Here is a 111796-nt window from a genome sequence, read left to right as displayed (position 1 = left end):
TGCAGATCTCGCTGCTGCCTCGGCCGTTTCCATTCTCGACTATCTCGGTGAAATCGACTGGTCGGAAGCTCCTCTCGTCAAGGAGTGGTATCAACGCCTGAAGTCGCGTCCATCCTTCCGGCCGTTGCTCACCGAGCGCGTGCGGGGCCTGACCCCGGTTTCGCACTACGCCGACCTGGATTTCTGACGAGGGCCTTCAATGGCCATGGAAAACAAGGACCAGAAACGCCGCGATACCCTCACCGCCTTCGTTCGGTCGGAGGCGAAGGCCTTGGGTTTCGACCTCTGTCGCATCACGCGACCCGACGCCATACCGGAAGCCAAGGAGCGGCTCGGCGAATTCATTGACGCCGGGCGGCATGGAACGATGGAGTGGATGGCGGAGACCCGCGACAGGCGCGGCGATCCACGCACGCTCTGGAGCGACGTCCGGTCGATCGTCGTCTTCGGCCTCAATTACGGACCGGATGAAGATCCGCGCGAGATTCTGACAAAACCGGACAAGGCTGCAATCTCGGTCTACGCGCGCAATCGCGACTATCACGACATCATCAAGGGGCGATTGAAGGAGATCGCAACACGCTTTGCGGCGCGCGCCGGGGCGGATGTGAAGGTCTTTGTCGACACGGCTCCGGTGATGGAAAAACCGCTCGCGGCAGCGGCCGGCCTCGGCTGGCAGGGCAAGCATACGAACCTCGTCAGCCGCGAGCACGGATCATGGCTTTTCCTCGGCTCGATGTTCACGACCGCGGATCTGAACATCGATGCGCCGGAGATTGACCACTGTGGCTCCTGCCGCGCCTGTCTCGATATCTGCCCGACGAAAGCCTTTCCCGGTCCCTACCAGATCGACGCACGGCGCTGCATCTCCTACCTGACCATCGAGCACAAAGGACCGATCGACCCGGCGTTGCGGTCCCTGATCGGCAACCGGATCTTTGGCTGCGACGACTGTCTCGCCGCCTGCCCATGGAACAAATTTGCCCATGAGGCCTCCGAGATGAAGCTGCAGGCCCGGGAGGACTTGAAGGAGCCATCGATCGAGTATCTGCTCGGCCTCGATGATGCCGCCTTTCGCACATTCTTCAGCGGCTCGCCCGTCAAGCGTATCGGCCGCGATCGGTTCATCCGCAATGTGCTCATTGCCGCCGGCAATTCGAACGATCGCCGATTTGTCGAGCAGTGTCGGAAACTGTCAGAGGATCCCTCCCCGGTCGTACGCGGCATGGCAATTTGGGCCTTGTCGCGCCTTCTCGAGGCTGGCGAATTTTCTGCCTTTGCGGCACAAAGGCCAGATGAGTCGGATAGCGATGTCCTGAGTGAATGGCGCCTAGCGGGAGCAGTTTGATGCAAGTGATGATTTTCGGCTGCGGCTATTCGGGCACGGCGATCGCCAAGGCTTTCATGGCGGACGGCGCGCGTGTCTCCGGTACGACGCGCTCGGAAGACAAGGCAGCTGCCCTGCGTGGCCAGGGCATCGACGCTTTCGTGTTTGACGGCGACGTGCTGGACGAGAAATTGAGCGAGGCGATGCGGGGCGCGACCCATCTCGTCCAATCCATTGCGCCGCGCGATAATGGTGATGCGCTGATCAGGCTCGCTGGCGACCGTCTGAAGGAGATGATGCCCAAGCTCCAGTGGATCGGCTATCTCTCGACGGTCGGCGTCTATGGCGATCACAAGGGAAATTGGGTCACCGAAGAAATGCCCTGCACGCCGGTTTCCGGCCGCTCGAAGGAGCGGCTGGAAGCAGAAGACGGCTGGATGGCCATCGGCGCCGCCATCAATGTTCCGGCGGCGGTTCTCCGCCTCTCCGGTATCTACGGGCCAGGCCGCAATGCCCTTTGCAATCTGGAACGCGGTACCGCACGGCGATTGATCAAGAAGGATCAGGTTTTCAACCGGATCCGGGTTGAGGATATCGGCGCGGCGACGCGGTTCCTCGCCGACCGTGGGCTCGGCGGCATATATAATGTGACCGACGATCTGCCCGGCCCGCCTCAGGACGTCATCGTCGAAGCAGCCCGGCTGCTGGGCGTCGAGCCGCCGCCGGAGCAGCCCTTCGAAACTGCCGAGCTCACCCCGATGGCGCGGTCCTTCTACGGCGAGAACAAGCGGGTCTCGAACGCCAAGCTGAAGGCGGCGGGCTTTACCTTCGCCTTCCCGACCTATCCCGCCTCGCTCGCGCAGCTGATGCAGAGCAACAGCTGGCGAGGATAGCGACGCCTCAAATCGAGACGCCGAGCGCCGGCTCGGCCTTTACCCGTGCGAGCGGCGGGAATGCGAGGGCTATTGCGGCTGCGCCGAGCCCGACCAGAGCGGATCCGATGAAGAGCCACGAGTAGTTGTCAAAGGTGTCGAAGATCCATCCGCCGATAAGAGGACCGAAGGCCATCCCGAGGCTGGAGAGCATCGTCGCCGCGCCGAACACCGTACCGATGATGCGCGGCCCGAAATATTCTCGCGCCAGAACAGCATAGAGCGGCATCACGCCGCCATAGGCGCTGCCGAAGATAATGGCGAGGGCGTAGAATTCGCCGAGCCTGCTGACGAAGAGGTAGGTCGCAAGCGCAATCGCCTGGACGAGCAAACCGGCGACGAGGACCGGCTTCACCCCGACCCTGTCGGCCAGCCCGCCATAGAGAAGCCGGCCGCCGAGCCCCGCAAGTCCCTCGACGCTATAGATGCTGACGGCGGCCATTGGCGCTATGCCGCAGATCGTCGCGTAACTGACCATGTGAAAGATCGGACCGGAATGCGCAGCGCAGCAGGCGAAGAACGTCAGCCCCAACACAATGAATTGTGGCGATCGGAACACCCGCGAGAGCGAAGGCTGTTCCCCGCTTGTTGCAGTGGCGGTCGCGCCGTCCCCTGCCTCTGCCGGCGGGCGCCGAACCAGCAAGGCTGCCGGAAGCAGCAGGACCCAGGCAGTGATGCCGATCAGCAGCATCGCGGTTCGCCAATCATAGGCAGAAATGAGCCAGCGTGCGAAAGGTGAGATCGTCATGGGCGCGACACCCATGCCGGCAGAGACAAGGGAGACGGCGAGGCTGCGGTTCTCCTCGAACCACCCGGTCGTCGTCGCGATCATTGGCGCGAAGAAGGTGCTGGCGGCAAGCCCGACCAAAATCCCGTAGGTCAGCTGAAACTGCAGAAGCGATTCCGCGCGGCTTGCCAACACAAGGGCCAGGCCAAGGCCGGCAGCACCGATCAGAACGACAACCCGCGCGCCGAAGCGATCGCTCGCAGTGCCCCACAGGAAACCGCCAATCCCCATAACAATGAAATTAAGTGTCATCGCGCTCGCAATGCCAGCGTGCGACCAGCCGGTCTCGGTCGCGATTGGCTCCTGGAAGATTGCCAGGGAGAACATCGCGCCGAGTGCAACGCAGGTCATCAACGCCCCGGCAGCAACAATGATCCAACGATAAGGTATGCTCATGATTTCGCAGCCTCCCTGCCCAATTTGAACGAGGCGCGCACCGCTTGCGCGCTTGCAAGCTAAAGACGTTTGAGTGTCACCGTTTTCGACACGCCCGGGGCGTTTTTATGCTATGCCGCAGCGACTTCCGTCGACTTGCATATCACGACTTGCCTGCGGGGCGAGAGCGGGCGGCAGACTTTTCGTCTTGCGATTGTATTTGTCGATCACAAATAGCGCGGTTTCAGGGTAGGAAATTTCTACTTCCTGCATTCGGCGCATATAATATAGCGCCTGATTATGGTTAACGGCCTCTGAATTTGCGCAAATGAGGCACTAATTATGGCAATCGCGCAAAATTATTTTCGTTAATTTTGTGATCTTTGGTTGCGTGGATCAGGCCTTGCAAAAAACGTTCTAATTTTACTTGATTTCATTATCTTTTTTCCCAATCATTCGATTTTCTGTGGCGCACATGCCGCGCATCTAGCCATCACGTATATTACACTTTGTAATATTCCGTGATAATTGGGGGCACTTTTTCGCCACACTTGGCCGGATTCAACCCTCCCACCGCCCACAAGGCGTGAGTTCAACAATTGAGGGGACAATCCGTTTTGAAGAAAATCTGCCGTTCTGTCATCGCCGCAGCAACAATTGCAGCTTGCTCTACTATCCTTCCCGTTGAAGGATTTGCTGCAAATGGTTGCGGTGGCGCTTCATGGTACGCACTTCGCTCCAAAACCGCCTCCGGGGAACGTATGAACCCGACCATCAATACTGCAGCACATCGTTCGCTGGCATTTGGCACGAAGCTGAAAGTTACCAACAGCAAAAACGGACGCAGCGTCGTCGTCCGCGTCAATGATCGTGGCCCATTCATTCGCGGCCGCGTCCTCGATCTCTCCCGCGCTGCCGCCCAGAACATTGGCATGGTCAGCAGTGGCACGGCAAAGGTCTGCTACGAAGTCATAGGCTAAGCGTTCGCCCGTACACGAACGGGTCGCTTGCTCTTGCCGCCAATCGCGTCTACGACGCGGTCTAGACTTGTGTACTATCCGCTGCGTCTGTCGCGCTTCCTGCGGATTGTTCACAAGCCCGGTATTTTGATCCAGGCGATAGGAGCTGTTTGAATGCGGTTGGGCGGTCGGCTCGAAGGGGCGATTTCGGTTCTTGCAGATATCGATGCCCGCAGACGGCCTGTCGCCGATGCATTGAAGGACTGGGGTCTTGCCCATCGGTTTGCCGGATCGGGCGATCGCGCCGCGATCGGCAATATCGTCTACGATGCCCTTCGCATGCGCCTCTCCCACGGCTGGCTGATGGACGATGACAGCGCATCCGCTATCGCCCACGCCGTGATGTTCCGGCAATGGGGTTTCACGCCAGAAAGCCTCGCCGCGGAACTCGCAGACGACAAGTTCGCACCAAGCCCGCTTTCGCAAGCTCAGCTTTCCGCTTTCAACAGCCGCCAGCTGGCCGACGCGCCCGCTCACATCCAGGGCGATATTCCCGAATGGGTCCAGCCCTCGTTTGAAAGCGCCTTTAACGATCACTGGATCGTCGAGGCGCAGGCCCTCGCCGGGCGTCCCACCCTCGATCTGCGCGCCAACATCCTGAAGGCGACCCGCGACAAGACAGTCAAGGCGCTCGAAAGAGCCGGCGCACAAGAGGCGGCGATCGCGCGTTACGGCATCCGGATTCCCGCCGGCGAAGGCGCCTCAAGGCTGCCAAACGTGACCGCCGAGCTTTCGTTCCAGAAAGGCTGGTTCGAAGTGCAGGACGAGGGGTCGCAGATCGTTGCCGATCTCGTGCTCCCAAAAGACGGAGAACAGGTTCTCGACTACTGTGCCGGTGGTGGCGGCAAGACGCTCGCCATGTCGGCGGCGATGCACAACAAGGGCCAGGTTCACGCCTATGATGCCGACCGCAAGCGGCTCGCGCCGATCATCGAACGGCTGAAGCGTGCCGGAACGCGCAATGTCCAGGTGCACGATGACGCCAAGGCTCTGAAGAGCCTGAGCGATCGCTGCGACAAGGTGCTCGTCGATGCGCCATGCACGGGAACCGGGACCTGGCGGCGGCGGCCCGACACCAAGTGGCGCCTGACCGCGAAGAACCTCGACGAGCGCACGACCCAGCAGCAGGACGCGCTCAAGCAGGCGAGCGACTTTGTCCGTCCGGGCGGAGAACTGATCTACGTGACCTGCTCGGTGCTGCCGCAGGAAAACGAGGAGCAGGTCCGGCGTTTCACCGCAGAAAACGGCGACTACGAGATTGTCAGCGCCCTGCCTGCGTGGGATGGACTGTTCGGAAAGGACAGCCCACGTCCTCGTTCGTCCGACGGGAAGACCATCACGCTGACACCCGCCTCCACCGATACGGACGGTTTCTTCTTCTGCCGCATGCAGAGGAAAGGCTGAGCCCTCGCTCAGCCGGCAGACTTCTGACAAAGCCGTCAACTCAATTGATTTTCTGGGGGCGAGATACCCATCGCCGTCATACCGGCCTCATGCCGGTATCCAGCGCGATCAAGTCCTTGATCGCGAAAAACTCTTCAGCCCCGCAGACGCGCGGCGGGCTGGATTCCGGTTCAAGGCCGGAATGACGGAGAAGCAGGGGGTGTCAAAACAACAACAGGTTCGTCAGACCGCGCGAATACACTTAAAGTCATTCCAAACTAGAGTGTTTGACACCAGTTTGCTTTTGGGCGAAGAGATTTTTCGTCGGACCTCAGACGGAAAGTCCGCACAGGAGAGGATCATGAAACTCAACAAGAATTTCCGCGCAGCCGTGGCGCTGGCGCTGGCCCCAGCCGCTCTGCTGGCCATTCCCGCTTACGCGGCCCCGGATGCTGCTGCAGTTGTAAAACACTACGCCGACGTTGCGCATGCCAAATACGAAGACTCGCTGACGACGGCCAAGGCCCTCGACGCGGCAATCGACGCCCTGCTCAAGGACCCGACCGACAAGACATTGAAGGCTGCCCGCGCCGCGTGGATCAAGGCACGCATCCCTTACCAGCAGACGGAAGTCTATCGCTTCGGCAACCCGATCGTCGACGACTGGGAAGGCAAGGTCAACGCCTGGCCCCTCGACGAAGGCCTGATCGATTACGTCGATGCGTCCTACGGCACCGAGAGCGACGAGAACGCGCTCTACGTCGCCAATGTCATCGCCAACAAGACGATCAAGATCGACGGCAAGGATGTCGACGCGTCCAAGCTGACTCTTGAATTCCTGTCCGGCGCGCTGGCCGAAGCCGGCGGCATCGAAGCCAACGTCGCAACGGGCTATCATGCCATCGAATTCCTGCTCTGGGGCCAGGACCTGAACGGCACCGGTCCCGGAGCTGGCAACCGCCCTGCCACGGACTACGACCTGAAGAATTGCACGCACGGCAATTGCGATCGCCGTGCCGAATATCTGAAGTCCGCCTCGACGCTGCTGGTCTCCGACCTTCAGGAAATGACCAACAACTGGGCTCCGGAGGGCGAAGCCACCAAGCATGTCGAAGCCGATCCGAAAGCCGGTCTCGTTGCCATTCTGACCGGAATGGGCTCCCTCTCCTACGGTGAACTGGCCGGCGAGCGCATGAAGCTCGGCCTGCTGCTGCACGATCCGGAAGAAGAGCATGATTGCTTCTCGGACAACACCTTCAACTCGCACCTCAACGACGCGATCGGCATCGCCGCTGCCTACACGGGCGACTACACCCGCGTCGACGGCACGAAGATGAAGGGACCGTCGCTGCACGATCTCGTCACAGCCAAGGACGAGAAGCTCGACAAGGAAATGCAGGCCAAACTCGACGCGACGCTCAAGGCAATGAATGTCATGGCGAAGCGCGGTCTGAACGTCGAGAAGTACGACCAGATGATCGGCGAAGGCAACAAGAAGGGCAACGCCGTCGTTCAGGCTGCCATCGACGGTCTCGTCGACCAGACCAAGACGGTGCAGCGCGTTATTGCCGCACTCGATCTCGGCACGGTGAAGCTTGAAGGTTCCGACAGCTTGGATAATCCTGGCGCGGTCTTCCAATAAGTGAAAAGGCGGGCCGCTTCGTTCGACGCAGCGGCCCGAACTCTCGAATGCCTCCCAGACCGGCTCGTCGTCTTCTCAGTTGCGCAGCATTTTGCGCCGCGATTGCCGGATTCTCCGTTGCGCTGGCATCCGGGTTCGATCTTCCGACGAAACGAAGCGACCTTTCCGACGCGGATATGAAGCGCGTCGCCGATGTCACGCGGCCGACCACGGATTTTTCCAAGGCCGAGCAATACGAAGCGATGCAGGCCGGCGGCGCCACCTCCATCGATCCGGTCACGCAGGATTCCTTTTCGCATATCTCGGCGACAATCCCCTTTGAAGAAGAACAGCCATTCCGGCTCGGAAATGCCCTTTTCAAGAAGCTCTGGGTCTCCGCCCCTTCCTCGACGCAGGCCTCAGATGGTCTGGGGCCGCTCTTCAATGCCCGCTCCTGCATGAGTTGCCACTTGAACGACGGCCGCGGCAAGCCGCCGGAAGGTGGCGTCAGTGCCACCTCGATGTTCCTGCGCCTGTCGCGCCCGGCGACAACGCCTGATGAGCAGCGGGCGATTGCCAGCGCCGAAGTCGTCAATTTCCCGGACCCAATCTACGGCCACCAGTTGCAGGATCTTGCGGTTCCAGGGCTTCCCTCAGAGGGCAAGATGGCTATCCGCTACACCGAGGAGCCTGTGACGCTCGGCGACGGCGAGACCATCTCGCTCCGCCGTCCGACATACGAAGTGACCGACCTCGGCTATGGGCCACTCGACCCAACAACGACGATCTCGCCGCGCGTTGCGCCGGCAATGATCGGGCTCGGGCTGATCGAGGCCATCCCTGAAGCGGACATCCTTGCCCACGCCGATCCGGACGATGCGGACGGCGACGGCATCCACGGCAAGGCGGCCATCATACGCGACCATCGCACCGGCAAAGTTGCGCTCGGGCGCTTCGGTTGGAAGGCACAGAATGCGAGCGTGCGCGACCAGAGCGCGGATGCCTTCTCCAATGACATTGGCATTTCGACGTCGGACCGACCCGACCCGCATGGCGATTGCACAGAAGCCGAAGCCAAGTGCGGAAAGATGCCGACCGGCGTGCAGAAGCGGCTTGGCAAGGAGGAGGCCCCCGGCCCGATCCTCGACCTCGTCACCTTCTATTCGGCCAACCTTGCCGTTCCTGCCCGCCGCAAGGCGAGCTTACCCGCGACCCTTCAGGGCAAGAAAATCTTCTACCAAAGCGGCTGCATTTCCTGCCACATGCCGAAGTTCGTCACGCGGCGCGACAGCGCCGACAAGGCTCAAGCCTTCCAGCTGATCTGGCCCTATTCCGACTTCCTGCTGCACGACATGGGCGAGGGTCTCGCGGACGGACAACAAGTCGGGAGCGCGAACGGACGTGAATGGCGCACGCCGCCGCTATGGGGTATAGGTCTGACCCAGACTGTCAGCGGGCACAGCTTTTTCCTCCACGACGGCCGCGCCAGAAATCTCACCGAAGCGATTCTCTGGCATGGCGGCGAGGCTGAAAAGGCGCGTGACGCTTTCGCATCCCTGCCCGGGGATGACCGGCAGGCACTGATTACATTCCTGGAGTCCCTTTGATGCGCCTTTGGCAACCTCTTGTCCTCTCCCTTTTTTTTGCTACTTCTGCCTTCGCCCAGACTCCTCCCGCACCGCAAGCCGGTCTGAACGAGGAGGCGGTCTCCGGAGTCATGCAGCGGGCGGTCGATGAGGTGATCCGCCCAGGCTATCGCAATGCCCAGCAATCGGCAGCACGCCTGACAACGGCGATGAAGGACCTCTGCGAGGACGCGACGCAGCAGAAGCTGGACAAGGCGCGGTCAGCACTCGACGACATGATCCGCTATTGGTCGGTCATTGAGATCGTTCAGACTGGACCAGTGATCCAGGACAATCTCTTCGAGCACATCCTGTTCTACCCCGATCGCAAGGGCGTCGCCCTGAAGCAGGTTCAGGCTCTGATCGCCAAAGCCGATCCCAAGGATACGACTGTCGATGCAATCGCCGGCAAGAGCGTCGCGTTGCAGGGGCTGACTGCGCTCGAATACGTGCTCCACGGCACCGGTTCGGAAGACCTGACGACGCAGAAGAACAGCTTCCGATGCCTCTACGGCGCTGCGATTGCCGGTAACATCCAGCGTGAGGCGGGCGAGGTCGTCGCGGCCTGGGAAAAGCCCGATGGCGTGCAGGGAAGCTGGAAGCATCCCGGCCCGCAAAGCGAAGACTTCATGGACAACAAGGAGGCCATAACCGCTTTGCTCGGCATCCTCGTTCATGGCGCGGAGACCGTTCGCGATCAACGGCTCGAGCAGTTCTACAAGGGCAAGGACGCCACGCCTCGTCCACGCATGGCGATCTACTGGCGCTCCGGGAACACCTGGAAGTCGATGACGGCCAACGTCGAGGGACTTCGCACACTCTGGCAAAAAGCCGGCATGGCCGAGCTCTTGCCAGCCGACCAGAAGCCGATCGCCGACACGATCGATGCCAATTTGAAGTCGCTGCTTGAGGCGTTGCAGAAGCTCAACCCCGATATCGAAGTTGCAACAAGCGACGCCGAGAGGGCAAAGCTTGATGCTCTTCTGGTCAGCACGCGCGAGCTGATCACCAAGATCAGCGACGACTATGGCGCGGCAATCGGCCTTTCAGCGGGCTTCTCCTTCTCGGACGGCGACTGAATCCATGTGGAATAGCTCCGCGATCGATCGGCGCAGTTTCGTCAAGGCGGCCGGGCTGACTTTCCTAGCTGCCCTACAGCCGCGAGCGCTCATGGCACTTGAGCGCGCGGACGCGATCTATGCGTCAGGGATGCGGACCGCGAACGGATCCTACGCCGTTGCGACGGTCACGGAGCGCGGCGAGATCGTCGATCAAGTCGCCCTTCCGGCACGCGCCCATGGCATGGCCTTCAGCAACGCGACGGGAAAAACCGTCGCCTTTGCGCGCCGCCCCGGCACCTATGCGATGATCTTCGATCCCCGCGGCAAAAACGAGCCGATCACCATTGCAGCCGCCGAGGGGCGCCACTTCTATGGCCATGGCGCCTTCTCGCCGGACGGCCGGATTCTCTATGCCAGCGAGAACGCCTTCGACGCCAACCGCGGCATGATCGGCCTCTACGATGCGACCGGGCGTTTTGAGCGCATAGGAGAGTTCGAGACCTACGGTGTCGGTCCGCATGACATGACCGTGTCCGACGACGGGCGCATGCTGATCGTTGCCAATGGCGGCATTGAAACGCATCCGGATTTCGGCCGCACCAAGCTCAACCTCTCCAATATGCAGCCTTCGCTGACGCTGATCGATGCGGCAACCGGAGCCCTGATCGAAAAGCACTTCCTCCCATCGCAGTGGGTGCAGCTCTCCACCCGACACGTCGATGTCGACGCGAGGGGCCGCATCTGGTTTGCCTGCCAGTATGAAGGGCACCGCAACGACCTGCCGCCGCTCGTCGGCTCCTTTGCCAAAGGCGAAGACCTGCGCTTCGTCGATCTGCCGGAGGAGACGACACGCCGGCTTGCCAACTATGTCGGCGCGATCGCAATCAATCGCGGTGAAGGGCTCGTCGGCGTCACGTCTCCCAAGGGCGGCGCGTCCGTGACGATCGATGCGAAGAGCGGACGCGTGCTTCGTGAAGAGATTGTGCCGGATGCGGCAGGGATTGCCGCAGCCAAGGCCGGCTTTGCCGTGTCATCCTATGAAGGCGGATTTTTGTCGACGCAGAGCGACGTTACCTGGGACCAGCATATCGTGCGCATTGCGGCCGTCTGAATTGTGCGCAAAAGATCGCTAGCGATCTGGCTGGAGAATCCAGCCGCCCTATTTCCGGCGAATGAGCAAAGCCCTGACCTACGTCGTCTTCGTCGCCATCGCGCTCGGCGGGGGGCTCGCCACCGGCGTCAACAATCTGCCGGAGGAATGGTATCAATCTCTCGCCAAGCCGCCGTTCAATCCACCTGATTGGATATTCGGGCCTGTCTGGCTCACCCTCTATGTGTTGATTGGTATTGCCGGGGCACGGACGTGGTTGCGCGGGCATTTGTCTGTCGGCATGCTTATCTGGGCCTGGCAGATGGTGCTGAACTTTCTATGGTCGCCGTTCTTCTTCGGCCTGCGAATGCTGTCGGCCTCGCTCGTCGTCATTGTGCTGTTGCTCGGACTGATCCTCGCCTTTGCCGCAAACCGCTGGAATTCGGATCGGACCGCCGCCCTGCTCTTCGTGCCCTATGCAGCCTGGGTTGGTTTCGCGACCTTGCTCAACGCCGCGATCGTCTATTTGAACTAGCGATCAGTGAGAAAATCGAGCACGCGCCGTTCGAGAACGGCTGCCGCCGCTGGATCGAAGGCGGCGAGCGACCGATCGGAAAAAAGATGCGCGTCCCCCGGATAGAGGAAAAGCCCGACATCCGCCGACTCGGCAACCAACGCCTTCGCCGCCTCGATATCACCGTCTCCAACGAAGAACGGGTCGGCGTCCATGGCATGGATCTCAGCCCGCAAGCCCTTCGGCCAGGCCGAGCCGAATTCCGAACGCGGCAAGCAGGCGTGAAGGAAGATCGCACCCCGCGCACCGGCACGCGTCTGAGCCAGATATTGTGCCGGGAGCACTCCCAGGGAAAACCCGACATAGACGAGATCGGCTGCAAGGCCATCCACGGCGCGGGCTCCACGCTGGATGATCTCGCCGAAGCCGGTCTCCTGGGCGTGCTGCACGCCCTGTTCCAGCGTGTCGAACGTCCGGCCGGCAACCAGGTCAGGCGTATGTACGACGTGCCCGGCGGCCCGCAGATCGCCAGCAAAAGCGATGACGCCTCGCGTCAATCCAAGCGCGTGGTGAAACAGCACAACCTCTGCCATGGCGAACCTCCCGGTTGTTTCGCGCGGGCGAGACGAGCAGCACCTCAGTCCGATCTGGCGACCCAGTCGTGCCAGTCGGCTTCGCTGCCGTGGAACACATTCAGGTCAATGCGGCCATCAACGCCGTGCGAGATGCCTGAGCCCGAATACTGCCAGAATACCCACCGGCGTCCGGGATAAACCTTCGACGGGTGGGCTGCAACCGAACGCAGCCAGAAGGGATAGTTCAGGAAGGCGCCCTTGAGGTTGTCGCGATAGAAGTCCGGCGCGGTGTAGATGATCGGCCGCTGGCCATAGTGCTGCTCGAGCTTGTCCATGAAGACCTGCATCTTCTCACGAACCTTCTCGGGCGAGACCCGCCGCTTGCAGCTCGACTCGCCGTTCCATTCGACGTCGATGACCGGTGGCAGAGCCCCGGCTTCGCGGGGAACGTTGCGGATGAACCAGTCCGCCTGTTCGCCCGCCGTGCGGCACCAATAGAAGAAGTGATAGGCGCCCCGCCTCATCCCAGCTTGCTTGGCGTCGCGCCAGTTCTTCCGGAACATCGGATCGAGATGGTCACCGCCGTCGGTCGCCTTGATGTAGACGAAATTCGCACCCTGCGTTCTCAGCTCGTCCCAGTCGATGTCACCCTGCCAGCGCGAAACGTCGACGCCATGGACGGCAAGCTTTCTGGGCGAGGAAGAGCCGAAATTGATCGGTTTGACGTCGCGGAAACGATGACTGTAGATCCGCGAACGTGTGCGCGGCGTCTCGTCAATTTCGGGCGCTGCGGGCGTCAGGACGGCTGGCACTGCCGTTGGCATCGGCCTTTCCGACGGCACGGGAGCGGTGGCCACTCCGGCCTGTTGTGTGAAGGCTTGCGGCTGAGGCACCGGGCCGGCCCAGGCCAATTCCTCCTGTTGCGGCGCGGCTGGCGTTGGCGCCTCGGCGACATCAGCTGAGAGAACAGGGCTCGCCGGCATGACGCTGGCCGGCACGGGCGCGCTTGGGCGTGCGACCGAGCTGGTCGTCTCCCGCGACGGGATTCCCGCGACGAGGCTGTCCGGTCCCAAACTGGACGTGCAGCCCGACAAGGCGAGACAAGCAAGGAAGAAAGCTGGCGCAGCCAATAGACGCATAAGAACCCGCACGCAAAACAATTGTCGACGACAGATTCGCTGCCGCCAGGGACCCATCGAAAAGCAATGGCTAACGGAGATTTACCAAAAAAGACTGAATCCAATCTTTACGCCCGGCACTTGCATGCGCGTCAGACAAGCGACCGCATGGCACGGGAGCACTCTGCCAACTGATTTCCGGGAAGCGCTTGTCTGATGCGGCGCAGCATGCCACTTTCGCGATCGCAAGAAAGGCGCGACGATGACCGACAACGACAGCGGCGATTTCCACGAGCGAATCCGCCAGAACTTTACCCGCCAGGCGGCGTTGCATACGCTCGGCGCCGAACTGACCCGCGTCGGGCGGGGGTTGGTGGAGATCGAACTGCCTTTCGACGTCAAGCTCACCCAGCAGCACGGAATTCTGCATGCCGGCGTGATCTCCGCTGCCCTCGATTCCGCTTGCGGCTTGGCGGCCTACAGCGTCATCGACGCCGAGGCATCCGTTCTGACGATCGAATTCAAGGTCAACCTGCTGTCGCCAGGCCGTGGCGATCGCTTCCTCTTCAGGGGCGAAATCACCAAGCCGGGATCGAACATCATCGTTGCGGACGGGCGCGGTTATGCGATCGGCGACGGACCGGCAAAGCTGATCGCTTCCATGACAAGCACCATGATGATCATCCGTGGCAGAGAGGGCATTTCGGGATGAAGTTTGAGCTGAAATCGGTCGCCGGCAAATCCATTCTCTTCGTGATGGCGGCGGAGGCCGAGTACGGTCCGTTCCTACGCTCCCGCTTCGAACCGCTGATGACGGGGGTCGGTCCCGTCGAGGCGGCAATCGTCCTCACCCGGGCGCTTTCGCAATTAGCGCAGGCCGATGAGTTGCCCGACCTCGTCGTTTCGCTCGGCTCGGCGGGCTCGGCAAAGCTCGAGCAGACCGAGGTCTATCAGGCCACCTCCGTATCCTATCGCGACATGGATGCATCGCCACTCGGTTTCGAGAAGGGGCGCACGCCGTTCCTCGATCTCCCTGCCACCATCGACCTGCCGCTTAGAATCCCAGGCATTCCGGAGGCAAGCCTGTCGACCGGCGGCAACGTCGTGTCCGGGCAGGCCTATGATGGTATCGCCGCCGATATGGTCGACATGGAGACCTTCGCAATCCTGCGCACCTGCCAGGCTTACGAACTGCCGCTGATCGGCCTGCGCGGGATTTCCGACGGTGTCGAAGAGTTGCAGCACATTTCCGGCTGGACAGAATACCTGCATGTCATCGACCGCAAGCTTTCCTATGCCGTCGACAGCCTGTTTACGGCTCTGGAAGACGGCGTATTCTGGTTCTAACCCCTGCGGGATAGGGACAATCAGCACAATAAAATCCTCGGCCGGGGGATTTCGCGCATTGCAAGACCGGGTGCTTTTCATTAAAGGCTCGCCATGACCCAGACAGCACATCCAGACAGCGTCCTCATCGTCGATTTCGGCAGCCAGGTAACCCAGCTGATCGCACGCCGCGTGCGCGAAACGGGTGTCTACTGCGAGATCGTTCCCTTCCAGTCCGCCGAAGAAGGCTTCAAGCGCCTGGAGCCGAAAGCCGTGATCCTGTCCGGCAGCCCGGCCTCGACGGTTGATGAAGGCTCGCCCCGCGCGCCCCAGATCATCTTCGACAGCGGCCTGCCCGTTTTCGGCATCTGCTACGGCCAGCAGACGATGTGCATGCAGCTCGGCGGCAAGGTCGAGAGCGGTCATCACCGCGAATTCGGTCGCGCCTTCCTCGAAGTCGACGAAGACAACCAACTGTTCGAAGGCCTCTGGTCGAAGGGCTCCCGCCATCAGGTCTGGATGAGCCATGGCGACCGCGTGACGGCGCTGCCTGAAGGCTTCAAGGTCGTCGCGACTTCGCCGAACGCGCCTTACGCCTTCATCGCCGACGAGAAGCGCAAATATTATGGCGTGCAGTTCCACCCGGAAGTCGTGCACACGCCCGATGGCGCCAAGCTGATCGGCAACTTCATTCACAACATCGCCGGCATCAAAGGTGACTGGTCGATGTCGGCCTATCGCCAGAAGGCGGTCGAAGCGATCCGCGAGCAGGTCGGCGACAAGCGCGTCCTCTGCGCCCTTTCGGGCGGCGTCGACAGCTCGGTCGCAGCACTACTGATCCACGAAGCGATCGGCGACAAGCTCACGTGCGTGCTCGTCGACCACGGACTGATGCGCAAGGACGAGGCGGCCAACGTCGTCGCCATGTTCCGCGAACACTACAATCTGCACCTCATCCACGTCGACGCATCCGACAAGTTCATCGGCGAGCTCGAGGGTGTTTCCGATCCAGAGACCAAGCGCAAGATCATCGGTCGCCTGTTCATCGAGACCTTCGAGGAAGAGGCCAAGAAGCTCGGCGGCGCCGACTTCCTCGGCCAGGGCACGCTCTATCCTGATGTGATCGAAAGCGTTTCCTTCACCGGCGGACCGTCGGTGACGATCAAGTCGCACCACAATGTCGGAGGCCTTCCCGAGCGCATGAACATGCAGCTCGTCGAGCCGCTGCGCGAACTCTTCAAGGACGAAGTGCGCGTGCTTGGCAAGGAGCTCGGCCTGCCCGACTCGTTCATCGGCCGCCACCCCTTCCCGGGTCCGGGTCTCGCGATCCGCTGCCCGGGTGGCATCACCCGCGAAAAGCTGGAGATTCTCCGCGAAGCCGACGCCATCTATCTCGACGAGATCCGCAAGGCCGGCCTCTACGACGCCATCTGGCAGGCCTTCGCCGTGCTGCTGCCTGTCCAGACCGTCGGCGTCATGGGCGACGGCCGCACTTACGAGTTCGTCTGCGCGCTCCGCGCCGTGACGTCCGTCGACGGCATGACTGCGGATTTCTATCACTACGACATGGAATTCCTCGGGCGCGCCGCAACCCGCATCATCAACGAGGTGCGCGGCATCAATCGTGTCGTGTATGATGTGACCTCGAAACCGCCCGGCACCATCGAGTGGGAATGATTTGAGAGTCGCCTCAATCGAGGCGACATCCATCAGAAATCAAGTGACTGCTGCACCGGCTTTGGCGGCGCCAGGCTAACGCCTTCGAGCTCCAACATCCTCTGCTTGGACGTTGAGCCGCCGGGCGCGGAGAAGCCTCCGATCTTGTTTCCGGCCGCTAGCACGCGATGGCAGGGGATGATCAAGGCGACCGGATTTTTCGCCATCGCCTGGCCGACGTCGCGGGCGGCCTCCGGCCCTACGCCGAGTTGTTTCGCGAGCGCACCGTAGGTGGTCGTGTGGCCCCAGCCGATCTGGCGGGCAGCATCGTAAACCTGCCTGAAGAAGGCATCCTGACCAGCGAGATCGACCTTCACGGTTGAGAAGTCCGTCGGCTCTCCGCTGAAATAGCGCTTCACTGCGGCAACAGCTTCGGCAACGGCAGCCGTCGGCTTCGCCGGCTCGGCGCCGGGAATGCGGCGAAGGAGCAATCGCTCGGTTGCCTCGGCACTCGACGTCGGCAGCTGAAACCGCGTAATGCCGACATCATTCCAGGCGATGCCGCAGAAGCCACCGCTCGTCTCGAAAATCAGATAGTGATGCATTGCCTGTTGCATGGGTCATTGCCTCCCTGCTGCTCTTCTCCGAAGATCGTGCCGTCGCGGCCCGAATTCAACCCGTTTCTTGCGTCGCAGAAACTTGCTCCGGTCGATCGCTCGCCCGTCTGTTCTTTTTTTGTTCTTGCCATTTCAAGATCAAATGTTAGCAGGCATCTTTCGATTTCGCTTCGCAGAAGACGCGCCAACAACCATCGCGCTTCGCCAGAGAGAGTCTTTTCTTTGCGATAATGCCGGATCCGCAATCGCTCGACGAATGCGTGTCGATCCAGCAGTGGCTACAGCGGGAACACCTTCCCCTCGCATCGCCGCGTCCGCCGGCGGCCGTGCATGTCTCGCTCTATTGTGTCGGCAAGAGCGCCCGCATTCCCGAAGGGGTCATCGCGGCGGCACGCCAGGCAGGAACGGCGATCGAGGCGTGTCAGTTCGAGCTCGTCTTCGACCATATCATCACCTTCCTGCTGCCGCAGGACAACGCGATCGTACTCGCCGGCAATGGCGGACGGGAACTGTGGCAACTGCATGTGCAGATCGCGATCGAGATGCACCGGTTGGGCGCAGACGCCAATCTGAACCCGAACTTTCAACCTCACACCACGCTCCTCTACGACAAGGACGTGGTGCCGCGGATCGCCCTGCGGAGGCCGGTCGTGCTGGCTGCGCGCGAATTCGTTCTGCTGCACAATCGCCGGGGTCAAGCAGACTACGAAGAGCTCGGGCGCTGGCCGCTTCATGCGCGCGGATAACACCTTGCCTCCAGCTATCGAACTCGCTTAAAGCTCCTGCGACAAGGCATCAAGCGGAGAACGACATGAACACGTCCGAGATCATTATTGCCGGTGACACGACGGGTATCGAGTGGCGTTTGCCGGTTCTTCATTTCAATGGCAGCGATCCCAAGGCCCCGAAGGTCTACATTCAGGCGGCTCTCCACGCCAACGAGCTGCCGGGCACGGCGTTGGTTCACTTCCTGTGTGAAAGACTGCGCCAGTCGGAAAACGCCGGTCAGATCAAGAGCGACTTCATCGTCGTCCCGCATGCCAATCCGATCGGGGCGGCCCAGTCGCATTTCGGCGAACTTCAGGGCCGCTTCGATCTTGGATCGCGCACCAATTTCAACAGGGAGTTTCCGCTGATCTCGGTGAAAGATCGCGACGGGTTGCTTGAGGACCTCGAGCGCCGTTCGGCCGTCGAGAAACTGAAGCGCCAGCTGCTGCATATGGCGCTCGGCTGCGATCTGGTGATCGATCTGCATTGCGATGATGAATCCCTGCAATATGCCTATATCGACGATGCATTCTGGCCGGAGGCGGCCGATCTGGCCTCTGCGATGGAGATGGAAGCCGTTCTTCTCTCCGATGGCGAGAGTTCCGCCTTCGAGGAGGCCGTCGGTTTTGCCTGGAAATACGAGATCCTAGAGAAACAATCGCGCCTGCCCGGCAAGCTGTCTGTCACCGTCGAGCTTCGCGGCCGGCGTGACGTCTATCCCGAGATGGCGAAGAAGGATGCCGAGGGATTGTGGAAATTCCTGGCAAGCCGCGGCGCAATCGATGCCCCGGTCTCGCTGCCCGCTTTCGATGGCCCCGCTGTCCCGCTCGACAATATCGAGGTGGTCCGCGCGCCGGAGGCCGGCACGGTTCTCTTCCAACGCAACATCGGCGAATGGGTTGGCGAAGGCGATGTGCTTGCCACGTTGATCACCCGCCCCGGCATGGCTGACGGCAGCATCGAGATTTGTGCACCACAGGCCGGCCTGATCGTGACGCGCAGCTCCGAACGGCTGGTTCGCCGGCGCGCCGACCTGATGAAGATTGCTTGCAAGACCGCCAGCAAGGCAACACGCAAGCCTGGAACGCTGGAGGACTAAGTGACCGTCACCATCTACGGCATCAAGAACTGCGACACCATGAAGAAGGCCCGAACCTGGCTGGAAGAGCATGACGTCGCCTACCAGTTCCATGACTACAAGGCTGTCGGGATCGATCGCGCGCATCTGCAGGCCTGGACGAAGGAAGCCGGGTGGGAAACGGTGCTCAACCGAACAGGCACGACCTTTCGGAAGCTGCCCGAGGCCGAGCGCGAAAATCTCGACGAGGGCAAGGCGATCTCGCTGATGCTGGAGCAGCCATCGATGATCAAGCGGCCGGTTGTCGAGGCAGACGGCAAGTTGCTCATCGGCTTCAAGCCCGAGATCTACGGCAGCTTCTTCAAGGCCTGATCGATGTCGAAAACCACACGCGCCACGCAGGTTCTGAGCCAAGCCGGAATTGCCTTCACGGTCCATACCTACGACTATGATCCGAATGCGGAGCGCGTTGGCCTGCAGGCGGCAGAAGCGCTTGGCGAGGAGCCCCATCGCGTGTTGAAGACGCTGATGGCGGAGGTCGACGGCAAAGCGGTCTGCGTCGTCGTGCCGTCGGATCGTGAAGTCAGCATGAAGAAGCTCGCAAGCGCCTTCGGCGGAAAGTCCGCCAACATGATGAAGCCCGCCGATGCCGAGCGCCTGACTGGCTACCACGTCGGCGGTATCAGCCCGTTCGGCCAGAAGAAGCTCGTCCCGACAGCAATCGAGGAAACAGCGCTGACGGAGGCGCAGGTCTACATCAACGGCGGGCAACGCGGCCTGCAGGTTCGGCTGGACCCGAAGGACGCGTTGAAGACGCTGAAGGCTGCCGCCGCGCCCCTCATTGCCTGATCTCAGCTGAAGCGTGACAGTAGCGAGGTCAGCGTCGCGACATCAACCTCGCTCAGCTTGGCGCCGAAGTTCTCCTCGATGGCTCTGGCATAGACCTTCCACATGCGCTTCTGCAACTCGCGTCCCTCCTCGGTAACGACCACCCACTGCCCGCGCCCGTCCTGATCGAAGCTCTGGCGCTGCACCAGCCCTGCCTTCTCGAGGCGGTCGATCAGTCGCGAAAGATTGTATTGGGCTAGCAACGTTCGTTCTTCGATCTCGAATGGCCGCAACTTGCCCTGCGGCGACCGCACCAGTTCCCAGAGCACGTCGTACCAGCCGAGCGCTGGGAGCCCGGCCTGCTTGAGATCCGCTTCGATCTGAGCGAGCAGTCGCTGCTGCGCGCGCATCAGCCCGATCCAGGCATCGATCACCGCATCGGAGGGCGTGGCTCTATTCGTCTTTTTACTCATACATGCATTTACATCTATCTTGAATCCTGGCGCAACAGCTATTACATGCAATTGCATCTACAATGGAGATTGCCACGATGGATCATTTGCCACCTCAAGTATCCGGTTCCGCTCTGCTGCTCGTCAGCCACCACCTTTGCCCCTACGTACAGCGCGCCGCGATCGCGCTTGCGGAAAAAGGAGTGCCGTTCGAGCGCGTGAATATCGACCTCGCGGACAAACCGCGCTGGTTCCTGGAGGTCTCGCCGCTCGGCAAGGTGCCTCTGCTTTGCATTCGCCTCAGCGACGGCAGTCAGGACGTGCTCTTTGAAAGCAGCGTAATCTGTGAATACCTGGAGGAGACGCAGGACGGCCGCCGCCTTCATCCATCCGACCCGCTGACACGCGCCCGCCACCGCGGCTGGATGGAGTTCGGCTCTTCGATCCTCTCCGATCTCTGGGTCTACGAAACGACGCAGGATCGCGCGCAGCTGGAGGCGAAGCGGCAGGTGCTCGCATCAAAGTTCGGCACCATCGAGGCGGAACTGAAGGATGGCCCCTACTTTGCGGGCGTGGACTTCAGCCTGGTCGATGCCGTGTTTGCGCCGATCTTTCGCTACTTCGACGTCTTCGACGCCATCGGCGGCAGCGGCATTTTTGCCGGCCTGCCCCGCGTCCAGGCCTGGCGGACAGCGCTGTCCGAGAGACCGAGCGTGAAGGCCGCCGTCGGACCTGACTATGCCGACCGGTTGATGGCCTTCCTGAAGCGCCACGACGCGGTGCTGTTGCAGCAGCCATCCGTTTCGGCGGCCTAATCCCGCGCGTGGGCCGATGGCGGCAAAGAGCTGCCATCGGTCGACAAGCGAGCTTCAATTTCGCCGTAAAGGGGTCTAAGTCTACCGGCCAATCCGTTTTGTTCGAGGAGTGACCGATCATGAATTTCATGCCGCAAAGCCAGACCTCCGTGGATCCCGTAAAGCTTGAGAAACTGGCGGAGGTGGCCGTCAAGGTCGGGCTGCAGCTGCAGACGGGCCAGGATCTCGTGATCACGGCCCCGGTCGTCGCCCTGCCCCTCGTGCGCCTGATTACCCAGCATGCCTATATGGCAGGTGCCGGGCTGGTGACAGCGTTCTATTCGGACGAGGATTCGACGCTGGCGCGCTACCGATATGGCAGTGATCAGAGCTTTGATCGCGCCTCCGACTGGCTCTACGACGGTATGGCCAAGGCCTATGCCAAAGGCACTGCACGCCTTGCGGTTTCTGGCGACAATCCGATGCTACTTTCGGAACAGGATCCGGCAAAGGTCGGCCGTGCCAACCGGGCGAACTCGGCGGCCTACAAGCCGGCGCTGGAAAAGATCTCGAATTTCGACATCAATTGGAACATCGTCTCCTACCCCAACCCGTCCTGGGCAGCGCTCGTCTTCCCTGACGATCCGGAAGCAATCGCCGTTGCCAAGCTCGCCAAGGCGATCTTCGCGGCGTCGCGCGTCGATGTCGAAGACCCGATTGCGGCCTGGGCCGAGCACAATGCCAATCTCGCCAAACGCTCGCACTGGCTGAATGGCGAGCGCTTCGGCTCGCTGCACTTCAGGGGACCTGGCACCGATCTGACGGTCGGTCTTGCCGACGGTCACGAGTGGCACGGCGGCTCGTCGACGGCCAAGAACGGCATTACCTGCAATCCGAACATTCCGACCGAGGAAGTCTTCACGACCCCGCATGCGTTGCGCGTCGAAGGCCATGTTTCGAGCACCAAGCCGCTGTCCCATCAGGGCACGCTGATCGACAACATCCGGGTTCGCTTCGAAGGCGGCCGGATCGTCGAAGCGAAGGCTTCGCGTGGCGAGGAAGTGCTGAACAAGGTGCTGGATACCGATGAGGGCGCGCGCCGCTTGGGCGAAGTGGCGCTGGTGCCGCATTCCTCGCCGATCTCGGCCAGCGGCATTCTCTTCTACAACACGCTGTTCGACGAGAACGCCTCGTGCCACATCGCGCTCGGCCAGTGCTATTCGAAGTGCTTCGTCAACGGCGCAAGCCTGACGCAGGAGCAGATCAAGGCGCAAGGCGGAAACTCGAGCCTGATCCACATCGACTGGATGATCGGCTCCGGCCAGGTCGATATCGACGGCATCAAGCCGGACGGCTCGCGGGTTCCGGTGATGCGTCAGGGCGAGTGGGCCTGACCGACATCGTGCGCTGACTGAGCCAGACGCTCGCGAGCACCATCGCGAAGCCGAAGAGCTGCGCGGGCGTCAGGCTTTGCCCGAGAGCCAGCCAACCGATAAAGGTGGCGGTGACCGGGCTCAGGAAGCCCAACGAGGCCGCAGCTGACGGTTCGATACGCGCGAGCCCCCGGAACCACAGCAAATAGGTGAACGCTGCGCCGATCAGGCCAAGATAGGCGATGCCCAGCACATTGGCCGCGGTCAGCACCGGCAGTGTGGGTTCGACGAAGAAGGCGACGGGCGCGAGCAGGATGCCGCCGGCCGTGAGCTGCCATGCGGTAAAGGCCAGATTCGAAACCGGCGGAACCCAACGTCGCGTCAGCACCGTGCCGAATGCCATCGAAACCGCCCCCGCAATGCCGGCGGCAACGCCGATCGGATCGAGCGCCGCATTGGGTGTGAGCACGAGAAGTGCCACACCTGTCATCCCGACCACGCCGGCCCCAACGGCAACGGCGTGGATCGGCCGGCCGAGGAAGATGCGCGACAGCAGGATGACGATGAGCGGCTGAATGGCTCCGACGGTCGCGGCAACACCGCCCGGCAGACGATAGGCCGACACGAACAGCATTGCCCAGAAGAACGAGAAATTCAGGCCGCCGAGCACGAAGGCGCGAAGCCACCAGATTCCCTGCGGCAGCTGCCGGACGATCGCAAGCAGCAGAAGCCCGGCCGGCAGAGCCCGCAGGAAGGCGACCGTCAGCGGATATCCGTGCGGAAGAAGGGATGTCGTGACGAAATAGGTGCTGCCCCAGATCGTCGGAGCCAACGCCGTGATCAGCACCTCGGAAAGCGGCGCTTGAGTTTTCTTCATCTCAAGAATCTCTACATCAAAATAAATACAATGTAGCGTCATTTATCTTGACGTCAAGATACGCGATGATAACAGTCTTCGCAGAAGAACGGGCTGACCGATGGATCGCGTCGACAAGATACTTGCGCAATGGAAAAACGAGCGCCCCGACCTCGATACCGAGGCGATGGGCATCATGGGGCGACTGAAGCGGCTGACGACGCACCTCGCCCGCGAGGTCGACCAGGTGTTGCAGCAGCAGGGGCTCTCCTCCTCGTCCTTCGATGTGCTGGCAACCCTCAGGCGTTCAGGCGCGCCATATCGGCTCTCCCCCGGCGATTTGCTCTCCATGACGATGGTCAGTTCCGGCACCATGACCAACCGGATCGACCAGTTGGAGAAAGTGGGCCTGGTCGAGCGCGTTCTCAATCCGGATGATCGGCGAAGTGTTCTCATCGCCCTGACCGAAGCCGGATTTGCCGCCGTGGAAAGTGCCGTCGGCCTCCACATCGCCAATCAGCAACGCTTGACGCAGGGTTTCAGCGCGGAGGAGAAGGCCCAGCTCGACGCCCTGCTGCGCAAGTTTCTGGCGACATTCGAGTAGCCGGGCCAGCGGCCCTCCTCGTGTGTGCCGTGGCATCGACGGACGGCAGCCTCCCTGTCTTTGGCCTCAGATGTGCAGGTCAACCCAGATGGCGGCATGATCCGACGCCGCGTGTTTCGGCTCGGTGAGTTCCGGATAGGTCTCCCAGCGTTTCGGCCGGCTTCCGGGCCAGGCGCCCTTGCGGAAGACACCGCCTCGCTCGACCTTGTCAAAAAGTGCTTCGGCGACAGGAACAGGTAGTCGATCTTGTTTCCGGCGTTGCCAAGACCGAAGGTCCCAGGAAAGCCGCCGTCATCGAACGCGGGATGCGTAAAGGCATCCTTCAACGTGCTCTCCTTCAACGGCGCCAGCGGGGCGCTATCCGGCGTGTCGTTGAGGTCGCCGATCAGTGCGATGTGGTCGAATCCTTCCGCGAGACGCTTCTCGTAGATCTCGCGCGCCCGCTGCGCTTGCGCGTGCCGGCGAGCATCGGAGGACTGAGCGCTGCCGAAACCCTTGCTCTTGAAATGATTGACCATGACAAGCAGCGTCGTTCCCCGGGCGTCGTCACGTAATATTCGGGGCAATCGCGCGAGAAGATCGGGTTGCTTGCCGCGTCCCTGTCATCGACGTGGCTGCGCATGATGTCGAGCGCTAAACCCTTTCGGGTCATCAGCCCGACATCGATGCCCCGCTCGTCATTTCCGTCGATCACCATGACCTGCGTGAAGGGGTTGCCGCCAACGGCCGGCAGCACCTGGGTGTTGAAAGCGGTGAGCACAGGCCGGCTCTCGACTTCAACGATGCCAAGAATATCGGCCTCGAGATCACTCATGACGCGCGCCGTGTTCTGCATGGCGATCTCGTTGATCGGCTCGTCACGCAATTCCAGCGATCCGACCCAGTCGATGCGACCGTTGGCGGAGATGACCACGCCGCCGGCTCTCGGCCGTTTCAGAAGACTGCCCCTGTTGCGCCGAAGAATGACGAAGGGACCCGTATCACTCTCCTCCATGCCGAGCTCGATGATCAGCGTGGCCATGCGCGCCTTGTCGGCTTCGCTGTAGGTCACCTGCCCCAGCAATTTCTCCAGTTCGGCAAAGCGGTCGAGAACAACCCGGCCGTCGGCCCAGGTTTCCAGGTTCATCGCCTTTGCGCGGTCGAACAGGTTTTCGACATTGAAGGATGCAAGTCTCATGTCACGCCCTCCCGTTTATCGGGGATAATGACACGTATATGTTGCATTTCAATGATGTCATCCCAGGATTTGGTCGTCAGCACCTATCTAGAAGAGAGTGCCTTGCTTTGGCGGCGCCTGCTCATCCTGTGGTTTTGGTGCTCGTTTCTTCGGCGTGGATGAAGACGGGAGCCCCTCGGTGGTCACCGCGCCGACGCGACCATCCGCGAATTGGATTGAGATACCCGAGCCTGCGGACAACATTGCAGCCTGTGACACCGGCCTATTCTCATCGTCCCGGATAACTGCAAAGCCGCGCTTCAAGACATTCTCGTAGGACAACGACTGCAGCACGCGATACTGCGCCGCGACCTCGCCGCGTGCCCGCGTCAGCTGATGCGCCACCGCTGTGTCGGCGTGACGCGATAGATTGGCGAGACGGTCGCGCAGCCGCGATGTCTGCGTCTTCAGACGAGCCGGCAATGTCGCAAAAATAGCATCCGCACGACTGACTGGTGCTCTGGAACGCTCGATAAAACGCTCGATCGTGCGCTCCGCACGCGTGATCCGTTCGTTGAGATACTGGCGGCGCTCGGTGATGCGGTTCGAGAGGACATCGGGCCGCAAATGCGCCGCCGTTCGCTCGAAGCTGCGGCGCTTGTTGATCGTGTTGAGTTCGAGGCCGCGGCCGAGACCGGCGGCAGCCTCGTCGAACCGGCGACGCGGCAGCGCCAAGAGCTGATCCAGCGACGGCAGCGCGCGGACCAGCGCCCGGACGGACTGGCGATGGTGATCCATGCGGCGGCTCATGCAACCCTGTAGGCGGGCGCCAAGAGCGGCCGTCTGCGCCTCCAGTTCGGCCTTCACGGGAACGGCCATTTCAGCCGCACCGGTCGGGGTCGGTGCACGCACATCGGCAGCGTAGTCGATCAGCGTCCAATCCGTTTCGTGGCCGACCGCAGAGATCAGCGGAATCTGGCTTTCGGCCGTCGCGCGAACGACGATTTCGTCATTGAAGCTCCAGAGATCCTCGAGGCTGCCGCCGCCACGCGCGACGATCAGGACATCAGGGCGGGGCATGTCCCCACGCGTCTCGAAGCTATTGAAGCCTCGGATGGCATTGGCGACTTCCTCGCCCGAGCCTTCGCCCTGCACCTTTACCGGCCAGACAATGACATGAACCGGGAAGCGATCGGAGATGCGGTGGAGAATGTCGCGAATGACGGCGCCTGTGGGCGACGTCACGACACCGATCACCTTTGGCATGAAGGGAAGCCGCCGCTTGCGGGACGGGTCGAACAGGCCCTCGGCGCCAAGCCGGCGCTTGCGCTCTTCGATCAGCGCCATCAGCGCGCCGGCGCCGGCCGGCTCCAGCGTCTCGATGACGATCTGATATTTCGATGAACCCGGGAAGGTCGTGATCTTACCGGTGGCGATTACCTCCATCCCTTCCTCGGGACGGAATTTCAGCCTTGAGAAGTTGCCCTTCCAGACGACGGCATCGATACGGGCACGGTCATCCTTCAAGGAAAAATAGGCGTGACCGGAAGAGTGCGGACCCCGGTATCCGGAAATTTCGCCGCGCACGCGCACCTGGTCGAAGGCTGTCTCGACCGTGCGCTTGATCGAGCCGGACAGCTCCGAAACCGAGTACTCGGTAAGATTGCTCGGCGAATCATTCTCGAAGACGTTGCTCATGATCCTGTTCTAGCCGATGAGGCGGCAAAGAGCAGCCTCCGAAGGGGGGTGATTTTATGCGCTCTTCCGTAACCAAAGCCGGCGGCACCCTTATTTTCGTTCAGCATCAACAGCTTAGATCGGTCGAACCGGAAGGCAGGCGAATCGATCACCTCTCCGTTTTCCCCGGCAATCCTTGCGGAGCGAAGATCGGGCAACCGACAAGAGGAGTTTTCCATTTTCGACCGTTTCGCCTCCCATGTCCCTTCGCTCACCGGTCCCGCGAGCGCCGGTTTCGCCATCATCCCCAATGACAGTCTTGACCTCGTTGAGATCACGAGGGCAGTCTATGTCGGCATCGGTGGAGACCTTGTCGTGACCATGGCGACTGGGCAGGCGCTCACCTTTGCTTCGGTTCCAGACGGCTCGGTCCTGCCACTTCGAATCTCTCGGGTCCACGCCACCGGCACCACGGCAGAGAGCATTCTTGGGCTGACCTAGCTTGCCTTTGTGCTGCAGGCCGCAATCGTGCCGGTTGCAACCACTGGGGAAAAAGGTAATAAGCCGCGAGATTAATTGTTCGGTAAGATGGACACGCCTATGCTGCCGCGACTCAGGAGAGGCTGATGATCGCTCTGACGACCACAACACTTGGTTTCGCTACCGCGCCAATGCGCTCGATCTTTTCGATGGTGTTGGTCGGCTGCCTCATCTGCGTCGCCTATGCTGGTGCGGCCTGGGTCTCATCCACATCCATTCTTGATCTTGCGGCCGCCATCGTCTGCTATGACGCTGGTCTCATGATCTGCCTGCTTGGCCTCTACGCCTTCGATCGCAGCCGGGACCGCCGACGCTTCATCTAGGCCTTACGAGCCGGTGGGCACGTAACGGAAGAGCCGGATGGGCGCGCCCTCGGGCGTCGGTATGGATTGCAGGTAAGCCGGAACGACGCCCTTCGCCAGTTGCGCATAGAGGCCGTCCGGCTTCATTTTCGTAAGCTCCCTCGTCTGCGGATTGTCGGCGCAATAGGCAAGGACCGTAGCCCCGACCCCCTTCAGGAAGGCCTCGGCTTCCTGCGGTTCTGCCAGGCCAATATGTATTTCCGTCAGCATGCCGCCCTGGTTTCGATGATACGGCGCCGCCAGTATGCGATTGCCGGTAAAGCGAAGGATCGACACACCGACGTCCGACGGCGCGACCACCAGGCCGGCCGGCAAATCGGCCAAAGGCGCGATGGACGACTTCGACGAGCATGACGGTTTTGCGGGTGCGGTGTGCAGGATGCTTTCACCATTCCCCATCTGCATGCCGATAAGCCCCCCCGCTAACCCCCACACCGCCGCCACGCTCAAGAGAACCGTGGAAAGGTAGCAAAAGGCGGCCGCGACATCTTCGCTGTCACTGGCCGATAACCGGCGCATGTCGATGATCAGCAATGTCAGCGGCAGGATTGCAAGAAGATTGGAAAACGCGGTGCCGCGCACTTGCACCGCGGCGATTGTCCAACTGACGGCGAGGAGGGTCAGCAGAACAAGATGGACCCGCACGCGATCGCCGTAAGCGAGGCGGAACATGCAGACGGCAAGCGCAAAAGCCCCAGTCGAATAGTAGAAGCCAAGCGTAAAAGGGTCCTGCCAATTTGCGCCAAGGATCGACTGTGCCTCCTGCACGCGGTCCAACCAGAGCTCGACAAGAAGCGGATCGAGGTCGGCCAGCGGACTATGAAGGCACTGCGGAGCGATCGTGACGGCGGAGACGAGCACGACCGCGCCGATCCCGCCGACGGCCGCAAATCGCAGCAGTCGGCTCCGTCCGCTCGCGAACGTGGCGGCAAAGAGCAACAACCCGCCGCCGATGGCCGCAAGACTGTAATAGCCGAGCGACAGGTTATCGCAGGTCACGGCCGAATAAAGCCTTGGCGGAACGGTTCCGACGAAAAGCAGGCTGATGGACAGACCCAGGGCGAGCCCGAAAGCCTTGGCAGCGCGCGCGAACGGCTCGCCTTCCCAAGCCCACGAAACGGCGACGACAACGCATACCACCGCCACGAATGGCGTCGTTTCGGCCCCAATCGCGATCGCCATCGCGGCCGCCAGCCCGGCGACGGCGTAGCTGAGCGGCCGATGGTTTTCGTCGAGCAACATCGCCGTCATGATGGCGACCAGTGCAAACTGGACGTTGTGGTGGTCGATGGCGCCCGGCAGAAAGCGGTTGTTCGGAACCAGGAGCAGAGCGGTGAGCCCCAAGGCGACATGCATGCCGAACGTGCCGCCGATGCGGCGGCCGGCAAGTCCCATGGCCCACAGGCTCGGAACGATCAGCGACAGCGGCCAGACGGCCAGCGCAACCGCCTCTGCCCGCTCTTGCGGGAAAAAGAAGCCGAAAAACCGGATCAGCGTCGCGATCGGAAGGTCGATCAGCCGGGACCAGTGCATCAGCGTACCATCACCGAGTCCCATGCGGTATTGCATGAGGTCGAACCAGCCCTGCCCGTTCAGGAAATCACGCACTTCGACAAGCCGCATGCCGTCATCATTATCGGCGCCGACATAGTCGGTCGCGCTAGGCAGCTTCAGAGCGAGGATCGCGGCAATAAGGACAGCGCTGTAAAAAAGCACCGATGGCCATAACAGGGTCATCATGGCGCGCAGCTTGGCGATCGGCGATGCCGATGTGGAACCAGCGATCATCTGGGCTACATTCGTCATGAAGCGGATCTCACCGTTTGAGTGCCAAGATCCTACCGTTCGCCGGTCAAGAAACCGTAAAAATCCTGCTCACGCGCAGTTTTCGCCGGCTCCATAGCCACTTGTTAACGCGCACCGTCTATTCTTGCCGAGATTTCTTCGCCGCGGGTGTGATCATGACCGGATCGCGTATCGACAATCTGAATATTGCCGTGCTCCTGCCCTGCTACAACGAGGCCTCGACGATCGGCGCCGTTGTCCGGGGATTCAAGTCTGCGTTGCCGGGCGCCCCCATCCACGTCTACGACAACAACTCCACGGATGGCACGGCACTCCACGCGATGCTTGCAGGTGCCCACGTGGTGCGCGAACGTCGGCAGGGCAAAGGCCACGTTGTCCGACGCATGTTCGCCGACATCGACGCCGACATCTACATCATGGCCGATGGCGACGGCACCTACTCGCCCGACGATGCTGAGGAACTGATCCGCACCCTGCTGACAGAGCGCGCCGACATGGTCGTCGGCACACGGCGCGGCGTCCATTCGGATGCCGGCAGGCAGGGTCATGCCTTCGGCAACAAGATCTTCAACATGTTGTACCGGACGATCTTCGGTACCGATTTCACCGATATCTTCTCGGGCTACCGCGTCTTCTCGCGACGCTTCGTCAAGAGTTTCCCTGCCGTCTCGGGAGGCTTCGAGATCGAAACGGAAATGTCCGTGCATGCGTCGCGTCTGAAGCTGCCTGTCAGCGAGCTGGAACTGGATTACGGCCGTCGGCCGGAAGGTTCTCACTCGAAGCTTTCGACCTTCAAGGATGGCGCCAAGATCCTCTGGATGTTCGCGATGCTGATGAAGGAAACGCGGCCCTTCGTGTTCTTTGGCATCATCAGCGCGATTTTTATGTCAGCGAGTCTCGGATTCATGACGCCCGTCCTCTTCGAGTATTTTGAAACGGGTCTCGTCAGCCGAATGCCGACATGGGTCCTGTCTATGGCACTGATCATGGTGTCGTTCATGATGTTTACCGCCGGCGTGATCCTCGATTCCGTTTCGCGCGCCCGCGCAGAGCAGCTTCGCATCCACTATATGAGCCTTATGGCTCCGCGCCCGCGCGAGCAGACACCCTTGCTGGCTGATGATCTCGACGATTATCATCAACTGTCGGCCAAGATCAGCACCAGATGAAGAAGCTGCTCCGCTTCGGGATTGCTGGCGGCCTTGGCTTTATGGTCGATGCAGGCGTTCTTGCGCTCTTGCTGCATATCACGCCGCTTGGCCCATTCATTGCTCGCGTGATCGCGATCGCTCTGGCAATGGCAGCGACGTGGATCTTCAACAGAACATTCACCTTCGATCGCTCGGGACACTCGCTCGCCGTCGAGGGATTTCGCTACGGCTCCGTCGGGGTGACGGCGGCGCTAGTGAACTATGGGCTTTATTCGGCGCTGCTGCTGCGGCTACCTGACCTCCAACCACTCGCGGCGATGGTTCTTTCCACCGCCGCGTCCACGGTCTTCAGCTTCGTCGGCTATTCCCGCTTCGTTTTTCGAGGCGACTGAGCTCAGACGGGCTCCCAGCCATCCTTCTCGCTGGCGCGGTAGATCGCATCGATGAACTTCTGGCTGAGCTTCGAGCTCTCCAGCGTCACCACCTCTTCATTCTCACCCTTGGCAGCGCGCGCAAAGGCCTCGGCTTCGCGCTTGTACTGGCGGCTGTCGGGGAAGCGGAAGATCGTTGATTCATTGTGGCTGCGGTTGGTGAGTTCGATCTCCTCGGCGCCCCAGCGGTCAGCATTGAACGGTGACTTCACCTCGATGAAGCCGTCGGTGCCATGGAAAACCATGACTTGGCGGTTCGCCATCTGGGTAGCGATATAGAAGGTCAGTTCAAAATCGCCGAAATCGGCCTTGACGCTGGAATAGATGTCGGTGCCGAATTCCGGGTCGCGGCGGGTGACGGCCTGGACGCGCAGCGGCTCCTTGCCGGTGGAAAAGCGTGTGCCGATCGTCGGATAGACGCCGATATCAGGCAGCGCGCCGCCGCCGAGTTCGGGAATGTTGCGCATGTTGCCGGGGTCGCGGTTGAAATAGGTGAAGGCGCCCTGAACATGCAGGAGTGTGCCAATCGCGCCGTCCGTTATCAGCGAGCGAACCTTCCGCCAGACCGGTGCGTAGGTGATCATGTAGGCTTCGGTGATGAGAACCTTGTTGCGGTCGCGGGCGGCAATCAGGCTGTCGATCTCGTCTGCCTTGAGCGCGATCGGCTTTTCGCAGAGCACGTGCTTGCCGGCATCGGCGGCCTTGATCGTCCACTCGACGTGCTGCGAGGTTGGCAGCGGAATATAGACGGCATCGATCTTGTCGGAAGCGAGCATCTCCTCGTAGGAGCCGAAGGCGTGCGGAACGGAAAAACGATCCGCCATCTCGCGAGCCCTCGCCAGATCGCGGCTCGCAACGGCCGTCACGACGCAGTTTTCCGCATCCTGAATGGCGGGTACGACGAGTTCACGGCCGATCTTTGCGGTCGAAAGAATACCAAAACGCAGCATAGCCTGGGTCCTCCTGGTTCGATTTTTGCGCACCTTAGTAAGCCGGCCACGGCGGCGCAATGGCGCGATCACAAATCGCGGAGTTGGTTTCCATTCGTTCGAAGCCACGCTAGGTTAGACTTCGGCGGTGTTCTGCCGCGTCAACGATTTCAATCAATCCTGCACTTTAGGAGAGCGCTATGGATATGCGCCGTCTTGGAAAAACCGGCCTTTCGATCGCCCCGATCGTCTTGGGCGGCAACGTCTTCAGCTGGACCGCCGACGAGAAGACGTCCTTCGATATTCTCGATGCCTTCTTCGACGCGGGCTTCAACACGATCGACACGGCCGACGTCTATGGAGCGTGGGTGCCGGGCAACAAGGGCGGCGAGTCCGAGGAGATCATCGGCAAGTGGCTGAAGCGCGGCAAGGTGTCCCGCCACAAGGCTGTCGTCATCACCAAGGTCGGCTCCGACATGGGTCAGGGCAAGACGCTGAAGGAAACCTATATCCTGAAGGCGGTTGAGGATTCGCTGCGCCGGCTGCAGACCGACTATATCGACCTCTATCTCTCGCATTGGCCGGACGAGAGCACGCCCTATGAGGAGACGCTCGGCGCCTTCGCCAAGCTGAAGCAGCAGGGCAAGATCCGCGCGATCGGCTGCTCCAATCTCGACGCCACGCAGCTTCAGGCGTCCTTCGATGCCGCCGAGAGGGCCGGCGTGCCGCGCTACGATGTCATCCAGCCGGAATACAATCTCTATGCACGCGCGAGCTTCGAGGGACCGCTGGCTGATCTCTGCGTCAAGGAAGATATCGGCGTCATCACCTATTTCAGCCTTGCCGCCGGCTTTCTCTCCGGAAAGTATCGCACGAAGGCCGATACGGAAGGCCGCGCCCGCGAAGGCCGGGTGGCGCAATATCTCGACGACAAGGGACTGCGCATTTTGGCAGCGCTCGACAAGGTCGTGGCGGAAACCGGCGCCAAGCCGGCAGAGATCGCGCTTGCCTGGCTGCTCAGAAAGAAGGGTGTGACGGCGCCGATCGCCAGTGCTACCAGCCTGTCGCAGCTTGAGAGCTTGACCAAGTCAGCGACGCTTTCACTCTCCGATGACGCGACGGCGCTGCTCGACAGGGCCGGCGCCTGACGGGAGGGACCGATGACCGTGACGATCCGCGATGCGAAGACCGAGGACGAAGCGCGCTGGCGCGAGCTTTGGGCCGGCTATCTCGCCTTCTACGAGGTCACGGTCGATCCTAACATCACCGATGCGACATGGCGCCGGGTCTTCGATCCGGCGTCTGCGATCTTCATGCGTGTCGCCGAGGTGGACGGCAAGATGATGGGTTTCACCCTCAGCCTGACGCATGAGGGCACCTGGATCCGTGGCAAGGACTGCTATCTCGAAGACCTCTTCGTCGATCCGGCCGCACGCGGAAAGGGTGTGGGCCGCGCCTTGATGGACGATCTCGTTTCGCTCTGCAAGAAGAACGGCTGGTCGCGGCTCTACTGGCACACCAGCGAACAGAACAAGACGGCGCGGGCGCTCTACGACAGCTATGTCGAGAACGACGGGCACATCCGCTACCGCATCAATTTCTGAGCGGCGGGAAGCCCTCATACAAGCCGGCGTGGCTGCCCTCCCAGTTCCCCATGCCCGGCTTCGTCAGGATGCCGCGTGGCCTCACATAGCTCTGGATGACCCGGCGCGGGCGTTCGTGCCATTGGATGTTGAAGGCCCAGAGCTTCGGGAAGAAGCAGAGCGAGGCATAGGGCAGATGATCGTGGATCCACCATGCCAGCCTCTGCCAGTCCTCTTCGTTGCTGTAGTTGTCGACCATCCACGGGACGACGACACAGGCGGTGGCACCCATGCAGCCATCGAAATCGCGCAGGTCCCAGATGTGATCGGCGGCCGTCGCGGCATTTAACGAGCAGTTGAGGTTGTTGCGGTTGCCGAACTGGTTGACCTCAGGCGAGCGATAGCCGGAACGGATGTGCAGCCGGCCGAACGTCGCCTGCAGCGGTTCCAGCAACTCCTCGCAGAGCCGCCTTCCCGCTTCGATCGCCAGATCGGGATTTTCGGGGATATTCGGAATGCGATAGAAATCGGCGATTTCGGAATGCAGGAAATCACGGAGGAAGAAATTCTTCGAAAGGCGCGCACGCCCGAGTTCCTCCAGGCCCTTCATCGATCCAGGTTTCTTCACGAAAAGCTCCCGTTGGTTGAACGTCTCACTCTGCCTCCCCCGGCGATCAACGCAACCCGAAAACGACCGGAACAATTAGCTACCTCTTGTCTTTCCCTAGCGTCCGTAGCTCCCCACCAAGGAAGCGCGGATCCCCCACACCCAGGAAGGTAGAGACAATGGCCAAAGAAAAGACCCTCGACGATCTATTCTACGATACGCTCAAGGACATCTATTTTGCCGAGCGGCAAATCCTGCGCACCCTGCCGAAAATGGCGCGGGCGGCTCAATCGCAAGAGCTGAAGGCCGGCTTCGAAAAGCATCGCGAGCAGACCGAGGGACATGTCGAGCGCCTGCAGCAGGTCTTTGACCTCGTCGGCAAGCGCGCCCAGGGCAAGACCTGCGAGGCGATCCAGGGCATCATTGCCGAAGGCGAAGAGATCATCGATGAGTTCAAGGGCTCGCCGGCTATCGATGCCGGTCTCATCTCCTCTGCGCAGGCAGTGGAGCACTACGAGATCGCCCGCTACGGCACGCTGAAGACCTGGGCGCAGACCCTCGGCAAGAAGGACGTCGTTGCCCTGCTCGACAAGACGCTGCAGGAAGAAGCGGCAACCGACAAGACATTGTCGAAGCTGGCCATGACGGCTGCCAACCAGAAGGCCGCGGCCTGACCGTCGATCCGGCGGGATGCCCAACGGCATCCCTCCGCTTCACCCGACATAACGGAAGAAGTCGATGAAGGCACGCAGAGCTGGCCGCATCTGGCGCCGGCTCGGATAGTAGATGAATGGCCCCGGATAGGGCGAACACCAGTCCTCCAGCACACGGACGAGCTTGCCGCTTGCCAGTTCGTGCTCGACGCGCAGGTCGAACAGATAGGCGAGCCCCACGCCATTCAGCGCCGCGATCAATCCGAGCCTGTCCTCACTGACGATCAGGGGACCATCGACTCCCACAACCAGTTCCTGGCCGTCCTTTTCGAATTCCCAGCGATAGATCGTGCCGTTTGTAAAACGCCGCTTGATGCAGCGGTGGTGAACCAGATCGGAGGGATGCAAGGGTTTCGGGTGCCGCTCAAAATAGTCGGGAGAACCCGCAATCACCGTGGTCAGATTCGGCGAGGCCCGCACGGCGATCATGTCCGCCTCGAGGCTCTCCTCCAGGCGAATGCCGGCGTCGAAACCTTCCCGAACGATATCGGTGAACCCATCCTCATTGGCGATTTCGAGGGTGATATCAGGATAGCGGTTCAGGAATTCGCCAAGCCGCGGCGCAAGCAGGATATCCGAAGCAAAACGCGGCGCGGAGATGCGCAGATTTCCGGCCGGCCTTCCACCCGCCTCGGTGACCGCTTCCAGCGCGATCCCGATTTCATCAAGCGCCGGCTTCAGGCGCTGCAGCAGCAGACGCCCCTCCTCCGTCGGCGCGACACTGCGCGTCGTCCGTGCCAGCAGCCGGACGCCGAGGCTTTCTTCCAGGCGCGAGATCGCGTGGCTGACGGCGGATGGCGCAATTTCAAGCTCCTTGGCGGCCGCGCGAAAACTTCGTCGTTCGGAAACGGCGGCGAGAACGACGAGTTGGGCAAGCTGCGTGCGGTTCATTGATCGATCAATTAGAACAGCCTGTTACAGATTGCACCTATTTTTTGAAGGCTGATGGGGCGCTAGGTTTCATCAGTACCCGGCATCGACCGTGGTTTGACCTTTCGCTCACAAAGGAGCCCGCATGAAAACCCGCAAACTCGGAAACGACCTTGAAGTCTCTGCCGTCGGCCTCGGCTGCATGGGCATGAGCTTCGCCTATGGCGCCAGTGACGAAAACGAGTCGATCAGGACGCTGAACCGTGCCGTCGATCTCGGTATCACCTTCTTCGACACGGCCGAAATGTACGGCCCCTACACCAATGAAGAGCTCCTCGGCCGGGCATTGAAGCCCGTGCGCGACCGCGTCGTCATCGCCACCAAGTTCGGCTTCAAGCTGGATCCGAATAAATCCGGCGCCGCGGCCCTGACCGGGGTCGACAGCCGCCCGGAAAACGTGAAGCGAGTGGCAGAAGCCTCTCTGAAACGGCTCGGCGTCGAAACGATCGACCTTTTCTACCAGCATCGTGTCGACCCCAATGTGCCGATCGAGGAGACCGTCGGCGCGATGGCCGAGCTGGTACGCGAAGGCAAGGTTCGCGCACTCGGCCTTTCGGAAGCCGGAAGCGCCACGATCCGCCGCGCCCATGCCGTCCACCCCATCGCAGCACTGCAGAGCGAATATTCGCTCTGGACCCGCGACCCGGAAAACGGCGTTCTCCACACCTGTCGCGAACTCGGGATCGGCTTCGTGCCCTATAGCCCGCTTGGCCGTGGCTTTCTGACGGGCGCGATCCAGAAGCCGGAGGATCTTGGCGCCGACGATTTCCGGCGCCAGCTGCCGCGCTTCCAGTCGGACAATTTCGACGCCAATGTCGCGCTCGTGGCCAAGCTCGAGGCACTCGCTAAGGAGAAGGGCGTGACCACCGCACAGCTGGCGCTCGCCTGGGTCCTGCACCAGGGCGACGACATCGTGCCGATCCCGGGCGCTCGCAAAGTGAACCATCTCGAGGAGAACGCCGCCGCAGCCGATATCGTGCTGAGCAAGACGGAGCTGACCGAACTGACAGAGACCATCTCGCTCGATCAGATTGCCGGCAAGCGCTACTCCGACGCGTCGCTCGCGATGACCAACCTCTAGCCGAAAGGCGGAGGCATCGATAGCCCCCTGCCGCATCCGGCGATCTTGCCGCACCCATTCGCTGCGCTATGCTATTGGGCATGTTCCTGGCGAGGTGAGACATGTCGGACCAGCAGGCAATCGAAGCAGTCGTCCATCTCTACGTCGAGGGCATGACCTTCGCCAACGAAGCTGCATTGCGGAAGGCCTTCCATCCGCAGTGCGACATCATCGGGCACTACGAGAACGCGGTCGAGTGGCTGAACCGGGAAGAATTCATTGCGGCGATCGTCGCCGAAGGTTCGGCACCACCCACAACCCAGCCGCACATGGACATCCAGATGCTTGACATCGTCGGCGATGCGGCGTGCGTGAAGGTCAGCGACGATTTCGCCGGCATGCGCTTCACCGATTACCTCTCGATGCTGAAAATCGACGGCCGCTGGACGATCGTCAACAAGCTCTACTATCTCCACACATAGAACAGCCGGCGAGACGATCGCCGGCCCAGCTTGCTGACAAGGCCTTATAGCATATTGGGATGGAAGCTCTCTCCGTCGTCACCCCGCCGATGAGCAGGGGTCCAGCGCGCGCAAGTCCTTGCGCGCAAAAGGCCTTTCGCACCGCAGACGCGGTGCCGCTGGATGCCGGCACAAGGCCGGCATGACGGAGAAACCGAACGTTCCGCAAAAAGAACACTTCGTCAGCAGTCGGAGCCGGCGAAATGATCGCCGGCCCTTTGCTTCAGAAGATGTTGGCCTCAGGCTCTGAGAACGCCACCGGTGAACTTCGTCACGCTGGCAACGATCTTCTCAGTCAGCGCCTCGAAATCCTCGTCGGTCAGCGTGCGCTCGACCGGCTGGATCTGCACTTCGATCGCTACCGACTTCTTGCCTTCACCTAGTAACGGACCCTCGAAGATGTCGAAGACATTGACTGATGTGACCAGCTTGCGGTCGGCACCGGTCGCGGCCTTGATGATCGCGCCGGCTTCCACCGACTTGTCGACCACGAAGGCAAAGTCGCGCTTGACGGCCTGGAAGGCAGACAGTTCCAGCGCCGGCTTGGTGCGGGTGGCCTTCTTCTTCGGCTCGGGCATGGCGTCGACATAGACCTCGAAGCCGCAGAGCGCGCCCGAGACATCGAGCGCTTCCAGCGTCGAGGGATGGAACTCGCCGAAATAGCCGAGCACGACCTTCGGACCCATCTTGATCGTACCGGACCGGCCGGGGTGGAACCATTCGGGACCGCCCCGCTCGATCTGGATGTTGCCCATCGGCAGGCCGCAGGCTTCGATCACGGCCAGCGCATCGGCCTTGGCGTCGAAGACGTCCACCGGCTTGCCGCCGCCCTTGGCAGCGTTCGACCACATGCGGCCGGCGCCTGACATCGATGCCGTGCCGCGACGGACGCCGCCGGCAACGCGGCGCTGGCCTTCCGGCCGGTCGTTCTCATAGGTGCCGGACACCTCGAAGATCGCAACGTCGCCATAGCCCTTGTCGCCATTCCGCTGGGCAGCCGTCAGCAGGCCGGGGAGCAGCGAGGGGCGCATGTCGGACATATCGGCAGCAATAGGGTTGGCAAGCTTGAGTGCCGGCAAGCCGCCGCCGAAGAGCTTTGCCTGATCCTCTGAGATGAACGACCAATTGACGGCTTCCAGCATGCCGCGCGAGGCAAGCGCGCGCTTGGCGATGCGAGTGCGGATCTGCAGCGTCGTCAGGATCCTGCCGTTGACGGCTGCATGGCTTTCCAACGGCGCCGGCTTGATGTTGTCGACGCCGTAGATGCGCATGACCTCTTCGACGAGGTCGGCCTTGCCATCGACATCGGGACGCCAGGAGGGAACGGCGACGGAAACGCGTTCGCCCGAACCGGTAACCTTGAAGCCGAGGCGCGTCAGGATCTCGGTGCTTTCCTGCGTGGAAACCTCAAGACCCGTCAGGCGCTTGACCTCGGAGAAGGGGAAGTCGACGATCTTTGCGTCATAACCCATGTAGCCGACGACCTCTGCCTTGGCGGCCGTGCCGCCGCAGAATTCGAGCACCAGCTCGGTGGTGCGCTCGAGACCGGGAACCATATACTCCGGATCGACCCCGCGCTCGAAGCGGTAGCGGGCATCGGTGATGATGCCGAGGCCGCGGCCTGATTTCGCGATGTTCATTGGATCCCAGAGAGCGCTCTCGATCAAGACGTCGGTGGTGTTCTCGTCGCAGCCGGAATGCTCGCCGCCCATGATGCCGCCGATCGACTCGATGCCATCGGCATCGGCGATCACGACATTATTCGGCCCAAGCTTGTACTCGCGCTGATCGAGCGCAAGCACCGTCTCGCCGTCCTTGGCGCGACGGACGGTCAGGTTGCCCTTGACCTTGGCGGCGTCGAAGACGTGCATCGGGCGACCCTGGTCGAAGGTCATGTAGTTGGTGATATCGACGAGCGCGTTGATCGGGCGAAGACCGATAGCGAGCAGACGCTGTTGCACCCATTTCGGGCTCGGGCCGTTCTTGACGCCGCGTACGAGACGCAGCGCAAAGCCCGGGCAGAGCTTCGGATCGTCAAGGTCGAGCGTCAGCCTCACCGGCGTCTCGCCTTCAACAGTGAAGGACGGTGCCGGGCGTGTCTTCAGCGTGCCGAGGCCGGAAGCAGCCAGGTCACGCGCGATGCCATAGATCGAAGTGCAATCCGGACGGTTCGGCGTCAGGTTGATCTCGATCATGGGATCGTCGAGATGCGCATAGGCGGCGTAGCTTTCACCAACCGGCGCATCCTCGGGGAGATCGATGATGCCATCGTGGCTGTCGGAGATCTGCAGCTCCTTCTCCGAACACATCATGCCGTGGCTTTCGACGCCGCGGATGTTGCCGACGGCGAGCGTCACGTCGATGCCGGGAACATAGGTGCCGGGGGCCGCGAACGCGCCGATCAAGCCGGCGCGCGCATTGGGAGCGCCGCAGACGACCTGGACGGGGGCGCCCTTGCCGGTATCGACGGAGAGAACCTTGAGGCGATCGGCCTGTGGGTGTTTCTCGGCGGTCAGGATCTTGGCGATGACGAAGGGCTTGAACGCCGCCTTGTCATCGACGTCCTCGACCTCGAGCCCGATCTCGGTCAGGCGGGTGCAGATTTCATCGAGGGTCGCATCCGTTTCCAGATGATCCTTCAGCCAGGAGAGTGTGAACTTCATAATCTCTATCCTCCCTTACGCGCTCAGGCCGCCGAACAGCGTCGGCATGTCGAGCGGGCGGAAGCCGTAATGGGTCATCCAGCGGACGTCGGCGTTGAAGAAGTCGCGCAGATCAGGCATGCCGTATTTCAGCATGGCGATGCGGTCGAGGCCCATGCCCCAGGCAAAGCCCTGGTATTCATCGGGATCGAGACCGCCGGCGCGGAGCACGTTCGGATGCACCATGCCGCAGCCAAGGATCTCCATCCAGTCGGTGCCTTCGCCGAACTTGACGATCGGACCGGAGCGGTCGCACTGGATGTCGACTTCGAAGGACGGCTCGGTGAACGGGAAGAAGGACGGGCGGAAGCGCATCGTCACACTGTCGACCTCGAAGAAGGACTTGCAGAACTCTTCGAGCACCCAGCGGATGTTGGCGACATTCGCCTTCTTGTCGACGACCAAGCCTTCGACCTGGTGGAACATCGGCGAGTGCGTGGCGTCCGAATCCTGGCGGTAGGTCTTGCCGGGGATGATGATGCGGATCGGCGGCTTCTGCGCTTCCATGGTGCGCACCTGTACCGGCGAGGTGTGCGTGCGCAGCACCTTCCGCTCACCGTTCTCATCCGGATTGAAGAAGAAGGTGTCGTGCATCTCTCGGGCCGGGTGGCCTTCCGGGAAGTTCAGTGCCGTGAAATTGTAGTAGTCGGTCTCGACATCCGGACCTTCGGCGATCGAGAAACCCATGTCGCCGAAGATCGCGGTGATTTCGTCGATGATCTGGCTGATCGGATGGATACGGCCGCGCTCGGCTGGCGAAGAGCGTACCGGCAGGCTGACGTCGACCGTCTCGGCCTTCAGGCGCGCATCGATCGCGGCCTTCTTCAGCTCCGCCTTGCGGTCAGTGATTGCGTCGGTGACGGCGTTCTTCAGTGCGTTGATGGCAGCGCCGCGCGTCTGGCGCTCTTCCGGCGTCATTGCACCGAGCGTCTTCAGGAGCTCGGAGACCGAACCCTTCTTGCCGAGCGCGCCAACACGCACGGCTTCGATCGCCGGCTCGTCGGCAGCGGCTGCCACATCAGACAGAAGTTGCTTTTCCAGGGTTTCGAGTTCGGTCATCTTTTCCTGCCTCGCTGGGCGTCAGTCTTGTCGATAATTCACGAAAACATGCATCGAATAGCTCAAGCGCCACGATGAAGCGTCGCAGATCACTACCCATGTGCACGCGGCCAATCAACCGGGCACACCACAAAAAGCCCGCGACGTCGAGAGAGGAACGGCCCATCGCGGGCAATGCCGTCTCAATCGCCATCGCGCCAAATGCAAAGAACCCGCGCAAGCCTGGCCAGCGCGGGTTCTAAATCATCGAAGCAAAAGCTCTGACAGCGCCGGCTTAGTTGACGGCTGCTTCAAACTCGTTCTTCGTACCGGCGTCCTTCAGGTACTCGAGAGCCTTCTTGGAGGCAGCAACGAGTGCACCGAATGCTTCCGGCTCATGGATTGCCATGTCGGAGAGAACCTTACGGTCGACTTCGATGCCAGCCTTGTTCAGGCCGTCGATGAAGCGGCCGTAGGTCAGGCCGAATTCGCGGACAGCGGCGTTGATGCGCTGGATCCAGAGGGCGCGGAAGTTGCGCTTGTTGATCTTGCGGTCGCGGTAAGCGTACTGCTTCGAACGATCGACAGCAGCTTTCGCAGCGCGGATGGTGTTCTTGCGACGGCCGTAAAAGCCCTTAGCGGCCTTCAGAACCTTCTTGTGCTTGGCGTGGGCGGTAACGCCTCTTTTTACACGTGCCATTTCATGATCTCCTTAATCTAAAAGCGTTCGCGGAATAGTCTTAGAGACCGTTCGGCAGGTAGTTCTTCACGACCTTGCGGCCATCGGGTTCTGCGAGAACCATCGTGCCACGTGCATCGCGGATGAACTTGTTGGTACGCTTGATCATGCCATGGCGCTTGCCAGCAGCTGCAGCCTTGACCTTGCCGGTCGCGGTGATCTTGAACCGCTTCTTGGCAGCAGACTTCGTCTTCATCTTGGGCATTTTGCTACTCCGTTTCTGGACCCCCTGCTCTTCATCAAAGAAGCCTTCTCGCGGTGCCCGGTTTCCGGCCGTCGCAAAAAGGTGCGGGAGCGTTTGTTGTTGATCTGCGGCTCCGGTGATGAACCGTTCCGCAAGCATTCGAAACCGCCACGGCATGCCCTGCCGGTCAGTTCGGACGCGCGCTTATAACCGCAGCGTCATAAAAGTGCAACGGGGCGGCCAATGAATCTTCTAAGCAATGGCGGGAGGCCGGCTCGCCATGGCCGGAAGCATCAGTTTCACCTGCAGACCGCCCCACCGCGAGGCGGAAAGATCGAGCCGGCCGCCGTAAGCCTCAAGGATATCGCACGAGATCGCCAGCCCTAACCCAGTTCCTGCCGTGCCTTCATCAATCCTGACACCGCGCTTCAGCATCAGATCGTAGCTACCAGGATCGGCGCCGGGTCCATCGTCGGAAACGCTGAGCACGACATCATCCTGCAAGCGACCGGCGGAAAGATCGATGCGCGTCCTGGCAAAGCGCACGGCATTGTCGAGTACGTTGCCGAGTGCCTCGGCGATGTCCGCGGGGTCCGCCTGAACCGTCAGGGCGGGGTCGATATCGAGATGCCAGTCGATCCCTTTCTCTTCGGTGAAAGGCGTCAGCACATTGACGAGCTTTCCTGCAATGCCGAGCAGCGACGTCGTGGCCATTTGCTCCACTCCCATGCGGGCGGCCTGCAGTTGTCGGTCGGCGCGCTGGCGGACCAGCTCGATCTGTTGCAGAGCCGTTTCGCGCTGGTCCTCGGGCAAGGCTTCAACCAGGTGAGACAGCACCGTGAGAGGCGTTTTCAAACCATGGGCGAGGTCGCTGGCACGCGCGCGGGCGCGCTCGATCGCCGTCTCCCGCTCGCTGAGCAGCAGGTTGATTTCACGAACCAGCGGCTTGACCTCGCTCGGCCCCTGCGCGCCGATATGTGAGCTGCGGCCGGCCCTGATATCCGCAACGCGCTCGCGAAGCCGCACCAGCGGGCGCAAGCCCACCCACCCCTGCAAGAACGCCGCGAGGAGCAGCATGCCGCCGGTCGAAAGCAGCATCAGCCGCAACGGCCGGTGATAGCTTTCAAGCGCCGCTTCCATCTCGGGCTTGGAGAAAGCCGCATAGACGGTGAAGTTCTTCTTTGCGGCGCCTTCGCCAAGCGCCATCGTCTTCATCGACACCAGCAGCGGCGAGCCATCCGGCCCGTCCGTTTCCCGGAACCCGCAATACATGTCCTTCGACAGCTCATCCGCGGTGATCTCCTCGTCCCACAGCGAGCGAGACCGCAGCGGCTCCCCGTTGCCACCGGGAGAGATCTGCCAGTAGCGGCCGCCGGCGGGGATCTGGAAGCGCGAGTCGGCAGGCTCGTTCTTCAATTCAAGAGCGCCATTCTCCACGCTGAGCCGCGCCGCCAGCGAATCCATCACCGACGTCATTTCGTTGGAATACTGGTCGGCCAGATAATCCGCGAACAGGTGGCTAAGCACCGCCCAGACGAGCATCAACGCCAGCGCGATCGCGACAAGCGCTCCGGCAGCGAGGCGAAAATGCAGCGAGTGGATCACCGAGGTCGCTCCGGAAGAACATAGCCGAAGCCGCGCCGGGTCTCGATGGCGTCGCTGTCCGTCTTCTTGCGCAGCCGCGCCACCATAGCTTCCACGGCATTCTTGGCGGCATCGTCATCACGGCCCTGAACCTGGCTCGCCAGTTCGGTCGGGCTCAGGACCTCACCGGGCTTGCCGATGAAAAGCGCTATCATCCGGTATTCGAGCGGACTGAGATCAAGTTCGCGTCCATCGAAAGTGACGCGCCTTGCGCTTTCATCGAGAGTGAAGCGGTTGGCGGATTTGACGCGCGATGCGATGGCGCCGGTGCGCCGCAGGAGCGCTCTCAGGCGAGCCAGCAGCTCCTCGGTACGAAACGGCTTCGGCAGATAGTCATCGGCCCCCGCATCAAAGCCGTCGACACGCTCCATCCACGAGCCGCGGGCAGTGAGAACAAGAACCGGCGTGTTCATGCCCGCGCCGCGCCAGCGTTTCAGGATCGACAGGCCATCCATGCCGGGCAATCCGAGGTCTAGGATGATGGCTGAATAATCGCCCGTCTCGCCCTCTTCCCATACAGCAGGCCCGCTTGCAAATACCTCGACGCGATAGCCTTCCCGCCCAAGCTTTTCGACCACATGGCCGGAAATATTGGGATCGTCCTCCGCCAACAGGATACGCATAGCCCCTACCCCCCCAGCAATGCTCCGTTGCGGGCGTCGACACGCAATGTCCTGATCGCGCCCGTCCCGTCGCGAACTTTCACTTGATACACATCGCCGAACATGGATCGATGGAGATTGACGTCGATGACCCGACCGTAGCGTTTTGCGTCGATCCGCTGCAGAACGGTCTTCAGCGGCAGGATCCGGCCCTCGCGAACGGCGTCGCGCGCGCGATCGGAATCGGTGTTCCGGCCGCCACTGCCGCGGCCGCTGCTACCGCCGCCTCCGCCTCCGCCGTGGTCGTCGCCGCCGTCATCATCCCCGTGATCGTCGCGGCCGCCACGACCGGAATTGGAACTGCCGCTGCCCGAGTTGGAACCCGAGGATCCGGGCGAACCAGAGCCCGACGAGCCGCTGCCTCCGCTCGAACCGCTCCCACCGCTGCTGCCGCCGCCATCATCGCTGCCACCATCCTTGGCCTCAGCATGGGAAACGAACATCGGGCCGGCCGCAGAGAGCGCTATGGCCAGCATCAACATCGTCATGAAACTGCGACGGCTTCTATTCATTGAACTTCAATGTACCTCAATGCTTCTGCAATCGCGGAACCTACACTGAACACTTTATCGCGACCAGACAAAGCTCCGACAAACCAGGAACTCCGCCGGGGCGCGGCGGAGTTCCTTCTTCCGAAGGGGTGGCCGGAAGACCGCGCCGGGCAGATTATTGCGCCGAAGCGGGAAGTATGTTGACGCTGGTGATTGCGCCAGGATTTCGAATAAAGTCACCTCTGTGAGGATGCGCGACCACCTCGTGTGCCCCATGCTCAAGCTCAACCTCGACCTCGAGGCGCCGGCCGAGTTGATCGACGGCGACAAGCGAACCGTTCAGCAGTCCCGTCAGGCTCGCTTCGGACACCGAAAGCGTCACTTCCGGGCGATTGTCGTTGCGGCCGCCGCGGTGCTCGCCAGGATTGTCGTCATTGGCGTCATGGTTGGCTCCGTCATCGCGTCCACGTCCACGGCCGTGATCGTCATCGCCGTCGTCATGACCGCCGCGACCGCTATGATCATCACCGCCACGCCCGCTGCCGCTGTTGTCATCACTGCCACCGCTATGGCTGGATCCACTGTTGCCGCTGCTGCTGCTTCCACCGCCATCATCGCTGCCGCCGCGAGCGAATGCCAACGACGAAAAATGGCCTGACGTGAACGTCTGCATTGTCGGGAGCGACAACGTCACCGCGATTGCGGCGACGGAAGCCAATAGCGCGTGTGAAATGGTCTTCTTCATGATCTTTGCCTTCTGCTCTCTTCTTGCTGAGAACAGATTGCCAAAGTCTCTCTGACAGACTGTTGAGTGCGTTTGTCAGCATCCTGTCAGATTGGTCCGACCACAGCCCCAAAATACAAAAGCCGCCCTTACGGACGGCTTTGATTGGAGAGTGGCGACGCGCCTCACTTCGGCGCGAGTACCATCATCATCTGGCGGCCTTCGAGCTTGGGCTCGGCTTCAACCTTGGCATATTCGGTCGTGTCGGCCTTCACCTGCTGCAGCAGCTTCATACCAAGTTCCTGGTGCGCCATTTCACGGCCGCGGAACTTCAATGTCACCTTGACCTTGTCGCCGTCTTCAAAGAAACGACCCATCGCCTTCATCTTCACCTCATAGTCATGGGTGTCGATGTTAGGGCGCATCTTGATCTCTTTAACTTCGACAATCTTCTGCTTCTTGCGCGCCTCGGCAGCCTTCTTCTGGTTGGCATATTTCAGCTTGCCCAGATCGAGGATCTTGCATACAGGCGGTTCGGCATTGGGGGAGATTTCCACCAGGTCGAGGCCGGCTTCCTCAGCCATTTTCAGGGCCTGGTCGGTGGGCACAACACCCAAGTTCTGTCCTTCAGCATCAATCAGCTGAACTCGGGGGATGCGAATTTCCCGGTTCGAGCGCGGCCCTTCCTTTACGGGCGCGTCGGCTTTAAAGGGTCTGCGAATGGTCGTATTCTCCTCGCGTTGTTTCGGATCGCTGCAGCCCGGGCACTCCCGATGACGGAAGTACAAATGTCGTTTCACCATTGCTGCAACGGAGTCGGTACCATCCTTTAGCGGAAAAATCACCTGCTGTCAGCCTGTCAAGAATCTGTTTTATAGGCCAAAACAACTGGAGTTCCGCGATGTCTGACGCAAATCTCACTTACAACCAACAATATCTTACCGTCGGACAGGGCGAAGCTGCGCGCGAGATCGCCTATATTGCGCGTAGCCAACCTGGCCAAACGGCCGGCCCAACCCTCGTCTGGCTCTCCGGATACCGCTCTGACATGAGCGGCAGCAAGGCGGTGGAGCTGGACAGGTTCGCGGCCGAAAACGGCCTTGCCTGCCTGCGCCTCGACTATTCCGGCCACGGCCTGTCCGGCGGCAAATTCACCGACGGGACGATCTCGCGCTGGCTCGAGGAGGCGCTTGCGGTAATCCTCCACGCGGCGCCCGAGCGCATCCTCGTCGTCGGCTCGTCGATGGGCGGATGGATTGCGCTCAGGCTGGCGCAGGAACTCGCCAAGCGGCAGGACGGGCCGAAGCTCGCGGGCATGGTGCTGATTGCGCCGGCTCCCGACTTCACCTCCGATCTGATCGAGCCGAACCTCACGAAGAAGGAGAAGGCCTCGCTGGCCGAGCGCGGCTACTTCGAAGAGCGGTCGGCCTACAGCCCCGAGCCAAACATCTATACGCGAACCCTGATGGAGGACGGGCGCGACAACGGCGTGCTCAACGGCATCATCGAGACCGGCTGCCCGGTCCATATCCTGCAGGGGATGAAGGATCCGGACGTTCCCTATCAGCACGCTATGAAGCTCGTGGAGCATCTCCCCGCCGACGACGTCGTGCTGACCTTCGTGCGTGATGGCGATCACCGGCTGTCGCGGCCCCAGGACATCGAGCGCATGCTCGCCGCCGTCAAAGGGCTTATCCGCTAGGCCAAACGATCCATATGTGCCAAATCCTAACGGATTTTAACCATATTGGCGGGTAGTGGCACCTTCCCCAGAAGTAACGATTGACTCTCCGAGCCTCCGTCCGTTAACTTTTTATTAACAATACATGGGCGATGCAAGGGAACAGCGGGCGTGCGGATCAAGGGTTTCGTCGTGGCCATGATGGCCATGTTTGCTATGTCTACAGCCGCAACGCCGGCTTCCACCAACAACCTCTCGATGGTTACTGGCGCTGCGACGTCCCAGCCGATCGGCCATTACGACTTCTGCCAGGGCCATCGCAATGAATGCGGCCCAAACCGCAACGTCTCGCCGGCCGAGATGTCGGAAGGGAAATGGGGAATGGTGCGGTCCGTCAACACGATGGTCAACAACAGCATCACGCCGATGACCGACAAGGAAATCTACGGCAAGGATGAGGTCTGGGCTTATCCGACGACTGCAGGCGACTGCGAGGACTTCGCCCTGCTGAAGCGCCGCATCCTGATACAGCGCGGAATTTCGCCGGCTAATCTTCTTCTCACGGTGGTCCGCAAGCCCGATGGCGAAGGTCATGCCGTGCTGACGCTGCGCACCAGCAACGGCGACTTCGTGCTCGACAACCTGGCGTCCAACATCAAGCCATGGTTCGACACGCCCTACTCCTTCATCAAGCGCCAGTCGAGCAACAATGCCGGTCGCTGGGTCACCATCGAAAATGGCCGCGACGTTCTGGTCGGTGCTTTGCGATAAGCGATAGTAGATTGAACGAAAAAGGCCGGCGAAACGCCGGCCTTTTTTATGCGCGACGCCAGTTAGCGCGTCATTCCGGCCCATCGCCTGTGCATTCGCGCGCCAGATCAATTCACCGCGTCGATCGCTCCGTAGTGCCGGAGCTCGCTTTACCCATTGCCGATCAGAATGCCGGCACCGAGAACGAGACCGCCGCCCACGACCACCTGGAAGGCAGCGCGCAGGAATGGCGTTTCCATAAATCTGTTCTGGATGAAGGCAATCGCCCAGAGTTCGAAGATCGCGATGATCACGGCCATCGTCGTTGCGATCCAGAAGTACGGGATGAGATAGGGCAAGGTGTGGCCGAGACCGCCAAGCGCGGTCATGACGCCGCAGGCGATGCCGCGCTTGATCGGCGATCCGCGGCCTGAAATCTTGCCGTCGTCATGTGCCGCTTCTGTGAAGCCCATCGAGATGCCGGCGCCAACCGAGGCGGACATGCCGACAAGGAAGGTCTGCCAGGTGTTCTGAGTCGCAAAGGCGGCTGCGAAGATCGGCGCCAAGGTCGATACCGAGCCATCCATCAAGCCGGCAAGGCCGGGTTGCACATAGGTGAGCACCAGTTGGCGGCGGGCAGCGTGATCTTCCTCCGCCTTGACGTCCGCCGGCGTGTGCTTGTCGACAAGCATGTGAGTAATGTCCTCATGGCCCTGCTCCGCCAAGGCGAGGTCACCGAGCAACTGCCGGGTCTGCGCGTCCGTGACGCGCCGTGCCGCTTCGACATAGAAGCGATAGGCCTGCTGCTCCATCGCTTCGGCTTCACCGCGGATTTTCTCGAGCGACAGGTTGCGTCGCAGCCAGTCGGGTTTGCGCTCATAGAAACCCTGAACATGTTCCCGGCGAATGAGCGTGATGCGTTCACCGAACCGCTGGCGATAGATTTCGATCAGGGACTTGCGATGGGTGTCCTCGACCTCGGCCATCTCTTCGAAAATTTTAGCGGACGCGGGATAGTTGCTGCGCAGCATGTCGGCGTAGGCGAGATAGATGCGCGCGTCCTCCTCTTCGGCCCCAATGGCCAGTGCGAGTATTTCCTGTTCCGACAAAGAATCGAACGAGCGCTTGGATGACCAAAAAAGCCTGGACAGCATGACAACCTCAATTTTAGAATTATTCTAAAATAGAGGTTGCCGGCGCGTCGGTCAAGTTTTCACAGGCATGGAAACCAGTGAATTGACGCATGGCCGCGGCAAGTAAAACGACGCACAGCTTCGCGTACGTGCACCGCCTTTAGCTGGCATCGGAAATAACGTGCACGCTACAGTCTACATCTACGCCGAAAGTGTATGATTATTGGGCAAAAAACCATAACAAAAGCGGGTTGAAATTTACAACTCATGGGATTGAGATATTATGGAAGGCGGGCATAGTACTAAGCGTATTGATTGCATTTATAAGGGAACATAACGGTGCCAGATCCGGTAGATATTATTGTTGGTAAAAATGTACGGACACTGAGGGCCAAACGACGCATATCGCAGCTGGAACTGGGAGAGGCGCTGGGGCTGACTTTTCAACAAATTCAGAAATACGAGAAAGGCACCAACCGCGTATCCGCAAGCAAGCTTCACCAGATCGCGGTTTTTCTGGGCGTTGATATTTCGGAACTGTTCGAGGGCGCCAACCCGTCTGACGGATCAGCGCGGCCAGGGCTGAGCCCCGAAGCCTATGAGCTTGCCCTGCACTATGACAAGCTTCGCTCTGCGGCAGGCAAGGAGGCCGTCAAGACCATCTTGTCGATCATGACCGGTGAAAGCTACATCGAGGCTTTGCGCTGAACCCTGTCGGTCAGTGCAACTCGCACGCGTGAAGCGCGATGAGCAAGTCGTCCTGCGTCCGATGGCCAGCATGGTAGAGATCGATCGCGATGCTCGCGATGGAAAGTCCCTGCTGGCTGCGCAGCTTGATGTTGCGCTCGGCACACCAGGAATAGAGCGCGCCGGCGAGCACATCGACATCATCGGACTGCAAAGACAAAGAAGTGGCTGCTGCCGTCATGGAAGTTGCCCTTGTTTTTGGTTGATCCCCGAAAGGATACTGGCCGCTTTGCTTCTATTTGCAAAGCGGCATTCACTGCCTGCGTTAACGCAAGGCAGACGTGCATTTTTGCTTGTTTCATAATGGAACACCCGGCAAGCGCCGGCGCTATTCTGACGCGACCCGGTACTCCAGCGAGGCCGAGCATGCCGCGATCGCATCCAGCATTTTCTCGAACCGCGGGTGATCACGCACCGAATCGAGGTCCGAATCATGCTTGAACCATAGGATGTGATAGCAGGACGATTGCGGCAGCAGTTCTTCCAACAGATCGAGTGCGGCGTCGCATTCGTCCAACAAAGCATAGACACACGCGATGTTGTATTGAGCAACGATGTCATCCGGATCAATCATCTGCGCGCGCTTGACCCACTCCTTAGCGCGTTCCGCATCGCCCATGTGAGCCAATGCGAGCGCACCGCGATGGGCCGGCCCCGAGTTTTCCGGATGCCGCTCCAAGGCCTCTTCCGCACGCTCGATGCAGACGCGCGCCCAATGCGCTCGCTCCTCCTCGAGACCAAGCGACCGGCATGCGCTCATCAGATGAATGGGCGAGAGATAGTCGTCGGGGCGGATCTCGGCCGCCCTAGTGAAGAAGGTGATTGCCCCCTCGAACTTGCCCTCCATGAAAAGAAAGCGACCATAGTGGAAATTCGCTTCATAGAGATCGGGCTCCAGCGCCAGCGCCTTTTCGAACTCGACAAGAGCCTCCTCGTCTCGCCCGTCCTGGTGCAGCGCCAGTCCGCGCGACGCATGCGCCTCGGCAAGATTCGGATCGAGCGCCAGCGCCTTGGCGCTCAGATTGAGTATCCCCTGCAGTGTAAACTCACCCGCATGCCAATCGCGCAGCGCCGACTCGCAATCCGCCATGCCGGCATAGGCACGGGCATATTCCGGATCCAACGCAACGGCCGTTGCAAACATGCGCCGGGCCAGAAGTAGATAGGGCCTTGTCCAGGTGTGAGACAGCTGTCGTCCACGCAGATAATAGGTGTAGGCCTCGACATTGCTTGTCGGCTCGGCTGCGATCGCCTGCCTCTCCTCGGGTAGCAGCTTGATCTTGAGTTGATCGACGATTGCGTGGGTGATCTCGTCCTGGATCGCGAAAATATCGGTGAGGTCGCGATCGAAGCGGTCCGCCCAAAGGTGCCCGCCATTTCTCGCATCGATCAGCTGTCCGGTGATGCGGACGCGCTGGCCGACCTTGCGCACGCTCCCCTCGAGAACGAAGTCGACACCGAGTTCCGACGCCACCTGCTTCACCTGCACGGACTTGCCCTTGTAGGTGAAGGCGGTGTTGCGGGCGACCACGTAGAGGTTCGACACCTTCGAGAGGTCGGTGATGATGTCCTCGGTGATGCCGTCGGAAAAATACTCCTGCTCGGCATCGCCGCTCATGTTGGTGAAGGGCAGCACGGCGACAAGCTGCTTGTGCTTTTTTCGGGCTGCGGTCAAAGCCGCCTTGTTCACTTTCAGTGGCAGCGCCCGCTGCGGCGAAATCATATAGACCCGGACCGGTTCCTTGATGTTCTTGAGGCGGTGTTCCCCGCGATCCTCGAAGGACAGGTCGAGCCGTGAGCCGACATGGTCCTTGACGGTGGCCGAAACGGCAATGCCTCCTGGCTCAGCAAGCGCCTCCAGCCGCGCAGCGACATTGACGCCGTCCCCGAAGATATCGCCCTCCTCGACAATGACGTCGCCGAGATGGATGCCGATCCGAAATTCGATACGTTTGTCTTCGAGCACCGACAGGTTTCGTTGCGCGGCCTCTCGCTGCACCTCATCGGCGCAGGCAACAGCATTCACGATGCTGGAGAATTCCGCCAGCATGCCATCGCCGGTCAGCTTGACGATGCGTCCGCGGTGCTGTGCAATCTTCGGATTGAGCAGCTCCGTGCGGCAGGTTTTCACCGCACTTAGCGTTCCGGATTCATCTATGCCCATCAACCGGCCATAGCCGACGATGTCGATTGCGAGGATGGCTGCGAGACGGCGTTCCAAGTGTCCCTCGACGCTATACAGTTTTCGTCACACTAATTTAGCCTTTTATTATCTTAATGTCCCACCATTCATTCGGTCGACCCGGGATAATAAGGTATTTTTGACGTTCGAACGTTGAGACAACCCTGCGTAGGCGACCTGACAAAGCAAACAACAAAGGCCCGGCTGCAGCAGCAACCGGGCCTTTGTTACATTTCATATAGGGTCGATCAGCCCTCGAAGAATTCCTTCATGCGCGCGAAGAACCCGGTCGATTCCGGATTGTTCTCCTTCGAGGAGAGCTGCTCGAACTCCTGGAGAAGTTCGCGCTGGCGCTTTGTCAGCTTCTGCGGAGTCTCGATCTGGATCTGGATATAGAGGTCGCCCGTCTGCGGCGAACGCAGCACCGGCATGCCCTTGCCCTTCAGGCGGAACTGCTTGCCGGCCTGCGTGCCTTCGGGCACCGTCACACGCGACTTCGTGCCATCGAGCGTCGCCACGTCAAAGGTGCCGCCGAGTGCCGCCGTCGTCATCGAGATCGGAATGGTGCAGTAGAGGTCGGCGCCGTCACGTTGGTAAAACTCATGCGGCTTCACCGACAGGAAGATGTAAAGATCGCCCGCCGGACCGCCGCGCATGCCGGCTTCGCCCTCGCCCTGCAGGCGGATGCGGGTGCCGTCTTCGATACCGGCCGGAATGTTCACGGACAGCGAACGCTCTTCGGTGACGCGGCCCTGGCCATGGCACTTCGTGCACGGATCGGGAATGATCGTGCCACGACCATGACAGGTCGGGCAGGTCCGTTCGATCGAGAAGAAGCCCTGGGCAGCGCGCACGCGACCCGAGCCCTGGCAAGTGCCGCAGGTCTTCGGCTGCGTGCCGGGTTTCGCACCCGAGCCGGAGCAGACGTCGCAAGTGATCGAAGTCGGCACGCGGATCTGCGCCGTCTTGCTGGAGAAGGACTCCTCCAGCGATATTTCCATGTTGTAGCGAAGATCGGCGCCACGCTCGCGGCCGCCCGAAGAGCGCTGCCGCTGGCGGCCACCGCCCATCATCTCGCCGAAGATATCCTCGAAAATGTCGGAAAATCCGCCGCCGCCAAAGCCGCCGCCCATGCCGCCGCCGCCCATGCCGCCATGCTCGAAGGCAGCGTGACCATATCGGTCATAGGCCGCACGCTTCTGCGGATCCTTGAGCATTTCGTAGGCTTCGTTGATTTCCTTGAACTTGCGCTCGGCGTCGTGGTCGCCCGGATTCTTGTCCGGATGGTACTTCATGGCGAGTTTGCGGAAGGCGCTTTTCAGCTCTTTTTCGTCCGCCGTCTTGGCGACACCCAGCGTTTCGTAAAAATCGGCTTTTGCCATTAAGGATTAGACCCCGGAAATGGTTTTCCGGCTGCCGTGGTGGGCAGCCGGAACGTCAGTTTCAAGCTAGACCGTCTCGTCTCGCTTAGGCGGACTTCTTGCGGTCGTCGTCCTTGACTTCTTCGTAGTCGGCATCGACGACATTGTCGTCGCCGGCTTCCGCGGATGCGTCTGCTGCCGCACCGCCTTCAGCCTGCTGTGCTTCGTAGATCGCCTGACCGAGCTTCATGGAGACTTCCATGAGGGTCTGGGTCTTTGCCTTGATGTCTTCAGCATCCGGCTCGGTTGCTTCGACGGCAGACTTCAGAGCAGCGATCGCATCGGAGATCGCGGTGCGGTCGGCCTCGGAAACCTTGTCACCATAATCCTTCAGCGACTTTTCCGTGGAGTGGATCAGGCTTTCAGCCTGGTTCTTGGCTTCCACGGCCTCGCGGCGCTTCTTGTCGGCTTCGGCATTGGCTTCAGCGTCCTTGACCATCTTTTCGATGTCGGCGTCGGAGAGACCACCGGAAGCCTGGATACGGATCTGCTGTTCCTTGCCGGTGCCCTTGTCCTTGGCCGAAACCTGCACGATGCCGTTCGCGTCGATGTCGAAGGTGACTTCGATCTGCGGAACGCCACGCGGTGCCGGCGGCAGGCCAACGAGGTCAAACTGGCCGAGCAGCTTGTTGTCGGCAGCCATTTCGCGCTCGCCCTGCGAAACGCGGATGGTGACGGCCTGCTGGTTGTCGTCGGCGGTCGAGAAGGTCTGCGACTTCTTCGTCGGGATCGTCGTGTTACGCTCGATCAGACGGGTGAAGACGCCACCGAGGGTCTCGATGCCGAGGGACAGCGGGGTTACGTCGAGAAGCAGAACGTCCTTGACGTCGCCCTGCAGAACGCCAGCCTGGATGGCTGCGCCGAGTGCCACGACTTCGTCAGGGTTGACGCCCTTGTGTGGCTCCTTGCCGAACAGCTGCTTGACGACTTCCTGGACCTTCGGCATGCGGCTCATGCCACCGACGAGAACGACTTCGTCGATCTCGGCTGGCGTGACGCCGGCATCCTTGAGAGCAGCCTTGCACGGTGCGATCGTGCGCTGGATCAGATCCTCGACCAGGCTTTCGAGCTTGGCGCGGGTCAGCTTCAGCGTCAGGTGCTTCGGGCCGGTTGCATCAGCGGTGATGAACGGCAGGTTGATTTCGGTCTGCTGCGAGGACGACAGTTCGATCTTTGCCTTTTCGGCAGCTTCCTTGAGGCGCTGCAGAGCCAGCTTGTCGCCCTTGAGGTCGATGCCGTTGTCCTTCTTGAACTCGGCAACGAGGTATTCGACGAGACGCATGTCGAAGTCTTCACCGCCGAGGAAGGTATCGCCGTTGGTGGACTTCACTTCGAAGACGCCGTCGCCGATTTCGAGGATCGAGATATCGAAGGTACCGCCACCCAAGTCGTAAACGGCGATGGTCTTGCCGTCCTTCTTGTCGAGACCGTAGGCAAGGGCTGCCGCCGTCGGCTCGTTGATGATGCGCAGAACTTCGAGGCCGGCGATCTTGCCGGCATCCTTGGTTGCCTGGCGTTGTGCGTCGTTGAAGTATGCGGGAACGGTGATGACGGCCTTTTCGACCTTTTCACCGAGATAGGATTCAGCGGTTTCCTTCATCTTCTGAAGGATCATCGCGGAGATCTGGGCAGGCGAATAGCCGGTGCCGCGGGCCTTGACCCATGCGTCGCCGTTGTCGCCCTTGGTGATCTCGAAAGGAACGAGAGCCTTGTCCTTTTCAACCGTCGGATCGTCGTAGCGGCGGCCGATGAGGCGCTTCACTGCGAACAGCGTATCCGTGGGGTTGGTGACTGCCTGGCGCTTGGCCGGCTGACCGACGAGGCGTTCGCCATCTTCGGAAAATGCTACGATCGAAGGCGTCGTGCGCGCACCTTCGGCGTTCTCAATGACCTTCGCGTCCTTGCCGTCCATGACAGCGACGCAGGAATTTGTCGTTCCGAGGTCGATACCAATTACTTTTGCCATGTCATTCTCTCCTTGAAGCAAGCTGTCGGAACCCCGAGAAGGCATTTCCCTGACAGCCCCTTACGGGATGGGTCTTTAAGATTAACGCAATCGTGATTGCGGTGATGCCGCGTATATAAGGAGCGGTTTTCGGGACTGCAAGGCGAGAACTAGCCAGAAAACCGGCAAAAAAAGCGCCCAACAGCTAATTTTGGCACGCACAGGACGATGGCGTTTTTCTGGCCAAAACCCGTCGACTATTGTCCCATGATCAAGTCAAGCAAGGTCGTCCGTTTCCGATGGTGCGCCGGCGACGGTTCAGGCTCGCCAATATCACCCGGCGGCAGCGCATCACCGTGGCCATAACCACCGTCATCGGCGATGTCGGCGGGCGGCACGGGACCGCCATTGACCGGGGCGATCGGCTGGCGTCTTGGCCGGTCATTCGCCTGTGGATAGCGCTCGGCGCTTTCACCAAAGACACCGGAGAGAATGCTGCCGATTGTCGTCGGCTCTTCAAGCGGCGGCGCCATACCGGGCTCCGCAGACGCCATCGGCTGGTCGCCGAAGCCGGGATTGGCTGCCGGATCAGCCATGAATTGCCCGTTGCCGAACAGTGGCGCCGGCGACAGTCCCTTGTGCGCGGCGACCATGAATTCCTGCCAGGCCTTGGCCGGCAAGCCGCCGCCCGTCACCTTCTTCATCGGCTTGCCATCGTCGTTGCCAAACCAGACGCCGGTTGTGAGGTTGCTGGTGAAGCCGACGAAGAGCGCGTCGCGCGAATTCTGGGTCGTGCCGGTCTTGCCCGCGGCCTGCCAACCGGAAAGCTTGGCGCTCTTGCCCGTTCCCTGGTTGATGACGCCCATCATCATCGTGTTCATGTTGGCGGCAATCGCTTCCGACAAGACACGGGGCGGGTTGTCGTAGGTATTTTCGTAGAGCACCTTGCTGCCGTCAGCCGTCGTTACGCGTCGGATCACATGCGGCGTCGCCTTGTAGCCGCCATTCATGAAGGCGGCATAGGCGCCGGTGAGCTCGGTCAGCGACACTTCCGACGTACCAAGAGCGATCGAGGCATTGGGCTGCAGTTCCGATTCGATGCCGAGGCGGTGCGCGAGCTTGATCACCTGGTCCGGCCCGTCATACATGACCAACTGGGCCGCGACGGTGTTCAGCGACTTTGCAAGCGCCGTCGCGAGCGTCACTTCGCCATTGTACTTCTTCTCGTAGTTCTCAGGCGTCCAATCGCCGATGCGGATCGGCGCGTCGTTGAACACCGAAAACGGCGTCAGACCTTTTTCCAACGCCGCTGCATAGACAAACGGCTTGAAGGACGAGCCCGGCTGGCGCTTGGCGGTGACGGCGCGGTTGAACTGGCTGTCGGCATAATCCCTGCCGCCGACGAGCGCGCGGATTGCGCCGGTGCCATCGAGTGAAACCAGGGCTGCCTGCGACGTATCGAGCTTGGCGCCATCCTTGCCGAGCACATCGTTCAGGGACTGCTCCGCGCGCTTCTCCAGCGTCTTGTCGATCGTCGTATCGACGACGATGTCTTCCTTGACGTCGCCGATCAGGCCAGGGAGCTGGTCCATGACCATATCCGCGACATAGTGGCCGGCGCCCGACCAGTAGCGCTTCGCCTTGGCTGGCGTCTGCGACATCGCGGTCTTCACCTCGTCGTCGGTGATATAGCCTTGCTCGCGCATCGTCTGCAGGACCACCTGCGCGCGGGCATTGGCGGCCTCGGGATCGCGCGCCGGCGACAGCCGCGACGGCGCCTTGACGAGTCCGGCAAGAAGGGCTGCTTCACCGAGGTTCACGTCGCGTGCGGACTTGTTGAAGTAGCGACGCGAGGCCGCTTCGACGCCATAGGCGTTCGAGCCGAAGAAGACGCGGTTGAGGTACATCGCAAGGATCTGGTCCTTGGTGTATTTCTGCTCCAGCCATAGCGCGAGCAGGACTTCCTGCACCTTACGCTCAAGCGTGCGGTCCGGCGACAGGAAAAGGTTCTTTGCAAGCTGCTGTGTCAGCGTCGAGCCGCCCTGAACCATGTGGCCGGTCGTCAGGTTGGTGACGAGGGCGCGTGCGAGGCCAAGGGGATCCACGCCGAAATGCGAATAGAAGCGGCGGTCTTCAATGGCGACGATCGCTTCCGGGATGTAGGGCGACATGTCTTCGAGCGCGAGCGCTTCGCCGCCCGTCGTGCCGCGATTGGCGATGACGCTGCCATCGACGGCAGTTATCTTGACGTTCGGCGGGCGATCCGGAATGGCCCAGGTGCTGGCGCTCGGCATGCGCGACCCGTAGTAGACGACGAGGCCAGCCACGCCGATCCCGGCCCAGATGCCGAAAACGATGCACCAGTAGAGGATGCGACGAATGAAGCCGAAGAAGCTTCCACCCTCGCGTTCGCGACGACCACGTCTGCGTCTTTCGGGTTGGCGCGCGCGAGACGATTTTGACGGCGATCGCTTGGTCGAACGTCCCCTGACGACACGGTCATCGGCGTCGAGCGAAAAATCGTCATCATCGTCGCGGTCGTCGCGACCGCTGAAGGAAGGTTCGATCCTGTCGCGTGATTTGCCTCTGCCCGCCATCTAGTACCGGTACGCCCCTTCTTCGCTCCTTGCGCGGCGACGCCGCAGAAACCGTGCTTTGCCAAACGGTTCTCCGCCCGGTTGAACTTTAAATGCGGCGATTTAAGGGGTGGTTAAGAAGTGGTTAGACCGGCCCGCCCTTGCCCCAACAATGTCAAATTTGGTTCAGCCCCCGTTCACCGAACCGGCTCTCTAATCCATGTGCAAGGGACTTGCATAACAGAGGTGCAGAGATGCGTATGAGAATGATTGCAGCTGCGATCGCCATGTGTGGATTTGGCGTTACCGCGGCTGAAGCGATGCCGGTCGCGCCGCTGAACGGCGTTGCGGCCAAGAATACGGTACTCGTCGATTACGCCTGCGGGCGCGGCTATCACCTGACCCGGTGGGGCAATTGCCGGCCGAACTGGGACCGACCGCCACCGCCGCGTTACGGCTGGCGCGCCGATCGCCGCTACGGATGGGGCGGCCCGCCGCGCCATGACTGGCGCTATGAGCGATCCTACGGATGGGATCGCCCGCCACCGTGGGTGCGCGGACGCGATTGGCGCTGATTAAGACAGCAAGGCCCGGGCCGCTCAGCCTGGGCTTTGTTATAATTCGTTTACCAAGCCCCGCTTTTTTGGCATGGCTGCCATTCGTTGCGACTGTCACAAATCTGACGTATAGCACGCCGAATTGCGCCTGAGATTAGCGCAGCATGCGCAATATGTAGGCATCCATGACCATCGACATTACCAAAAGCGAAGAATTCAAGCTGCGTGAAGTTTGGGACGTGCACGAGTTTGCACGCCGCTACAGGCTGACAAAAATGGAAGAGAGCCGCCTGAAGATGCTTCACGGCCCGTTCGCGGAATTGCGCGACCTCCTCGCCGGTCGGCAGCGTTCCGTTTCTCTCTGGTAACAGGGAACCATTAGCGAGCTGGTGGATTAATGCCCTAGCGAAACACGCCCTACACGTTTCGCTAAAGGTCGGCCGTCTCCCCTCAAACGCGCCGATCGCGATCAGGCCCGGTGTCTCTCCCAGAGCGCCGGGCCTTCTCATCTCCCCAATAAAAAGGGCGGCCTCGCGGCCGCCCCGATGCGTCACTGCTGGTTGCCGCAGGCCGGATCACCCGGCGGGCAGCGTGGAGGCCCACGACGGCCCTCACCGCCGCGACGCCAGTTCCCATCGTCGTTGCCCTGCGGCGGGCGCTGGAAGTCCGGACGATTGTCATGGGGCCGTCCCTGGAAATCCTGGCGACCGGGGCCGCGGTCGAAATTCGGTTGCTCGGGACGACGGCCCGGTCCGCGGTTTCCATCGGGCCTCCGATCGGGACCGCGATCAAAATCGGGTCGTGGACGGCCGGGGCCGGGGTTTCCGTCGAATTCTGGCGGCCGCACCGGGCGAACGACAGCGGGCGGGCGATCGTAAACAGGATTGCGACGCCAACGATCGCGCTCCCGATAGAAATCGCGACCGCGGTAATAGCGGTCCCAGTAATTTCCGACGCTGAAGACCACGGTCGGGATTCCGAGGGGACGGTAATATTCCGGACCCACATAGACGCGACGGCTCTGGTAGAGCGCCTGCACATAGCGACCTGCGACCCAGCCGCGCCCACCGTAGAACTCCACGTCGCACCAAGGCACATCGGCGAGGCAGCCATGGATTTCCACCGATTCACCGGCCGGAATGACGGTTACAGCGGGATATTGCGTGCTTGGTCCGGCCCGCATGTTGACGTTGGCTGTCGCATATCCCTCTGCCGCCTGGGCAATCGCCGGCGCGAGCAAGAGGGCGGCCGCTGCAGCGGCCTTCATCAAGATGGACTTCACGTTTCAACTCCTCTGACGACGCTGGCGACCGCGCCGCTTGTGTTTTCCGAAAAGGCGCGCAAGCGCCCGGGCACGGCTTCGGCGTTCGTCGCCTCGTGCCGATTTCAGCTCAATCACCTTTTCTTTCAATGATTTGTAGTCCGCGCCGATGAACCTGACTTGAACGCGTGGGCGCTTCAAAATTCAAAAATGCGTCACATCTACTTGAAACGCGCGCTAGGCATTCCGACATGTGGATCAACATATTGCAGCCGATGGAAAGCTGTGCGCGCCAGCAACGTTGCCGCTTCCACCGTCCTGATCGAGGCTCCGCGTTAACCGTTGGTTAACCTTTCCCGATCAGTCTGGCTGCAACATTCGCTTCCTCCTTGACCACGGATGTACTGGCATCGAAGTGAAGCGGATGACGAAAGGCCGGCTCGTTCCGGCCTTTTTGTTTTTCTGGCGTTCAAAGACGAACGCTTTTCCAGCCTATTTGGCCAACGCTTCCAGGATGCGGATCCAAGAACGGATGCCCTTGTGGTAGGAAGCGAGTTCGTACTTCTCGTTCGGCGAGTGAATGCGATCATCGCTGAGACCGAAGCCGACAAGCAGCGACTCCATGCCGAGCATCTTCTGGAAGTCGCCGACGATCGGGATCGATCCGCCCATGCCGATCACCACGGCCGGTTTCGGCCACTCGTCGGAGAGCGCATTCTTGGCCTTCGTCAGCACCGGCGAATCGTAAGAGAGGTGGATGGCCGGCGAACCGCCATGCGGATGGAAGTCGACCGAGCAGTCCGCCGGGATTTTCGAGCGGACGTAGCTGCGGAAGCTTTCGCGGATGGCGTTCGGATCCTGGGTCCCGACGAGGCGGAAGGAAACCTTGGCCGAAGCCTTGGCTGCGATCACCGTCTTGAAGCCCTCACCGGTGTAGCCACCCCAGATGCCGTTGATCTCGGCGGTCGGACGCGCCCATGTGAGCTCGAGAACCGACCGGTCCTTTTCACCCGACGGGATCGACAGGCCGACCTCGCCCAGGAAGGTTTCCGCCGTTTTGCCGAGCGTTTCCCAGGATGCCTTGATATTGGCAGGCGTTTCCTCGACGCCGTCATAGAAGCCTTCAAGGGTGATGCGGCCGGTCTCATCGTGCAGCCCGGCAAGCGCGGCAGTTAGGATATGGATCGGGTTCGCCGCGGCACCGCCGAACAGGCCGGAATGCAGATCGCGATCGGCGGCCGTCACGACGATTTCCTCGCCGACAAGACCACGAAGGGCTGCTGCGATCGCCGGCGTATCGCGATCCCACATGCCGGTGTCACACACGAGCGCATAGTCCGCCTTCAACTCCGCGGCGTTGGCCTCAAGGAAAGGCTTCAACGACGGCGAACCTGATTCCTCTTCGCCTTCGAAGAGGATGGTGATGCGGCAGGGAAGTGCACCTTTGACTTCCTTGTAGGCACGGCAGGCCTCGACGAAGGTCATCAACTGGCCTTTGTCGTCGGCGGTGCCGCGGCCCGTCAGGATCTTCCGGCCGTTGCCGACATCCTTGATCGACGGTTCGAAGGGATCATTCTCCCAGAGCTCGATCGGATCGACTGGCTGCACGTCGTAGTGGCCGTAGAACAGCACATGCGGCGCGTCGGCGCTTGCGCCGGCGTGATGGGCCACGACCATGGGGTGGCCGGGCGTGTTACGCACGGACGCCTCGAAACCCAGGGTCTCGAGATAGGAAACCAGCCATTCAGCCGCCTTGCGGCACTCGGCCCTGTAGGCCGGGTCGGTGGAAATGGACTTGATGCGCAACAGCTCGAACAGCTTGTCGAGGCTCGATGTCAAATTCTGGTCCGCACGCGACAGCACCGGCATTACGTCAGTCATTTTCGACTCCTTTTGAAATTCGGCGGGACGATAGACCAAAGGCCGGTCGCTTTCGAGACGAAAAAGCAGGCAGGGAGAGCCAATGGCGAGAGATGGGCGCGTCAGACACGCCCGGGGGACGAGAGCACGAATAGCTGGCGGCGGGCGAGAGCTTGTTTTCAGCGCATGCGGAGGAGTTCGACCATAACGGCGGCGGAACAGTGTCGATTACAGCTTCTTGGCATTGTCGAGCAGGCGGCGGATGTACTCGAGCGTCAGTTCGCGCTCGAAGCTCTTGAAGCCCTGAAACAGGGCCAGGTCCGCTTCACGCGCCGCCTCGATGGCGTCGTCTTCCATGCCTTTGGCCTTGTCCGTGAGAAAGATCAGCTGCGCGCGCTTGTCGGACGGATGCGGACGACGATCGATCAACCCGTCGCGCGCCATGCGCGCAAGCGTGTTCGCCATCGTCGCCTGTTCGATGTCGACGCGGGCCAGCAACTGCTTCTGCGTCAGCCCGTCCTCGGCCCAGAGTTCGAGAAGAACGGGGAATTGCCCGGGCGAAAAGCCGAGCCGCGCCGCGCGCTGCTGGAGCGAACGAGCGAAGCCCTTGGCCAGCTGACTGGCAAGGTAAGCTCCCGAGTCCATTCGATTAATTCCCATCTTCTCAATTAGTCGCAGAAAACTCGATGAAACAATGCAACAAATCGCATACGACGCATCACAAATGCTTCATCGCAGGCTATGTTCGAAAGATAGAGCAGCAAAACAAAGCCGCCATAGCCTGGAGGTCTGGCTATGGCGGCTTTAAAATGGGGACAAAGGCCCGGAGAGGGGATAAGGCCTTTGTCCAAGTCCGAAGCGGCGGGGGACAAGCCAGCTATCAGACCCTCGACGCGATCAAACACGATCAAACGCCGGTAGTAATCATTTGTGATCGGGAATGTGGCTTTTCAAGGGAAAGCCGAGGATTGACTATTACAAATTAGTAACACTTTGGTGAGCCAGAAACTTTTCACCCTCGGAACTTTATATGGACCTTCCAAGGTCGCCGCGCTATCCATGACGCCATGAAAAAAGGCGATCATCTCTTCCTAATCGACGGCTCCGGTTTTATCTTTCGAGCCTTTCACGCACTTCCCCCTTTGACGCGCAAATCCGACGGTTTGCCGGTGGGCGCCGTGTCGGGTTTCTGCAACATGCTGTGGAAACTCCTGACCGATGCGCGCGACACATCGGTTGGCGCGACCCCGACGCATCTGGCCGTCATCTTCGACTATTCGGCAAAGACATTCCGCAAGGATCTCTACGACGCCTACAAGGCGAACCGCTCGACACCGCCCGACGAACTCATCCCTCAGTTCGGTCTCATCCGTCACGCCACACGGGCCTTCAACCTGCCGTGCATCGAGACGGAGGGTTTCGAGGCCGACGACATCATTGCAACCTATGCTCGCCAGGCCGAGGCGCTCGGCGCCGACGTGACGATCGTGTCTTCGGACAAGGATCTGATGCAGCTGGTGACGACCAACGTCCACATGTACGACAGCATGAAGGACAAGCAGATCGCCGTTCCTGATGTCATCGAGAAGTGGGGCGTTCCACCCGAGAAGATGATCGACCTCCAGGCGATGACCGGCGACTCGGTCGACAACGTGCCTGGCATCCCCGGCATCGGCCCGAAGACGGCGGCGCAACTGCTTGCCGACTACGGCGATCTCGACACACTTCTCGAACGCGCGACCGAGATCAAGCAGGAGAAGCGCCGGCAGACGATCATCGAGAATGCCGACAAGGCCCGCCTGTCGCGCGAGCTCGTGCGGCTGCGCACCGATGTTCCGCTTGAACTCAAGGTCGAAGACCTGATCCTTGAGCCTCAGAACGGACCGAAGCTGATCGGCTTCTTGAAGGCAATGCAGTTTACCTCGCTGACGCGGCGCGTGGCCGAGGCTTGCGATTGCGATGCCAGCGCGATCGAAGCCGTGGATGTTCCGGTCCAGTGGGGTGCGGCAGCGCGCGGGCCGGATCTCGACGCCGCAGAGCCCGAGCCGGTTGCCGGCGGTATTCCCGACGTTGCAGGCGAGGCCGTGCCCGTTCCGGCAAAGGCGAACGGCGCGAATGGTCGCGAGGGTACCTTCCGGCCGGGCGATCTTGCCAAGGCGCGCGCCGAGGCCTTTGCCTCCCTGCCCTTCGACCACTCGCGCTATGTCACCATTCGCGACATCGCGACGCTCGACAAATGGATTGCCGATGCGCGCGAAACCGGACTGGTTGGCTTCGACACCGAGACCACGTCGCTCGATGCGATGCAGGCGGAGCTCGTCGGCTTCTCGATGGCGATTGCCGACAACGACAGGAACGCCACCGGCACCAGCATTCGCGCCGCCTACGTCCCGATCGCCCACAAGACGGGCGTCGGCGATCTGCTCGGCGGCGGGCTTGCGGACAACCAGATCCCGATGCGAGATGCCCTGCCCCGGCTGAAGGCACTGCTGGAAGACGAGTCGATCCTGAAGGTCGCCCAGAACCTCAAATACGACTACCTGCTGATGAAGCGCTACGGGGTCGAAACCAAGAACTTCGACGATACGATGCTGATCTCCTACGTGCTCGACGCAGGCACCGGCGCGCACGGCATGGACCCGTTGTCGGAGAAGTTCCTCGGCCACACGCCGATCGCCTACAAGGACGTGGCCGGCAGCGGTAAGTCGAACGTTACATTCGACCTCGTCGATATCGATCGCGCGACGCACTACGCCGCCGAGGATGCGGAGATCACGCTCAGGCTCTGGCTGGTGCTGAAACCGCGCCTTGCCGCCGAGAAGCTGACCACGGTTTACGAACGCCTCGAGCGGCCCTTGCTTCCGGTCCTGGCACACATGGAAGAACGCGGCATCACCGTCGACAGGCAGATCCTCTCGCGCCTGTCCGGCGATCTCGCACAAGGCGCCGCGGCACTCGAGGACGAAATTTTCAAGCTTGCAGGCGGTCGCTTTACCATCGGCTCGCCGAAGCAGCTGGGCGACATCCTGTTCGGCAAGATGGGACTTGCAGGCGGTACGAAGACGAAGACCGGCCAATGGTCGACCTCGGCAAGCGTTCTCGAAGACCTCGCCGCCGCGGGCTTCGAACTGCCGCGCAAGATCGTCGACTGGCGCCAGCTGACCAAGCTCAAGTCCACCTACACGGATGCGCTGCCGGGATACGTGCACCCCCAGACGAAGCGGGTTCACACCTCGTATTCGCTGGCCTCGACGACGACAGGTCGCCTGTCCTCCTCGGAACCAAACCTGCAAAACATTCCGGTTCGGACGGCGGAAGGCCGCAAGATCCGTACGGCCTTCATCTCGTCGCCGGGCCATAAGCTGATTTCGGCCGACTACAGCCAGATCGAGCTGCGCGTGCTCGCCCACGTCGCCGAGATTCCGCAGCTGACGCAGGCCTTCGCCGACGGCGTCGACATTCATGCGATGACCGCATCGGAGATGTTCGGCGTGCCTGTCGAGGGCATGCCGTCAGAAGTGCGACGTCGCGCCAAGGCCATCAACTTCGGCATCATCTACGGTATCTCAGCCTTCGGCCTTGCCAATCAGCTCTCGATCGAGCGCTCGGAAGCGGGCGACTACATCAAGAAGTATTTCGAGCGCTTCCCCGGCATCCGCGACTACATGGACAGCCGCAAGCAGATGGCGCGTGACAAGGGTTACGTCGAAACGATCTTCGGGCGGCGAATCAACTATCCGGAGATTCGCTCGTCCAACCCGTCGGTTCGCGCCTTCAACGAGCGCGCCGCGATCAACGCGCCGATCCAGGGATCAGCCGCCGATATCATTCGCCGGGCCATGATCAAGATGGAGCCGGCGCTGGCCGAAGCAGGGCTTGGCGACCGCGTGCGCATGCTCCTACAGGTGCACGACGAACTGATCTTCGAAGTCGAGGACGCAGACGTCGAAAAGGCGACGCCGATCATCGTTTCGGTGATGGAGAACGCCACCATGCCGGCGCTCGAAATGCGGGTGCCGCTGAGAGTCGACGCGCGTTCGGCCACCAACTGGGACGAAGCGCACTGAGCGCTTCGTCGAAAATTCATTAAAATTTTCATTGCCTTTCAAGCCATTGATATAAAATGATTTTCCTTTTGTTTCTCGCCGAATGACCGCGCGGATGGAAGGAACTTATTAACCTTCATTTCCTAATTCGAAAGCCGATATTAGTTGCTAATCATGAGTGAGTAGCGGTCGTATGCGCTTTCCGAGAACCAATCTGACAGGGGCCGAGGAGATTTCCGCGGAAGTCGAAGGTGAACAGCTGCAGGAACACGCAGGCGAGAAGCCTACGGCACCAATTTGGCAGAGCAATTTTTCACTGGCTCCGAATGTGCGGTTCACCCGCACGCCCGAGAATCTGATCAATCCGAAGCGCGTACCGGCGCCGCCCTTTCGCACGCCGCCGCTTGCGCTGCAGGAACGCGTTGCGGCGGAAATCGGCGCGAGCGTGGAACAGCAGGCACCTGTTGTCGCGAACGCTCCGGTCGAGGTCTACGAAGCGGAGATCGCGCCGGCGATCGAGGTGCAGTCGACGGCCACCGCATTGCCGTTGATGTCGGTCGAGCCCGAGACTCACACCGTTGTCCGCGCAGCCACGGAACTGGCTGCCATCTCGGACTTCGCATTCTGGGAGGTCATGGCCTTCGAAGAAGCGGCAGCCGAACCGATCCTGTTGCCGCCGGTCTCCATGCCGAAGGCAGAGGTCAGCCCCGAATCGATCATCAGCCGGTTCCGCGTCATGGAGTGGCGGCCTGGTCGGCAACAGCCCGCAATGGCCGTAGCTTCGGTGCCTCAGCCGGTCGCCCCAGCCGCTGTCGCGCCTTCTCCCGGTTTGACGCGTGGCCGCGCCGCGCAAAACCCGGTCGCGACCGAACACAGCCGCGTGGAAGAAGCGGCGCAAGTCGAGCCGAAAGTGCAGCCTATCGCTCCGCTGCCAGTTCGCGCTTTGGCGCCGCAGCCGCTCGCACCGGCACCGCGTTTTGCCGCACCGAAGGTCGTCGCCTCGAGGGTCGATGCCTCAGGCTACGAATTCCCGTCGCACTCGCTGCTGCAGGAGCCGCCTGAACGTGTCGGCGAGATCATGTCGCAGGAGACGCTGGAGCAGAATGCCGGCCTTCTGGAAAGTGTTCTCGAGGATTTCGGCATCAAGGGCGAGATCATCCATGTCCGCCCCGGCCCTGTTGTCACGCTTTACGAGTTCGAGCCGGCACCGGGCGTCAAGTCTTCCCGCGTCATCGGCCTCGCCGACGATATTGCCCGCTCGATGTCGGCCCTGTCGGCGCGTGTCGCGGTGGTTCCCGGCCGCAACGTCATCGGTATCGAATTGCCGAACGCGCTGCGCGAGACCGTCTACTTCCGTGAGATGATCGAAAGCCAGGATTTCGAGAAGAGCGGCTTCAAGCTGGCGCTCGGCCTCGGCAAGACAATCGGCGGCGAACCCGTCATCGCCGAGCTCGCAAAGATGCCCCACCTGCTCGTTGCCGGCACCACCGGTTCGGGTAAGTCGGTCGCCATCAACACCATGATCCTGTCGCTGCTTTACCGGATGTCGCCCGAGCAGTGCCGCCTGATCATGGTCGATCCGAAGATGCTGGAACTCTCCGTCTATGACGGCATCCCGCACCTCTTGACGCCCGTCGTCACCGACCCCAAGAAGGCCGTCATGGCGCTGAAGTGGGCGGTGCGCGAGATGGAGGATCGGTATCGCAAGATGTCACGCCTCGGCGTGCGCAACATCGACGGCTACAACGGCCGCGTGGCGCAGGCGCGCGACAAGGGCGAGACCATCCATGTCATGGTCCAGACCGGCTTCGACAGAAGCACGGGCGCTCCGATCGAAGAGAGCCAGGAGATGGACCTGACGCCGATGCCCTATATCGTCGTCATCGTTGACGAAATGGCCGACCTGATGATGGTCGCCGGCAAGGAAATCGAAGGGGCGATCCAGCGCCTGGCGCAGATGGCGCGTGCTGCCGGTATCCACCTGATCATGGCGACGCAGCGCCCGTCGGTCGACGTCATCACCGGCACGATCAAGGCGAACTTCCCGACCCGTATCTCCTTCCAGGTGACGTCGAAGATCGACAGCCGCACTATTCTTGGCGAACAGGGCGCGGAACAACTGCTCGGCCAGGGCGATATGCTGCACATGCAGGGCGGCGGGCGGATTTCGCGCGTGCACGGACCGTTCGTTTCCGATGCCGAAGTCGAGAAGGTCGTCGCGCATCTGAAGACGCAGGGTCGGCCGGAATATCTCGACACCGTCACCGCTGACGAGGAAGAAGAGGACGGGGAAGAAGAGGACAGCGCAGTCTTCGACAAGAGCGCCATGGGCTCCGAAGACGGCGACGAGCTTTACCAGCAGGCGGTCAAGGTCGTGATGCGCGACAAGAAGTGCTCGACCTCCTACATCCAGCGCCGGCTCGGCATCGGCTACAACCGCGCGGCTTCGCTCGTCGAGCGCATGGAGAAGGAAGGTCTCGTCGGCCCGGCAAATCATGTCGGCAAGCGCGAGATCGTCGCTGGACGCGGCGAAGGCGAATAACGCAGTGGCAGCGGCATCCCACAAGGGGTGCCGCTGCCAGAAGTAATGTCCGCGCCGGAGAATGCTCCGGTACGGCTTGGCCTGGCTGGGAATGGGCAGGCAGCGGTTGTGGTCTATGTGGATTGTCAGGCGGTACCGCCTGCCCGATTGCATCGAGGTCCCCGCGCTTCCAGGCCGACAGGAGCGTCTCTCGGCTTTCCGTTGCGGTTGATCGCCGGTCCTGACGCCTGCGATCCTCCTCCTGCAAACATCATCGAACGCTGGACTTTCAACCCGTTTTGTCAGATCCGGCTCGCGACCCGGCTCCCTGTCCAATGACGTCATCAGTGTGCGCCAGATCGTTGGCGCGGGGATCGACGGGGAAGATCAGTTCGTCCAAATCACTGAAAGTTCATTCGATTTTTTCCACGCACAACAAAATTGCGCCGTGACATCAGTCCACTTTGCCAGCCGCGAGACGTAAGGTCTCGCGTACGAAGTCGGTCTTGCCGCCTGTGTAATAGGCCCAATCGTCGTTCGCCTGGCTCATCAGGCGAAGCTTCAGTGCCGCGTATGCTTGCGCCCGCTGGGGATGGGCCCGCAAGTAATCGCGGAAAACGGTGCGATCGCGGAGCACACGGTTATCGGATGAACAGAGATAGAGCCGCGCGCCATAGGAGCCCTTGCCGCAGGTGAAGGTCCAGCTCTGGTCGTTGTATTTGTCACCGTGAAACGCGTAGGCGGAGAGGCCTTTTACCCGCTCGATCGCGGTCAGCAACCCATCCTCGTTGCCGAAAGCAGCGTGCAGATCGATCTTGGGCTTCGCGGCAAGGTCCGGAACCGATGTGCTGCCGACATGATGAAACACCGGTGCCAAGTCGGATAGCACCGGCTGCAGCTCTGCTTTGACCTCGTTGAAAAGCCGTGGCCACTCGGGATCGTAAGGAACGACAACGATTGCCATCGTACCTCCCGATCCTAAGCCACTTCGGTGAGGAAGCCGTTCAGCGCATCCACGATCCTGCGCTCGCCGTCTTCAAGCGAGCCGCTGTTATCGACGTCGGTCACGTCGTAGTCGCCACGCACCGTCAGCGGGCCGCGGGCGAGCCGCGCCATGATGTCTTCATGCGTCTCGCGACCGCGCGCCTCGAGTCGGCTTGCCAGAACCTCGGCAGTCGCCGTCACATTGATGACCTTGAGCCGCGGGAAAACAGCCTTGAAATGGTGAAGCGCGGAGCGCGAGCCATTGGCGATGACCAGATTTCCCTGCGCGAGCGACACCGACACTTCGGCTGGAATGCCATATTTCAAGCCGTGCGCTTCCCACCAGACCGCGAAGCTCCCGGCCTGCTCCATCGACGCAAAGCCCTGGTCGGACACGGCGAGATGCTGCTCGCCGCCGGCATGGGTGTGGCGCGTAATGACGCGTCGGACGAAATGCACCTCAGGACGACCCCGAAAGTGCTTGGCGGCGAGCGCCATCAGCGTGTCCTTGCCGGCGCCACTCGGGCCGACGACGACGACCATGATGCCGTGCTCTGTGCCGGGAACGATGTGAGGTTCGTGCGACGGGTTCATGCGACACGGCGCCCTTCACGCCAAACAGCACGGGTGACCGGCACGCCGTGATCACGGAAAACGCGGACGAGATCGGCGCGCAGGCCAGTGGCGATGCGACCGCGATCGTTGAGGCTAACGGTGCGAGCCGGCGTCGCGGTGACCATGGCGATCGCCTTCGGTAGCGAAATGCTCTCCACCTCGTCGGCAATCAGGAAGGGTGCGTAGAGCAGGCTGAGCGGGACGTAGTCAGAGGACAGAACGTCGAGCACGCCGCATTCGGCGAGATCGCGGGCGGCGATATTGCCGGAATGCGACTTGCCACGAACGATGTTCGGGGCGCCCATCAGAACGCTCATGCCATGCTCGTGCGACGCCTTGGCGGCGTCGAAGCTGGTCGGGAATTCGGCAAGGCGAACGCCGTTCTCGATAGCCTCGTCGACATGGGCGAGCGTCGCGTCGTCGTGGCTGGCGACGGTGATGCCGCGCTCGGCGCAGACCTTGGAAATGGCCGTGCGGTGCGGCGTGGAATTGCGGTCAGATTCGGACACGCGACGATCGACGAACTTGGCGAACTCCGCATCGGAGAGACCGCGCTTCTTCTGGTAGTAGAAGATGTACTGGTCCATCGTCTGGAACTGCCGCTGTCCGGGCGCGTGGTCCATCAGCGAGACAAGACGGACATAGGGATCGTTCTCGAAATCGGCGAAGTGCTGCAGCACGTTGTCGGCAGAGACCTCGCAGCGCAGGTGAAGCAGGTGCTCTGCACGCAGGCGGCCCTCCTGCTCGGCCTTCTGGATCGCATCGGCCATCTCGCGCATCTCGCCATGCTCGAAGCCGCCGTCCTCGTCAGCGCCCATGCGCAGGCAGTCGAAAACCGTGGTGATGCCTGAGGTGACGATCTGTGCGTCGTGCGCCTGGATCGCCGCCGTCTTGTGCCAGCGCAGGCCGGGACGCGGCGAATAGTGACCTTCCAGATGGTCGGTGTGCAGTTCGACGAGACCCGGGATCAGATAATCGCCTTCGAAATCCTCACCCACGCGGGAACTGCCCGTCGAGATATCGGCGATCTTGCCATCGCGGACGAGGACCGATCCTTCAACGATCTCATTCTCGAGAACGATGCGGGCATTTGAGAAGACTGTTTCTTTGGTCATCGAATATGGTCTTTCAATTTTTAGCGCCGGCGAGCGGCCACCAGGAATGGGCTTTGAACGGCGCGCCCCGCGCCTCCTCGACGAAAACGGCAAGGCCACTAATGGGGAGCGGGCGGCCGATAAAGGCGGCGAAACGCTCCGCCAGAATGGCCTTCATCACGCCTGCACGCTCCTGCGGCACCTGGCCGGTCAGCGTCATGTGGAACCCGAAATCATCCATCACATAGGGATAGCCCCAGCGCAACAGATTGGCCCTCTGGCTTTCGCTCAGTTTCTCCGGGTTGCGGCGCGCTATATCCGCATCCGACAACGCGGCGCGAAACGGTTCGAAGGATTTTACCACCGTGGCGGCGAAATCCTGAAGCGGCGGATGCAGAAAAGCGGGCACCAGCGCAAAGAATTTACCCAACTGCCCAAGCACCAGCTCGGGAATCTCAAAGGCGGACGTGCGGGCGGCGAAATCCTCGACCACCTGGATCAGGTCCTTTTCGGTGACGGAGGCGGCCAGATGGAACGGTGCCTTGATCGTCGCGTGGAAAGCGTAGCGGCGAGGATCGGCTGTCAGTTCGAACTGCTCGGCGGCTGGCAGGTCCGGACAATCGGGAGCCGGATAAATTTTGCCGGTGAAGGCATCGCGGCCGAGCCAGAGCGCGGCCGTGCCGTTCAAGGGGTCATCCTTCGGCGGCGTGAAATAGAGTGCGTAGCGCAAGGCTCTTATCCTGGGAATCGTTCGGAGTGCGGTCGCAGTCTTCAGTGATTTGACCACGACCGCAAGCTGGCTTCCGGCTAAAAGATTTCCGTGACAGAATGATGATGGTCCTGAACGATCCCGCGCTTTTTCAGTGGGCCTTGGTCCCCATCAGACGGTGACGCAGGGCGTTCGACGCCATGTCGAACAGGAACACGACGATCAGGATCAGCAGCACCATGTAGGCGACGTTTTCCCAGTTCGCGTTGGTGCGCATCGCTTCCCACAGCTTGAGACCGATGCCGCCAGCACCAACCGCGCCGATGATCGTCGCGCCGCGTACGTTCGATTCCCACTGGTAGAGCGTCTGGCTGACGAAGACCGGGACGATCTGCGGGATGATGCCGTAGCGATGGGTGAGCACGGTGGAGGCACCGGTCGACTTGATGCCTTCGCGCGGCTTGTTGTCGACGTTTTCCAGGCCCTCGGAATAGAGCTTACCGAGCGTGCCCGTTTCCGTGAGGAAAATCGCGCCGGAGCCGGCCAAGGGACCGGGACCGAAGGCGCGGGTCAGAAAGAGCGCCCAGATCAACATGTCGACCGAGCGCAGGAAATCAAAGAACCGCTTCAGGACCTGGTTCAGGACCTTGTTCGGGGTGATATTGCGCGCAGCCAGAAAGGCCAGCGGGAAAGCAAGCAACGCGCCGAGCAGCGTTCCCAGAAAGGCCATCACGATGGTCTGGAACAGCTTGGTCCAGACGTCGCCATGCTGCCAGGCGCTGTTGTGCCAGATATTATCGAAGGCAAGCGACAGGTTGGACTGACCGGGCTTCAGGTCCGGACCCGAAACGATCAGGCTGATAACCTCGGTCGCTGGCTTGTCGAAGAACGGCGACTGCGTGTCGAAGACAAAATTCGCCCAACCGAGGAAGCGCTTGCGGACTTTCACGCGATCGACCGAGATGCTGACATCGCCGGCGAATCCGAGATCGGCAAGGACGTTGTCATCGTAGACCGTCATCCAGGCCGGGACCGGGCCCACGACCTTCGGGGCGCCGCTGGAGAAGTCCACCGGCACGCTGATGCCATGGGCAGTGACAACCGTTTCCTTGCTGGAGATCGTGACCGTGCGGCTTGTGCCCCTGACGGAGGCTGTGAGGCTGCCATCGGGATTGCTCACAACCCAGTCGGGATGCGGATCGTCGCCGAGCGGCGAGAAGCGCGGATACTTGACCGTAATGCCATCATCACCGATGCGGAACTCAGGCTGCACGTCATAGCTGACCCATTGGCTGAGATAGAGGCCGACGCGCTCCCAGTGAGCTTCGGCAAGCAGCTTCGGCAGGTCGAAGAACCAGGTCGCGTAAAGCGCATAGACGAGAGTCGCGATCACGATCATCAGGCCGCCGAAGCGCTGCTTGAAGGACCGTTTGAAATATTCCGGATAGCGCTGCTCGATCTCGTGCATCCGGTTGGCGTCGATCACCGTCATGGCGGACCTCAATGCTGCAAAAGGAAGGCGTGCTCGCCGACGAGGCGGCGGCGCAGCCATGCGGAGAACTGGTCGACCGCAACGATGGTGATGAAAAGCAGGAGAACGAGCGCCATCGTCTTGGCGCCGAATCCACGCGAAATGGAGAGCTTCAGCTCCTCGCCGATACCGCCGCCGCCGACCGCGCCGATGATGGTGGAGGCGCGGACGTTGATCTCGAGGCGAAGGAGTGCGTAGGAAACGAAGTTCGGCATGACCTGCGGCAGGGCAGCGAAGCGGACACGCTCCGACCAGCTGGCGCCGACGGCTTTCATGCCTTCATCCGGCTTCATGTCGATGTTTTCGACGACCTCATAGAAGAGTTTGCCGAGCGCCCCGATAGTGTGCAGGCTGACCGCGATGATCGCGGCAACCGGACCGATCGACAGGATGGCCGAAAACAGGCCGGCGATGACGATCTCGGGGAAGGCACGTAGGAATTCCGTCAGACGCTTGGCGACGATGCGCAGCGGATTGGATGGTGCCAGATTGCGGGCCACGAGAAAGCTCAGCGGCACGGCGAAAATGAAGCCGATCAGGGTGGAGACGAGCGCGACATTGATCGTGATGATCATCAGCTCGAAATATTCGGGGATATAGAAACCGCCCCAGACATAAACCCGGCCCTCGGCGAAATTGTACTCCTCGCCGGTCTTCTGGATCGGGCTTGCGACATCGAACAGGGCGCGCCAGACATCATTCCAATCCTTGGGAATGAGCCAGCTCAGAAAATCGAAGAGATGCGGCAGGCGCTCGAAGAAATGGCCGGCATTGCTTTCGTCCGCGAACCGTACCGAGGCGACAAAGGCAGCCAGCAGGATCACCAGCCCGAGACCGGTATAGAGGCGACGGCGGGCCACCATCTTGCTCCAGGCGTCACCGATTTCACTTGCGCTTTGCTGGACGGCGGGCGCTTGGGCGTTGGGATCGGCAAAAGTCATGAAGGGTGTCCGCTTTCTTCGCAGGAAAAAGGGCGGCTTGTGACGGCCGCCCTCCAACTGTCAGCATCGATCAACCGCCGATGGCAGCCTTACGAGCGTCGATGATGGCGTTGTAGAAGTCAGCCTGAACCTTGGTGTAGCCCTGGTAGTCGCCGCCTTCGATGGCTGCGAAGCACTTGGCATCCTTTTCCGGGAGCTTCATGAAGAAGTCGGTGAGCTTGGCCTGCCAATCAGCGCCGAGTTCGTTGCGAACGACGAGCGGGCCGTTCGGGATCAGCGGCGAACGCCAGACTTCAACCAGCTTGTTCGGGTCTACGGTGCCCTTGTCGACAGCCTTGCGGAAGGTGCCGGAGGTGTAGCCGTCCTTGAAATCGCCGATGCCCGAGGAGTCATCAACAGCGATGTCGACCTTGCCGTCGTAAGCGGCGAGAAGGTTGTTCTCGTGGCCGCCGTTGAACTGCGTGGACGCGAAGTACTGGTCGTTCGGCATGCCAGTGTCCTTCGGGATCTGCGTCAGCGGGATCAGGTAGCCCGAGGTGGAGTCCGGATCGGCGTAGCCGAGCTTCTTGCCCTTTGCGTCCTTGATGTCCTTGATGCCGGAGGACTTCAGGGCGAGACCGATCGAGTGGTAGCCCGTCGAGCCGTCCTTCTGAACCGTCGTCAGGATCGGCGTAACGGCCTTGTCGTCCTTGATGGCGATGGCGGCGTAGCCGGAAGCGCCGAGCTCCGCGAAGTCGAGCGTGCCGCCGAGCAGACCCTGGATAACGCCGTCATAGTCAGCAGCCGGGAAGAGCGAAACCTTCTCGAAGCCGAACTCGGTCTTCAGGTGGTCAGCCAGGCAAGCGTAGTTGCGCAGGCGGTCGGCTTCGTTTTCGCCGCCGAGGATGCCGACGCGGAATTCCTTGAGGTCTGCGGCATGCGAGACGCCGGCAAGCGCAAACAGCGCCGTCGCGGCAAAGAGTGCTTTCTTCAACATGGTACTCTCCTGATTGACCGGTGTCCCCGGCGATCTCTGGTTAGAAGAAGGTGCCCATAACGCGGGCTTACGATCGAGGCCGCCCCTCTCAGAGACCGGCCAGCGCCAGCGGTTGCAAGCCGGCGGATTGATTGGCGGCAACGGCCGCCGGAATGTTGATCGAGGTCGAGGTCATCGTCTCGTCGATGCCGGCGCCATCCTTGTCGGTGCCGTAGATCCGCTTGACGGCATCGGCGGTCAATTCGGAAGGCCTGCCATCGAATACGACGCGGCCAGCGGCCATCCCGACGATGCGTTCGCAATAGTTGCGGGCCGTATCGAGCGTATGAAGGTTGGTGATGACGGTGATGCCTTCGCGCTCGTTGATATCGCGCAGCGCGTCCATGACGATCTTCGCATTGAGCGGGTCGAGCGAGGCGATCGGCTCGTCGGCAAGCACCATCTTCGGGTTCTGCATCAGGGCGCGGGCAATCGCCACGCGCTGCTGCTGGCCGCCCGACAGAGTGCCGGCCATCTGCAAAGCCGTCTGCTCGATGCCGAGACGCTCAAGGGCAGCGATGGCGTGGATGCGCTCTTCGCGGCTAAAAAGACCGAGCAGGCTCATCGTGGTCGAACGATGGTTGAGACGACCGAGCATGACGTTGGTCAGAACGTCGAGACGCGGAACGAGATTGAACTGCTGGAAGATCATCGCGCAATCACGCTGCCAGTTGCGCAGCGCCTGGCCACGGAGACTGGAAACCTCGACGCCGGCGAAATGGATCGAGCCCGACGTCGGCTCCTGCAGGCGGTTGATCATCCGCAGAAGCGTGGACTTGCCGGCGCCGGACCGGCCGATGATGCCGACCATCTGGCCCTGAGGAATGTCGAGCGTCACGGAATCAACAGCTGTCTTCTTTCCGAAACGGCGGGTGACATTCTTCAGTTCGAACATCATGCTCTTCCTCATAGTCCAGATGCGATATGAGGGAGTGCATTAGTCCCGGTTCATGAACCTCCAATGTCAGTTTTATGTAAGGACTGTCATAATCGAGTTTTGGGGCATAACGAAACCCGGCCGGTTTGCCTGAAGATAAGAGCCTGCCGGTCGGCGTCTCGCCTCGCGATTTCAACCCCCGGCCTGTCGCCATTGACGGTTGACCGGACCGCCAGTCGATGGCAGGCAATCCGGGACCCGAGATAGTGGAGTAAAGCGATGGACCAGACACTCTTCAAAAGCCTGTGCAAAGACGGGAAGTTCAAAGAGGCCCTCGCTCTCGCCATCCGCGGACACGAGGACGAGAAGTTCACACCCAGCCGCTTTTCCATGGACAAGAAGACCGGACTGCCGATCTTCTACCGCGGCAACAAGCGCGTCGAACCTGACGAGACCGGTGAATGGCAGCTGGCGAAGAACCCATGGGCGTGAGGGCCGAAGCCAAGAGTTGATTGCGGCAACGGCGACGGCGGCGCGTGCAGCCACCTGCCCTCAAGGCGTTTCGGACAGCTGCGAGCGATGGTCACGTGCCGGCGGCGCCTATTGGAAACCTGCACTTCCGCGCGCGGGCCGACGTGGGTCAACTCTCATCGGATACCCTTGCCACGCAGTGACAGGCGGCCGCGCTCGGCGAGTTCATCCGCGCGCTCGTTGCCGGCAAGGCCCGAATGGCCCTTGCACCAGGCGATCGTCAGCAGGCGATTGCGCGAGAGTTGAGCGTCTATCGCCTTCCAAAGATCCGGATTTGCGATGGTGCGGCTTCGGACCTTCGCGTTGGCGCTTATCTTCTTCCAGCCGTTGTTCTTCCAGATGTGGCGCCAGTGATTGCAGCCTTTGACGGCGTAAACGGAGTCGGACCAGACGACGGCTGTTTCCCCCGCTGCATTGCTGTTGATCCACGCCACCGCTTCGAGCAGCGCGATCAGTTCCGTCGCATTGCTGGCGGTGTCCCTGACGCAGCCAAAACCGGAGGCGACTTCGGCATCGTCGCGAAAGACCACAAATGCCCAGCCGCCCTCCCCTGAATCGGGTTCGTAACAACCGTCGGCGAAGACGTGGAGATCGTGCCTGGAGCCAATATTTTCAGCAAGGAGAATAGTGTCGGTGTTGTCGGTCATTTGCGCCTTGTGACATCCATCCGCGAGGACGGATCGCGGGAGGCTCGGTCTTATACCGAACCACCAGGAACGCCAGACTTATTCGGCAGCCGCCAGAAACACCGTGTTCTCTGACGAAGACGCAAGGGCGCGAACCTTGGCTTCCGTCTTGGCGATCAACCGGTAGAACTCGTCCTGCGCGTCGACATCGAGCTGGATGACGGCATTTACGTCGTCCGGCGTATCGCAGACGCAGGCGACCGCCGATATCGGACAGATACCACCCGGATAGCGCTTGCCGGTTCCCGTGTAGGCCCGGCGGCCCCAATGCTCGGAATAAACCGTTTCCTCACGATCAAGCTCCAGGATCGTGCCCTTGCAGGCGGTCACGATCGCAGCCTTGCCGTAGGCGAACCAATGATAGTTGAGCTTGCGCAGAATATACTTGCCAGTGATATCTTCGCCGGCCAATTCCGCCGGATCTTCAATCATTCTGATCATGATGACTTCCTCAAGATCAGTCTAATATCCATGAAGTAGGTTTACGAGACAAGTCGGAAAAGGGTAGCTTTTGTAAAGACTTAGTCACAATGTGTTTCCGATTCTTACAGGAATTGGCATTCGCGCAAGCTCATCCACGCCCAAGACGCGTGGTTATCCTTGCGGCAAACAGGGGTCGTCTCCTGTTCTTTCTTAGCAGAGACTGGCGCGACTATTGTGACAATGGGGTGAGCCGATGCTTCGTCGGCTGCAAGTTTTAGGCACCCAGGCGTGCCGCGAGCAACGGCGGTCAGCCGGCCGATTTTGGGCCGGTCAAGCTCCGGGCAGAATGAGCGCCTCAGTCTGGGGCGCCCGATCATGCTTCGTAGCGGGCGAGGAAATCTTCGGCGCTCAGCGCGCGGAAATCGGCCAGCGCGACCCGCAGGCGGTCGTGCTCCCAATCCCACCAGGCGAGCTTGTCCATGCGTTCACCGACCTCCTTCGGGAAGCGTTCGCGGATCAGCTTGGCGGGGACGCCGCCGACGATGGTGTAAGGGGCAACATCCTTGGAGACGACGGCACCGGCGCCGATGACCGCGCCATTGCCGACCGTAACACCGGGCAGGATGGTCACACCGTGGCCGATCCAGACGTCATGGCCGATGACGACGCGGTTGGAGCGACGCCATTCGAAGAAATCGGTCTCCATATCGGCATCCGGCCAATAGTCGGCGGCGCGATAGGTGAAGTGGTGCAGCGTTGCGCGCCAGGTCGGGTGGTTGGTGGCGTTGATGCGCACCGAGGCGGCGATGTTGACGAACTTGCCGATCGTCGCGCACCAGATGGCGCCGTCCTGCATGACATAGGAATAGTCGCCGAACTCGACTTCCTCGATGCGGCAACGCTCCGAGACCTCCGTGAAGCGGCCGAAGGTGGCGTTCTTCACGGACGCCGTTTCATGGAAATAGGGCTCGAGGCCAATCTTGCGGCTCATGCGGCGATTGCCTTTCGCGGCGAGAACTTCTGAACGTCGAGAATGCGGTCGGCGACGGCCTCGCGCACTTCCTCATCGTGGAAGATGCCGAGAAGGGCGACGCCCGCCTTCTTCTTTTCCTCGATCATGCCGACGACGACGGCACGGTTCCTGGCGTCGAGCGAGGCCGTCGGCTCGTCGAGGAGCAGGACGGTATGCTCGGTGATGAAGCCGCGGGCGATGTTGACGCGCTGCTGCTCGCCGCCGGAGAAAGTGGCGGGCGGGAGCTGCCAGAGCGCTTCCGGCAGGTTCAGCTTCGAGAGAAGGTTTGCCGCCTTCTCCCGCGCCGTTTCCGCCTTCTCGCCGCGGGCGACCAGCGGCTCGGCAACAACGTCAATCGCCGCGACACGCGGCACGGTGCGCAGGAACTGGCTGACATAGCCGAGTGTGTGGCGACGAACGTCGATGATCGTGCGCGGGTCAGCGGTCGCCAGATCGACGATCTTGTCATGATGCTTGATGAGGATCTGGCCGCTATCGACGGCATAGTTGCCGTAGGTCATCTTCAGGAGCGAGCTCTTGCCGATGCCCGAAGGGCCGCCGAGGACGACGCATTCCCCGGATGCCACGGAAAAGGATACGTCCGAAACGACCGGCAGCTTGATGCCGTCGCGCAGGTGCATGGTGAAGCTCTTGACGACTTCAGAAACAACGAGTGGCGTTGCCATGATTTCTTTCCTTAGTTTCGCTTGCCACGGACACCTGTAGCCGGAGTCCGAACAGCATTCGCGATCAGACCTGCAGGATGGAGGAAACGAGGAGCTGCGTGTACGGCTCGCGCGGATCGTCGAGGACGCGATCGGTCAGCCCATGCTCGATGACATGGCCATCCTTCATCACCATCATGCGGTGCGACAGCAGGCGCGCGACGGCGAGGTCGTGGGTGACGATGATCGCGGCAAGGCCCAGATCGTTGACGAGACCACGCACGAGATCGAGCAAGCGCGCCTGCACCGAGACGTCGAGGCCGCCGGTCGGCTCGTCCATGAACACCAGACGCGGGCCGGTCACCAGATTGCGGGCGATCTGCAGACGCTGGCGCATGCCGCCGGAGAAGGCGCGCGGCTGGTCATCGATACGGCCTTCGTCGATCTCGACGCGCTGCAGCCAGTCGATAGCTCTGGAGCGGATGTTGCCGTAGTGGCGGTCGCCGATCGCCATCAGGCGTTCGCCGACATTGGCACCCGCAGACACCGTCATGCGCAGACCGTCAGCCGGATTCTGATGCACGAAACCCCAGTCCGTGCGCATCAGGAAGCGGCGCTCGGCCTCGTTCATGCGGTAGAGGTCGCGATAGGCGCCGTCGCGCATGTGGTATTCGACGCTGCCGGTGGTCGGCATCAACCGCGTCGAGATGCAATTGAGCAGCGTCGTCTTGCCTGAGCCGGATTCACCGACGATGGCGAGCACTTCGCCGGGCCAGAGCTCGAAGGAGACGTTCCGGCAGCCGATACGGTTGCCGTAGAACTTCGAGACGTCGTTGACTTTGAGAAGCGGGGTGTCGCTCATTCGGCGGCCTCCTGATTGGGTGCCAACATCTCGCCGGCATGCCCATGGGCGCGGCGATCTTCGCAATGGTCGGTGTCGGAGCAGACGAACATGCGCCCGCCCTTGTCATCGAGGATGACCTCGTCGAGATAGACCTCTTCCGCGCCGCAGAGCGCACAGGGCTTGCCGAAGCGCTGGATCTCGAAGGGATAGTCGTCGAAATCGAGGCTGACGACTTCGGTATAGGGCGGAACGGCATAGATGCGCTTCTCGCGCCCTGCCCCGAAGAGCTGCAGCGCGTCCGACATGTGCATTTTCGGATTGTCGAACTTCGGCGTCGGCGACGGGTCCATGACGTAGCGGCCGGCGACCTTGACCGGATAGGCATAGGTCTTGGAGATGCGGCCGTTATGCGCGATGTCCTCATAGAGCTTCACATGCATGAGACCGTATTCCTCAAGCGCGTGCATCTTGCGGGTTTCGGTCTCGCGCGGCTCGAGGAAGCGCAGCGGTTCCGGGATCGGAACCTGGTAGACCAGCACCTGGTTGGCGGCGAGCTTTTCTTCCGGGATACGGTGGCGGGTCTGGATGATCGTTGCATCCTTGGTATGCGTCGTCACTGCGACGCTTGCGACCTTCTGGAAGAATGCGCGGATCGAGACGGCGTTGGTCGTATCGTCGGCGCCCTGGTCGATGACCTTCAGCACGTCATCCGGCCCGATGATCGAGGCCGTGACCTGCACGCCGCCGGTGCCCCAGCCGTACGGCATCGGCATTTCGCGCGAGGCGAAGGGTACCTGGTAGCCGGGGATGGCGATCGCCTTCAAGATCGCGCGGCGGATCATGCGCTTCGTCTGTTCGTCGAGGTAAGCGAAATTGTAGCTGGCTAGATCGGTCATTCCGCAGCCTCCTTGATAGTGTCATCGCCGCCGATGCGGTTGGCTTCGAATTCGTTGCGCATGCGGCGAACCAAATCGAGTTCCGCCTGGAAGTCGACGTAGTGCGGCAACTTCAAGTGTTCGACGAAGCCGGTCGACTGCACATTGTCGGCATGCGAGATGACGAATTCCTCGTCCTGTGCCGGAGCCGTGATGTCCTCGCCGAGTTCTTCGGCGCGCAGCGCACGATCGACGAGCGACATGGACATTGCCTTGCGCTCGCTCTGGCCGAAGACCAGGCCGTAGCCTCGGGTAAACTGCGGCGGTGCCTTGGACGAACCCTTGAACTGGTTGACCATCTGGCATTCTGTCAGCTGGATGGTGCCGAGCGAGACGGCGAAGCCGAGTTCGGGAACATCGAACTCCACTTCCACTTCGCCGATGCGGATTTCGCCGGTGAAGGGATGGTTGCGGCCGTAGCCGCGCTGCGTGGAATAGCCGAGCGCCAGCAGGAAGCCTTCATCGCCACGCGCCAGCGCCTGCAGGCGCAGATCGCGGGTCATCGGGAATTCCATCGGCTCGCGGGTCAGGTCGCCGATCTCGTGATCCTCCGGCATTTCGCCATCGCCCTCGATCAGGCCTTCCTGCGCCAGGATTTCCGAAACGCGCATGACGCGGCCAGTTTCTGCCTCGCGAAGCGTCGGTTCTTCGACGGCTTCGTCAGTCAGTAGCGAAGGGTCGAGAAGGCGATGCGTGTAGTCGAAGGTCGGGCCGAGCAGTTGGCCGCCGGGCAGATCCTTGTAGGTGGCGGAGACGCGACGCTCGATCTTCATGCGGGCGGTGTCAACAGGCTTGCTATAGCCGAAGCGCGGTAGCGTCGTGCGATAGGCGCGAAGCAGGAAGATCGCTTCGATCATGTCGCCGCGCGACTGGCGGACGGCAAGCGCTGCAAGCGTGCGATCGTAGAGCGAGGCTTCGGCCATGACACGGTCGACGGCCAGCGCCAGCTGCGCCACGATCTGGTCGATACCGATAGCCGGCAACGAACGGTCGCCGCGACGGCGATCCGCCAGCAGGCGATGGGCGTTGGCAATGGCGGCCTCGCCCCCTTTGACAGCAACATACATGGGTCACATCTCCGTCGCGGTGATCTTGGTGGTGCGCGGCAGGCAGACGAACCGGCTGCCCGAGGTCAGCACGATGTCGATGCCGCGCGGGAAGAGGGCGCGGTTCTCCGTCCATAGGCGGAGGAAGGTATCTGGCAGGCCAAGCGGCGCGATGTCGGTGACCGTCTTGATGCCGGGGCCCATGAGCGCCAGCTTACGGCCGCCTTCGATATCCGCCAGTTCGATGACAACAGTCGTCGAACGGTCCGGATACTCCTGCGTGCCTGCGGCGAAGAGACCGAACGACGACAGAGGTGTTCCGGCTTCGACAAAGGCGAAGCGCGCTTCGGCCTTCTCCGGCGTCACCGGCGCACCGGTATGGAAGCCGAGCCATTGCGGCACGGCGGATTTTGCCAGCCCTGATGACAGCCAGACGGGCGTGTCATGGTCGCAGAGCGTGAGGGCGATCGCGCCTGATGCAACGCCGAGCGGGGCCGGCGGCAGAGCATCGGGGGCGACCGTCTGGATCGTGCCCGGACGCGCCATCGCATCCATCATCAGCTTGAACACGCTCTGGGCGTGGAAGACCGGCTCGGCGAAGCCTCCGGCCAACACGTCATTCTTAGGAACTTCCGTCTTGAGGCTCATCAGTCGTCTCCGCGAACCATGGTGAAGAAATCGACGCGGGTTGCTGCCGTCTCGTCTGCCTTGCGGCGATCGGCATCGGCGACGCGGGAAGCGATCGGCTGAAGAAGCGCCTGCTCGACAAGCGGCTGCGTTACCGGCTCCTGCCAGAGGGCGTCGAAGATGGCTGAAAGTCGGGCCTTCTCGCGATCGGTGCCGAGCGCCTGGGCGTGACCGACGGTGCCTGATGCGAGGCGCACGGTGGCGCGGGTGACCGTTACCTCGCCGAGGTTGAATGGCGCACCGCCGCCACCCATCCGGCCGCGAATCATGACGAGGCCCGTTTCCGGTCCACGCACCGGCTGGACCGCAGGCTTTTCCGCCAGCTTGTCCCATGCCGCCAGCAATTCTTGCCGTTCCGCGCGAGCAAGCAGGTCGACGACGCGCTTGCGCCCACCTGCCGCCGTCTCATTCTTTTCCGCTAAGGTCATCGCCACATCCTTTAAATGTCTATTGATATAGACAACTATACAAGATATGTTTAGGCTTAAAACGCAGACGTGACAAGCGTGTGACATCGAGGAGCGAAATGGCTGGGCAGGTACAAAGACAGACGGGCGTGGCGCTCTGGCGGCAGATCGCCGATCGCATCCGCCAGGCGATCAGCGCCGGTGCCTATGACGAGACCGGCATGGTGCCGCCCGAGACGCTTCTGGCGCAGCAGTTCGGCGTCAACAGGCATACCGTCAGAAGCGCGATCGCAGCCCTTGCCCAGGAAGGGATCGTGCGCGCCGTGCAGGGACGCGGCACGCTGATTGAGCGCAAGGAGCGTCTGAACTTTCCGATCACCAGGCGGACGCGGTTCACGGCCGGGATCGGCGAGCAGGCGCGCGCGATGCGCGGGCTGCTGCTCAGTCACAGCGAGGAAAGAGCGGACGAAGAGGTGGCGCGCTGGCTGAAGCTGCGGGCGGGGGCGCCCGTGATCCGCATGGAGACGGTGCGCAAGGCCGACGACCGGCCGGTCTCGTGCGCAACGGCTTGGTTTCCGGCGGAACGCTTTGCGGGCTTGCCCGCAGTCTACGAGAAGACGGAATCGATCACCCGTGCCTTTGCCGACCTCGGCCTCTCCGACTATGTCCGCGCGACGACGGAGATCACCGCCGCCCATGCCGATGCCGCCGACCTTGCCGCGCTCGAACTGACACCGGGAGCGATCGTGCTCATCACCAAGGCTGTCAACACCGATCTCGAGGGCGTTCCGGTGCAATACGCGATCACGCGGTTTTCAGCGGATCGCGTGCAGTTCACGATCGAGAACTAAGCGAAGGCGAGTCGTGTCGGGGGCCCAGGGATTTCTGCCATAGTCCGCGAGCGAAAAGGCTATTTTCCCTCCCAAGGGAACTTTCCCGCACCCGCCCCGGGTTCGAAATCGGTGGAGACGCTGAGGTCGCGCCATTGCCGATGGGCCTCCGCCCTGACGGCATCGTTCTGTTCGACGCCGCGCACCGCATCGCTGCCGAGCAGCACGCGCAGCGGCGGTTCGGCGAGGCTGGCCACGTAAACCACTGCGGCAGCCGCCTTCGCCGGGTCGCCCGGCTGCTTGCCGTTATAGTCGCGCTGGTAGCGAGCCATCTTGCCGACCGTGTCTTCGTATTCCGGGCGACCCTCGCGAAGTTGCGTGGACGCACCGGCGAAATCGGTCCGGAAGCCGCCCGGCTCGACAATCGTCACCTTGAGGCCGAGCGGGCCAACCTCTCTGTTGAGAACTTCCGAAAACCCCTCGACGCCCCACTTGGCCGCGGCATAGGGCGCGCGACCGGCGGGACCGATGCGACCTCCGACGGAGGAAAACTGGATGATGTGGCCGAAGCCCTGCTCACGCATCAGCGGCAGGGCCGCCTTGGTGACGATGATCGTTCCGAACAGGTTGGTTTCGATCTGGGCGCGGAAATCGGCAAGGCAGGTGTCCTCGATCGATCCGACGTCGCCGTAGCCCGCATTGTTGACGAGCACGTCGAGGCGGCCGAACGTTTCTACCGCCGCCTTCACGGCGGAAGCGGCCGATTGTTCGTCGGTGACATCCAGAGATATCGTCAGGACGTTGTCGCCATAGCGCTTTTTAATGTCTTCAAGCTGCGAAGGATCGCGCGCTGTCGCGACCAGCTTGTGCCCTGCCGCCAGCACCGCCTCCGCAAGCGCCCTGCCGAGGCCGCGGGAACTGCCTGTAATCAACCAAACCTGTGACATCAGAAACCTCCTTGATCCGTCACGAGGGATATAGGCGAGGCAGTTTCATCTTGAAAGAAGGTACCCTGAGGATCTATACATACCTTATGGTAACCGTCCTGAACGATCATACATTCGACTTCTGTGAAACGCTGACGGACGAGGAGGACGCGCTTGCGCGCGCGATGCTGGAGCGCGCCAGTGCCAAATGGCCGCTGCGCGTCATGCACATATTGGCTGAGGCAAAAGGCCCCTTGCGCTTTTCGCGCGTTCTGGAACGGGTGGAAGGGATCAGCCAGAAGGTGCTGACGCAGACGCTGCGGACGCTTGAGAGCGACGGGCTAGTGACGCGGACGCTCTACCCGCAGGTGCCGCCACGCGTGGAATACGAATTGACGCCGCTTGGCGGTGAGCTTCTGGTGGAGGTGGTGACGCTCTGGCAGTGGATCGCCAATCGTCTGCCGGATTTCGAGGCTGCCCGGAAGAAGGCGCCTCAGGCGGAAAGCACGTCAGAAGGCTAAAAAGCCGGTGCCAACAAGTTGGAAAAGCGCCGCGCAGCAACAACAGATGCGCGGCGCCTTGATGTCAATGCGCGCCGGACATGTCGCCGAGCACTTCCTTGGAAGCGACGGTCGAGTCGGCGTTGAGCTTGTAGACCATGGGAACGCCCGTCGCGAGGTTGAGCGCGAGGATCTGTTCCTTGGTCAGGCGGTCGAGCACCATGACAAGCGAACGCAGCGAGTTGCCATGGGCAGCGACCAGCACCTTTTCGCCGCGCAGGACCCTGGGCAGGATTTCCGTCAGGTAGTAAGGCCAGACGCGGGCACCGGTGTCGCGCAGGCTTTCGCCGCCCGGAGGCGGTACGTCGTAGGAGCGACGCCAGATGTGGACCTGCTCCTCGCCCCACTTGGCGCGGGCGTCATCCTTGTTGAGGCCGGAAAGATCGCCGTAATCGCGCTCGTTCAGCGCCTGATCCTTGAAGGTCTTGAGGCCCGGCTGACCGACGTTGTCGAGAATGATCTTCAGCGTGTCCTGGGCGCGCTTCAGGTCCGAGGTGAAGGCGACGTCGAACTTGATGCCGTAATCGGCGAGCGCCTTGCCGCCGGTGTTGGCTTCCTGAATGCCGAGCTCGGTCAGTTCAGGGTCCTTCCAGCCGGTGAAAAGGTTCTTGAGGTTCCAGTCGCTCTGGCCGTGGCGAACGAGGACGAGAGTGCCGCTCATGAAAAATGCCTCCGAAATAGATTACTTTGAAGAAAGCCCGAGCACGTCGAGCATGGAATAGAGACCGGGCTTCTTGTCGCGCGCCCAGAGCGCTGCCTTGACGGCACCGCGGCCGAAGATCGAGCGATCGGTGGCGCTGTGCGACATCGTCACCGTTTCGCCTTCTCCGGCAAAGATCACCGAGTGCTCGCCGACAACCGAGCCGCCGCGCAGCGTGGCAAACCCGATTGTGCCCTGCTCGCGCGGACCGGTGTGGCCGTCGCGCACCCGCACCGAATGCGAGGCGAGATCGACGCCCCTGCCCTTGGCAGCCGCATCGCCCAAGAGCAGCGCCGTGCCCGAAGGGGCATCGACCTTGCGCTTGTGGTGCATTTCAAGCACTTCGATATCCCAGTCTGCGGGATCCAGCGCACGAGCGGCCTGCTCGACAAGAACACTGAGCAGGTTCACGCCGAGCCCCATATTGCCTGATTTGACGACACGGGCGTGACGCGCCGCGGCCGCGATCTTCGCATCGTCATCAGCAGAGCAGCCGGTCGTGCCGATGACATGGACAATGCGCGCCTGCGCAGCCAGCGCCGCGAACTCCACGGTGCCGGCGGGCGACGTGAAATCGAGGACGCCTTCGGCATGCAGAAAGGCCGCCAGCGGATCATCGCCGATGATAACGCCATTCGCGCCGAGACCGGTAATTTCGCCAGCATCCTTGCCGACGAAGGGAGAGCCCGGACGTTCGACCGCGGCATGCAGCGTCACGCCATCGATGGCGTGGATGAGACGGATGAGCGTCTGCCCCATGCGCCCTGCCGCGCCAACTACAACCAGTTTCATCGCAGCATCGGTCATGTCAGTCGATCATCCTATCAGCGGGCATCCGAGGCGGCTGGCCTCTGAAGATTGTTGAGGCGAGCGTAAAGACCCTCGCTACGCTGCGCAAGGCTATCGTGATTGCCTTCTTCGATGACGCGGCCCTGTTGCATGACGACGATCTTGTCGGCGCGGACAACGGTGGACAGGCGGTGGGCAATGACAACCACCGTGCGTCCGACCATGGCGCCATCGAGTGCCTTCTGCACCGCGGCTTCCGACTCCGTGTCCAGTGCCGAGGTCGCCTCATCCAGGAGCAGGATCGGCGCGTTGCGGACAAGGGCGCGGGCGATCGAAAGCCGTTGGCGCTGGCCGCCGGAAAGCGTCACGCCGTTCTCGCCGACCGGCGTGTCGTAGCCTTGCGGCTGCGCCAGGATGAACTCGTGCGCATAGGCAAGGCGCGCGGCGCGCTCAACATCCTCATCCGTCGCCTCCGGGCGGCCGTAGCGGATGTTGTCGCGGATCGAACCTTCAAAGAGATAAGGCTGCTGGGAGACATAGGCCAACTGCTCGCGCAGCGACCGTTTCGTCACATGCGCAATGTCCTGACCATCGATCAGGATCTGGCCTGCCTTCGGATCGTAGAAGCGCGGAATGAGCGTGATGATCGTCGATTTGCCGGCGCCCGACGGCCCGACGAGCGCCGTCGTCTTTCCGCCATCGGCAACAAGGCTGACATCGCGAAGAACTTCATCGTCACCATAGGCGAAGGAGACGTTGCGGAACTCTATCTTGGCTTCCGTCACGACGAGCGGCTTTGCGCCGGGCACATCGCGCTGATGCGGCACCGTATCGAGAAATTCATAGATCATGCGGGCGTTGACGACGGCACGCTCCATCTGCACCTGAAGACGTGCGAGGCGGCGCGCCGGATCATAGGCGAGCAGCAATGCCGTTACGAAGGAGAAGAAGGCGCCCGGCGGAATGTTGTTATAGATCGTCCCGTAAGCGGCATAGGCAAGGACGCTCGCCACCGCCAGGCCGGCGAAGCTTTCGGTGAGTGGCGCCGTGCGTTCGGACAGGCGGGCGATGCGGTTGGCGCGCCATTCCGCGCTTTGGACAAGCTTGTCGACCTTCTGCTCGAGCTGGCGCTCCATGGTGAAGGCCTTGACGATGGCGATACCCTGGATGGTTTCCTGCATCGCACCGGCGACGTGGCTGTTGACGTTGATCGCCTCCTTGGTTGCCACGCGAAGCCGCTTCGACACGTATCGCAGTGCATAAAGAAGAGGCGGCGCCAGAACAAACACCGCCAGGCTGAGCAGCGGATCCTGAATGATCATAACGGCGAGCAGGGAGACGAACGTCAGGAGATCGCGCACCGTTGACGTGATCGTCAGGTTCATCACATCACGGATGCCGCCGATGTTCTGATTGAGCTGTGCAACGACGTGAGCCGAGCGTGTCTGGTTGAAGTATCCGAGCGACAGCTTCATCAGGTGCGCATAGGCACGCTGCTGGTACCGCGCCACGATGTTGTTGCCGATCTTCGACAGCACCACCGCCTGACCGTAGCTTGCAAAGCCGCGCAACACGAAGGCTACGAAGATGGTGAAACAGATCACCCAGACGATGTCGGCACGTCGGTGTTCGAACGCCTCGTTGATGACAGACTTCATGATCCAGGCGGTGTACGCCGTCGACAAGGCAACGATGACGAGGCAGCTGATCGCGAAAACATAGCCCCAGAGATGATCCCGGCCGTTCTCTGCGATGATGCGCTTCAAGATGCCGGTGATGCTGTCGCTGTTTACGGGCGTCTGCTTGGTGTCCGGTGCTTGCAAAAATCAGTCTTCCTGTGTGTCAGGACACGCATGTCCTCATGACTGCGTGCGCTCGCGCGGGTCTATAAAGAGTTGGCAGCCTTTTGACCAGAGTGTTACGCCCGCCAGCGGCGGCCGTCGGTCGAGACGCCGAAGCTCTCAGGGTTGCGGGCATAGGACGAGAGCCCTGCGACAGCCGCAAGCGGGTGGGTGACGACATAGGTCGGGATCGTCGAAAGCAGCTCGGAATGCGGCGCCTTGTCCTCGAACGCGGCACGGAATTCCGGCTTCTTCAGCGCCGGCAGGATCTTCTGCGAGATACCGCCGGAAAGGAAGACGCCGCCGCGGGCCATGAAGATCATCGCCATGTCGCCGGCGACACGGCCGAGATAGGTCGAGAACAGGCTGATCGTCTCGACGGCAACCGGGTCGGAGCCGGCGAGCGCGTGAGAGGTGATATCAGCAGGGTCGGCGTAAACGGGCTCGATGCCATCCGCCGTGCAGATCGCCAGGTAGAGATTGACGATACCACGGCCGCAAAGGATCTGCTCTGCCGAGACACGGCCCTCAATCGTTTCCACATGCGGGAAGATCTGCAGGTCTCGCACGGTGCGTGGCCCGAGATCGACGTGACCACCCTCGCCCGGCACCGGAATCCATGAGCCGCGTGAATGGACGAGGCCGCCGACGCCGAGGCCGGTGCCGGGGCCGAGGACGACACGGGATGCGACCATTTTGCCCGACGCATCGCCAAGGCGCTCGCGGTTCTCGTCCGAGAGGTTGGCAATTGCCAGGGCCTGCGCCTCAAAGTCGTTGACAACGAGCACGTCCTCGATGCCGAGTCCAGCGATCATCGTGCGCGGGCGGACAACCCAGTCGCAGTTCGTCAGCGGGATCTCGTCCGCGCTGATCGGTCCGGCGACGGCGAGAATCGCCGAGCGCGGCCGCAGGCTGCTCTTTTCGAGAATGCAGCTTCGGATCGCATCGTCGATCGTCTCGAAATCGGCGGTGCGGACATTCGGAAAATGGATCTGCTCTGCCATGGCGTCGGGGATGATCGCAAAACGGGCATTGGTGCCGCCGATATCGCCGATCAGGATCGGGAAGGGCATGGCGGTGTCGCTGGTATCGAACTGGGGCATGGCAGGTTCCGTGCGTGCGCGCTATTCAAGCGCCGGTTACGCGTGAAGGGTGGCAATAAGCTTGTCGGCGGTCGCTTCGTTCAGCGCCATCGGGATATCGTAGACGATTGCAAGCCGCATCAAAGCCTTGACATCGACATCATGCGGCATCGGCGTCAGAGGATCGACAAAAAAGATCAACACGTCGACTTCGCCTGTGGCAATCAGGGCACCGATCTGCTGGTCGCCGCCGAGCGGGCCGCTCTTCAAGCGTGTCACGTCGAGGTCTGGAGCAGCCTCCAACACGCGGCCGCCGGTCGTGCCGGTGGCGACAATCTTCCAGTTCGCGAGTGTCTCGCGGTGGCGGCGTGCGAACTCCGCCATGTCGTCCTTCTTCTGGTCATGCGCAATCAATGCAAGGCACTTGCCGCCGGCCATGAAAAGGACCTCCGCCTGAAAATTCAATCGATTTGGCTGCTTCTATACGAAGCGTCCGTCTTTTGAAAGACCGTCGCCCCCATGGCAACGCCTACTCACCGGACGGCTTGTCGTCCGGCACCGGGCCGATGTCAGGCAGTGCATCGTCGGATGCCGCTGCAGGCATCACCGCCATCGGCGCAATCGCCGGAGCGCCGGGGGTTCCACCAAACGTCGCGGCCTGAATGGAGTCGACGGATGGCGCTGCGAGAACCGACGAGCAGGCGTTCGGAAGATCGGAGACCATGACTTCGCGCGGCTTGACAGGCTTCGTGCCGGGCTTTGGCGGCTTCGGCGGCGCCCATGGTTCCTTCGTGAACCACCATGCGAGCGGCTTGCCGCATCCATCATCGGCGGGCACCGGCGCTTGCGGCTTGCAAGAGGTTGTGCCCGGCGGGCACTTGATGCGGATGTGGAAGTGTGAATCGTGACCGTAGATCGGCCGCAGCTTGCCGAGATTGGTGCGGTCGCCCGTCCAGGTGTCGCACATCTTCTTCTTGATGGCCGGATTGACGAAGATCCGCTCGACCTGCGGATAGCTCGCCGCGCGCATCAACAGGCGGGCGCGCGATTCGGTCCAGACATTGGGATTTATCGTCAGAAACGCATTCTTCTGCAGCATCGTCGTGAAAGGCAGCGTTTCACGTTCCTCGATGCTCAGGGGATGAGCGGGCATTGGGGTCAGCCAGACATCTGCATCAAGTCCGATCTGGTGCGAAGCATGGCCGTTGAACATCGGCCCGCCGCGCGGCTGCGAGATGTCGCCGACGAGCAGGCCCGGCCATCCATCATACTGTGCCGCATCACGAGACAGCCGCTCCAGGAGCGAGATCATCGCCGGATTGCCCCAGCGGCGATTGCGCGAAAGCCGCATGGTCTGCCAGGTCGGCCCATCGACCGGCAGCGCGACAGCCCCGGACATGCAGCCTTTCGCATAGAAGCCGAAAGGCTGCGCCGCACCCTGGTTCGGCAGGGAGACGGAACCGAAAATCGCCTTGGCGCTCCCGGGACTCGGTTGCTTCTGTTCGGCGCCGGCTTCGCCGGCAACAAGGCTTGCGCCGAGCACGCCGGCGAATGCCAATTTCAAAAAAGTCTGGAAAGTGCTGGTGGTATGGAGAGCCATGCCATGTCCTGAGCGTCTGCGGGCCGCGGCCGAGTGATTTGCGATCGAATCTACCGTGAAAAGCAATTTTGGTGAATCGATGTTTTCGCCCATGCCCAGTCAGGCAGCATTGTGAGGCTCAGGCGTTAGCAAGAATGTCGGCGGTTTTGCGCACCCGGGCAAGGCGCGGGAAGATGCGCTCGCAGGCAAAGGCATGCATCTCGGCCGAGAACGTCGTCATCGCATCCTCGACGGCGATGACCGCATAATTGTGCGCGAAGGCATCGCGAATAGTGGCTTCGACACCGAAATTGGTGGCGATGCCGGTGAGAATCACGGTCTTGATGCCGCGGCGGCGCAGTTGCAGGTCGATTTCAGTCCCGTAGAAGGCGCTCCATTGATGCTTGGTGATGCGCACATCGGGCGTGAGCGCCGCGATCTCAGGCGGCTCGCGCAAGGCTTCGGCCGGCAGTCCACCCTGTGGGAAGACAATCGGCTCGTCAGTCGGCTGGTTGACAGCATCGGCATAGTCTGCGGAAAATCCGACGGTCACGAAAATCGTGGTGCCGCCGGCGGATTTCAGCGAGTTGGCGATTGCGGCGGTATTTTCGATTGCCTGCTGGGCGGAATGGGGCGCGACAGGCCTGGAAATGATGAAGCCCTGCAGATCGATGGAGATCAGGGCCGTGGTCTTGGGATCGTAGAGGGACATGGAAGGCTCCAAAATAGATATGAGGATATCCTCACAATTGAAAGTATGAGGATGCCCTCACAAAAATCAAGCCTGGACCCGACGAAACGTTCGCCGAAGCAGAAGCGCGGGCGGGAGCGCGTTGCCGTTCTGACCGAGGCGGCAGCCAGGGTGTTTCTCGACAAAGGCTACGAAGCCGCGACGATGACCGAGATCGCTGCCGAGGCGAAGTCCTCGATCGGCTCGCTCTACCAGTTCTTCCCGACCAAGGTGCTTCTAGCGGAAGCGCTCCATCTCGAACGGCTGCGGCAGCTCAACGCGGCGCTGGTGGATCTGCAGGCGACCGTGGACGGCAAGCGTGCGGCGGAAATCGGCGACGCGATATTTGCCCGACTTGGCGCCTTTCTCGAGGAGCATCGCGAGTTCCCTGTGCTGGCGGCGCGCCGGGACATTCCCAAGGAACGCAAGGTGCAATCGCGGGCGGAACTGCGCGGCAATATCACCGCGCTGCTGCGCAAGGCCGCGCCGTCGATTGGCGACGACGTGGAGTTGCTTGCGGCACTGATGCTTGAACTCCTTCGGATCATCGTGACCGCAGCGCACGATCCGGATCTTGGAGGCGACCCACGCATGACGGCGGAACTGCGTGGAATGCTGAGGAAACGACTGGAGGAAGCAACGACCTGACGGGCCGCAGCCTTGGTCACGATCCCGCGAGCCGGACAAAAACTGTTGGCTCACCTGTTTTTCGCCTGTTTTTCGCCTATTGTCGGCGAAAGCAGAAAAACAATCGGGGTTGGCGAATGGCGCTTACGTGGTCGAAATTTGGTGTGGTGTTTTCTCTTCTCGGCGCAATGGCGCTGCCCTTGCAGGCCGTTGCCCAGGAGCCAAATTTCCAGATCGGCAGTTCCGTCATCAGCGCGCTGAAATACAAGCCGGGATTCAAGCATTTCGACTACGTCAATCCGGATGCGCCGAAGGGCGGTAACCTGCGGCTTTCCGCCTCCGGCACCTACGACACCTTCAATCCGCTGCTTTCGAAGGGCGAAACGGCGGTCGGCCTGACACTGCCTTTCGAAACGCTGATGAAATCGGCCGACGACGAACTGCTCGCCTCCTACGGCCTGCTGGCGGAAGGCGTCTTCTTTCCCGACGACGTGTCGAACGCGACCTTCCGGCTGCGCAAGGAAGCCAAGTGGGCCGACGGAAAGCCGGTGACGCCTGATGACGTCGTCTTCAGTTTCGACAAATCGAAGGAGCTCAATCCGCTCCTGTCCAACTACTACAAGCATGTCGTAAAGGCCGAGAAGACGGGCGAACGCGACGTGACCTTCACCTTCGACGAGAAGAACAACAAGGAGCTTCCCAATATCCTGGGACAGCTGACCGTGGTGCCGAAGCACTGGTGGGAGGGCGCGGGAGCGGACGGCAAGCCGCGCGACATTTCCAGGACGACGCTCGAGCCGGTGATGGGATCCGGCCCCTACAAGATCGCTGCCTTCGCGCCGGGCGCGACGATCCGCTACGAGTTGCGCGACGACTACTGGGGCAAGGACCTCAACGTGAATGTCGGCCAGAACAATTTCGGCTCGATCACCTACACCTATTTCGGCGATCGGGACGTGGAGTTCGAGGCCTTCCGGGCCGGCAACAGTGACTATTGGCAGGAGACGCAGGCGGCACGCTGGGCAACCGGCTATGATTTCCCCGCCGTCAAGGACGGGCGCGTGAAGAAGGAGGACGTCCCCAACGCACTGCGCGCCACTGGCATCATGCAGGCTCTGGTGCCGAACACCCGTCGCGATATCTTCAAGGACGAAAAGGTTCGCGAGGCGCTGAATTACGGCTTCGACTTCGAGGAGCTGAACCGCACCGTCGCCTTCAACACCTACAAGCGCATCGACAGCTATTTCTGGAACACCGAGCTTGCCTCCTCGGGTCTGCCTGAGGGCCGCGAGTTGGAGATCCTTGGCGGCCTCAAGGACAAGCTGTCGCCCGCGGTCTTCACGACGCCCTATACCAATCCGGTCGGCGGCGATCCGCAGAAGAGCCGCGACAACCTGCGCAAGGCGATCGGGCTGTTCAAGGAAGCGGGATGGGAGATCAAGGGCAACCGCATGGTCAATACCAAGACCGGCAAGCCGATGAGCTTCGAGATCCTGCTGTCGAGCCCGATGCTGGAACGCTGGGCCGTGCCTTATACCAACAATCTGAAGAAGATCGGCATCGATGCGCGCGTCCGGACCGTGGATGCCTCGCAATACACCAACCGGGTGCGCAGCTTCGACTACGACATGATCTGGAATGTGTGGGCGCAGACGATGAACCCCGGCAACGAGCAGGCCGACTATTGGGGCTCGGGATCGGCCAACCAGCAGGGCTCCCGCAACTATGCGGGCATTGCCGATCCGGCGATCGACGCACTGATCCGCATGGTGATCTTCGCCCCCAACCGCGACGAGCAGGTGGCGGCGATCAAGGCGCTCGACCGCGTGCTCCTAGCGGGGCACTATGTCGTGCCGCTATTTTATCGCGGCACGCAATCGATCGCCTATTGGAACACCGTCACGCGGCCGGCCGAATATCCGACCTATGCGACCGGCTTCCCCGATGTTTGGTGGTCATCCGCCGCGGCAAAATGAGCAGGCTTGCATTGGCCTGACGGCTGGGCTCCAAATGAACCATGCGAATCAGGACAAGGCGTAACGTGCCTGCCCACACCACGAGGAGACCGCACGGATTGAACGGCGATAGACTGGACAGCGCTCGACGCAAGCTTTCCCGGAAGGGTCCTTACTAATGGGCGCCTATATCTTTCGCCGCCTGCTTTTGATGATCCCGACGATCATCGGCATCATGGCCATCTCCTTTACTGTCATCCAGTTCGCACCCGGCGGTCCGGTCGAGCAGGTAATTGCGCAACTGACCGGCGATGCGCAGGGCGCGGACTCGCGGCTTTCCGGAGGCGGCGGCGACCTTCTCGGCGGCGGCGGTCTTGACGAAGGCGGCTCGAAATACCGCGGCGCCCAGGGGCTCGATCCGGAGCTCATCGCCAAGCTCGAAAAGCAGTTCGGCTTCGACAAGCCGCCGCTGACGCGCTTCGGCGAGATGATGTGGAACTACATCCGCTTCGACTTTGGCGAAAGCTTCTTCCGCAACACCTCCGTGCTGAACCTGATCAAGGAGAAGCTGCCGGTCTCGGCTTCGCTCGGCGTCTGGATCATGATCTTTTCCTACGGCATCTCGATCCCGCTCGGCATCCGCAAGGCGGTCAAGGACGGCTCGACCTTCGACGTCTGGACCTCTGGCGTCATCATCATCGGCTATGCGGTTCCGAGCTTCCTGTTCGGCATCCTGCTGATCGTGCTCTTTGCCGGCGGATCCTTCTATGACTGGTTCCCGCTGCGCGGCCTCGTCTCCGACAATTTCGACCAGCTCGCCTGGTGGCAGAAACCACTCGACTATTTCTGGCACCTGACGCTGCCGCTGATTTCGCTTTCGCTGGCAGCCTTCGCGACGACGACGCTGCTCACCAAGAACTCCTTCATCGAGGAGATCAAGAAGCAGTATGTGGTGACCGCCCGGGCGAAGGGGCTGAACGAAAGGCAGGTGCTCTACGGCCACGTTTTCCGCAACGCCATGCTGATCATCATCGCCGGCTTCCCCGGCGCCTTCATCTCCGCCTTCTTCACCGGCTCGCTGCTGATCGAGAACATCTTCTCGCTCGATGGCCTAGGGCGGCTCGGCTATCTCTCGGTCGTCAACCGCGACTATCCGATCGTGTTTGCGACGCTCTACATCTTTTCGCTGCTCGGCCTGTTCGTCAGCCTGATTTCCGACCTGATCTACACATGGATCGATCCTCGCATCGACTTCGAGCGGAGGGAGGTCTGATGGACACCGCCGCCAATCCGACGACCGCAACGCCGGTCAAGCCGCCGCGCAAGGGCCTGCTGTCGCCGACCAACATCCGCCGCTGGAAGAACTTCAGGGCCAACCGGCGCGGTTACTGGTCCTTGTGGCTGTTCCTTGTGCTGTTCGTGCTCAGCCTGTTTGCCGAGTTCATCGCCAACGACCGGCCGATCGTCGCCAGCTACAAGGGCGAGATCCTCTTCCCCGTCCTGGTCAACTATCCCGAAGAGAGGTTCGGCGGGTTCCTCGCCGAAACGGACTATCGCTCCGACGTCATCGCGGACGAAATCAATGCCAATGGCTGGATGATCTGGCCGCCGATCCGCTACTCCTATCGTTCGGTCAATTCGAACATCCCGCATTCTGCGCCGACTCCGCCCTTCTGGCTGATGAGCAAGGAAGAGCGCTGCTCCGGATATCCGCAGGGAGCGGCCGATCCCGGCTGCAATTTCGGCAATCTCAACTGGCTCGGCACGGACGATCAGGCGCGTGACGTGCTTGCCCGCGTCATCTACGGCTTCCGTATCTCCGTTCTGTTCGGTCTGGTGCTGACGATCTGCTCGGCCGTCATCGGCGTCACCGCCGGCGCCATCCAGGGCTATTTCGGCGGCTGGACGGATCTGCTGCTGCAGCGCTTCATCGAGATCTGGTCGTCGATGCCGGTGCTCTACATTCTGCTGATCATCGCGGCGATCCTGCCGCCCGGCTTCTTCGTGCTGCTCGGGATCATGCTGCTCTTCTCCTGGGTTGGCTTCGTCGGCGTCGTGCGCGCCGAGTTCCTGCGGGCTCGCAATTTCGAGTATGTCAGGGCGGCGCGAGCGCTGGGCGTCGGCAACCGGACGATCATGTGGCGCCACCTGCTGCCGAACGCGATGGTCGCGACGCTGACCTTCCTGCCGTTCATCCTGTCGGGCTCGATCACGACGCTGACCTCGCTCGACTTCCTCGGATTCGGCATGCCGCCGGGCTCGCCGTCGCTCGGCGAGATGATCGCACAGGGCAAGGCCAACCTGCAGGCGCCGTGGCTCGGGCTGACCGCGTTCTTCACCATGTCGATCATGCTGTCGCTGTTGATCTTCATCGGCGAGGCGGTTCGCGATGCATTCGATCCCAGGAAGACGTTTCAATGAGTGACGCTGCCGAAACATTGCTGTCCGTTCGCGATCTCTCGGTGGCATTCCACCAGGGCGGCGACACATCGCTGGCTGTCGATCACGTCTCCTTCGACATCCGCAAGGGCGAGGTCGTGGCGTTGGTCGGCGAGTCCGGCTCGGGCAAATCCGTCTCCGCCAATTCGATCCTGCGGTTGCTCCCCTACCCCGCGGCCAGCCATCCCTCCGGCGAAATCCTGTTCAAGGGCAAGGACCTCCTGAAGGCATCCGACAAGGCGTTGCGCGAGGTGCGCGGCAATGACATCACGATGATCTTCCAGGAGCCGATGACCTCGCTCAACCCGCTGCACACGATCGAGAAGCAGATCGCCGAGATTCTCGAGTTGCATCAGGGTGTGAAGGGACAGGCCGCGCGCAAGCGGATACTCGAACTCTTGAATCAGGTCGGCATTCGCGAGCCGGAGAAGCGGCTGAAGGCCTATCCGCACGAGCTTTCCGGCGGCCAGCGGCAACGCGTGATGATCGCCATGGCGCTCGCCAACCGGCCGGAGCTTTTGATCGCCGACGAGCCGACGACCGCGCTCGACGTGACCGTGCAGGCGCAGATCCTCGAACTGCTGCGGCAGCTGAAGGGCCAGCATGGCATGTCCATGCTCTTCATCACCCACGACCTCGGTATCGTGCGCAAGTTCGCAGATCGGGTCTGCGTAATGACCAAGGGCAAGATTGTCGAGACCGGCACGGTGGAAGAGGTCTTCCGCAATCCGAAGCACGACTATACCCGGCATCTCCTGGCCTCCGAGCCCCGTGGCGAGCCGCCGCTTGCTGACGCCTCGAAACCCATCGTGATGCAGGGATCGGATATCCGCGTCTGGTTTCCGATCAAGGCCGGGCTCATGCGCAAGGTTGTCGATCACGTGAAGGCCGTCGACGGCATCGACCTGCAGCTGCGTGCGGGCCAAACGCTCGGCGTCGTCGGCGAATCCGGTTCCGGCAAGACGACGCTCGGTCTCGCGCTGACGCGGCTGATCTCGTCGCAGGGCCGCATCAGCTTCGTCGGAAAGGATATAGCCAGCTATTCATTTACGGAAATGCGGCCGCTGCGCAACCAGTTGCAGGTCGTGTTCCAGGATCCCTACGGCTCGCTCAGCCCCCGCATGTCCGTCGGCGACATCATCGCCGAGGGGCTGAAGGTGCATGAACGGTCGCTCTCCTATGAAGAGCGCGACCAGCGGGTCTGCTGGGCGCTGGAGGAAGTGGGTCTCGATCCACTCACTCGCTGGCGGTATCCGCACGAATTCTCCGGCGGACAGCGTCAGCGCATCGCCATTGCCCGCGCCATGGTGCTGAAACCCCGCTTCGTGATGCTGGACGAGCCGACATCGGCGCTCGACATGAGCGTCCAGGCGCAAGTCGTCGACCTCCTGCGCGATCTGCAGAAGAAGCACGATCTCGCTTATCTCTTCATCAGCCACGACCTGAAGGTGGTGAAGGCGCTGGCGAACGACGTCATCGTCATGCGATTCGGCAAGGTGGTCGAGCAGGGATCGTCCGCCGATATCTTCGGTGCGCCGAAGGACGATTATACCAAGGCCCTGATGGCTGCCGCCTTCAACATCGAGGCGGTGCCGACACCCGCCGTCCAACAGTAAAGACGATCATGTCCGCAAAACCGCCCATTCTTGTCGATCTGAAGTTCGACCCCGATACCGTTGCCCGCATCCTGAAAACGGCCTTTGCAGATCGCGGCAGCATCAATCTCGCCGATCCCGCCAACAAGGATCGCGCTCTGACCGGCATCGACTATGCGCTTCTCTGGAAGCCGGACCCGGACCTTTTCAACCGCGCCCCCAATCTCAAGGTCATCTTCTCGGGTGGCGCCGGCGTCGACAGCTTCATGAACCTGCCGGGCCTGCCCGATGTGCCGATCGTTCGCTTCTCCGACCGCAGCCTGACGACTCGCATGAGCGAATGGGTGGTGATGCAGTGCCTCATGCATCTCCGGCAGCAGCATCAGCACGACAAGGATCAGCGGGCGCGCATCTGGGGCAGGCTGGTACCGCCGGAGGCGGCCGAAATCACCGTCGGCATCATGGGCCTTGGCGTGCTCGGCCAGGACGCGGCCTACAAGCTGAAAGTCATGGGCTTCAACGTCATCGGCTGGTCGCGCAGCCGCAAGGAGATCGAAGGCGTCGAGACGTTCAGCGCCGATCAACTCGATGAGTTCCTCTCCAAGACGGACTTTCTCGTCGGGCTACTGCCGCTAACGCCCGAGACGACCAGCTTTTACAATGCAGCGCTCTTTTCAAAGCTGCGGCAGGGCGGCGCGCTCGGCAAGCCAGTGTTCATCAATGCCGGGCGCGGAAAGAGCCAGGTGCAGGCCGATATCGTCGCCGCGGTCGAAGGCGGCGTGCTCGGCGGCGCCTCGATCGACGTCTTCGCCGTCGAGCCCCTGCCCTCCGATGATCTGCTCTGGGGGCTGGAGAACGTGTTCATCACACCGCACGACGCTGCCGTATCCGACGAAACCGCCCTCTTCCGGCATGTCGAGCGCCAAATCGCCCGCTACGAGGGCGGCGAGCCGTTGCAATTCGTCGTCGACAGGCAGAGCGGTTACTGACGGCAGGAACCATGCCGCTTTCCATTCGTTTTTCTCCGAGATGAGGTGCCAGGCCGATGTCGGCTCGCGTGATATCGGAAGGAGACAAGCATGGCTCAGCAGACGGAAACGCGCTGGGAAGAAGCGGATGGCAAGGTTCATACCGAGGAAACGATTTCGCCGGTCAAGGCGAAGCAAGGCCGCATGGGCACCCGTGTCCTGATGGTGTTGCTCGTCGCGCTGGTGCTCGCCTTCATCGTGTGGATCCCGGTCGAAATCTGGGGCAAGAAGGAAGCCGTGGAGGTTGCTCCGCAGCAGCCAGGACAGAAGATTCAGTCGCAGCAGCCAACACCGGCACCGTCTCAGCCGCCGGCATCGAACCCGGCACCGGCTACGCCGAATGCCCCCGCGCAATAGAAACGGGGCGGGTCAAGCGGTCACTACGAAGCATCCTGTCGGACGGCCGGCAGGTTGCTTTTCTGTTTGCGCTGGACTTTGCCGGCTGATTTTTCGATAAGAAACGCACGAGCCGGTCTTCGTGCGTCGGCTTATGACGCGACGTGTCCGGTTTGGGAATGGGCGGAGTTCATGGCCAAGACCGATATCGCAAGGCGCGTTTACAATCACACCTGGAAGCTCGATCCGATTGTTCGCAGCCTGATCGACACAGACTTCTACAAGCTGCTCATGCTGCAGATGATCTGGAAGCTCTATCCAGACGTCGACGCGACGTTCACGGTGATCAACCGCACCAAACGCGTACTGCTGGCCGAAGAGATCGACGAGGGCGAACTGCGGGAGCAACTCGACCATGCGCGTTCGCTCCGCCTCTCCAAGAAGGAGATGATCTGGCTCGCTGGTAACAGTTTCTATGGGCGCGCGCAGATCTTCGAGCCTGAATTCCTGGCCTGGCTCTCTCATTTCCAGCTTCCCGAATACGAGCTGTCGAAACGCGATGGTCAATATGTGCTCGACTTCCACGGATCGTGGAAGGACACGACCATGTGGGAAATTCCGGCACTTGCCATCATCAACGAGCTGCGCTCGCGCTCCGCGATGAAGGCGCTCGGACCGTTCACGCTCGATGTGCTCTACGCCCGCGCCAAGGCACGGATGTGGGAGAAGGTGGAGCGGCTGCGCGAATTGCCGGGGCTGCGGATCTCGGATTTCGGCACACGCCGCCGCCACAGCTTCCTGTGGCAGCGCTGGTGCGTCGAGGCTCTCAAGGAAGGCATTGGTCCTGCGTTCACCGGCACCAGCAACGTCCTGCTCGCCATGGACTCCGACCTCGAAGCTGTCGGGACGAACGCCCACGAGCTGCCGATGGTGGCGGCCGCATTGGCCAAGAACGATGCGGAGCTGCGCAATGCCCCCTACAAGGTTCTACGCGACTGGAACAAGCTTTATGGCGGCAACCTGCTGATCGTGCTGCCGGATGCGTTCGGCACGGCCGCCTTCCTGCGCGACGCACCCGAATGGGTCGCCGATTGGACGGGCTTCCGGCCGGATAGCGCCCCGCCGATCGAAGGCGGCGAAAAGATCATCGACTGGTGGAAGAAGATGGGCCGCGATCCGCGCCAGAAGCTGCTGATCTTCTCGGACGGGCTCGATGTCGACGCGATCATCGACACCTACAAGCATTTCGAAGGCAAGGTGCGCATGAGCTTCGGCTGGGGCACCAACCTGACGAACGACTTCGCGGGCTGCGCGCCGACGGAAATCTCGGGGCTCAACCCGATCTCCATCGTCTGCAAGGTCAGCGACGCCAACGGCCGGCCGGCCGTAAAACTGTCGGACAATCCGCAGAAAGCGACCGGCGACGCTACAGAGGTCCAGCGTTACCTGAAGTTCTTCGGAGCCGAAGACCGCGTCGACCAGGCGGTGCTCGTCTAGCGCTGCCGCCTGGCTCTCTCCAAACACATTCCCTTGCGCTCCGGCCACATTGTCGCCCAACCGTGACTGATGCTCGGCGGGATGATTCCCCGCTTATGGAGAAAGACTTTGAAGAAAGCCTCAGTTGCCGCAATCAGTATTGCCGCGGTGGCACTCGCGACACCGACCCTCGCTGCCGAGAAAGCCGCCACGTCTTCGCTGATTGGCACGCCGTGGATCGAGACCAAAGCCCAGTCCGACCTGCCAGGCCCGATGATGATCTTCCTGCCGAAAGGCAAATTGCTGATCGACTCCTGCTGGGAAACCTATGCTCTCAGGACTTGGAAACAGGCGTCTTCCAAGGAGATTTCATGGGATGAGGACGGCGCCATCATACATGCCAGGATCAAGGCCGTTTCAGCCGATGGCCTCACCCTTCAAATCACTGCCGGCAAGGATATCGTCGAGCGGACCTATGCTGCTGCAAAGGCTCCATATGTCTGTCCGGATATGAAGCGGTAGTTTTGAACCGCCAATCCTGAAACGGCGGCGGCGATACGCAGTCTGGCAAAATGCCACGCGAGTCCCCATTTAATGTCGCAAGAAATGGGTGCCGATGTTTACCGCCCATTGTTTGACTGGAAAGGACGTTTCCAATGACCGTAGAGCGTGCAGTACTGGCGGGCGGCTGCTTTTGGGGCATGCAGGACCTCATCAGGCGGTTCCCCGGCGTCGTATCCACTCGCGTGGGCTACACCGGTGGCGAGGTCGCCAATGCGACCTATCGCAATCACGGCAATCATGCCGAGGCGATCGAGATCCTGTTCGATCCCGCCAAGACCAGCTACCGCGACATCCTCGAGTTCTTCTTCCAGATCCATGACCCGACAACGGTGAATCGGCAGGGCAATGATCTCGGCGCCAGCTACCGGTCGGCGATCTTCTACGCCAACGACGAACAGCGTGCGACCGCCGAGGACACGATCGCCGACGTAGACGCCTCGGGTCTATGGCCCGGAAAGGTCGTTACCGAGGTTGTTCCGGTCAGCGATTTCTGGGAAGCGGAACCCGAACACCAGGACTATCTGGAACGCATCCCGAATGGCTATACCTGCCACTTTGTCCGGCCAGGCTGGAAATTGCCGAAACGCGAGCAAAGGGCCGCGGCTGCCCAATGAGGCATTCCTCGATCCGCAGTGGGGATTGTATGCTCTAGACAAAATGAGGCCTTGCCGTCACGGCAGGGCCTTTTTTGTATGCACGTCGGTGAACAGCGGACAGCGACAGCACGCATTGAACCCGCGGCCGCAGGGTGCCACTTGACCACCGAACTGCAGCTTCGCATCGAATGAATCGGGTGGATCACTGTCGACAATCTGACGACATGATCGTATAGGCGGCTCACCATCCGGCTCCGCGAACAAGGAAACTCCGATATGTCCTGGTCCCATCCCGTTGCGAAGATCACCGATGACGAACGGCGCCAGCGCCTCGCGCGCCTGCAGGCCGCACTCGAAGATAAAGCTCTTGACGGCTGCCTGCTCGGCTCGACGGAGAGCCTCCGCTATTTCACGGGCCTCGACTGGCACCCGAGCGAACGATTGCTTGGCGCATTGGTGACGCCAAAGGGTGTCCGCTACATCGCGCCGGGCTTCGAAAAGAGCAGGGTCGAGAGCCTGCCGCGTCTGCCGGGTGAAATCGTCATTTGGCAGGAAGATGAAGCGACCGCGGCGCTGATCGCCTCGCTGCTGCCGGCAAATGCCAGACTGGCGCTCGACGATGCCCTGCCGCTGTTCATCTACCACCAGCTTGCCGGCGCCTTCGGCGCCGACCGGCTCGTCGACGGCGGACGACTGATCCGCGACCTGCGGCTCAGGAAGTCCCAGACCGAAATCGCTCTTATCAAGTATGCCATGGGCCTGACGCTGGAGGTGCATCGCCGCGCGCATTCCTTCATCAAGCCGGGCGTCAGGTCTTCGGAAGTCGTGCGTCATATCGACGAACAGCACCGCGCACTGGGCGCCGAGGGCGGATCAAGCTTCTGCATCGTTTCCTTCGGACTAGCGACGTCGCTTCCTCATGGCGCCGATGGTGACCAGATCTATGCACCGGGCGACGTTGTTCTCGTCGATACCGGTTGCCGGCTCGACGGCTATCATTCGGATCTCACCCGAACCTACGTGCTGGAGGAGCCAACGACGGAATTCGCTGCCGCCTGGGCAATCGAGCGCGAGGCCCAGCAGGCGGTGTTCGAGGCCGCCCGCCTTGGCGCTTCTTGCGGCAGTCTCGACGATGCCGCCCGCCGTGTACTGGCCGAACATGGCCTCGGTCCGGACTACGCCTTACCCGGCCTGCCGCACCGCGCCGGACATGGTCTCGGGATGGAAATCCACGAAGAGCCCTATATCGTTCGCGGCAACGCCACCCGGCTGGAATCCGGCATGTGCTTCTCCAACGAACCGATGATCGTCTTCCCCGGTCGCTTCGGCATCCGGCTCGAAGACCACATCCACATGACCGAGACCGGAGCTGAGTGGTTCACGAAGCCGGCGAAGGGCCCGACCGAACCCTTTGCGTGATCTCTTGGTGCAGAGTTCGCAAGACTTGCACCTCGATAATTGCCTTTCTGTCGTCGGCACCTGGGATGCCTGGCGCGATCCGCGCTACCGGAATCGAGATTCAAAAACGCAATATGACGAAGCCACGTCGAGCGTCCGTCGAAAGGGTGACTGGCACGGCACGCCCTGATACCACTTGATAGAAATCCCGCGCGATTCCCGGATGGATCAAGGTAGCAACTCAATGAAGCGCAGACCCACGATCGCCGTCATCATGGACGAAAACACCAGTGCTGGTGGTGACCGGTATGATATTTCGAAACGCTACTTTGCAGCCATTGATCGTGCAGGGGGATTTCCATACGGCATTCCCTACGTGCCAGACCTCGTAGACCAAGTGGTTGATGAATTTGATGGGTTTTTAAGTGTCGGAGGGCGCATCAACTTTCCGAAACAGTGGTACGTCGACGGCGATCAGTCTCGCTACCCGATCTCTGATCGTCTCGCAGTCGAGATAGCGCTGATGAAGGGGTTCCTTGCCCGCGATAAACCAGTGCTCGGCGTTTGCAACGGGATGCAGATGCTCGGGTGCCTACATGGTTGTCGCATGGTTTCGGATGTGCACTCCTCCTGGTCGGGTGCGATCAATCATGACCGCGGCAATCCGCTCCATGAGGTAACCATCCAAGCCGGCACAAGAATGGCTGATATCTTTGCTGCCGAGACATTCAGCGTAAACACCTTCCACAGGGAAGCAATCGTAGAGCTGTCCGACAGTGTCGTTGCTACTGCCCGTGGCTTGGACGGCGTTGTCGAAGCGATTGAGGTACCCTCTCTATCTTTCGCGATGGGGGTACAGTGGCATCCGGAATTGTTTGATCCCGCAGACCACCCTGGCTCTCGAATATTTGACGCGTTCGTCGAAGCGGCGAACCAGCGCTTGTAACGCTCCAGCAGAACAGCTCTTCTTCTGCGTACATCCATTTCAGCAACCGGCCTAACGCCATCGTCGCAGCTCTATACCGGTGATCTGCCACGGAGTTCCATGGATCAGCGTCCGGTTAGTCGAATGAAGAAGGCGAGGCTGGCGACGGCGGCCCGGTTATTTGACTGTTGTGCCGTGAGGTCGCGGACAACCGCGAAAATTAATTAGGGAAGCTCCACGAAGGAGCGAATTGAACTTCGGCTTGCAAGAGCGCATCCTGGCGCTGGTGATCCTTGGCGGGGTCGCCGTTTTTGGCCTGAGCAGCGCCCAGACTCTTTTAGCGATGAGTTGGGGGCAGACGGACACATTCTATGAGTTGATCTATCGGGTGTTGTTGCTGGTGATCGCCATAGAACTCGTCCGCACGCTCGTCACTCACGACCTCAGGGCGATACTGGGGCTGCTCGCGTTTGTCGTGGCCCGCAAAATGCTCAAGCCTGACTTGAACGTCATCGACATTGTCTTAAGCGTTCTGGCATTCGTAGCCCTGTTGGCAGCCAATTATTGGTGGCTCTCCCCTTCCTCGCCTCAAGGGAGCGACGGGTCCGATGTTGCGCCGTGAACTCGGAGCACTGCTTGAGGTCGAAGGGGCTTATTCTGGTGACCAAGAACGGGGACGAGCAAACGGAAGATTGGCGTGTACGCTTGCCCCGTTGTGTCCGTGCCCAGGTTCCCTCAAGACGTCATGATCGATAGGAATTCAGGATGACGGTTGTGTGTTTTCTCACGACCGATTTCAGGGCCTCGATCCTTTCGGGTGTGATCTCCTGCCACCCCATCATGTCTTCCACATGCTCCCTAGCAAGATGGACGATAATCAGCTGCCCGTTGATCGTGGTACACACCATGCCGATCTCCTCGTCGGTAAGACGATTTCTGGAGACGCGAGCGACGATGGCAGCGCAACACTCCTGAATTCGCCTGCCCGTGGCACTTTTGCCGCTCGATTTATTGGTCGGCGAATTTGACGGCGAACGATGCTGGGCCACGAACAACGCGCGGCTGGCCGCATCCGGCATCGCGAACAGAAAATCCGCGAGAGCCTCCAGAATTCTGCAATAACCGTCGATGACCTTGTCCGCGTCCGCTTTGGCCGTGAGGAGTTCCTCGACCTCACACGTGACAGGTCCGATAGCTTCCCAAGCGGAGGCATGAATGTCCGCGATGCAGGCCTCGTAAAGACCTTCCTTGTTCTCGAAATAATACTGCAAGGACGGTGCCGGCACGCCTGCCGCGCTGGCGATCTCCCGGGCGGAAACGCCAGCAAATCCGTTCTCACCGAACAACGAGATTGCCGTCTTGATGATCCTCGCCTTGGTTTCGTCACCCCTTGGGTAGCCGCTCTCGGCATTGCGTCGTCTCAAACTCGTCATCAATCACCCCTTGTCCAGCGGACAATACCATGACGATAAAATTTATTCCATCTGTAAAAATTCTTCCAGTTGACAGAATTATTACGCGTGTAATAATTCACGCAATTCAACGAACACCAAGCGACTTGACCATGGACGCTATTGTCTCCCCAAAAACCGCTTCCTTGCCGGAAGCAAAAATACAAACGAAGCGCAGCCGCGCGCGATATGCGCTCGCCACCATTGGAGCCATTGTCGCCATCGGCGGCGGTTATTATGGCTACGACTGGCATAGGAACGGACGCTTTATCGAGAGCACCGACAATGCTTATCTTCGCGCCGATCAGGTCTCGATGGCCCCCGTGCTTTCGGGGCAGATTGCGGAGGTATATGTCTCCGATAACCAGACGGTCACGGCGGGCCAGCCGATCGTCAAGATCGATCCCCGCCGCTACGAAATGGCGGTCCGCGAGGCCAAGGCCACCGTCAACGCCCGCCAGGCGGACGTCGCCAAGAACGAGGCCGACATCAAGCAGCAGGACTCTGTGATTGCACAGGCTGCGGCCGACCTCGAAAACGCGACTGAGAATGCCGAACTCGCCCAGAAGGACTTCGACCGGACGTCGCCCCTCGCCGCCCGCGGCATCGAGAGCCAGCACAAGGGCGAGCAGGCGAGGAGCGCGCTCGAACAGGCGAAATCCGTTGTTCGGCTGAAGCAGGCTGTCCTTGATGCGGCCCGGCAGCAGACGACCGCCCTGAAGGCGCAGGTCGAACAGGCCCATGCGCAACTGGTCGCCGCCCAAGAAAGCCTCGGCAAGGCAGAGATTGATCTCGACGACACGGTGCTTCGCAGTGCGATCTCCGGCAGGATCGGCGATCGCACGGTCCAGGTCGGACAATTCGTCCAGCCGGGCACGCAGCTGATGACGGTCGTTCCAACCGACGACATCTACCTTGTGGCCAACTTCAAAGAAACGCAGATCGGGGGCATGCACGCGGGCCAGCCCGCCACGGTCACGATCGACGCCTATCCCAATTTCAAGGTCACAGGTGTCGTCGACAGCTTCGCGCCGGGAACAGGCGCGCAGTTCGCCCTGCTGCCTCCGGAGAACGCGACAGGCAACTTCACCAAGATCGTCCAGCGTGTTCCCGTCCGCATCAAGCTGGAGACGGGCCAGAAGATGCCTCCGCTGCTGCCCGGCCTCTCCATTGAAGTCTCGGTCAACACCAAGGTCTCGACCTTCGACAAGGTGGCGTCGGTGCAATGAGCGCGCAGTCGATATCGGTCCTGGCGGCTGCGCCTCAGCCGGATGCCGCGAGCCTCACCGACTGGGTCGCCGTCGTCGCCGGCGCGATCGGCGCGCTGATGGCCACGCTCGACATCTCGATCACCAACACCGCGCTGCCGCAAATCCAGGGAGCCATCGGAGCCAGCGGCACAGAGGGGACCTGGATAGGCACGGGATACCTCGTTGCCGAGGTCATCATGATCCCCCTGACCGCATGGTTCACGCGTCTGTTGGGGCTGCGAACATTGCTTCTGGTGACGACCACGGCATTCGTTCTATTCTCCATGTTCTGCGGCCTGTCCGACAGCCTGCTCGCGATGATCATCGGGCGCGTCGGGCAAGGATTTTTCGGCGGTGCCTTGATACCGACCGCGCAGGTCATCGTCAGAACCCGGCTGCCGCCCCGCCAGATGCCTGTCGGAATGAGCATCTTCGGCGTCATCGTGCTCATCGGGCCGATCCTCGGACCGGTGCTGGGAGGATATCTCGCCGAAGAGATCACCTGGAGATGGTGCTTCTTCCTCAATTTGCCTGTCGGCATTGCGCTCGCCATTCTGCTGCTTGTCGGCCTGCCGCGCCAAAGTCCAAACCTTGGGCTGTTGGCCAAGGCGGATTGGTGGGGAATCGCGGGCATGACGCTGGCGTTCAGCTGCCTGACGGTCCTGTTCGAAGAGGGGCAGCGCGAAGCCTGGTTCGAGTCTCCGATGATCGTGCAGCTGAGCCTCGCCTCGCTCCTCGGGTTCGTCGTGCTGTTCGTGACTCAGAAGACCAGTGCCGACCCGGTCATCAAGCTCTCCCTGCTCCGGAATGGTGCCTTCGCCAGCGCTACGTTGATCGCCCTCGCCGTGGGGGCAGCCACCTACGGCGCGACCTTCATCCTTCCACAGTTCCTGAGCACGATCGCCGGATACAATCCAAGACAGGCGGGCGGCATCATGGCTCTGTCTGCAGTTCCAGTGCTGTTGCTCGTTCCGGTCCTTCCCCGTGTCGTCGGCCGTTTCGACGCGCGGATCATGGTCGCGCTCGGCCTGGTCTTCTTCGCGGCAAGCTGCTTCGTCGACATCGGGCTTAGTCCGGATAGCGCGGGAGGTGATTTCACCATCTCGCAATTGCTGCGGGGCGTGGGACAGATCCTGGCTGCTATGCCGCTCAATCAGGTTTCCATGGCCGCTATCGGTCGCGAAAATGCGGCCGACGGCGCCGGTATCTACAGCATGGCCCGCAATCTCGGGGGCTCGATGGGCCTCGCCTTGAGCGGCGTCGTCATCGACCAGCGCAGCGCTGCCCATTCGGACACCATACGCGAGGCGCTCACGGCAAATTCGATCGCCGGGCAGGCGCGCCTTGCGGTGAGCGGGGTCAGCCAAGGCATCGATGCGGCCACGGCAAAGCTTCGCGCAATATCGCAGCTTTCGAGCCTCATCGAACGCAACGCGCTTGTTATGACCTATAGCGATTGCTTCTGGTTGATGGGCGTTATGATCATCGCGATGACGCCTGTCGTCTTGCTGCTGCGGCAACCCAAGAAGACTGCTGCGGCGGGGCTCGTCGCTGGACACTGAATATGTCATGCGCGCGACATCGCAGTGTCGCGCCGATTGGCAAGCTCAAGACTGCGGTTCGATCCATCACAAGGATCGTACTCGGTGAATGGGCAAGGCAGAGTAAAAGGGGCGCCCAGTGGGCGCCCCTCGTCATCGTATGTTCGCTTACTGTTGGGCGTTCTGGATCGCAGGCGGAACGTTGCGGATCGTCAGCGCCGGGTTGTGGGCGAAGAAGTTGTGCGGCTCGATGTGGATGGTCTTCCACTCGGTTGACATGACCGGCCAGTCTTCCATGCGCGGGATGTGGTGGAAGCCTGCAGTGAACCAGGTCACAACATCCTTGCCCATCAGGGGCTTGTTCGCCTTCACCCATTCCGGCAGCGTGTCGGAGCCGTCGCTCTGCATGGCAAACTTGCCGCCGGCATACTGCTGGTCCGCATTGTAGACCGTATTCCAAACCGAGTACTCGATGTAGGCATTGCGCTTCATCGGCGGGTCCTTGGCGAAATCGAAGGGACCGTAGGCCACGTCGCCGTGATGGACCATCCAGCCCGGTTCCTGGCCGAGATAGCCTTCGCGGGACGGATCGGAGATCATGAAATAGCGCGGCTTCATCGCCGAGAGCTGGTAGCGAGCTTCCATCTCCGTCTTCGGCATGGTGTGTTGCACTTCCCACATCGACCGGCGCGGGTTCTTCGGATCCACCTTGGAGGGAACGATGTCCATGGTGCCGAAGTGGTTGGCCGGCTGGTCGACGTCGAAGTCGATGCGGAAGTTGAAGTAGTGGTCGTGGTTGGCGGCCACAAGGTTGGGCGCGATCAGCGTGCCGTGGGCGGTGTCCGCAGCGGCGGTCGGATCGTTCATCGAGGTCGATGCGACACCCTTGACCGCATCAAGGCCGGTTGCGCCGATCATGATGCGGATCTGGCCGTCCTGCTGCAGGCGATAGTCCATCAGGTAGTCGTAGTTGCCGACTTCAGAAGCCGTACGCACGACCAGCTCGGTGGCCGGGCGGCCTTCAGCCGGAAGCGGCTTTTCGGGCGTCTGGGCGAAGACCTCGAAGTGACGCCAGGCCGGATCACCGATCGAGCGCTCGAAAACGCAGATCGCATCCGGGATCGTCAGTGGATTGCCCTTGTCGTCGGCAATCGTCGCCGGCAGGAAGGTAGCGTAGCTCGGGCAGTCGACGCCGGCGCGCAGCGGGCTCAGGAACAGGCCGAATCCGTATTCCCCGCTATCCATGTAGGTGCGCCAGTACCAGCCTTCGGTCGGGTCCATGTAGGGCACGAAGACTTCCGACAGGTGCGACTGGTAGATAACCGAACGCCACTTGTCGCCGTCCTTGACGTCGAGGTTGGAAAGCACCAAGCCCGGACGCTTGTCGACGCGGAAGTTGAAGCGCCACAGGTCCCATTCGAGATGGCTGCCTGTGATCTTGTAGTTCGGGCCGCCTTCCTGGGAGAGCGTGGCCATGTTCATCTTCGGGCGCAGCGGCTCGCGAGCCTCCACTTCCTTCTCGGTATAACCCCAATTGTCCTTCGGGCCTTCGATGGCACCGTTGTCTATGACCTTCAGCACTTTCTTCTTGCCGATGTCGTAGACGGCGAAGAGACCTTCAATCGGCTTTGCGTAGTAGTTGGAGCCATCCGGCACACGATAGCAGGGCACCTTCATCAGGCGGGAATTCTTGTATTCCTCAGTGAAGAAGTTGCCGGCCGTCAGCGGCAGGCAGAAGGCCTGCTCCGGCGTCAGGCCGCGCTTCTTCAGGCCCGCCACCATGTCCGGATTCTGCAGCGCGCCGGCCAGCGCGTCCATGAATTCGGTGAAGAGGACCATCGGCTGGCCCTTGATCGGCGTCGTGCTTTCGACCTTGCCGGTGGTGATGTTGACGACGGCTTCCTTGAAGCCCTGCGGGCTCGTCAACTGTACCTTCGCCTCGCGGTCGAGCGGCTTGTCACCGTCCTTCCAGGAAAGCACGTCGGCCTTGGCCGGCTCCTTAAGCTCGATCAGCGGGTAGAGCGTATTGTCGTCCACCACCTTCTCGTCGCGCAGAATCTTGTTGATCTTCTGGTATTCCTCCGCCGTCAGGCCATCCAGCGGATGGGCGAAGGCAGCGGGCGCGCCAAGCGCCAGCACGAGGCTGGCCGAAGCCAGATATCGCTTCATTGTCATAATCTCCTCCAATGAAAGAACACAAGGGGCAAAACGCCTTGAACTGGCGGCTTTTCCTTGGGTTCAGTTTCGTTTTGATCGGCATCGACGCCGATCGGCTCAATCTTTCCTTCCGCTGGACAGAGTGTTGCCGTCCTGCGGTTCTCGAACCAATCTCCAATGCGTGACCTGATGCGTTGGCTTCGGTCACAGAGTGATGTTCGGCTCCCGGTTTCCCATTCTCCCTAAGGAGCGCAGCCCAGTCCTACCGGGCTCGCTAGACGATCATCAGGACAACCGGGATATCGTCGAC

General features: G+C 61.3%; 112 protein-coding genes (1 of these 112 cut by a window edge). 55 read left to right on the top strand and 57 right to left on the bottom strand.

The features are described 5' to 3' along the window. The 3 genes in view from RHIBUN_RS0104620 to RHIBUN_RS0104610 are tightly spaced (at most 12 nt apart) and all read left to right on the top strand, a layout consistent with a single transcriptional unit that may run on beyond the window. Positions 1 to 187, top strand: partial view of a glutathione S-transferase family protein gene (locus RHIBUN_RS0104620; RefSeq protein WP_018116838.1) — the final stretch only. Its footprint begins 506 nt before the window's first position; the window shows 187 of its 693 coding nt (coding positions 507-693); its start codon lies off the left edge, out of view; its stop codon occupies positions 185 to 187. A 12-nt stretch (positions 188 to 199) separates the two neighbouring features. Beyond that, the gene (queG, locus tag RHIBUN_RS0104615; protein ID WP_025658643.1) at positions 200 to 1348 is read left to right on the top strand and encodes a tRNA epoxyqueuosine(34) reductase QueG; all 1149 of its coding nucleotides are present in this window, start codon (positions 200 to 202) and stop codon (positions 1346 to 1348) included. Beyond that, positions 1348 to 2220, top strand: a complete 873-nt coding sequence (locus tag RHIBUN_RS0104610; RefSeq protein WP_025658642.1) for an SDR family oxidoreductase — start codon at positions 1348 to 1350, stop codon at positions 2218 to 2220. The genes queG and RHIBUN_RS0104610 overlap by 1 nt, the downstream gene beginning before the upstream one ends. A gap of 7 nt (positions 2221 to 2227) precedes the next feature. On the opposite strand, the gene RHIBUN_RS0104605 is transcribed toward RHIBUN_RS0104610, so the two are convergent. Further along, complete coding sequence (locus RHIBUN_RS0104605; protein WP_025658641.1) at positions 2228 to 3442, bottom strand: MFS transporter; 1215 nt, start codon at positions 3440 to 3442, stop codon at positions 2228 to 2230. Between the two features lie 596 nt (positions 3443 to 4038). On the opposite strand from RHIBUN_RS0104605, the gene RHIBUN_RS0104600 reads away from it, so the two are divergent. From RHIBUN_RS0104600 to RHIBUN_RS0104570, 7 genes are all read left to right on the top strand, one after another. Then, positions 4039 to 4401: a septal ring lytic transglycosylase RlpA family protein gene (locus RHIBUN_RS0104600; protein ID WP_018116842.1), complete on the top strand. Its 363-nt coding sequence runs from the start codon at positions 4039 to 4041 to the stop codon at positions 4399 to 4401. A 153-nt stretch (positions 4402 to 4554) separates the two neighbouring features. After that, the gene (locus RHIBUN_RS0104595) at positions 4555 to 5844 is read left to right on the top strand and encodes an RsmB/NOP family class I SAM-dependent RNA methyltransferase (RefSeq protein WP_018116843.1); all 1290 of its coding nucleotides are present in this window, start codon (positions 4555 to 4557) and stop codon (positions 5842 to 5844) included. Between the two features lie 340 nt (positions 5845 to 6184). After that, positions 6185 to 7465 (top strand): imelysin family protein, encoded by a 1281-nt coding sequence (locus tag RHIBUN_RS0104590; protein ID WP_025658640.1) that lies wholly within the window; start codon positions 6185 to 6187, stop codon positions 7463 to 7465. Between the two features lie 47 nt (positions 7466 to 7512). Next, positions 7513 to 9051 (top strand): di-heme oxidoredictase family protein, encoded by a 1539-nt coding sequence (locus tag RHIBUN_RS0104585; protein WP_025658639.1) that lies wholly within the window; start codon positions 7513 to 7515, stop codon positions 9049 to 9051. Beyond that, the gene (locus tag RHIBUN_RS0104580) at positions 9051 to 10148 is read left to right on the top strand and encodes an imelysin family protein (RefSeq protein WP_018116846.1); all 1098 of its coding nucleotides are present in this window, start codon (positions 9051 to 9053) and stop codon (positions 10146 to 10148) included. The genes RHIBUN_RS0104585 and RHIBUN_RS0104580 overlap by 1 nt, the downstream gene beginning before the upstream one ends. Positions 10149 to 10152: 4 nt before the next feature. Further along, the gene (locus RHIBUN_RS0104575) at positions 10153 to 11241 is read left to right on the top strand and encodes a DUF1513 domain-containing protein (protein WP_025658638.1); all 1089 of its coding nucleotides are present in this window, start codon (positions 10153 to 10155) and stop codon (positions 11239 to 11241) included. Between the two features lie 61 nt (positions 11242 to 11302). Beyond that, entirely contained in the window at positions 11303 to 11755 is a 453-nt protein-coding gene (locus RHIBUN_RS0104570; protein WP_025658637.1) for a TspO/MBR family protein, read from the top strand. On the opposite strand, the gene RHIBUN_RS0104565 is transcribed toward RHIBUN_RS0104570, so the two are convergent. Both RHIBUN_RS0104565 and RHIBUN_RS0104560 read right to left on the bottom strand, forming a co-directional pair. After that, a complete protein-coding gene (locus tag RHIBUN_RS0104565) occupies positions 11752 to 12327 on the bottom strand; it encodes a dienelactone hydrolase family protein (RefSeq protein WP_025658636.1) in 576 nt (191 codons plus the stop codon). The two genes, RHIBUN_RS0104570 and RHIBUN_RS0104565, sit on opposite strands and share 4 nt — an antisense overlap. Positions 12328 to 12371: 44 nt before the next feature. Further along, complete coding sequence (locus RHIBUN_RS0104560) at positions 12372 to 13448, bottom strand: GH25 family lysozyme (RefSeq protein ID WP_025658635.1); 1077 nt, start codon at positions 13446 to 13448, stop codon at positions 12372 to 12374. A gap of 241 nt (positions 13449 to 13689) precedes the next feature. Here RHIBUN_RS0104560 and RHIBUN_RS0104555 point away from each other — a divergent pair, with 241 nt between their 5' ends. The 3 genes from RHIBUN_RS0104555 to guaA all read left to right on the top strand — a co-directional run bounded on the left by RHIBUN_RS0104555 (position 13690) and on the right by guaA (position 16430). Then, a complete protein-coding gene (locus RHIBUN_RS0104555) occupies positions 13690 to 14139 on the top strand; it encodes a PaaI family thioesterase (RefSeq protein WP_025658634.1) in 450 nt (149 codons plus the stop codon). Then, entirely contained in the window at positions 14136 to 14774 is a 639-nt protein-coding gene (locus tag RHIBUN_RS0104550; protein ID WP_025658633.1) for a 5'-methylthioadenosine/S-adenosylhomocysteine nucleosidase, read from the top strand. The genes RHIBUN_RS0104555 and RHIBUN_RS0104550 overlap by 4 nt, the downstream gene beginning before the upstream one ends. A 93-nt stretch (positions 14775 to 14867) precedes the next feature. Then, positions 14868 to 16430 carry a glutamine-hydrolyzing GMP synthase gene (guaA, locus tag RHIBUN_RS0104545; RefSeq protein WP_025658632.1) on the top strand — a complete coding sequence of 521 codons (1563 nt, stop codon included), beginning with the start codon at positions 14868 to 14870 and terminating at the stop codon, positions 16428 to 16430. A gap of 32 nt (positions 16431 to 16462) precedes the next feature. Here guaA and RHIBUN_RS0104540 read toward each other — a convergent pair whose 3' ends face one another. After that, entirely contained in the window at positions 16463 to 17026 is a 564-nt protein-coding gene (locus RHIBUN_RS0104540; RefSeq protein ID WP_018855202.1) for a methylated-DNA--[protein]-cysteine S-methyltransferase, read from the bottom strand. A 230-nt stretch (positions 17027 to 17256) separates the two neighbouring features. Here RHIBUN_RS0104540 and RHIBUN_RS0104535 point away from each other — a divergent pair, with 230 nt between their 5' ends. The 4 genes from RHIBUN_RS0104535 to ybaK all read left to right on the top strand — a co-directional run bounded on the left by RHIBUN_RS0104535 (position 17257) and on the right by ybaK (position 19721). Continuing rightward, positions 17257 to 17772, top strand: coding sequence for a 2'-5' RNA ligase family protein (locus RHIBUN_RS0104535; RefSeq protein ID WP_025658631.1), 516 nt, complete (start codon positions 17257 to 17259; stop codon positions 17770 to 17772). A 65-nt stretch (positions 17773 to 17837) separates the two neighbouring features. Further along, a complete protein-coding gene (locus tag RHIBUN_RS0104530; RefSeq protein WP_025658630.1) occupies positions 17838 to 18893 on the top strand; it encodes a succinylglutamate desuccinylase/aspartoacylase family protein in 1056 nt (351 codons plus the stop codon). Beyond that, positions 18894 to 19244 (top strand): ArsC family reductase, encoded by a 351-nt coding sequence (locus RHIBUN_RS0104525; protein ID WP_018855205.1) that lies wholly within the window; start codon positions 18894 to 18896, stop codon positions 19242 to 19244. It begins immediately after the preceding gene. A 3-nt stretch (positions 19245 to 19247) separates the two neighbouring features. Then, on the top strand, positions 19248 to 19721 hold the full coding sequence (ybaK, locus tag RHIBUN_RS0104520) for a Cys-tRNA(Pro) deacylase (protein WP_018855206.1): 474 nt from the start codon (positions 19248 to 19250) through the stop codon (positions 19719 to 19721). A 2-nt stretch (positions 19722 to 19723) separates the two neighbouring features. On the opposite strand, the gene RHIBUN_RS0104515 is transcribed toward ybaK, so the two are convergent. Next, positions 19724 to 20173: a MarR family winged helix-turn-helix transcriptional regulator gene (locus tag RHIBUN_RS0104515; protein WP_025658629.1), complete on the bottom strand. Its 450-nt coding sequence runs from the start codon at positions 20171 to 20173 to the stop codon at positions 19724 to 19726. Between the two features lie 77 nt (positions 20174 to 20250). Here RHIBUN_RS0104515 and RHIBUN_RS0104510 point away from each other — a divergent pair, with 77 nt between their 5' ends. Further along, on the top strand, positions 20251 to 20967 hold the full coding sequence (locus tag RHIBUN_RS0104510; RefSeq protein WP_025658628.1) for a glutathione S-transferase family protein: 717 nt from the start codon (positions 20251 to 20253) through the stop codon (positions 20965 to 20967). Positions 20968 to 21086: 119 nt separating this feature from the next. Beyond that, the gene (locus tag RHIBUN_RS0104505; protein ID WP_025658627.1) at positions 21087 to 22340 is read left to right on the top strand and encodes an aminopeptidase; all 1254 of its coding nucleotides are present in this window, start codon (positions 21087 to 21089) and stop codon (positions 22338 to 22340) included. Here the strand turns inward: RHIBUN_RS0104505 and RHIBUN_RS0104500 are convergent. Next, positions 22288 to 23196, bottom strand: a complete 909-nt coding sequence (locus RHIBUN_RS0104500) for an EamA family transporter (protein ID WP_025658626.1) — start codon at positions 23194 to 23196, stop codon at positions 22288 to 22290. The genes RHIBUN_RS0104505 and RHIBUN_RS0104500 overlap by 53 nt on opposite strands. Before the next feature lie 100 nt (positions 23197 to 23296). On the opposite strand from RHIBUN_RS0104500, the gene RHIBUN_RS0104495 reads away from it, so the two are divergent. Further along, positions 23297 to 23779: a MarR family transcriptional regulator gene (locus tag RHIBUN_RS0104495; RefSeq protein ID WP_025658625.1), complete on the top strand. Its 483-nt coding sequence runs from the start codon at positions 23297 to 23299 to the stop codon at positions 23777 to 23779. On the opposite strand, the gene RHIBUN_RS37975 is transcribed toward RHIBUN_RS0104495, so the two are convergent. The 3 genes from RHIBUN_RS37975 to xseA all read right to left on the bottom strand — a co-directional run bounded on the left by RHIBUN_RS37975 (position 23692) and on the right by xseA (position 26633). Continuing rightward, positions 23692 to 24210 carry an endonuclease/exonuclease/phosphatase family protein gene (locus RHIBUN_RS37975; protein WP_348625969.1) on the bottom strand — a complete coding sequence of 173 codons (519 nt, stop codon included), beginning with the start codon at positions 24208 to 24210 and terminating at the stop codon, positions 23692 to 23694. The genes RHIBUN_RS0104495 and RHIBUN_RS37975 overlap by 88 nt on opposite strands. Then, positions 24165 to 24956, bottom strand: coding sequence for a hypothetical protein (locus RHIBUN_RS33080; protein WP_245271630.1), 792 nt, complete (start codon positions 24954 to 24956; stop codon positions 24165 to 24167). Before RHIBUN_RS33080 ends, RHIBUN_RS37975 begins: the two co-directional genes overlap by 46 nt. 87 nt (positions 24957 to 25043) lie before the next feature. Beyond that, positions 25044 to 26633, bottom strand: a complete 1590-nt coding sequence (gene xseA, locus RHIBUN_RS0104485) for an exodeoxyribonuclease VII large subunit (RefSeq protein ID WP_025658624.1) — start codon at positions 26631 to 26633, stop codon at positions 25044 to 25046. A 354-nt stretch (positions 26634 to 26987) separates the two neighbouring features. Here xseA and RHIBUN_RS37970 point away from each other — a divergent pair, with 354 nt between their 5' ends. Next, positions 26988 to 27113, top strand: a complete 126-nt coding sequence (locus tag RHIBUN_RS37970; RefSeq protein ID WP_348625967.1) for a hypothetical protein — start codon at positions 26988 to 26990, stop codon at positions 27111 to 27113. A gap of 125 nt (positions 27114 to 27238) precedes the next feature. After that, a complete protein-coding gene (locus tag RHIBUN_RS0104475; RefSeq protein WP_018855216.1) occupies positions 27239 to 27475 on the top strand; it encodes a hypothetical protein in 237 nt (78 codons plus the stop codon). A gap of 3 nt (positions 27476 to 27478) precedes the next feature. Here the strand turns inward: RHIBUN_RS0104475 and RHIBUN_RS0104470 are convergent, their stop codons facing one another. Further along, positions 27479 to 29320, bottom strand: a complete 1842-nt coding sequence (locus tag RHIBUN_RS0104470) for a hypothetical protein (protein WP_025658622.1) — start codon at positions 29318 to 29320, stop codon at positions 27479 to 27481. Between the two features lie 155 nt (positions 29321 to 29475). Between RHIBUN_RS0104470 and RHIBUN_RS0104465 the strand changes: the two genes are divergently transcribed. Both RHIBUN_RS0104465 and RHIBUN_RS0104460 read left to right on the top strand, forming a co-directional pair. After that, positions 29476 to 30489 (top strand): glycosyltransferase, encoded by a 1014-nt coding sequence (locus tag RHIBUN_RS0104465; protein ID WP_025658621.1) that lies wholly within the window; start codon positions 29476 to 29478, stop codon positions 30487 to 30489. Continuing rightward, complete coding sequence (locus tag RHIBUN_RS0104460; RefSeq protein WP_018855219.1) at positions 30486 to 30863, top strand: GtrA family protein; 378 nt, start codon at positions 30486 to 30488, stop codon at positions 30861 to 30863. The genes RHIBUN_RS0104465 and RHIBUN_RS0104460 overlap by 4 nt, the downstream gene beginning before the upstream one ends. Positions 30864 to 30865: 2 nt before the next feature. Here RHIBUN_RS0104460 and RHIBUN_RS0104455 read toward each other — a convergent pair whose 3' ends face one another. Then, positions 30866 to 31852: a Gfo/Idh/MocA family oxidoreductase gene (locus RHIBUN_RS0104455; protein ID WP_025658620.1), complete on the bottom strand. Its 987-nt coding sequence runs from the start codon at positions 31850 to 31852 to the stop codon at positions 30866 to 30868. Positions 31853 to 32031: 179 nt separating this feature from the next. Here RHIBUN_RS0104455 and RHIBUN_RS0104450 point away from each other — a divergent pair, with 179 nt between their 5' ends. Both RHIBUN_RS0104450 and RHIBUN_RS0104445 read left to right on the top strand, forming a co-directional pair. After that, complete coding sequence (locus tag RHIBUN_RS0104450; RefSeq protein ID WP_025658619.1) at positions 32032 to 32979, top strand: aldo/keto reductase; 948 nt, start codon at positions 32032 to 32034, stop codon at positions 32977 to 32979. A gap of 12 nt (positions 32980 to 32991) precedes the next feature. Then, complete coding sequence (locus tag RHIBUN_RS0104445; protein ID WP_025658618.1) at positions 32992 to 33435, top strand: GNAT family N-acetyltransferase; 444 nt, start codon at positions 32992 to 32994, stop codon at positions 33433 to 33435. Here the strand turns inward: RHIBUN_RS0104445 and RHIBUN_RS0104440 are convergent. Continuing rightward, complete coding sequence (locus tag RHIBUN_RS0104440) at positions 33425 to 34042, bottom strand: hypothetical protein (RefSeq protein WP_025658617.1); 618 nt, start codon at positions 34040 to 34042, stop codon at positions 33425 to 33427. The genes RHIBUN_RS0104445 and RHIBUN_RS0104440 overlap by 11 nt on opposite strands. Positions 34043 to 34200: 158 nt before the next feature. Between RHIBUN_RS0104440 and RHIBUN_RS0104435 the strand changes: the two genes are divergently transcribed. Next, positions 34201 to 34695, top strand: coding sequence for a ferritin-like domain-containing protein (locus tag RHIBUN_RS0104435; RefSeq protein WP_018855224.1), 495 nt, complete (start codon positions 34201 to 34203; stop codon positions 34693 to 34695). 39 nt (positions 34696 to 34734) lie between these two features. Here the strand turns inward: RHIBUN_RS0104435 and RHIBUN_RS0104430 are convergent, their stop codons facing one another. After that, positions 34735 to 35625: a LysR family transcriptional regulator gene (locus tag RHIBUN_RS0104430; protein ID WP_018855225.1), complete on the bottom strand. Its 891-nt coding sequence runs from the start codon at positions 35623 to 35625 to the stop codon at positions 34735 to 34737. 124 nt (positions 35626 to 35749) lie between these two features. Between RHIBUN_RS0104430 and RHIBUN_RS0104425 the strand changes: the two genes are divergently transcribed. Together RHIBUN_RS0104425 and RHIBUN_RS0104420 are read left to right on the top strand one after the other, a co-directional pair. Then, entirely contained in the window at positions 35750 to 36745 is a 996-nt protein-coding gene (locus RHIBUN_RS0104425; RefSeq protein WP_025658616.1) for an aldo/keto reductase, read from the top strand. Positions 36746 to 36846: 101 nt separating this feature from the next. Next, positions 36847 to 37206 (top strand): nuclear transport factor 2 family protein, encoded by a 360-nt coding sequence (locus RHIBUN_RS0104420; protein WP_018855227.1) that lies wholly within the window; start codon positions 36847 to 36849, stop codon positions 37204 to 37206. A 278-nt stretch (positions 37207 to 37484) separates the two neighbouring features. Here RHIBUN_RS0104420 and pheT read toward each other — a convergent pair whose 3' ends face one another. The 7 genes from pheT to RHIBUN_RS0104385 all read right to left on the bottom strand — a co-directional run bounded on the left by pheT (position 37485) and on the right by RHIBUN_RS0104385 (position 44726). Continuing rightward, a complete protein-coding gene (pheT, locus tag RHIBUN_RS0104415; protein ID WP_025658615.1) occupies positions 37485 to 39908 on the bottom strand; it encodes a phenylalanine--tRNA ligase subunit beta in 2424 nt (807 codons plus the stop codon). A gap of 15 nt (positions 39909 to 39923) precedes the next feature. Continuing rightward, the gene (gene pheS, locus RHIBUN_RS0104410) at positions 39924 to 41006 is read right to left on the bottom strand and encodes a phenylalanine--tRNA ligase subunit alpha (RefSeq protein ID WP_018855230.1); all 1083 of its coding nucleotides are present in this window, start codon (positions 41004 to 41006) and stop codon (positions 39924 to 39926) included. A gap of 274 nt (positions 41007 to 41280) precedes the next feature. Continuing rightward, a complete protein-coding gene (rplT, locus tag RHIBUN_RS0104405; protein WP_007798644.1) occupies positions 41281 to 41685 on the bottom strand; it encodes a 50S ribosomal protein L20 in 405 nt (134 codons plus the stop codon). 40 nt (positions 41686 to 41725) lie between these two features. Next, positions 41726 to 41929, bottom strand: a complete 204-nt coding sequence (gene rpmI / locus RHIBUN_RS0104400; protein WP_007529267.1) for a 50S ribosomal protein L35 — start codon at positions 41927 to 41929, stop codon at positions 41726 to 41728. 231 nt (positions 41930 to 42160) lie between these two features. Further along, the gene (locus RHIBUN_RS0104395) at positions 42161 to 43513 is read right to left on the bottom strand and encodes a HAMP domain-containing sensor histidine kinase (RefSeq protein ID WP_025658614.1); all 1353 of its coding nucleotides are present in this window, start codon (positions 43511 to 43513) and stop codon (positions 42161 to 42163) included. Beyond that, positions 43510 to 44175 carry a response regulator transcription factor gene (locus RHIBUN_RS0104390; RefSeq protein ID WP_025658613.1) on the bottom strand — a complete coding sequence of 222 codons (666 nt, stop codon included), beginning with the start codon at positions 44173 to 44175 and terminating at the stop codon, positions 43510 to 43512. Before RHIBUN_RS0104390 ends, RHIBUN_RS0104395 begins: the two co-directional genes overlap by 4 nt. Before the next feature lie 5 nt (positions 44176 to 44180). Then, positions 44181 to 44726 carry a hypothetical protein gene (locus tag RHIBUN_RS0104385; protein ID WP_025658612.1) on the bottom strand — a complete coding sequence of 182 codons (546 nt, stop codon included), beginning with the start codon at positions 44724 to 44726 and terminating at the stop codon, positions 44181 to 44183. A gap of 253 nt (positions 44727 to 44979) precedes the next feature. Between RHIBUN_RS0104385 and RHIBUN_RS36295 the strand changes: the two genes are divergently transcribed. Then, positions 44980 to 45363, top strand: coding sequence for a hypothetical protein (locus tag RHIBUN_RS36295; RefSeq protein WP_025658611.1), 384 nt, complete (start codon positions 44980 to 44982; stop codon positions 45361 to 45363). 251 nt (positions 45364 to 45614) lie between these two features. Here RHIBUN_RS36295 and infC read toward each other — a convergent pair whose 3' ends face one another. Further along, positions 45615 to 46151: a translation initiation factor IF-3 gene (gene infC, locus RHIBUN_RS0104370; protein ID WP_025658610.1), complete on the bottom strand. Its 537-nt coding sequence runs from the start codon at positions 46149 to 46151 to the stop codon at positions 45615 to 45617. A 179-nt stretch (positions 46152 to 46330) separates the two neighbouring features. Here infC and RHIBUN_RS0104365 point away from each other — a divergent pair, with 179 nt between their 5' ends. Both RHIBUN_RS0104365 and RHIBUN_RS0104360 read left to right on the top strand, forming a co-directional pair. Beyond that, a complete protein-coding gene (locus tag RHIBUN_RS0104365; RefSeq protein WP_025658609.1) occupies positions 46331 to 47131 on the top strand; it encodes an alpha/beta hydrolase in 801 nt (266 codons plus the stop codon). Positions 47132 to 47281: 150 nt separating this feature from the next. Then, on the top strand, positions 47282 to 47881 hold the full coding sequence (locus RHIBUN_RS0104360; protein ID WP_025658608.1) for a transglutaminase-like cysteine peptidase: 600 nt from the start codon (positions 47282 to 47284) through the stop codon (positions 47879 to 47881). A gap of 149 nt (positions 47882 to 48030) precedes the next feature. On the opposite strand, the gene mbfA is transcribed toward RHIBUN_RS0104360, so the two are convergent. Continuing rightward, a complete protein-coding gene (gene mbfA / locus RHIBUN_RS0104355; RefSeq protein ID WP_018855239.1) occupies positions 48031 to 49014 on the bottom strand; it encodes an iron exporter MbfA in 984 nt (327 codons plus the stop codon). Positions 49015 to 49332: 318 nt separating this feature from the next. Between mbfA and RHIBUN_RS0104350 the strand changes: the two genes are divergently transcribed. After that, positions 49333 to 49701, top strand: a complete 369-nt coding sequence (locus RHIBUN_RS0104350) for a helix-turn-helix transcriptional regulator (protein ID WP_018855240.1) — start codon at positions 49333 to 49335, stop codon at positions 49699 to 49701. Positions 49702 to 49711: 10 nt separating this feature from the next. On the opposite strand, the gene RHIBUN_RS0104345 is transcribed toward RHIBUN_RS0104350, so the two are convergent. From RHIBUN_RS0104345 to RHIBUN_RS0104325, 5 genes are all read right to left on the bottom strand, one after another. Then, positions 49712 to 49921 carry a hypothetical protein gene (locus tag RHIBUN_RS0104345; RefSeq protein ID WP_025658607.1) on the bottom strand — a complete coding sequence of 70 codons (210 nt, stop codon included), beginning with the start codon at positions 49919 to 49921 and terminating at the stop codon, positions 49712 to 49714. 147 nt (positions 49922 to 50068) lie between these two features. Next, positions 50069 to 51982, bottom strand: a complete 1914-nt coding sequence (locus RHIBUN_RS0104340) for a tetratricopeptide repeat protein (RefSeq protein ID WP_245271632.1) — start codon at positions 51980 to 51982, stop codon at positions 50069 to 50071. 188 nt (positions 51983 to 52170) lie between these two features. Then, positions 52171 to 53304 (bottom strand): molecular chaperone DnaJ, encoded by a 1134-nt coding sequence (dnaJ, locus tag RHIBUN_RS0104335; protein ID WP_018855243.1) that lies wholly within the window; start codon positions 53302 to 53304, stop codon positions 52171 to 52173. A gap of 85 nt (positions 53305 to 53389) precedes the next feature. Beyond that, a complete protein-coding gene (gene dnaK, locus RHIBUN_RS0104330; protein WP_018855244.1) occupies positions 53390 to 55309 on the bottom strand; it encodes a molecular chaperone DnaK in 1920 nt (639 codons plus the stop codon). A 236-nt stretch (positions 55310 to 55545) separates the two neighbouring features. Continuing rightward, complete coding sequence (locus tag RHIBUN_RS0104325; protein ID WP_025658606.1) at positions 55546 to 57885, bottom strand: transglycosylase domain-containing protein; 2340 nt, start codon at positions 57883 to 57885, stop codon at positions 55546 to 55548. A gap of 233 nt (positions 57886 to 58118) precedes the next feature. Here RHIBUN_RS0104325 and RHIBUN_RS0104320 point away from each other — a divergent pair, with 233 nt between their 5' ends. Both RHIBUN_RS0104320 and RHIBUN_RS0104315 read left to right on the top strand, forming a co-directional pair. Next, positions 58119 to 58439 (top strand): hypothetical protein, encoded by a 321-nt coding sequence (locus RHIBUN_RS0104320; RefSeq protein WP_025658605.1) that lies wholly within the window; start codon positions 58119 to 58121, stop codon positions 58437 to 58439. Positions 58440 to 58606: 167 nt separating this feature from the next. Next, positions 58607 to 58789 carry a hypothetical protein gene (locus tag RHIBUN_RS0104315; protein ID WP_018855247.1) on the top strand — a complete coding sequence of 61 codons (183 nt, stop codon included), beginning with the start codon at positions 58607 to 58609 and terminating at the stop codon, positions 58787 to 58789. Positions 58790 to 58971: 182 nt separating this feature from the next. On the opposite strand, the gene RHIBUN_RS0104310 is transcribed toward RHIBUN_RS0104315, so the two are convergent. The 3 genes from RHIBUN_RS0104310 to RHIBUN_RS0104300 form a co-directional block, all read right to left on the bottom strand. Next, entirely contained in the window at positions 58972 to 59688 is a 717-nt protein-coding gene (locus RHIBUN_RS0104310) for an SH3 domain-containing protein (RefSeq protein ID WP_156932675.1), read from the bottom strand. Positions 59689 to 60174: 486 nt separating this feature from the next. Next, positions 60175 to 61563, bottom strand: a complete 1389-nt coding sequence (locus tag RHIBUN_RS0104305; RefSeq protein WP_025658603.1) for a M20/M25/M40 family metallo-hydrolase — start codon at positions 61561 to 61563, stop codon at positions 60175 to 60177. Positions 61564 to 61770: 207 nt separating this feature from the next. Then, positions 61771 to 62187, bottom strand: coding sequence for a MarR family transcriptional regulator (locus RHIBUN_RS0104300; protein WP_016552356.1), 417 nt, complete (start codon positions 62185 to 62187; stop codon positions 61771 to 61773). Between the two features lie 422 nt (positions 62188 to 62609). On the opposite strand from RHIBUN_RS0104300, the gene polA reads away from it, so the two are divergent. Both polA and RHIBUN_RS0104290 read left to right on the top strand, forming a co-directional pair. After that, complete coding sequence (polA, locus tag RHIBUN_RS0104295) at positions 62610 to 65609, top strand: DNA polymerase I (RefSeq protein ID WP_025658602.1); 3000 nt, start codon at positions 62610 to 62612, stop codon at positions 65607 to 65609. A gap of 172 nt (positions 65610 to 65781) precedes the next feature. Then, the gene (locus tag RHIBUN_RS0104290; protein WP_025658601.1) at positions 65782 to 68130 is read left to right on the top strand and encodes a DNA translocase FtsK; all 2349 of its coding nucleotides are present in this window, start codon (positions 65782 to 65784) and stop codon (positions 68128 to 68130) included. Positions 68131 to 68563: 433 nt separating this feature from the next. Here RHIBUN_RS0104290 and RHIBUN_RS0104285 read toward each other — a convergent pair whose 3' ends face one another. The 8 genes from RHIBUN_RS0104285 to phnC form a co-directional block, all read right to left on the bottom strand. Then, positions 68564 to 69073: a GrpB family protein gene (locus tag RHIBUN_RS0104285; protein WP_025658600.1), complete on the bottom strand. Its 510-nt coding sequence runs from the start codon at positions 69071 to 69073 to the stop codon at positions 68564 to 68566. Positions 69074 to 69087: 14 nt separating this feature from the next. Further along, positions 69088 to 69687: a phosphonate metabolism protein/1,5-bisphosphokinase (PRPP-forming) PhnN gene (gene phnN / locus RHIBUN_RS0104280; RefSeq protein WP_025658599.1), complete on the bottom strand. Its 600-nt coding sequence runs from the start codon at positions 69685 to 69687 to the stop codon at positions 69088 to 69090. Further along, on the bottom strand, positions 69684 to 70823 hold the full coding sequence (locus RHIBUN_RS0104275; protein WP_025658598.1) for an alpha-D-ribose 1-methylphosphonate 5-triphosphate diphosphatase: 1140 nt from the start codon (positions 70821 to 70823) through the stop codon (positions 69684 to 69686). The genes phnN and RHIBUN_RS0104275 overlap by 4 nt, the downstream gene beginning before the upstream one ends. A gap of 13 nt (positions 70824 to 70836) precedes the next feature. Continuing rightward, the gene (locus tag RHIBUN_RS0104270; RefSeq protein ID WP_025658597.1) at positions 70837 to 71532 is read right to left on the bottom strand and encodes a DUF1045 domain-containing protein; all 696 of its coding nucleotides are present in this window, start codon (positions 71530 to 71532) and stop codon (positions 70837 to 70839) included. A 130-nt stretch (positions 71533 to 71662) separates the two neighbouring features. Further along, a complete protein-coding gene (gene phnE, locus RHIBUN_RS0104265; protein WP_025658596.1) occupies positions 71663 to 73003 on the bottom strand; it encodes a phosphonate ABC transporter, permease protein PhnE in 1341 nt (446 codons plus the stop codon). A gap of 8 nt (positions 73004 to 73011) precedes the next feature. Next, positions 73012 to 73983, bottom strand: coding sequence for a phosphonate ABC transporter, permease protein PhnE (phnE, locus tag RHIBUN_RS0104260; protein WP_018116735.1), 972 nt, complete (start codon positions 73981 to 73983; stop codon positions 73012 to 73014). Between the two features lie 70 nt (positions 73984 to 74053). Continuing rightward, complete coding sequence (gene phnD, locus RHIBUN_RS0104255) at positions 74054 to 74959, bottom strand: phosphonate ABC transporter substrate-binding protein (protein WP_018855261.1); 906 nt, start codon at positions 74957 to 74959, stop codon at positions 74054 to 74056. A gap of 88 nt (positions 74960 to 75047) precedes the next feature. Continuing rightward, the gene (phnC, locus tag RHIBUN_RS0104250) at positions 75048 to 75893 is read right to left on the bottom strand and encodes a phosphonate ABC transporter ATP-binding protein (protein ID WP_037214884.1); all 846 of its coding nucleotides are present in this window, start codon (positions 75891 to 75893) and stop codon (positions 75048 to 75050) included. A gap of 261 nt (positions 75894 to 76154) precedes the next feature. On the opposite strand from phnC, the gene RHIBUN_RS0104245 reads away from it, so the two are divergent. Next, positions 76155 to 76367 carry a hypothetical protein gene (locus tag RHIBUN_RS0104245; RefSeq protein WP_016552344.1) on the top strand — a complete coding sequence of 71 codons (213 nt, stop codon included), beginning with the start codon at positions 76155 to 76157 and terminating at the stop codon, positions 76365 to 76367. A 155-nt stretch (positions 76368 to 76522) separates the two neighbouring features. On the opposite strand, the gene RHIBUN_RS0104240 is transcribed toward RHIBUN_RS0104245, so the two are convergent. The 9 genes from RHIBUN_RS0104240 to phnG form a co-directional block, all read right to left on the bottom strand. Further along, positions 76523 to 77053, bottom strand: coding sequence for a ribonuclease H (locus tag RHIBUN_RS0104240; RefSeq protein WP_025658594.1), 531 nt, complete (start codon positions 77051 to 77053; stop codon positions 76523 to 76525). Positions 77054 to 77131: 78 nt separating this feature from the next. Then, a complete protein-coding gene (locus RHIBUN_RS0104235) occupies positions 77132 to 77533 on the bottom strand; it encodes a hypothetical protein (RefSeq protein WP_018116731.1) in 402 nt (133 codons plus the stop codon). Between the two features lie 355 nt (positions 77534 to 77888). Beyond that, positions 77889 to 78506 (bottom strand): DapH/DapD/GlmU-related protein, encoded by a 618-nt coding sequence (locus tag RHIBUN_RS0104230; protein WP_025658593.1) that lies wholly within the window; start codon positions 78504 to 78506, stop codon positions 77889 to 77891. Continuing rightward, the gene (gene phnL / locus RHIBUN_RS0104225) at positions 78503 to 79213 is read right to left on the bottom strand and encodes a phosphonate C-P lyase system protein PhnL (RefSeq protein ID WP_025658592.1); all 711 of its coding nucleotides are present in this window, start codon (positions 79211 to 79213) and stop codon (positions 78503 to 78505) included. Before phnL ends, RHIBUN_RS0104230 begins: the two co-directional genes overlap by 4 nt. 64 nt (positions 79214 to 79277) lie before the next feature. Continuing rightward, positions 79278 to 80054, bottom strand: a complete 777-nt coding sequence (gene phnK, locus RHIBUN_RS0104220) for a phosphonate C-P lyase system protein PhnK (RefSeq protein ID WP_025658591.1) — start codon at positions 80052 to 80054, stop codon at positions 79278 to 79280. Continuing rightward, entirely contained in the window at positions 80051 to 80932 is an 882-nt protein-coding gene (locus tag RHIBUN_RS0104215) for an alpha-D-ribose 1-methylphosphonate 5-phosphate C-P-lyase PhnJ (protein ID WP_025658590.1), read from the bottom strand. The genes phnK and RHIBUN_RS0104215 overlap by 4 nt, the downstream gene beginning before the upstream one ends. Further along, positions 80929 to 82038, bottom strand: a complete 1110-nt coding sequence (locus tag RHIBUN_RS0104210) for a carbon-phosphorus lyase complex subunit PhnI (RefSeq protein ID WP_025658589.1) — start codon at positions 82036 to 82038, stop codon at positions 80929 to 80931. The genes RHIBUN_RS0104215 and RHIBUN_RS0104210 overlap by 4 nt, the downstream gene beginning before the upstream one ends. Before the next feature lie 3 nt (positions 82039 to 82041). Continuing rightward, the gene (phnH, locus tag RHIBUN_RS0104205; RefSeq protein ID WP_018116725.1) at positions 82042 to 82665 is read right to left on the bottom strand and encodes a phosphonate C-P lyase system protein PhnH; all 624 of its coding nucleotides are present in this window, start codon (positions 82663 to 82665) and stop codon (positions 82042 to 82044) included. After that, complete coding sequence (gene phnG / locus RHIBUN_RS0104200) at positions 82665 to 83132, bottom strand: phosphonate C-P lyase system protein PhnG (RefSeq protein ID WP_025658588.1); 468 nt, start codon at positions 83130 to 83132, stop codon at positions 82665 to 82667. The genes phnH and phnG overlap by 1 nt, the downstream gene beginning before the upstream one ends. Positions 83133 to 83230: 98 nt before the next feature. Here phnG and phnF point away from each other — a divergent pair, with 98 nt between their 5' ends. Next, a complete protein-coding gene (phnF, locus tag RHIBUN_RS0104195) occupies positions 83231 to 83962 on the top strand; it encodes a phosphonate metabolism transcriptional regulator PhnF (protein WP_025658587.1) in 732 nt (243 codons plus the stop codon). Between the two features lie 59 nt (positions 83963 to 84021). On the opposite strand, the gene RHIBUN_RS0104190 is transcribed toward phnF, so the two are convergent. Beyond that, positions 84022 to 84888, bottom strand: coding sequence for an oxidoreductase (locus RHIBUN_RS0104190; protein WP_025658586.1), 867 nt, complete (start codon positions 84886 to 84888; stop codon positions 84022 to 84024). Between the two features lie 86 nt (positions 84889 to 84974). On the opposite strand from RHIBUN_RS0104190, the gene RHIBUN_RS0104185 reads away from it, so the two are divergent. Then, the gene (locus RHIBUN_RS0104185) at positions 84975 to 85388 is read left to right on the top strand and encodes a helix-turn-helix domain-containing protein (RefSeq protein ID WP_018116721.1); all 414 of its coding nucleotides are present in this window, start codon (positions 84975 to 84977) and stop codon (positions 85386 to 85388) included. Between the two features lie 64 nt (positions 85389 to 85452). On the opposite strand, the gene RHIBUN_RS0104180 is transcribed toward RHIBUN_RS0104185, so the two are convergent. The 7 genes from RHIBUN_RS0104180 to RHIBUN_RS0104150 all read right to left on the bottom strand — a co-directional run bounded on the left by RHIBUN_RS0104180 (position 85453) and on the right by RHIBUN_RS0104150 (position 92130). Then, positions 85453 to 86088, bottom strand: coding sequence for a 2,3-bisphosphoglycerate-dependent phosphoglycerate mutase (locus RHIBUN_RS0104180; RefSeq protein ID WP_025658585.1), 636 nt, complete (start codon positions 86086 to 86088; stop codon positions 85453 to 85455). A 21-nt stretch (positions 86089 to 86109) separates the two neighbouring features. After that, positions 86110 to 86934, bottom strand: a complete 825-nt coding sequence (gene dapB / locus RHIBUN_RS0104175) for a 4-hydroxy-tetrahydrodipicolinate reductase (protein WP_025658584.1) — start codon at positions 86932 to 86934, stop codon at positions 86110 to 86112. Positions 86935 to 86951: 17 nt separating this feature from the next. Beyond that, complete coding sequence (locus tag RHIBUN_RS0104170) at positions 86952 to 88739, bottom strand: ABC transporter ATP-binding protein (RefSeq protein ID WP_025658583.1); 1788 nt, start codon at positions 88737 to 88739, stop codon at positions 86952 to 86954. A gap of 95 nt (positions 88740 to 88834) precedes the next feature. Next, entirely contained in the window at positions 88835 to 89860 is a 1026-nt protein-coding gene (locus RHIBUN_RS0104165; RefSeq protein WP_018116717.1) for a glucokinase, read from the bottom strand. A gap of 36 nt (positions 89861 to 89896) precedes the next feature. Further along, on the bottom strand, positions 89897 to 90277 hold the full coding sequence (locus RHIBUN_RS0104160) for a methylglyoxal synthase (protein WP_025658582.1): 381 nt from the start codon (positions 90275 to 90277) through the stop codon (positions 89897 to 89899). A gap of 91 nt (positions 90278 to 90368) precedes the next feature. Further along, positions 90369 to 91439 (bottom strand): penicillin-insensitive murein endopeptidase, encoded by a 1071-nt coding sequence (gene mepA / locus RHIBUN_RS0104155; protein ID WP_025658581.1) that lies wholly within the window; start codon positions 91437 to 91439, stop codon positions 90369 to 90371. A gap of 118 nt (positions 91440 to 91557) precedes the next feature. Further along, the gene (locus RHIBUN_RS0104150) at positions 91558 to 92130 is read right to left on the bottom strand and encodes a hydrolase (protein WP_018116714.1); all 573 of its coding nucleotides are present in this window, start codon (positions 92128 to 92130) and stop codon (positions 91558 to 91560) included. Positions 92131 to 92181: 51 nt separating this feature from the next. On the opposite strand from RHIBUN_RS0104150, the gene RHIBUN_RS33075 reads away from it, so the two are divergent. The 13 genes from RHIBUN_RS33075 to RHIBUN_RS0104085 all read left to right on the top strand — a co-directional run bounded on the left by RHIBUN_RS33075 (position 92182) and on the right by RHIBUN_RS0104085 (position 105709). After that, complete coding sequence (locus RHIBUN_RS33075) at positions 92182 to 92796, top strand: TetR/AcrR family transcriptional regulator (RefSeq protein WP_037214870.1); 615 nt, start codon at positions 92182 to 92184, stop codon at positions 92794 to 92796. A gap of 116 nt (positions 92797 to 92912) precedes the next feature. Further along, the gene (locus tag RHIBUN_RS0104140; protein ID WP_025658580.1) at positions 92913 to 94751 is read left to right on the top strand and encodes an extracellular solute-binding protein; all 1839 of its coding nucleotides are present in this window, start codon (positions 92913 to 92915) and stop codon (positions 94749 to 94751) included. Between the two features lie 157 nt (positions 94752 to 94908). Beyond that, positions 94909 to 96003, top strand: a complete 1095-nt coding sequence (locus RHIBUN_RS0104135; protein WP_018116711.1) for a microcin C ABC transporter permease YejB — start codon at positions 94909 to 94911, stop codon at positions 96001 to 96003. Next, positions 96003 to 97151 (top strand): ABC transporter permease, encoded by a 1149-nt coding sequence (locus RHIBUN_RS0104130; protein WP_025658579.1) that lies wholly within the window; start codon positions 96003 to 96005, stop codon positions 97149 to 97151. Before RHIBUN_RS0104135 ends, RHIBUN_RS0104130 begins: the two co-directional genes overlap by 1 nt. Beyond that, a complete protein-coding gene (locus RHIBUN_RS0104125) occupies positions 97148 to 98785 on the top strand; it encodes an ABC transporter ATP-binding protein (protein ID WP_025658578.1) in 1638 nt (545 codons plus the stop codon). Before RHIBUN_RS0104130 ends, RHIBUN_RS0104125 begins: the two co-directional genes overlap by 4 nt. A gap of 8 nt (positions 98786 to 98793) precedes the next feature. Beyond that, positions 98794 to 99753 carry a glyoxylate/hydroxypyruvate reductase A gene (locus RHIBUN_RS0104120; protein ID WP_025658577.1) on the top strand — a complete coding sequence of 320 codons (960 nt, stop codon included), beginning with the start codon at positions 98794 to 98796 and terminating at the stop codon, positions 99751 to 99753. 90 nt (positions 99754 to 99843) lie between these two features. Beyond that, complete coding sequence (locus tag RHIBUN_RS0104115; RefSeq protein ID WP_025658576.1) at positions 99844 to 100149, top strand: hypothetical protein; 306 nt, start codon at positions 99844 to 99846, stop codon at positions 100147 to 100149. A gap of 171 nt (positions 100150 to 100320) precedes the next feature. Then, the gene (gene pncB / locus RHIBUN_RS0104110; protein ID WP_025658575.1) at positions 100321 to 101625 is read left to right on the top strand and encodes a nicotinate phosphoribosyltransferase; all 1305 of its coding nucleotides are present in this window, start codon (positions 100321 to 100323) and stop codon (positions 101623 to 101625) included. A gap of 108 nt (positions 101626 to 101733) precedes the next feature. Then, a complete protein-coding gene (locus RHIBUN_RS0104105; protein ID WP_018116705.1) occupies positions 101734 to 102126 on the top strand; it encodes a hypothetical protein in 393 nt (130 codons plus the stop codon). Positions 102127 to 102260: 134 nt separating this feature from the next. Next, positions 102261 to 102782, top strand: coding sequence for a peptide-methionine (S)-S-oxide reductase MsrA (msrA, locus tag RHIBUN_RS0104100; protein ID WP_025658574.1), 522 nt, complete (start codon positions 102261 to 102263; stop codon positions 102780 to 102782). Positions 102783 to 103040: 258 nt separating this feature from the next. Next, positions 103041 to 104183 carry a Xaa-Pro peptidase family protein gene (locus tag RHIBUN_RS0104095; protein ID WP_018116703.1) on the top strand — a complete coding sequence of 381 codons (1143 nt, stop codon included), beginning with the start codon at positions 103041 to 103043 and terminating at the stop codon, positions 104181 to 104183. 223 nt (positions 104184 to 104406) lie between these two features. Continuing rightward, entirely contained in the window at positions 104407 to 105108 is a 702-nt protein-coding gene (locus RHIBUN_RS0104090; protein ID WP_245267901.1) for a gamma-glutamyl-gamma-aminobutyrate hydrolase family protein, read from the top strand. A gap of 229 nt (positions 105109 to 105337) precedes the next feature. Beyond that, complete coding sequence (locus RHIBUN_RS0104085; RefSeq protein WP_025658573.1) at positions 105338 to 105709, top strand: hypothetical protein; 372 nt, start codon at positions 105338 to 105340, stop codon at positions 105707 to 105709. Positions 105710 to 105830: 121 nt separating this feature from the next. Here the strand turns inward: RHIBUN_RS0104085 and RHIBUN_RS0104080 are convergent, their stop codons facing one another. Continuing rightward, complete coding sequence (locus tag RHIBUN_RS0104080) at positions 105831 to 106520, bottom strand: CerR family C-terminal domain-containing protein (protein WP_018116700.1); 690 nt, start codon at positions 106518 to 106520, stop codon at positions 105831 to 105833. 131 nt (positions 106521 to 106651) lie between these two features. Here RHIBUN_RS0104080 and RHIBUN_RS0104075 point away from each other — a divergent pair, with 131 nt between their 5' ends. After that, on the top strand, positions 106652 to 107767 hold the full coding sequence (locus RHIBUN_RS0104075) for an HlyD family secretion protein (protein ID WP_025658572.1): 1116 nt from the start codon (positions 106652 to 106654) through the stop codon (positions 107765 to 107767). After that, positions 107764 to 109350 (top strand): DHA2 family efflux MFS transporter permease subunit, encoded by a 1587-nt coding sequence (locus tag RHIBUN_RS0104070; RefSeq protein WP_025658571.1) that lies wholly within the window; start codon positions 107764 to 107766, stop codon positions 109348 to 109350. The genes RHIBUN_RS0104075 and RHIBUN_RS0104070 overlap by 4 nt, the downstream gene beginning before the upstream one ends. A gap of 147 nt (positions 109351 to 109497) precedes the next feature. On the opposite strand, the gene RHIBUN_RS0104065 is transcribed toward RHIBUN_RS0104070, so the two are convergent. Next, complete coding sequence (locus RHIBUN_RS0104065; protein ID WP_037215007.1) at positions 109498 to 111498, bottom strand: tyramine oxidase; 2001 nt, start codon at positions 111496 to 111498, stop codon at positions 109498 to 109500. Between the last annotated feature and the right edge of the window lie 298 nt (positions 111499 to 111796).

Source organism: Rhizobium sp. IBUN, from assembly GCF_000510625.1.
Classification (GTDB): domain Bacteria; phylum Pseudomonadota; class Alphaproteobacteria; order Rhizobiales; family Rhizobiaceae; genus Rhizobium; species Rhizobium altiplani.
This window is presented reverse-complemented; position numbering and strand designations above follow the sequence as displayed.

Excerpts from the sequence above, each read along its gene's own strand:
- RHIBUN_RS0104290 (WP_025658601.1), top strand. The coding sequence starts at position 65,782 with ATGCGCTTTCCGAGAACCAATCTGACAGGGGCCGAGGAGATTTCCGCG.
- RHIBUN_RS0104245 (WP_016552344.1), top strand. The coding sequence starts at position 76,155 with ATGGACCAGACACTCTTCAAAAGCCTGTGCAAAGACGGGAAGTTCAAA.
- dnaK (WP_018855244.1), bottom strand. The coding sequence starts at position 55,309 with ATGGCAAAAGTAATTGGTATCGACCTCGGAACGACAAATTCCTGCGTC.
- RHIBUN_RS0104385 (WP_025658612.1), bottom strand. The coding sequence starts at position 44,726 with ATGAATAGAAGCCGTCGCAGTTTCATGACGATGTTGATGCTGGCCATA.
- RHIBUN_RS0104425 (WP_025658616.1), top strand. The coding sequence starts at position 35,750 with ATGAAAACCCGCAAACTCGGAAACGACCTTGAAGTCTCTGCCGTCGGC.
- RHIBUN_RS0104120 (WP_025658577.1), top strand. The coding sequence starts at position 98,794 with ATGTCCGCAAAACCGCCCATTCTTGTCGATCTGAAGTTCGACCCCGAT.
- RHIBUN_RS0104095 (WP_018116703.1), top strand. The coding sequence starts at position 103,041 with ATGTCCTGGTCCCATCCCGTTGCGAAGATCACCGATGACGAACGGCGC.
- RHIBUN_RS0104550 (WP_025658633.1), top strand. The coding sequence starts at position 14,136 with ATGAAGTTTGAGCTGAAATCGGTCGCCGGCAAATCCATTCTCTTCGTG.
- rplT (WP_007798644.1), bottom strand. The coding sequence starts at position 41,685 with ATGGCACGTGTAAAAAGAGGCGTTACCGCCCACGCCAAGCACAAGAAG.
- RHIBUN_RS0104555 (WP_025658634.1), top strand. The coding sequence starts at position 13,690 with ATGACCGACAACGACAGCGGCGATTTCCACGAGCGAATCCGCCAGAAC.
- RHIBUN_RS36295 (WP_025658611.1), top strand. The coding sequence starts at position 44,980 with ATGCTCAAGCTCAACCTCGACCTCGAGGCGCCGGCCGAGTTGATCGAC.
- RHIBUN_RS0104565 (WP_025658636.1), bottom strand. The coding sequence starts at position 12,327 with ATGGCAGAGGTTGTGCTGTTTCACCACGCGCTTGGATTGACGCGAGGC.
- RHIBUN_RS0104505 (WP_025658627.1), top strand. The coding sequence starts at position 21,087 with ATGAATTTCATGCCGCAAAGCCAGACCTCCGTGGATCCCGTAAAGCTT.
- RHIBUN_RS0104080 (WP_018116700.1), bottom strand. The coding sequence starts at position 106,520 with ATGACGAGTTTGAGACGACGCAATGCCGAGAGCGGCTACCCAAGGGGT.
- queG (WP_025658643.1), top strand. The coding sequence starts at position 200 with ATGGCCATGGAAAACAAGGACCAGAAACGCCGCGATACCCTCACCGCC.
- RHIBUN_RS0104390 (WP_025658613.1), bottom strand. The coding sequence starts at position 44,175 with ATGCGTATCCTGTTGGCGGAGGACGATCCCAATATTTCCGGCCATGTG.
- RHIBUN_RS0104215 (WP_025658590.1), bottom strand. The coding sequence starts at position 80,932 with ATGACCGATCTAGCCAGCTACAATTTCGCTTACCTCGACGAACAGACG.
- RHIBUN_RS0104230 (WP_025658593.1), bottom strand. The coding sequence starts at position 78,506 with ATGAGCCGCAAGATTGGCCTCGAGCCCTATTTCCATGAAACGGCGTCC.
- RHIBUN_RS33080 (WP_245271630.1), bottom strand. The coding sequence starts at position 24,956 with ATGAGACTTGCATCCTTCAATGTCGAAAACCTGTTCGACCGCGCAAAG.
- RHIBUN_RS0104575 (WP_025658638.1), top strand. The coding sequence starts at position 10,153 with ATGTGGAATAGCTCCGCGATCGATCGGCGCAGTTTCGTCAAGGCGGCC.
- RHIBUN_RS0104500 (WP_025658626.1), bottom strand. The coding sequence starts at position 23,196 with ATGAAGAAAACTCAAGCGCCGCTTTCCGAGGTGCTGATCACGGCGTTG.
- RHIBUN_RS0104585 (WP_025658639.1), top strand. The coding sequence starts at position 7,513 with ATGCCTCCCAGACCGGCTCGTCGTCTTCTCAGTTGCGCAGCATTTTGC.
- RHIBUN_RS0104315 (WP_018855247.1), top strand. The coding sequence starts at position 58,607 with ATGACCATCGACATTACCAAAAGCGAAGAATTCAAGCTGCGTGAAGTT.
- RHIBUN_RS0104515 (WP_025658629.1), bottom strand. The coding sequence starts at position 20,173 with ATGAGTAAAAAGACGAATAGAGCCACGCCCTCCGATGCGGTGATCGAT.
- phnL (WP_025658592.1), bottom strand. The coding sequence starts at position 79,213 with ATGGCAACGCCACTCGTTGTTTCTGAAGTCGTCAAGAGCTTCACCATG.
- RHIBUN_RS0104320 (WP_025658605.1), top strand. The coding sequence starts at position 58,119 with ATGCGTATGAGAATGATTGCAGCTGCGATCGCCATGTGTGGATTTGGC.
- RHIBUN_RS0104455 (WP_025658620.1), bottom strand. The coding sequence starts at position 31,852 with ATGCTGCGTTTTGGTATTCTTTCGACCGCAAAGATCGGCCGTGAACTC.
- rpmI (WP_007529267.1), bottom strand. The coding sequence starts at position 41,929 with ATGCCCAAGATGAAGACGAAGTCTGCTGCCAAGAAGCGGTTCAAGATC.
- RHIBUN_RS0104365 (WP_025658609.1), top strand. The coding sequence starts at position 46,331 with ATGTCTGACGCAAATCTCACTTACAACCAACAATATCTTACCGTCGGA.
- RHIBUN_RS0104075 (WP_025658572.1), top strand. The coding sequence starts at position 106,652 with ATGGACGCTATTGTCTCCCCAAAAACCGCTTCCTTGCCGGAAGCAAAA.
- RHIBUN_RS0104165 (WP_018116717.1), bottom strand. The coding sequence starts at position 89,860 with ATGCCCCAGTTCGATACCAGCGACACCGCCATGCCCTTCCCGATCCTG.
- RHIBUN_RS0104065 (WP_037215007.1), bottom strand. The coding sequence starts at position 111,498 with ATGAAGCGATATCTGGCTTCGGCCAGCCTCGTGCTGGCGCTTGGCGCG.
- msrA (WP_025658574.1), top strand. The coding sequence starts at position 102,261 with ATGACCGTAGAGCGTGCAGTACTGGCGGGCGGCTGCTTTTGGGGCATG.
- RHIBUN_RS0104470 (WP_025658622.1), bottom strand. The coding sequence starts at position 29,320 with ATGACGAATGTAGCCCAGATGATCGCTGGTTCCACATCGGCATCGCCG.
- RHIBUN_RS0104180 (WP_025658585.1), bottom strand. The coding sequence starts at position 86,088 with ATGAGCGGCACTCTCGTCCTCGTTCGCCACGGCCAGAGCGACTGGAAC.
- phnE (WP_025658596.1), bottom strand. The coding sequence starts at position 73,003 with ATGACGGTGATCGACGCCAACCGGATGCACGAGATCGAGCAGCGCTAT.
- RHIBUN_RS0104185 (WP_018116721.1), top strand. The coding sequence starts at position 84,975 with ATGGTAACCGTCCTGAACGATCATACATTCGACTTCTGTGAAACGCTG.
- RHIBUN_RS0104190 (WP_025658586.1), bottom strand. The coding sequence starts at position 84,888 with ATGTCACAGGTTTGGTTGATTACAGGCAGTTCCCGCGGCCTCGGCAGG.
- RHIBUN_RS0104160 (WP_025658582.1), bottom strand. The coding sequence starts at position 90,277 with ATGGCCGGCGGCAAGTGCCTTGCATTGATTGCGCATGACCAGAAGAAG.
- RHIBUN_RS0104240 (WP_025658594.1), bottom strand. The coding sequence starts at position 77,053 with ATGACCGACAACACCGACACTATTCTCCTTGCTGAAAATATTGGCTCC.
- RHIBUN_RS0104430 (WP_018855225.1), bottom strand. The coding sequence starts at position 35,625 with ATGAACCGCACGCAGCTTGCCCAACTCGTCGTTCTCGCCGCCGTTTCC.
- guaA (WP_025658632.1), top strand. The coding sequence starts at position 14,868 with ATGACCCAGACAGCACATCCAGACAGCGTCCTCATCGTCGATTTCGGC.
- RHIBUN_RS0104285 (WP_025658600.1), bottom strand. The coding sequence starts at position 69,073 with ATGGCAATCGTTGTCGTTCCTTACGATCCCGAGTGGCCACGGCTTTTC.
- RHIBUN_RS0104310 (WP_156932675.1), bottom strand. The coding sequence starts at position 59,688 with ATGAAGGCCGCTGCAGCGGCCGCCCTCTTGCTCGCGCCGGCGATTGCC.
- RHIBUN_RS0104150 (WP_018116714.1), bottom strand. The coding sequence starts at position 92,130 with ATGTCCCTCTACGATCCCAAGACCACGGCCCTGATCTCCATCGATCTG.
- RHIBUN_RS0104595 (WP_018116843.1), top strand. The coding sequence starts at position 4,555 with ATGCGGTTGGGCGGTCGGCTCGAAGGGGCGATTTCGGTTCTTGCAGAT.
- phnC (WP_037214884.1), bottom strand. The coding sequence starts at position 75,893 with ATGTTCGAACTGAAGAATGTCACCCGCCGTTTCGGAAAGAAGACAGCT.
- RHIBUN_RS0104235 (WP_018116731.1), bottom strand. The coding sequence starts at position 77,533 with ATGATCAGAATGATTGAAGATCCGGCGGAATTGGCCGGCGAAGATATC.
- RHIBUN_RS0104580 (WP_018116846.1), top strand. The coding sequence starts at position 9,051 with ATGCGCCTTTGGCAACCTCTTGTCCTCTCCCTTTTTTTTGCTACTTCT.
- RHIBUN_RS0104570 (WP_025658637.1), top strand. The coding sequence starts at position 11,303 with ATGAGCAAAGCCCTGACCTACGTCGTCTTCGTCGCCATCGCGCTCGGC.
- RHIBUN_RS0104540 (WP_018855202.1), bottom strand. The coding sequence starts at position 17,026 with ATGCAACAGGCAATGCATCACTATCTGATTTTCGAGACGAGCGGTGGC.
- mepA (WP_025658581.1), bottom strand. The coding sequence starts at position 91,439 with ATGGCTCTCCATACCACCAGCACTTTCCAGACTTTTTTGAAATTGGCA.
- pheT (WP_025658615.1), bottom strand. The coding sequence starts at position 39,908 with ATGAAGTTCACACTCTCCTGGCTGAAGGATCATCTGGAAACGGATGCG.
- RHIBUN_RS0104435 (WP_018855224.1), top strand. The coding sequence starts at position 34,201 with ATGGCCAAAGAAAAGACCCTCGACGATCTATTCTACGATACGCTCAAG.
- RHIBUN_RS0104495 (WP_025658625.1), top strand. The coding sequence starts at position 23,297 with ATGGATCGCGTCGACAAGATACTTGCGCAATGGAAAAACGAGCGCCCC.
- pheS (WP_018855230.1), bottom strand. The coding sequence starts at position 41,006 with ATGACCGAACTCGAAACCCTGGAAAAGCAACTTCTGTCTGATGTGGCA.
- RHIBUN_RS0104130 (WP_025658579.1), top strand. The coding sequence starts at position 96,003 with ATGGACACCGCCGCCAATCCGACGACCGCAACGCCGGTCAAGCCGCCG.
- phnF (WP_025658587.1), top strand. The coding sequence starts at position 83,231 with ATGGCTGGGCAGGTACAAAGACAGACGGGCGTGGCGCTCTGGCGGCAG.
- polA (WP_025658602.1), top strand. The coding sequence starts at position 62,610 with ATGAAAAAAGGCGATCATCTCTTCCTAATCGACGGCTCCGGTTTTATC.
- phnE (WP_018116735.1), bottom strand. The coding sequence starts at position 73,983 with ATGACTTTTGCCGATCCCAACGCCCAAGCGCCCGCCGTCCAGCAAAGC.
- RHIBUN_RS0104210 (WP_025658589.1), bottom strand. The coding sequence starts at position 82,038 with ATGTATGTTGCTGTCAAAGGGGGCGAGGCCGCCATTGCCAACGCCCAT.
- RHIBUN_RS0104325 (WP_025658606.1), bottom strand. The coding sequence starts at position 57,885 with ATGGCGGGCAGAGGCAAATCACGCGACAGGATCGAACCTTCCTTCAGC.
- xseA (WP_025658624.1), bottom strand. The coding sequence starts at position 26,633 with ATGAGCAACGTCTTCGAGAATGATTCGCCGAGCAATCTTACCGAGTAC.
- phnH (WP_018116725.1), bottom strand. The coding sequence starts at position 82,665 with ATGAGCCTCAAGACGGAAGTTCCTAAGAATGACGTGTTGGCCGGAGGC.
- RHIBUN_RS0104535 (WP_025658631.1), top strand. The coding sequence starts at position 17,257 with ATGCCGGATCCGCAATCGCTCGACGAATGCGTGTCGATCCAGCAGTGG.
- RHIBUN_RS0104135 (WP_018116711.1), top strand. The coding sequence starts at position 94,909 with ATGGGCGCCTATATCTTTCGCCGCCTGCTTTTGATGATCCCGACGATC.
- RHIBUN_RS0104610 (WP_025658642.1), top strand. The coding sequence starts at position 1,348 with ATGCAAGTGATGATTTTCGGCTGCGGCTATTCGGGCACGGCGATCGCC.
- mbfA (WP_018855239.1), bottom strand. The coding sequence starts at position 49,014 with ATGCTGTCCAGGCTTTTTTGGTCATCCAAGCGCTCGTTCGATTCTTTG.
- RHIBUN_RS0104275 (WP_025658598.1), bottom strand. The coding sequence starts at position 70,823 with ATGACCAAAGAAACAGTCTTCTCAAATGCCCGCATCGTTCTCGAGAAT.
- dapB (WP_025658584.1), bottom strand. The coding sequence starts at position 86,934 with ATGACCGATGCTGCGATGAAACTGGTTGTAGTTGGCGCGGCAGGGCGC.
- phnN (WP_025658599.1), bottom strand. The coding sequence starts at position 69,687 with ATGAACCCGTCGCACGAACCTCACATCGTTCCCGGCACAGAGCACGGC.
- pncB (WP_025658575.1), top strand. The coding sequence starts at position 100,321 with ATGGCCAAGACCGATATCGCAAGGCGCGTTTACAATCACACCTGGAAG.
- RHIBUN_RS0104115 (WP_025658576.1), top strand. The coding sequence starts at position 99,844 with ATGGCTCAGCAGACGGAAACGCGCTGGGAAGAAGCGGATGGCAAGGTT.
- RHIBUN_RS0104140 (WP_025658580.1), top strand. The coding sequence starts at position 92,913 with ATGGCGCTTACGTGGTCGAAATTTGGTGTGGTGTTTTCTCTTCTCGGC.
- RHIBUN_RS0104305 (WP_025658603.1), bottom strand. The coding sequence starts at position 61,563 with ATGACTGACGTAATGCCGGTGCTGTCGCGTGCGGACCAGAATTTGACA.
- RHIBUN_RS0104420 (WP_018855227.1), top strand. The coding sequence starts at position 36,847 with ATGTCGGACCAGCAGGCAATCGAAGCAGTCGTCCATCTCTACGTCGAG.
- RHIBUN_RS0104300 (WP_016552356.1), bottom strand. The coding sequence starts at position 62,187 with ATGGACTCGGGAGCTTACCTTGCCAGTCAGCTGGCCAAGGGCTTCGCT.
- RHIBUN_RS0104345 (WP_025658607.1), bottom strand. The coding sequence starts at position 49,921 with ATGACGGCAGCAGCCACTTCTTTGTCTTTGCAGTCCGATGATGTCGAT.
- RHIBUN_RS0104510 (WP_025658628.1), top strand. The coding sequence starts at position 20,251 with ATGGATCATTTGCCACCTCAAGTATCCGGTTCCGCTCTGCTGCTCGTC.
- RHIBUN_RS0104530 (WP_025658630.1), top strand. The coding sequence starts at position 17,838 with ATGAACACGTCCGAGATCATTATTGCCGGTGACACGACGGGTATCGAG.
- phnD (WP_018855261.1), bottom strand. The coding sequence starts at position 74,959 with ATGTTGAAGAAAGCACTCTTTGCCGCGACGGCGCTGTTTGCGCTTGCC.
- RHIBUN_RS0104605 (WP_025658641.1), bottom strand. The coding sequence starts at position 3,442 with ATGAGCATACCTTATCGTTGGATCATTGTTGCTGCCGGGGCGTTGATG.
- RHIBUN_RS0104070 (WP_025658571.1), top strand. The coding sequence starts at position 107,764 with ATGAGCGCGCAGTCGATATCGGTCCTGGCGGCTGCGCCTCAGCCGGAT.
- RHIBUN_RS0104445 (WP_025658618.1), top strand. The coding sequence starts at position 32,992 with ATGACCGTGACGATCCGCGATGCGAAGACCGAGGACGAAGCGCGCTGG.
- RHIBUN_RS0104450 (WP_025658619.1), top strand. The coding sequence starts at position 32,032 with ATGGATATGCGCCGTCTTGGAAAAACCGGCCTTTCGATCGCCCCGATC.
- dnaJ (WP_018855243.1), bottom strand. The coding sequence starts at position 53,304 with ATGGCAAAAGCCGATTTTTACGAAACGCTGGGTGTCGCCAAGACGGCG.
- RHIBUN_RS0104090 (WP_245267901.1), top strand. The coding sequence starts at position 104,407 with ATGAAGCGCAGACCCACGATCGCCGTCATCATGGACGAAAACACCAGT.
- RHIBUN_RS0104475 (WP_018855216.1), top strand. The coding sequence starts at position 27,239 with ATGATCGCTCTGACGACCACAACACTTGGTTTCGCTACCGCGCCAATG.
- RHIBUN_RS33075 (WP_037214870.1), top strand. The coding sequence starts at position 92,182 with ATGCCCTCACAAAAATCAAGCCTGGACCCGACGAAACGTTCGCCGAAG.
- phnG (WP_025658588.1), bottom strand. The coding sequence starts at position 83,132 with ATGACCTTAGCGGAAAAGAATGAGACGGCGGCAGGTGGGCGCAAGCGC.
- RHIBUN_RS0104560 (WP_025658635.1), bottom strand. The coding sequence starts at position 13,448 with ATGCGTCTATTGGCTGCGCCAGCTTTCTTCCTTGCTTGTCTCGCCTTG.
- ybaK (WP_018855206.1), top strand. The coding sequence starts at position 19,248 with ATGTCGAAAACCACACGCGCCACGCAGGTTCTGAGCCAAGCCGGAATT.
- phnK (WP_025658591.1), bottom strand. The coding sequence starts at position 80,054 with ATGAGCGACACCCCGCTTCTCAAAGTCAACGACGTCTCGAAGTTCTAC.
- RHIBUN_RS0104590 (WP_025658640.1), top strand. The coding sequence starts at position 6,185 with ATGAAACTCAACAAGAATTTCCGCGCAGCCGTGGCGCTGGCGCTGGCC.
- RHIBUN_RS0104460 (WP_018855219.1), top strand. The coding sequence starts at position 30,486 with ATGAAGAAGCTGCTCCGCTTCGGGATTGCTGGCGGCCTTGGCTTTATG.
- RHIBUN_RS0104465 (WP_025658621.1), top strand. The coding sequence starts at position 29,476 with ATGACCGGATCGCGTATCGACAATCTGAATATTGCCGTGCTCCTGCCC.
- RHIBUN_RS0104125 (WP_025658578.1), top strand. The coding sequence starts at position 97,148 with ATGAGTGACGCTGCCGAAACATTGCTGTCCGTTCGCGATCTCTCGGTG.